General features: G+C 62.0%; 111 protein-coding genes, 1 tRNA gene and 1 pseudogene (1 of these 113 running past the window's edge). 45 read left to right on the forward strand and 68 right to left on the reverse strand.

Annotated features, from left to right (window positions below; genetic code table 11):
- Both So717_RS22435 and So717_RS22695 read left to right on the forward strand, forming a co-directional pair.
- Window positions 1-254: hypothetical protein (locus So717_RS22435; protein WP_238841078.1), on the forward strand; the 254-nt coding region annotated here is incomplete at its 5' end.
- A 56-nt stretch (window positions 255-310) separates the two neighbouring features.
- Window positions 311-547 (forward strand): annotated as a pseudogene (locus So717_RS22695) (putative metalloprotease CJM1_0395 family protein); the annotation flags it as partial.
- A 215-nt stretch (window positions 548-762) separates the two neighbouring features.
- On the opposite strand, the gene So717_RS22595 reads toward So717_RS22695, so the two are convergent.
- Entirely contained in the window at window positions 763-897 is a 135-nt protein-coding gene (locus tag So717_RS22595; protein ID WP_275113686.1) for a hypothetical protein, read from the reverse strand.
- A 161-nt stretch (window positions 898-1,058) separates the two neighbouring features.
- Between So717_RS22595 and So717_RS18850 the strand changes: the two genes are divergently transcribed.
- Both So717_RS18850 and So717_RS18855 read left to right on the forward strand, forming a co-directional pair.
- A complete protein-coding gene (locus tag So717_RS18850; RefSeq protein WP_159980227.1) occupies window positions 1,059-2,066 on the forward strand; it encodes a GT-B fold glycosyltransferase domain-containing protein in 1,008 nt (335 codons plus the stop codon).
- A 73-nt stretch (window positions 2,067-2,139) separates the two neighbouring features.
- The gene (locus So717_RS18855; protein ID WP_159980228.1) at window positions 2,140-3,432 is read left to right on the forward strand and encodes an O-acetylhomoserine aminocarboxypropyltransferase/cysteine synthase family protein; all 1,293 of its coding nucleotides are present in this window, start codon (window positions 2,140-2,142) and stop codon (window positions 3,430-3,432) included.
- A gap of 194 nt (window positions 3,433-3,626) precedes the next feature.
- On the opposite strand, the gene So717_RS18860 is transcribed toward So717_RS18855, so the two are convergent.
- Entirely contained in the window at window positions 3,627-4,310 is a 684-nt protein-coding gene (locus So717_RS18860) for an SIMPL domain-containing protein (protein ID WP_159980230.1), read from the reverse strand.
- Between the two features lie 157 nt (window positions 4,311-4,467).
- On the opposite strand from So717_RS18860, the gene So717_RS18865 reads away from it, so the two are divergent.
- A complete protein-coding gene (locus So717_RS18865; RefSeq protein ID WP_159980232.1) occupies window positions 4,468-6,714 on the forward strand; it encodes a hypothetical protein in 2,247 nt (748 codons plus the stop codon).
- 192 nt (window positions 6,715-6,906) lie between these two features.
- Here So717_RS18865 and hppD read toward each other — a convergent pair whose 3' ends face one another.
- Entirely contained in the window at window positions 6,907-8,001 is a 1,095-nt protein-coding gene (hppD, locus tag So717_RS18870) for a 4-hydroxyphenylpyruvate dioxygenase (protein ID WP_159980234.1), read from the reverse strand.
- A 157-nt stretch (window positions 8,002-8,158) separates the two neighbouring features.
- On the opposite strand from hppD, the gene So717_RS18875 reads away from it, so the two are divergent.
- Complete coding sequence (locus So717_RS18875; protein WP_159980236.1) at window positions 8,159-8,614, forward strand: Lrp/AsnC family transcriptional regulator; 456 nt, start codon at window positions 8,159-8,161, stop codon at window positions 8,612-8,614.
- Between the two features lie 24 nt (window positions 8,615-8,638).
- Window positions 8,639-10,513 carry a monovalent cation:proton antiporter-2 (CPA2) family protein gene (locus tag So717_RS18880; protein WP_159980238.1) on the forward strand — a complete coding sequence of 625 codons (1,875 nt, stop codon included), beginning with the start codon at window positions 8,639-8,641 and terminating at the stop codon, window positions 10,511-10,513.
- Here So717_RS18880 and cobT read toward each other — a convergent pair.
- Window positions 10,510-11,523 (reverse strand): nicotinate-nucleotide--dimethylbenzimidazole phosphoribosyltransferase, encoded by a 1,014-nt coding sequence (cobT, locus tag So717_RS18885; RefSeq protein ID WP_159980240.1) that lies wholly within the window; start codon window positions 11,521-11,523, stop codon window positions 10,510-10,512. The two genes, So717_RS18880 and cobT, sit on opposite strands and share 4 nt — an antisense overlap.
- An 83-nt stretch (window positions 11,524-11,606) precedes the next feature.
- Here cobT and So717_RS18890 point away from each other — a divergent pair, with 83 nt between their 5' ends.
- Window positions 11,607-12,368 (forward strand): adenosylcobinamide-GDP ribazoletransferase, encoded by a 762-nt coding sequence (locus So717_RS18890; RefSeq protein ID WP_159980446.1) that lies wholly within the window; start codon window positions 11,607-11,609, stop codon window positions 12,366-12,368.
- A 52-nt stretch (window positions 12,369-12,420) separates the two neighbouring features.
- On the opposite strand, the gene So717_RS18895 is transcribed toward So717_RS18890, so the two are convergent.
- The 5 genes from So717_RS18895 to So717_RS18915 all read right to left on the reverse strand — a co-directional run bounded on the left by So717_RS18895 (window position 12,421) and on the right by So717_RS18915 (window position 17,387).
- Window positions 12,421-12,933, reverse strand: a complete 513-nt coding sequence (locus So717_RS18895) for a CarD family transcriptional regulator (protein WP_159980242.1) — start codon at window positions 12,931-12,933, stop codon at window positions 12,421-12,423.
- A 293-nt stretch (window positions 12,934-13,226) separates the two neighbouring features.
- Window positions 13,227-13,565, reverse strand: coding sequence for a ferredoxin FdxA (fdxA, locus tag So717_RS18900; RefSeq protein ID WP_114870860.1), 339 nt, complete (start codon window positions 13,563-13,565; stop codon window positions 13,227-13,229).
- Between the two features lie 51 nt (window positions 13,566-13,616).
- Entirely contained in the window at window positions 13,617-13,994 is a 378-nt protein-coding gene (locus tag So717_RS18905) for an RNA-binding S4 domain-containing protein (RefSeq protein ID WP_159980244.1), read from the reverse strand.
- Window positions 13,995-16,805, reverse strand: coding sequence for a helicase-related protein (locus So717_RS18910; protein WP_238841081.1), 2,811 nt, complete (start codon window positions 16,803-16,805; stop codon window positions 13,995-13,997). It lies immediately after the preceding gene.
- A 24-nt stretch (window positions 16,806-16,829) separates the two neighbouring features.
- A complete protein-coding gene (locus So717_RS18915) occupies window positions 16,830-17,387 on the reverse strand; it encodes a tetratricopeptide repeat protein (protein WP_159980246.1) in 558 nt (185 codons plus the stop codon).
- Between the two features lie 73 nt (window positions 17,388-17,460).
- Here So717_RS18915 and So717_RS18920 point away from each other — a divergent pair, with 73 nt between their 5' ends.
- The 5 genes from So717_RS18920 to So717_RS18940 are packed head-to-tail and all read left to right on the forward strand — an operon-like array spanning window position 17,461 to window position 22,226.
- Window positions 17,461-17,751, forward strand: a complete 291-nt coding sequence (locus So717_RS18920; RefSeq protein WP_159980248.1) for an SCP2 sterol-binding domain-containing protein — start codon at window positions 17,461-17,463, stop codon at window positions 17,749-17,751.
- Window positions 17,751-18,698 carry an alpha/beta fold hydrolase gene (locus So717_RS18925; protein ID WP_159980250.1) on the forward strand — a complete coding sequence of 316 codons (948 nt, stop codon included), beginning with the start codon at window positions 17,751-17,753 and terminating at the stop codon, window positions 18,696-18,698. Before So717_RS18920 ends, So717_RS18925 begins: the two co-directional genes overlap by 1 nt.
- A gap of 39 nt (window positions 18,699-18,737) precedes the next feature.
- Entirely contained in the window at window positions 18,738-19,745 is a 1,008-nt protein-coding gene (locus tag So717_RS18930) for a ligase-associated DNA damage response exonuclease (protein WP_159980252.1), read from the forward strand.
- Window positions 19,742-21,340: an ATP-dependent DNA ligase gene (locus So717_RS18935; RefSeq protein WP_159980254.1), complete on the forward strand. Its 1,599-nt coding sequence runs from the start codon at window positions 19,742-19,744 to the stop codon at window positions 21,338-21,340. The genes So717_RS18930 and So717_RS18935 overlap by 4 nt, the downstream gene beginning before the upstream one ends.
- On the forward strand, window positions 21,333-22,226 hold the full coding sequence (locus tag So717_RS18940; protein WP_159980256.1) for an amidohydrolase family protein: 894 nt from the start codon (window positions 21,333-21,335) through the stop codon (window positions 22,224-22,226). Before So717_RS18935 ends, So717_RS18940 begins: the two co-directional genes overlap by 8 nt.
- Before the next feature lie 9 nt (window positions 22,227-22,235).
- On the opposite strand, the gene So717_RS18945 is transcribed toward So717_RS18940, so the two are convergent.
- Window positions 22,236-23,129, reverse strand: a complete 894-nt coding sequence (locus So717_RS18945; protein WP_159980258.1) for a hypothetical protein — start codon at window positions 23,127-23,129, stop codon at window positions 22,236-22,238.
- Window positions 23,130-23,344: 215 nt separating this feature from the next.
- Here So717_RS18945 and So717_RS18950 point away from each other — a divergent pair, with 215 nt between their 5' ends.
- Entirely contained in the window at window positions 23,345-25,159 is a 1,815-nt protein-coding gene (locus So717_RS18950; RefSeq protein WP_159980259.1) for a M3 family oligoendopeptidase, read from the forward strand.
- Window positions 25,160-25,161: 2 nt separating this feature from the next.
- Here the strand turns inward: So717_RS18950 and So717_RS18955 are convergent, their stop codons facing one another.
- The 3 genes from So717_RS18955 to So717_RS18965 all read right to left on the reverse strand — a co-directional run bounded on the left by So717_RS18955 (window position 25,162) and on the right by So717_RS18965 (window position 28,242).
- Window positions 25,162-25,860 carry a hypothetical protein gene (locus tag So717_RS18955; protein ID WP_159980260.1) on the reverse strand — a complete coding sequence of 233 codons (699 nt, stop codon included), beginning with the start codon at window positions 25,858-25,860 and terminating at the stop codon, window positions 25,162-25,164.
- 274 nt (window positions 25,861-26,134) lie between these two features.
- Window positions 26,135-27,031 (reverse strand): RNA polymerase sigma factor RpoH, encoded by an 897-nt coding sequence (gene rpoH / locus So717_RS18960; RefSeq protein WP_159980261.1) that lies wholly within the window; start codon window positions 27,029-27,031, stop codon window positions 26,135-26,137.
- 182 nt (window positions 27,032-27,213) lie between these two features.
- Entirely contained in the window at window positions 27,214-28,242 is a 1,029-nt protein-coding gene (locus So717_RS18965; RefSeq protein ID WP_159980262.1) for an RluA family pseudouridine synthase, read from the reverse strand.
- On the opposite strand from So717_RS18965, the gene So717_RS18970 reads away from it, so the two are divergent.
- Both So717_RS18970 and So717_RS18975 read left to right on the forward strand, forming a co-directional pair.
- Window positions 28,241-28,549, forward strand: coding sequence for a DUF6476 family protein (locus So717_RS18970; RefSeq protein WP_159980263.1), 309 nt, complete (start codon window positions 28,241-28,243; stop codon window positions 28,547-28,549). The genes So717_RS18965 and So717_RS18970 overlap by 2 nt on opposite strands.
- A gap of 21 nt (window positions 28,550-28,570) precedes the next feature.
- Complete coding sequence (locus So717_RS18975) at window positions 28,571-29,452, forward strand: AEC family transporter (protein ID WP_159980264.1); 882 nt, start codon at window positions 28,571-28,573, stop codon at window positions 29,450-29,452.
- A gap of 17 nt (window positions 29,453-29,469) precedes the next feature.
- On the opposite strand, the gene So717_RS18980 is transcribed toward So717_RS18975, so the two are convergent.
- Window positions 29,470-29,546: transfer RNA gene (locus So717_RS18980), tRNA-His, on the reverse strand.
- 43 nt (window positions 29,547-29,589) lie between these two features.
- A complete protein-coding gene (locus tag So717_RS18985; protein ID WP_159980265.1) occupies window positions 29,590-30,072 on the reverse strand; it encodes a GNAT family N-acetyltransferase in 483 nt (160 codons plus the stop codon).
- A gap of 82 nt (window positions 30,073-30,154) precedes the next feature.
- On the opposite strand from So717_RS18985, the gene So717_RS18990 reads away from it, so the two are divergent.
- Window positions 30,155-30,352 (forward strand): DUF6324 family protein, encoded by a 198-nt coding sequence (locus So717_RS18990; RefSeq protein ID WP_159980267.1) that lies wholly within the window; start codon window positions 30,155-30,157, stop codon window positions 30,350-30,352.
- Here So717_RS18990 and So717_RS18995 read toward each other — a convergent pair.
- From So717_RS18995 to So717_RS19020, 6 genes are all read right to left on the reverse strand, one after another.
- Window positions 30,349-30,804 (reverse strand): MmcB family DNA repair protein, encoded by a 456-nt coding sequence (locus So717_RS18995; protein ID WP_159980450.1) that lies wholly within the window; start codon window positions 30,802-30,804, stop codon window positions 30,349-30,351. The genes So717_RS18990 and So717_RS18995 overlap by 4 nt on opposite strands.
- Before the next feature lie 464 nt (window positions 30,805-31,268).
- Complete coding sequence (locus So717_RS19000) at window positions 31,269-31,553, reverse strand: hypothetical protein (RefSeq protein WP_238841083.1); 285 nt, start codon at window positions 31,551-31,553, stop codon at window positions 31,269-31,271.
- Window positions 31,554-31,621: 68 nt separating this feature from the next.
- Window positions 31,622-32,104, reverse strand: coding sequence for a transcription antitermination factor NusB (gene nusB, locus So717_RS19005; protein WP_159980271.1), 483 nt, complete (start codon window positions 32,102-32,104; stop codon window positions 31,622-31,624).
- The gene (locus So717_RS19010; protein ID WP_159980273.1) at window positions 32,101-32,652 is read right to left on the reverse strand and encodes a 6,7-dimethyl-8-ribityllumazine synthase; all 552 of its coding nucleotides are present in this window, start codon (window positions 32,650-32,652) and stop codon (window positions 32,101-32,103) included. Before So717_RS19010 ends, nusB begins: the two co-directional genes overlap by 4 nt.
- Before the next feature lie 3 nt (window positions 32,653-32,655).
- A complete protein-coding gene (ribB, locus tag So717_RS19015) occupies window positions 32,656-33,780 on the reverse strand; it encodes a 3,4-dihydroxy-2-butanone-4-phosphate synthase (RefSeq protein WP_159980275.1) in 1,125 nt (374 codons plus the stop codon).
- A gap of 75 nt (window positions 33,781-33,855) precedes the next feature.
- Entirely contained in the window at window positions 33,856-34,449 is a 594-nt protein-coding gene (locus So717_RS19020; RefSeq protein WP_159980276.1) for a riboflavin synthase, read from the reverse strand.
- Between the two features lie 128 nt (window positions 34,450-34,577).
- On the opposite strand from So717_RS19020, the gene So717_RS19025 reads away from it, so the two are divergent.
- The 3 genes from So717_RS19025 (at window position 34,578) to So717_RS19035 (ending at window position 39,151) form a co-directional block, all read left to right on the forward strand.
- Window positions 34,578-35,891, forward strand: a complete 1,314-nt coding sequence (locus tag So717_RS19025) for a capsule polysaccharide biogenesis protein (RefSeq protein ID WP_238841085.1) — start codon at window positions 34,578-34,580, stop codon at window positions 35,889-35,891.
- Between the two features lie 115 nt (window positions 35,892-36,006).
- Complete coding sequence (locus So717_RS19030) at window positions 36,007-37,140, forward strand: polysaccharide biosynthesis/export family protein (protein WP_498049707.1); 1,134 nt, start codon at window positions 36,007-36,009, stop codon at window positions 37,138-37,140.
- Between the two features lie 4 nt (window positions 37,141-37,144).
- Window positions 37,145-39,151 carry a capsule polysaccharide biogenesis protein gene (locus So717_RS19035; protein ID WP_238841087.1) on the forward strand — a complete coding sequence of 669 codons (2,007 nt, stop codon included), beginning with the start codon at window positions 37,145-37,147 and terminating at the stop codon, window positions 39,149-39,151.
- 3 nt (window positions 39,152-39,154) lie between these two features.
- On the opposite strand, the gene ribD is transcribed toward So717_RS19035, so the two are convergent.
- The 14 genes from ribD to So717_RS19105 form a co-directional block, all read right to left on the reverse strand.
- Complete coding sequence (ribD, locus tag So717_RS19040) at window positions 39,155-40,252, reverse strand: bifunctional diaminohydroxyphosphoribosylaminopyrimidine deaminase/5-amino-6-(5-phosphoribosylamino)uracil reductase RibD (RefSeq protein WP_159980277.1); 1,098 nt, start codon at window positions 40,250-40,252, stop codon at window positions 39,155-39,157.
- Window positions 40,249-40,719, reverse strand: a complete 471-nt coding sequence (nrdR, locus tag So717_RS19045) for a transcriptional regulator NrdR (protein WP_159980278.1) — start codon at window positions 40,717-40,719, stop codon at window positions 40,249-40,251. Before nrdR ends, ribD begins: the two co-directional genes overlap by 4 nt.
- 129 nt (window positions 40,720-40,848) lie before the next feature.
- Complete coding sequence (locus So717_RS19050; protein ID WP_238841089.1) at window positions 40,849-41,271, reverse strand: secondary thiamine-phosphate synthase enzyme YjbQ; 423 nt, start codon at window positions 41,269-41,271, stop codon at window positions 40,849-40,851.
- On the reverse strand, window positions 41,268-41,543 hold the full coding sequence (locus tag So717_RS19055; protein WP_159980279.1) for an HlyU family transcriptional regulator: 276 nt from the start codon (window positions 41,541-41,543) through the stop codon (window positions 41,268-41,270). Before So717_RS19055 ends, So717_RS19050 begins: the two co-directional genes overlap by 4 nt.
- Before the next feature lie 658 nt (window positions 41,544-42,201).
- Window positions 42,202-44,184 carry an RNA polymerase sigma factor RpoD gene (gene rpoD, locus So717_RS19060; protein ID WP_159980280.1) on the reverse strand — a complete coding sequence of 661 codons (1,983 nt, stop codon included), beginning with the start codon at window positions 44,182-44,184 and terminating at the stop codon, window positions 42,202-42,204.
- 211 nt (window positions 44,185-44,395) lie between these two features.
- Window positions 44,396-46,357, reverse strand: coding sequence for a DNA primase (dnaG, locus tag So717_RS19065; RefSeq protein ID WP_159980281.1), 1,962 nt, complete (start codon window positions 46,355-46,357; stop codon window positions 44,396-44,398).
- Between the two features lie 45 nt (window positions 46,358-46,402).
- Window positions 46,403-46,705, reverse strand: a complete 303-nt coding sequence (locus So717_RS19070) for a hypothetical protein (RefSeq protein WP_159980282.1) — start codon at window positions 46,703-46,705, stop codon at window positions 46,403-46,405.
- 30 nt (window positions 46,706-46,735) lie between these two features.
- Window positions 46,736-47,281 (reverse strand): sarcosine oxidase subunit gamma, encoded by a 546-nt coding sequence (locus So717_RS19075; protein WP_159980283.1) that lies wholly within the window; start codon window positions 47,279-47,281, stop codon window positions 46,736-46,738.
- The gene (locus So717_RS19080; RefSeq protein WP_159980284.1) at window positions 47,274-50,213 is read right to left on the reverse strand and encodes a sarcosine oxidase subunit alpha family protein; all 2,940 of its coding nucleotides are present in this window, start codon (window positions 50,211-50,213) and stop codon (window positions 47,274-47,276) included. The genes So717_RS19075 and So717_RS19080 overlap by 8 nt, the downstream gene beginning before the upstream one ends.
- Entirely contained in the window at window positions 50,210-50,470 is a 261-nt protein-coding gene (locus tag So717_RS19085) for a sarcosine oxidase subunit delta (RefSeq protein WP_159980286.1), read from the reverse strand. Before So717_RS19085 ends, So717_RS19080 begins: the two co-directional genes overlap by 4 nt.
- 62 nt (window positions 50,471-50,532) lie before the next feature.
- Complete coding sequence (locus So717_RS19090) at window positions 50,533-51,786, reverse strand: sarcosine oxidase subunit beta family protein (RefSeq protein WP_159980288.1); 1,254 nt, start codon at window positions 51,784-51,786, stop codon at window positions 50,533-50,535.
- Between the two features lie 96 nt (window positions 51,787-51,882).
- Window positions 51,883-52,464 (reverse strand): DUF6151 family protein, encoded by a 582-nt coding sequence (locus So717_RS19095; protein WP_238841091.1) that lies wholly within the window; start codon window positions 52,462-52,464, stop codon window positions 51,883-51,885.
- A 94-nt stretch (window positions 52,465-52,558) separates the two neighbouring features.
- On the reverse strand, window positions 52,559-53,977 hold the full coding sequence (locus tag So717_RS19100; RefSeq protein ID WP_159980460.1) for a Glu/Leu/Phe/Val family dehydrogenase: 1,419 nt from the start codon (window positions 53,975-53,977) through the stop codon (window positions 52,559-52,561).
- A gap of 307 nt (window positions 53,978-54,284) precedes the next feature.
- The gene (locus tag So717_RS19105) at window positions 54,285-55,307 is read right to left on the reverse strand and encodes a permease (protein WP_159980292.1); all 1,023 of its coding nucleotides are present in this window, start codon (window positions 55,305-55,307) and stop codon (window positions 54,285-54,287) included.
- 85 nt (window positions 55,308-55,392) lie between these two features.
- Between So717_RS19105 and So717_RS19110 the strand changes: the two genes are divergently transcribed.
- Window positions 55,393-56,253, forward strand: a complete 861-nt coding sequence (locus tag So717_RS19110) for a LysR substrate-binding domain-containing protein (protein WP_159980294.1) — start codon at window positions 55,393-55,395, stop codon at window positions 56,251-56,253.
- A 153-nt stretch (window positions 56,254-56,406) separates the two neighbouring features.
- On the opposite strand, the gene So717_RS19115 is transcribed toward So717_RS19110, so the two are convergent.
- Genes So717_RS19115 through So717_RS19125 form a run of 3 tightly spaced genes read right to left on the reverse strand, consistent with a single transcriptional unit; the run spans window position 56,407 to window position 57,921 of the window.
- Window positions 56,407-56,814 (reverse strand): nuclear transport factor 2 family protein, encoded by a 408-nt coding sequence (locus So717_RS19115; RefSeq protein ID WP_159980296.1) that lies wholly within the window; start codon window positions 56,812-56,814, stop codon window positions 56,407-56,409.
- Window positions 56,815-56,861: 47 nt separating this feature from the next.
- The gene (locus So717_RS19120; protein WP_159980298.1) at window positions 56,862-57,329 is read right to left on the reverse strand and encodes a YybH family protein; all 468 of its coding nucleotides are present in this window, start codon (window positions 57,327-57,329) and stop codon (window positions 56,862-56,864) included.
- Between the two features lie 55 nt (window positions 57,330-57,384).
- Window positions 57,385-57,921, reverse strand: a complete 537-nt coding sequence (locus tag So717_RS19125) for a peroxiredoxin-like family protein (RefSeq protein WP_159980300.1) — start codon at window positions 57,919-57,921, stop codon at window positions 57,385-57,387.
- A 70-nt stretch (window positions 57,922-57,991) separates the two neighbouring features.
- Here So717_RS19125 and So717_RS19130 point away from each other — a divergent pair, with 70 nt between their 5' ends.
- The 4 genes from So717_RS19130 (at window position 57,992) to So717_RS19145 (ending at window position 61,558) form a co-directional block, all read left to right on the forward strand.
- Complete coding sequence (locus tag So717_RS19130) at window positions 57,992-58,609, forward strand: TetR/AcrR family transcriptional regulator (RefSeq protein WP_159980462.1); 618 nt, start codon at window positions 57,992-57,994, stop codon at window positions 58,607-58,609.
- 293 nt (window positions 58,610-58,902) lie between these two features.
- Complete coding sequence (locus So717_RS19135) at window positions 58,903-60,411, forward strand: TadE/TadG family type IV pilus assembly protein (RefSeq protein WP_238841095.1); 1,509 nt, start codon at window positions 58,903-58,905, stop codon at window positions 60,409-60,411.
- Entirely contained in the window at window positions 60,408-60,983 is a 576-nt protein-coding gene (locus tag So717_RS19140; RefSeq protein WP_159980304.1) for a TadE/TadG family type IV pilus assembly protein, read from the forward strand. The genes So717_RS19135 and So717_RS19140 overlap by 4 nt, the downstream gene beginning before the upstream one ends.
- A complete protein-coding gene (locus So717_RS19145; protein WP_159980306.1) occupies window positions 60,983-61,558 on the forward strand; it encodes a TadE/TadG family type IV pilus assembly protein in 576 nt (191 codons plus the stop codon). The genes So717_RS19140 and So717_RS19145 overlap by 1 nt, the downstream gene beginning before the upstream one ends.
- A 3-nt stretch (window positions 61,559-61,561) precedes the next feature.
- Here So717_RS19145 and So717_RS19150 read toward each other — a convergent pair whose 3' ends face one another.
- Both So717_RS19150 and So717_RS19155 read right to left on the reverse strand, forming a co-directional pair.
- Window positions 61,562-62,062 (reverse strand): hypothetical protein, encoded by a 501-nt coding sequence (locus So717_RS19150; RefSeq protein WP_159980308.1) that lies wholly within the window; start codon window positions 62,060-62,062, stop codon window positions 61,562-61,564.
- Window positions 62,063-62,094: 32 nt separating this feature from the next.
- The gene (locus So717_RS19155) at window positions 62,095-63,243 is read right to left on the reverse strand and encodes a T6SS phospholipase effector Tle1-like catalytic domain-containing protein (protein ID WP_159980310.1); all 1,149 of its coding nucleotides are present in this window, start codon (window positions 63,241-63,243) and stop codon (window positions 62,095-62,097) included.
- Window positions 63,244-63,358: 115 nt separating this feature from the next.
- Here So717_RS19155 and So717_RS19160 point away from each other — a divergent pair, with 115 nt between their 5' ends.
- Window positions 63,359-64,078, forward strand: a complete 720-nt coding sequence (locus tag So717_RS19160; RefSeq protein ID WP_159980312.1) for a TspO-related membrane protein — start codon at window positions 63,359-63,361, stop codon at window positions 64,076-64,078.
- Window positions 64,079-64,164: 86 nt separating this feature from the next.
- Here So717_RS19160 and der read toward each other — a convergent pair whose 3' ends face one another.
- The 3 genes from der to So717_RS19175 all read right to left on the reverse strand — a co-directional run bounded on the left by der (window position 64,165) and on the right by So717_RS19175 (window position 67,787).
- Window positions 64,165-65,643, reverse strand: coding sequence for a ribosome biogenesis GTPase Der (der, locus tag So717_RS19165; RefSeq protein WP_159980314.1), 1,479 nt, complete (start codon window positions 65,641-65,643; stop codon window positions 64,165-64,167).
- Window positions 65,644-65,694: 51 nt separating this feature from the next.
- Complete coding sequence (locus So717_RS19170) at window positions 65,695-67,044, reverse strand: PQQ-like beta-propeller repeat protein (protein ID WP_159980316.1); 1,350 nt, start codon at window positions 67,042-67,044, stop codon at window positions 65,695-65,697.
- Window positions 67,045-67,109: 65 nt separating this feature from the next.
- Window positions 67,110-67,787: a hypothetical protein gene (locus So717_RS19175; protein WP_159980318.1), complete on the reverse strand. Its 678-nt coding sequence runs from the start codon at window positions 67,785-67,787 to the stop codon at window positions 67,110-67,112.
- Between the two features lie 219 nt (window positions 67,788-68,006).
- Between So717_RS19175 and So717_RS19180 the strand changes: the two genes are divergently transcribed.
- From So717_RS19180 to So717_RS19190, 3 genes are all read left to right on the forward strand, one after another.
- Window positions 68,007-69,275 carry an efflux RND transporter periplasmic adaptor subunit gene (locus So717_RS19180; protein ID WP_159980320.1) on the forward strand — a complete coding sequence of 423 codons (1,269 nt, stop codon included), beginning with the start codon at window positions 68,007-68,009 and terminating at the stop codon, window positions 69,273-69,275.
- Window positions 69,272-73,084 carry an efflux RND transporter permease subunit gene (locus So717_RS19185; RefSeq protein ID WP_159980322.1) on the forward strand — a complete coding sequence of 1,271 codons (3,813 nt, stop codon included), beginning with the start codon at window positions 69,272-69,274 and terminating at the stop codon, window positions 73,082-73,084. The genes So717_RS19180 and So717_RS19185 overlap by 4 nt, the downstream gene beginning before the upstream one ends.
- 80 nt (window positions 73,085-73,164) lie before the next feature.
- The gene (locus tag So717_RS19190) at window positions 73,165-73,620 is read left to right on the forward strand and encodes a DUF302 domain-containing protein (protein WP_159980324.1); all 456 of its coding nucleotides are present in this window, start codon (window positions 73,165-73,167) and stop codon (window positions 73,618-73,620) included.
- A gap of 91 nt (window positions 73,621-73,711) precedes the next feature.
- Here So717_RS19190 and So717_RS19195 read toward each other — a convergent pair whose 3' ends face one another.
- Together So717_RS19195 and So717_RS19200 are read right to left on the reverse strand one after the other, a co-directional pair.
- Complete coding sequence (locus So717_RS19195; RefSeq protein ID WP_159980326.1) at window positions 73,712-75,547, reverse strand: ABCB family ABC transporter ATP-binding protein/permease; 1,836 nt, start codon at window positions 75,545-75,547, stop codon at window positions 73,712-73,714.
- A gap of 69 nt (window positions 75,548-75,616) precedes the next feature.
- On the reverse strand, window positions 75,617-76,999 hold the full coding sequence (locus tag So717_RS19200) for a LysM peptidoglycan-binding domain-containing protein (protein ID WP_159980328.1): 1,383 nt from the start codon (window positions 76,997-76,999) through the stop codon (window positions 75,617-75,619).
- Between the two features lie 124 nt (window positions 77,000-77,123).
- On the opposite strand from So717_RS19200, the gene So717_RS19205 reads away from it, so the two are divergent.
- On the forward strand, window positions 77,124-77,675 hold the full coding sequence (locus tag So717_RS19205; protein WP_159980330.1) for an LOG family protein: 552 nt from the start codon (window positions 77,124-77,126) through the stop codon (window positions 77,673-77,675).
- On the opposite strand, the gene rarD is transcribed toward So717_RS19205, so the two are convergent.
- The 9 genes from rarD to So717_RS19250 form a co-directional block, all read right to left on the reverse strand.
- Window positions 77,615-78,535 carry an EamA family transporter RarD gene (gene rarD / locus So717_RS19210; RefSeq protein ID WP_306439507.1) on the reverse strand — a complete coding sequence of 307 codons (921 nt, stop codon included), beginning with the start codon at window positions 78,533-78,535 and terminating at the stop codon, window positions 77,615-77,617. The genes So717_RS19205 and rarD overlap by 61 nt on opposite strands.
- Window positions 78,536-78,637: 102 nt before the next feature.
- Window positions 78,638-79,237, reverse strand: a complete 600-nt coding sequence (locus tag So717_RS19215; RefSeq protein WP_159980332.1) for a superoxide dismutase — start codon at window positions 79,235-79,237, stop codon at window positions 78,638-78,640.
- A 116-nt stretch (window positions 79,238-79,353) separates the two neighbouring features.
- Window positions 79,354-79,764 (reverse strand): hypothetical protein, encoded by a 411-nt coding sequence (locus So717_RS19220; protein WP_159980334.1) that lies wholly within the window; start codon window positions 79,762-79,764, stop codon window positions 79,354-79,356.
- A 47-nt stretch (window positions 79,765-79,811) separates the two neighbouring features.
- Window positions 79,812-80,225, reverse strand: a complete 414-nt coding sequence (locus tag So717_RS19225) for a hypothetical protein (RefSeq protein ID WP_159980336.1) — start codon at window positions 80,223-80,225, stop codon at window positions 79,812-79,814.
- 85 nt (window positions 80,226-80,310) lie between these two features.
- A complete protein-coding gene (locus tag So717_RS19230) occupies window positions 80,311-80,889 on the reverse strand; it encodes a sarcosine oxidase subunit gamma (protein WP_159980338.1) in 579 nt (192 codons plus the stop codon).
- A complete protein-coding gene (locus So717_RS19235; protein ID WP_159980340.1) occupies window positions 80,882-83,896 on the reverse strand; it encodes a sarcosine oxidase subunit alpha family protein in 3,015 nt (1,004 codons plus the stop codon). The genes So717_RS19230 and So717_RS19235 overlap by 8 nt, the downstream gene beginning before the upstream one ends.
- 61 nt (window positions 83,897-83,957) lie before the next feature.
- Window positions 83,958-84,287 carry a sarcosine oxidase subunit delta gene (locus So717_RS19240; protein ID WP_159980342.1) on the reverse strand — a complete coding sequence of 110 codons (330 nt, stop codon included), beginning with the start codon at window positions 84,285-84,287 and terminating at the stop codon, window positions 83,958-83,960.
- A 90-nt stretch (window positions 84,288-84,377) separates the two neighbouring features.
- Window positions 84,378-84,587 (reverse strand): hypothetical protein, encoded by a 210-nt coding sequence (locus tag So717_RS19245; protein WP_159980344.1) that lies wholly within the window; start codon window positions 84,585-84,587, stop codon window positions 84,378-84,380.
- Between the two features lie 216 nt (window positions 84,588-84,803).
- Window positions 84,804-84,986: a hypothetical protein gene (locus So717_RS19250; protein WP_159980346.1), complete on the reverse strand. Its 183-nt coding sequence runs from the start codon at window positions 84,984-84,986 to the stop codon at window positions 84,804-84,806.
- 143 nt (window positions 84,987-85,129) lie between these two features.
- Between So717_RS19250 and So717_RS19255 the strand changes: the two genes are divergently transcribed.
- Window positions 85,130-85,315, forward strand: a complete 186-nt coding sequence (locus So717_RS19255; protein WP_159980348.1) for a hypothetical protein — start codon at window positions 85,130-85,132, stop codon at window positions 85,313-85,315.
- Window positions 85,316-85,410: 95 nt separating this feature from the next.
- Here So717_RS19255 and So717_RS19260 read toward each other — a convergent pair whose 3' ends face one another.
- The gene (locus So717_RS19260; protein WP_159980350.1) at window positions 85,411-86,655 is read right to left on the reverse strand and encodes a sarcosine oxidase subunit beta family protein; all 1,245 of its coding nucleotides are present in this window, start codon (window positions 86,653-86,655) and stop codon (window positions 85,411-85,413) included.
- Between the two features lie 216 nt (window positions 86,656-86,871).
- On the opposite strand from So717_RS19260, the gene ccmI reads away from it, so the two are divergent.
- The 4 genes from ccmI (at window position 86,872) to So717_RS19280 (ending at window position 89,980) form a co-directional block, all read left to right on the forward strand.
- Window positions 86,872-88,104, forward strand: a complete 1,233-nt coding sequence (gene ccmI, locus So717_RS19265) for a c-type cytochrome biogenesis protein CcmI (protein ID WP_159980352.1) — start codon at window positions 86,872-86,874, stop codon at window positions 88,102-88,104.
- The gene (gene ruvX / locus So717_RS19270) at window positions 88,101-88,589 is read left to right on the forward strand and encodes a Holliday junction resolvase RuvX (RefSeq protein WP_159980353.1); all 489 of its coding nucleotides are present in this window, start codon (window positions 88,101-88,103) and stop codon (window positions 88,587-88,589) included. Before ccmI ends, ruvX begins: the two co-directional genes overlap by 4 nt.
- A 3-nt stretch (window positions 88,590-88,592) precedes the next feature.
- Entirely contained in the window at window positions 88,593-88,823 is a 231-nt protein-coding gene (locus tag So717_RS19275; protein ID WP_159980354.1) for a DUF1289 domain-containing protein, read from the forward strand.
- A gap of 158 nt (window positions 88,824-88,981) precedes the next feature.
- Entirely contained in the window at window positions 88,982-89,980 is a 999-nt protein-coding gene (locus So717_RS19280; protein ID WP_159980355.1) for a hypothetical protein, read from the forward strand.
- Between the two features lie 6 nt (window positions 89,981-89,986).
- On the opposite strand, the gene So717_RS19285 is transcribed toward So717_RS19280, so the two are convergent.
- A complete protein-coding gene (locus tag So717_RS19285) occupies window positions 89,987-90,892 on the reverse strand; it encodes a LysR family transcriptional regulator (protein ID WP_159980356.1) in 906 nt (301 codons plus the stop codon).
- Between the two features lie 86 nt (window positions 90,893-90,978).
- On the opposite strand from So717_RS19285, the gene metF reads away from it, so the two are divergent.
- Both metF and So717_RS19295 read left to right on the forward strand, forming a co-directional pair.
- Window positions 90,979-91,848 (forward strand): methylenetetrahydrofolate reductase [NAD(P)H], encoded by an 870-nt coding sequence (gene metF / locus So717_RS19290; RefSeq protein ID WP_159980357.1) that lies wholly within the window; start codon window positions 90,979-90,981, stop codon window positions 91,846-91,848.
- 66 nt (window positions 91,849-91,914) lie between these two features.
- On the forward strand, window positions 91,915-92,394 hold the full coding sequence (locus So717_RS19295) for a PaaI family thioesterase (RefSeq protein ID WP_159980358.1): 480 nt from the start codon (window positions 91,915-91,917) through the stop codon (window positions 92,392-92,394).
- Window positions 92,395-92,422: 28 nt separating this feature from the next.
- Here So717_RS19295 and So717_RS19300 read toward each other — a convergent pair whose 3' ends face one another.
- Window positions 92,423-92,959 (reverse strand): flavodoxin domain-containing protein, encoded by a 537-nt coding sequence (locus tag So717_RS19300; protein ID WP_159980359.1) that lies wholly within the window; start codon window positions 92,957-92,959, stop codon window positions 92,423-92,425.
- A 370-nt stretch (window positions 92,960-93,329) separates the two neighbouring features.
- Between So717_RS19300 and So717_RS19305 the strand changes: the two genes are divergently transcribed.
- On the forward strand, window positions 93,330-93,533 hold the full coding sequence (locus tag So717_RS19305) for a hypothetical protein (protein WP_159980360.1): 204 nt from the start codon (window positions 93,330-93,332) through the stop codon (window positions 93,531-93,533).
- Between the two features lie 81 nt (window positions 93,534-93,614).
- Here So717_RS19305 and So717_RS19310 read toward each other — a convergent pair whose 3' ends face one another.
- The 4 genes from So717_RS19310 to So717_RS19325 all read right to left on the reverse strand — a co-directional run bounded on the left by So717_RS19310 (window position 93,615) and on the right by So717_RS19325 (window position 98,777).
- The gene (locus So717_RS19310; RefSeq protein ID WP_159980361.1) at window positions 93,615-94,604 is read right to left on the reverse strand and encodes an alpha/beta hydrolase family protein; all 990 of its coding nucleotides are present in this window, start codon (window positions 94,602-94,604) and stop codon (window positions 93,615-93,617) included.
- Between the two features lie 19 nt (window positions 94,605-94,623).
- Window positions 94,624-95,703, reverse strand: coding sequence for a T6SS phospholipase effector Tle1-like catalytic domain-containing protein (locus So717_RS19315; RefSeq protein WP_159980362.1), 1,080 nt, complete (start codon window positions 95,701-95,703; stop codon window positions 94,624-94,626).
- Complete coding sequence (locus So717_RS19320; protein ID WP_159980364.1) at window positions 95,681-97,978, reverse strand: xanthine dehydrogenase family protein molybdopterin-binding subunit; 2,298 nt, start codon at window positions 97,976-97,978, stop codon at window positions 95,681-95,683. Before So717_RS19320 ends, So717_RS19315 begins: the two co-directional genes overlap by 23 nt.
- A 175-nt stretch (window positions 97,979-98,153) precedes the next feature.
- The gene (locus So717_RS19325) at window positions 98,154-98,777 is read right to left on the reverse strand and encodes a hypothetical protein (RefSeq protein WP_159980366.1); all 624 of its coding nucleotides are present in this window, start codon (window positions 98,775-98,777) and stop codon (window positions 98,154-98,156) included.
- A gap of 209 nt (window positions 98,778-98,986) precedes the next feature.
- On the opposite strand from So717_RS19325, the gene So717_RS19330 reads away from it, so the two are divergent.
- Window positions 98,987-102,103 (forward strand): valine--tRNA ligase, encoded by a 3,117-nt coding sequence (locus So717_RS19330; RefSeq protein ID WP_159980368.1) that lies wholly within the window; start codon window positions 98,987-98,989, stop codon window positions 102,101-102,103.
- A 9-nt stretch (window positions 102,104-102,112) separates the two neighbouring features.
- The gene (locus tag So717_RS19335) at window positions 102,113-102,442 is read left to right on the forward strand and encodes a DnaJ family domain-containing protein (RefSeq protein WP_159980370.1); all 330 of its coding nucleotides are present in this window, start codon (window positions 102,113-102,115) and stop codon (window positions 102,440-102,442) included.
- 7 nt (window positions 102,443-102,449) lie between these two features.
- On the opposite strand, the gene So717_RS19340 is transcribed toward So717_RS19335, so the two are convergent.
- The gene (locus tag So717_RS19340) at window positions 102,450-103,238 is read right to left on the reverse strand and encodes a crotonase/enoyl-CoA hydratase family protein (RefSeq protein WP_159980372.1); all 789 of its coding nucleotides are present in this window, start codon (window positions 103,236-103,238) and stop codon (window positions 102,450-102,452) included.
- A 114-nt stretch (window positions 103,239-103,352) separates the two neighbouring features.
- Between So717_RS19340 and So717_RS19345 the strand changes: the two genes are divergently transcribed.
- Together So717_RS19345 and So717_RS19350 are read left to right on the forward strand one after the other, a co-directional pair.
- Window positions 103,353-104,459 carry a pyridoxal phosphate-dependent aminotransferase gene (locus So717_RS19345; RefSeq protein ID WP_159980374.1) on the forward strand — a complete coding sequence of 369 codons (1,107 nt, stop codon included), beginning with the start codon at window positions 103,353-103,355 and terminating at the stop codon, window positions 104,457-104,459.
- A 53-nt stretch (window positions 104,460-104,512) separates the two neighbouring features.
- The gene (locus tag So717_RS19350) at window positions 104,513-104,707 is read left to right on the forward strand and encodes a hypothetical protein (RefSeq protein ID WP_159980376.1); all 195 of its coding nucleotides are present in this window, start codon (window positions 104,513-104,515) and stop codon (window positions 104,705-104,707) included.
- On the opposite strand, the gene So717_RS19355 is transcribed toward So717_RS19350, so the two are convergent.
- Window positions 104,704-105,918, reverse strand: coding sequence for a pyridoxal-phosphate-dependent aminotransferase family protein (locus So717_RS19355; protein WP_159980378.1), 1,215 nt, complete (start codon window positions 105,916-105,918; stop codon window positions 104,704-104,706). The two genes, So717_RS19350 and So717_RS19355, sit on opposite strands and share 4 nt — an antisense overlap.
- A 76-nt stretch (window positions 105,919-105,994) precedes the next feature.
- Entirely contained in the window at window positions 105,995-106,669 is a 675-nt protein-coding gene (locus So717_RS19360) for a TIGR04283 family arsenosugar biosynthesis glycosyltransferase (protein WP_159980380.1), read from the reverse strand.
- 84 nt (window positions 106,670-106,753) lie between these two features.
- Between So717_RS19360 and ygfZ the strand changes: the two genes are divergently transcribed.
- On the forward strand, window positions 106,754-107,488 hold the full coding sequence (gene ygfZ, locus So717_RS19365) for a CAF17-like 4Fe-4S cluster assembly/insertion protein YgfZ (protein WP_159980382.1): 735 nt from the start codon (window positions 106,754-106,756) through the stop codon (window positions 107,486-107,488).
- 126 nt (window positions 107,489-107,614) lie between these two features.
- Here the strand turns inward: ygfZ and efp are convergent, their stop codons facing one another.
- On the reverse strand, window positions 107,615-108,178 hold the full coding sequence (gene efp / locus So717_RS19370) for an elongation factor P (protein ID WP_159980384.1): 564 nt from the start codon (window positions 108,176-108,178) through the stop codon (window positions 107,615-107,617).
- Between the two features lie 220 nt (window positions 108,179-108,398).
- Here efp and So717_RS19375 point away from each other — a divergent pair, with 220 nt between their 5' ends.
- Window positions 108,399-108,719, forward strand: a complete 321-nt coding sequence (locus tag So717_RS19375) for a DUF6280 family protein (RefSeq protein ID WP_114885126.1) — start codon at window positions 108,399-108,401, stop codon at window positions 108,717-108,719.
- Window positions 108,720-108,875: 156 nt separating this feature from the next.
- Here the strand turns inward: So717_RS19375 and So717_RS19380 are convergent, their stop codons facing one another.
- Window positions 108,876-109,454, reverse strand: a complete 579-nt coding sequence (locus So717_RS19380; RefSeq protein WP_159980386.1) for a cobalamin biosynthesis protein CobQ — start codon at window positions 109,452-109,454, stop codon at window positions 108,876-108,878.
- Window positions 109,455-109,518: 64 nt separating this feature from the next.
- On the opposite strand from So717_RS19380, the gene So717_RS19385 reads away from it, so the two are divergent.
- Complete coding sequence (locus tag So717_RS19385) at window positions 109,519-110,988, forward strand: cobyric acid synthase (RefSeq protein ID WP_159980388.1); 1,470 nt, start codon at window positions 109,519-109,521, stop codon at window positions 110,986-110,988.
- Between the two features lie 5 nt (window positions 110,989-110,993).
- On the opposite strand, the gene So717_RS19390 is transcribed toward So717_RS19385, so the two are convergent.
- On the reverse strand, window positions 110,994-111,587 hold the full coding sequence (locus tag So717_RS19390; RefSeq protein WP_159980390.1) for a hypothetical protein: 594 nt from the start codon (window positions 111,585-111,587) through the stop codon (window positions 110,994-110,996).
- A 95-nt stretch (window positions 111,588-111,682) separates the two neighbouring features.
- Window positions 111,683-112,172 carry the 3' end of a TolC family outer membrane protein gene (locus tag So717_RS19395; protein ID WP_159980392.1) on the reverse strand. The gene runs 950 nt beyond the window's last position, so the window shows 490 of its 1,440 coding nt (coding positions 951-1,440); its start codon lies off the right edge, out of view; the stop codon is at window positions 111,683-111,685.

Here is a 112,172-nt window from a genome sequence, read left to right on the forward strand (position 1 = left end):
CCAGCCTGGTGCTCTTTCAGAATGCCAATGATCTGTTCTTCGCTGAAACGGCTTCTCTTCATCGTCTGTCTCCTCAGTTGGAGAACAGGCTAACCAAAATTCGAGGACATTTCAGGGGAGCAGGTCAGGGTTGTGGAAAGACACACTTCGTAACGAAGCTTCTGGAAGATGATTCATTCACAGATCGCAAACCGATTTACCTTTCGGTCTTTGGAATTGCTGACATCCAATCTTTTGAAACTAGTCTCTTTTAGGTGGGGCCTATGCGTCCCAACCAACCTATTCATACCAGACTGGTCCAGATGGCAAACGCTATGCCATTGGCGGTCAGGTTCAGATTGACGTCTCGCCCGTTGCGGACGATCCAGAAGCCACGATTGCGAAGATGATGATTTTGAAAGCTGCCGCGCTTGCTCCGGCAGAACCGTCATCAGCGGATCGCAAGGTCGCATCCATGGCAGACTCTATACGTGCGCAAGCCCAAGCCGAGCTGGCGTCAGTCAAAGCAGTAGAGCGACGTGGAGAAAGCGTCGATGTTCGGATTTAAGGCTTTTTCAAACGCCAAGGTTCTCCGAAAAACCAATAAAGCCGATCACGTGATGAGAAAATCGTCAATTGATTCCCCGGCGTCAAGCTGATCTCGGCATGCCGGTCGGCCGTCGATAGCCGTTTCACTTCGCAAAATGAGCGTCGCGAACGCCCCAAGGCAACCTGGTCCTGCGGATCGTTCCAAAGTTTGCGAAACCTGGTTTGACTTACGAGTCAGGCGACTTTTGAAGCTTCAGGATTTTCAAGACCAACGGCTTTGAAAGTTTGCGTTTGTATTGGTGCGGTGGCTTCATTGACTGCACGCAGGGTGTTTGCGTGATCCTTGTTCTTACCACTGTTTTTGCGCATCAAGGCAAAAACAGTATGGCCCGATGCGGATCCAATATACCTGACTGCGCAGCAGCAAATCCATTGCACGGTTGCCAGCTCGCACCCAGCGCATTGCAATTCGCCTTGGCAGGACCGCAGGCAAAGCTATACATAGAAGAAACGACCGAATAGGCGGGCCAATGGCCGAAACGGCTGATGCCGCAGAGAGAAATTTCAATGTTGTGGTGGTCGCGCAGCGTGGGCGATTGACCTATGAAGCGTTGCTATTCGCTGCCTCTCTGCGCGAGATGAGCCCGGACTTCAAAGGTCAACTTCTGATAGCGGAACCGCAGCCCGGCGCCCTTTGGCCAAAAGATCCCCGTATCTCAGATCAGGGTGCACGGGAGATGCTGGTCACCTTGGACGCCGAGATTGTTCCGTTCCACAGCCGCCACTTTGGCGCCGACTACCCTCATGGCAACAAGATAGAGCTGCTGCGCGCGCTGCCTGAGGGGGAGCCCTTTGTGTTCTTCGACACCGATACGCTGATCACCGGCGATCTGTGCGCCGTCCCCTTCGATTTTGACAGGCCCTCAGCGTCCCTGCGCCGCGAAGGCACCTGGCCCAAGCCCGAAACCTATGGTCCGGGGTACGCGGGGCTCTGGAAATCGCTCTACACCAAGTTTGGCCTCGATTTTGACAGCTCGCTCGACTTGACCCAGCCAGAGAGCTACTGGAAACGCTACCTCTATTTCAATGCCGGGTTCTTCTACTATCGCTGCCCACGCGCCTTCGGGGCGCTCTTCGAAGACTATGCCACCGCAATCCGTGATGACCCTCCGATGGCGCTTTGTGCGCAGGAGCTGCACCCCTGGCTCGACCAAATCGCGCTGCCGCTGGTGATCCACGCCTTGGGCGGCGGGCGCGATACGCTGCCGCCCGGGCTGCTCGACGGCCGGGTCAGCTGTCACTACCGCCTCTTGCCGCTGCTCTACGCCCGCGAGAGCGACCATGTGATCGAGGTGCTGGAACGGGTGGCCACGCCCAACAAGCTGAAGAAACTGCTCAAGGCTCATGAGCCGATCAAACGTATGGTCTATCAGGGGCGCGGCGCCAAGGTGCGCGCGCTCTTTGATCAAGCGCATCTGCCCACGCGCGAACAGATGATCCGCAACCGGATCAAGGCCAACGGCTTCTGGATGCGGTAAGGCCCCTGCCCTTGTCTGCCCGCCGGGCATGGCCTAACGATACGGGCAACAGGTTCACCAGGAGGATCCCCCCATGACAGACGGCCCCGACTACGGGTTTGACACGCTGCAAATCCACGCAGGCGCCCGGCCAGACCCGGCCACAGGTGCCCGGCAGACACCGATCTACCAGACCACGGCCTATGTGTTCCGCGATGCCGATCACGCCGCCGCGCTCTTCAACCTGCAGGAAGTCGGCTTCATCTATTCGCGGCTGACCAACCCGACCGTGGCGGTGCTGCAAGAACGCATCGCCATGCTGGAGGGCGGTGTGGGAGCGGCCTGCTGCTCCTCCGGGCACGCGGCGCAGATCATGGCGCTCTTCCCGCTGATGGGGCCGGGCAAGAACATCGTCGCCTCCACCCGCCTTTACGGCGGCACCGTCACGCAGTTCAGCCACACCATCAAGCGCTTCGGCTGGGAGTGCACCTTTGTCGATTTCGACGATCTAGATGCGGTGAAGGCCGCGATTGACGACAACACCCGCGCGGTCTTCTGCGAGGCGATTGCAAACCCCGGCGGCTATATCACTGACCTCGATGCCATCTCGAAGATCTCGGACGCTGCGGGCATCCCGCTGATCGTCGACAACACCTCAGCCACGCCGTACCTCTGCCGCCCCATCGAGCATGGTGCCACGCTGGTGGTGCACTCAACCACCAAATACCTGACCGGCAACGGCACCGTCACCGGCGGCTGCGTGGTGGATTCGGGCAAGTTCGACTGGTCGGCCAATGACAAGTTCCCCTCGCTGAGTGAGCCCGAACCTGCCTATCACGGGCTGAAGTTCCACGAGACATTTGGCCCACTGGCCTTCACCTTCCACTCCATCGCAGTCGGTCTACGCGATTTGGGTATGACGATGAACCCGCAGGCGGCGCATTACACGCTGATGGGTACGGAAACGCTGTCGCTGCGGATGGACCGGCATGTGGAGAATGCCGAGACCGTCGCGGGCTGGCTGGAGAAAGACCCGCGTGTCGACTACGTGACCTATGCGGGCCTGAAGTCCTCCCCCTATCATGACCGGGTGAAAAAGATCTGCCCGCGCGGCGCTGGTGGCCTCTTCACCTTTGCGATCAAAGGCGGCTATGAGGCTTGCGTGAAATTCGTGAATGCGCTGGAGATCTTCAGCCATGTGGCCAACCTCGGCGATACGCGCAGCCTGGTGATCCACTCCGCATCGACAACCCACCGCCAACTCACAGCGGAGCAGCAGGAGGCCGCCGGAGCCGGACCATCCGTGGTGCGCATTTCCATCGGGACGGAAAATGCCGACGATCTGATCGCCGATCTGGATCAGGCGCTGGCCAAAGCGGCAAGCTGATCGCGGGACCGGCAGACCGGGCAGGTCTGCTGAGATAACAAAGAGGCGCCCAAACGAGGCGCCTCTTTTCATTGGCCCGCTGGCACGGTGCTTAAAGCGTCATGCAAAAAACCTGAATCACATATCGCTGCCTGAAATCAAAGATTTCAACGCGATATGTGATGTTTGATATCTCAGGTATTTCGTCGGCCGCTCTAGTCGGCGATGTCGAACACCATGTTGACCTGAGCCGAGATCGACAGCTCACCTTGCGCAATCGGCACGTCCGCCGCTGCACGGGACAACGCCATTTCCATCATCTGCGGGCGGGCAACGCCGTCATGTTCGCTGATGGAGCGAATGTCCCCCAGCGCGACACCTGCCGCCTCCGCCAGCTGCCGCGCGCGGTCCATCGCATCAGCAACCGCCGCTGCCCGCGCCGCATCCTGTGCCGGTTTCGGATCCTGCAGCCCGAACGACAACCCGTTGAACCTGTTGGCCCCATCCGAGATCACCAGATCCAACACCCGCCCCAGACCATCCAGATCCCGCACCCGAACGGTCAGCATATTGGTGGCGGTGAAGCCGGTGATGCGGCGGCTGTCCGAATTGTAGTCTGACCAGACCGGTTGCAGCGACAGTTGGTCGGTCTGCACGTCCAGTGGGGAGATCCCGGCCTGCTCCAGCCGGTCCAACACGGCCGCCACCGCGCCCGAGGTCGCGGTCATGGCATCCGCCGCCCGCTCTGCCTGCTCGGTCACCCCGAGGCTCAGCGTCGCCATATCGGGCACCATCTCAACAGTGCCAACACCGGTGACCGTTATGATCTCGTCCTCATCGGCCCAGGCTGCACCGGCAGCCAGCCCCACGATCAGCAGGGCTCTCAAAACATATCTCATAGCGCTTCTCCTCGTTACATCTGCATGTCACCTGACTGCCCGTTCAGCAGCAAGTGGTTAACCACGCCTTTACTTTTCCTCGGCAAAGACCTGCTGTATGCTTAACGCATCCATTAACCAACTGTGCAAGGTCGGCTGTGACTGGTAAACCCACGACATGAAACCAAACTTCGCGCTGTCTCTGTCCTTTGAGAGCATCTGCCTGCTGCACCGCGTGCCTGCTGGCTGGTGCAAGGTTGGCGAGGTTTCGCCGGAAGACCCGGATCTGGTCGACCGTCTGGCGGTCTTGCGCAGGACAGGCTGCGCTCTGGCACCCGAGGGGCTGCGTTGCAAACTGGTGATCCCGAACCCGCAGATCCGCTATCTCCGCATCGACACGCCTGGCCTGACGCCAGCCGAGGCGCGTGATGCGGCACGTGACGCGCTGTCGGGGGCGACGCCCTATCCGGTGGATGATCTGGCCTTCGACATCAGCCAGCAGGGTGACGTGACGCAGGTGGCCGCGGTCGCCCTTGAGACCTTGCAGGAGGCGGAGGCCTTCGCGACCCAACATGCGTTCCACGCGGTGAGTTTCGTGGCCAGACCCGATCAGGACAACTACGTGGGCGAGCCCTACTTTGGCCCGACGCACGCGGCACGGTCCCTGCTGGACGCCGGTCAAACAGTGGAGCCCGATGCGGATGCCATCGTCATCGTTGAGGCAGGTTCACGACCCCAGATGGCAGAGGAGCAACCTGCCCCGCAACCGGTCGAAGCCCCTGCTCCAACCTTCCGATCCACCCGCGCTGTCGACCCCCAGATCCCACCGCGCACTGCGCGCGGCGACGTCCCGCCCATCATTGGCGTGGCCGACCCAAGCCTGCCGCCGCGCGACGTGGCCCCTGGACCGGCGTTCGCAAGCCGCCGCGCGGACCCTCCGGCACCACCACGGGTCTACAAAACGCCGCCCGCTCCTGCGTGGAGCGGCTTTGCCGAACAAGCGGAACCTTTTGTCCACAAACCCAAGCCCCCGCGTCCAGAACGCGCGGGCCTCTCTGCGCCGTCCCCCAAGACCCCCAAGGTCAACACCGAAACCGAGCGAATGACCGTTTTTGGCGCGCGCGGCCCAGACGGGGATCAGCCGCGAGGGTTCCGTCTGCCGCTGGGGCTAACAGCTGTGCTTGTCCTCATTCTGGCCGGGCTTGGCGCTGCGTCTTTCGACACGCTGAGCGAAACCTTCGCCAAATGGACAGGTCAAGACGACCCCTCTGAGAAAGAGATCGTGGCCGTCGAAGTCGCCCCTCCGGTCACTCAGACAGATGACGTTGAATTGGAGCGCGCGCCCACAGCACCGCAGCCCGCGCTCAGCGATGAAGATACCGCTGTGCTGGATGCGCTGCGCGAGATCCAGACAGCGGATGGGGCTGCCGAGACCGAGGCCGATCAACGCACCTCATACGCGGCCACCGGCATCTGGCCGCAGGCCCCGGCGGTGCCGTCACCGCCGCCGCTTGTGGATATAGAGGATCTCTACGTCACCAGCATCGACCCGATTGAGCCTGCCTTCGATGCCGTCGCACTGCCGGATGTGGCAACGCTCACACCAGACACTGTTTTTGATGCGCCAAGCTCACCAGCCGCCGCCGGAACCAGCTTTGCGCTGGATCCGCGCGGCCTTGTGATCGCCAGCGCCGCAGGCACGATCAGCCCCGATGGCATCCCGATTTTCGCAGGTCCCCCGCCAGCGCGCCCTGCGTCCATCCCACAGCGCAGTGCAACCACCACAACCGCCATAAATCCGATCGAAACGGAGTTCGCCGACGTCAGGCCCCGCCCCCGCCCCGCAGACCTGATTGAAACGGCAGAACGTGCTGCATTGGACGGGCTGACTCGGGATGAGCTTGCGGAGTTCCGCCCCCCCATTCGGCCCCAGATCGCCACTGCAGCTGCGCCGGCTCGAACAGCCAGCCTGGTCCCCTTGGACGACGCGCCGACACAGCGCATCCAAGCCAGCAACCCGGGCCTGGCCCTGGCCGCCTCCCTTCGACCCGATGCGCGCCCCAGCAACTTCGGCCAGATCGTGGCGCGTGCGCAACGGACCGCAGCCTCGGCAGCGGCCATTGGTACCGCCAGCATCGCGCCAGTACCGCCCCCCCGCGCAGTTGCCCCAAGCATACCTTCCAGCGCATCGGTGGCGCGCGAAGCAACACTTCGCAACGCCATCAACCTGCGGAATGTGAACCTCATCGGGGTCTATGGAACACCCTCTTCGCGCCGCGCTCTCGTGCGCCTGTCCAACGGGCGCTACAAGAAAGTGCAAGTGGGCGACCGGATCGATGGCGGGCGTGTCTCAGCCATCGGCGAGGGCGAACTGCGGTACCAAAAACGCGGTCGCAACATCGTCCTGAAAATGCCCCGCAGCTGAACCCAGTCTGTGTTTCGTCCTACGCAGGCCTGACGACAACACTCACCCCGGACACGCGGGCGGTCTGTCTCTGACAGCGCTCAAAGCAAAATCAAAGATCCATCCCAAAACGGACAGGTGCAACAGACCCGTCCCGAAACTTGGCAGAGGCCCCGCCACCACCAACAGGTGGGGTGGGCTTTCAGGCCACCCCTACTCCGCCGCCAGCTCTCCGCTGTTGATCTGCTCCTGCTCGATGCTCTCGAACAGCGCCTTGAAGTTGCCCTCGCCAAAACCATCATCTCCCTTGCGCTGAATGAACTCAAAGAAGATCGGCCCGATCACGGTCTTGGAGAAAATCTGCAGCAGGATCTTGGTCTCGCCACCATCCACAACACCCTCGCCGTCAATCAGGATACCGTGCTTTTTCATCCGGTCGATCGGCTCCTCATGCCCCTCCACCCGGTTGCGGCTCAGCGCATAATAGGCCTCCGGCGGGCCAGGCATGAAGGTCAAACCCCGGGCCGCGATCTCATCCGTGCTGTCGTAGATATTCCGCGCGCCCACCGCGATATGCTGAATGCCCTCGCCGTTGTATTTCTTGAGATAAGACACGATCTGCCCCGTCTCCCCCCGATCCTCATTGATCGGAATACGGATACGCCCGCAAGGCGACGTGAGCGCCCGACTCAAGAGACCGCTGTACTTCCCCTCAATGTCAAAAAAACGGATCTCGCGAAAATTGAACAGATCACCATAAAAGCGAAACCACGTGTCCATGTTCCCGCGGTGCACATTGTGCGTCAGATGATCAAGGTAGTAGAAGCCCACACCCGCAGGCTTGGACTGCGCGATCCAGTCATATTCCTCATTGTACGGGCTGGTGTCGTAGTATTGATCCACGAAGTAGAGCAGCGAACCACCAATCCCCATGATCGCGGGCACGTCCAGCACCTTGCCCGTCCCGTTATAGGGCTCAGCCCCCTGCGCCACCGCGTGATCAAAGGCTTTCTGCGCATCCACAACCCGCCACCCCATCGACGGCGCGCACGGCCCATGCGTCTCGACAAACCGCGCACCAAAGCTGCCCCCCTCGGCATTCAGAACATAGGTGATGTCACCCTGCTGCCACAGCTCGATCTGTTTGGTCTTGTGATTGGCGACATGCGCATAGCCCATCCGGGCAAAGAGATCGCGCAGCTCTTGTGGGTCGGGATGTGCAAACTCCACAAATTCAAACCCATCCGTCCCTGCCGGGTTTTCAGGCGTGATCTGCGATTTCGGTGCGTCATGCGGAAACGGACCCATTTTGGCCTCCAATCTTGAGAAATGGCGCCTGGACAAGCGGCGTCTTGCTCAAAATATGACAGACCACACGTTAAGTCCGCGCAAACCTTCAGCGATCTATGGTCATTCACGCGGGTATTCCGCAGGATATGGGCAATTCACCGAAAAAGGATGCACCGTGCTGGATGAAACAGACACCCGTCTGCTGCAAGCCCTGCAGCGCGACGCCCATCTGACCGCGCAGCAGCTTGGTGATCTGCTCCACCTCTCTCCCAGCCAGGCCGGGCGCCGCCGTCAGCGGCTGGAGGGCGCGGGCTACATCCGCGCCTACACGGCCCGGCTCGACCCGGAACGGCTTGGGCTGCATGTGCAGGGCTTTGTCCAAGTGCATCTGGGCACCCATGGGCCGGAGCATTCCAAAGGCTTTGCCCGGCTTGTGAACACCCGGCCCGAAATCATCAGCGCATGGACAATGACGGGTGATGCAGATTATTTGTTGCGCGTGTACTGCGCCGACCTACCTGCGCTGAACACATTGATCCATGACGTCCTGTTGCCGCATCCGGCGGTGGCGCGCGTGCACAGCCAGATCGTCATGGACCAGCTGAAATCCGACGGGCCGCTGCCCACATGACCTCAACGAGGAGACCCCCTGCGCATGGATAGCTTCCTGTTCCAGGCTTCAATCTATCTGGCCGCAGCGGTGATTGCCGTGCCCTTTGCCTCGCGTCTTGGGCTGGGCTCGGTGCTGGGCTACCTCGCGGCGGGTATCATCATCGGGCCACTTCTGGGGCTGGTAGGGTCAGAGACGGAGGATCTGCAGCACTTCGCCGAGTTCGGCGTGGTGATGATGCTGTTCCTGATCGGGTTGGAGCTGGAGCCCCGCGCGCTGTGGGACATGCGCCACCGCCTCATTGGGCTGGGAGGGCTGCAGATTTTGGTCAGCGCGCTGGCGCTGATGGGCATCGCCATGGCCTACAACCAACCTTGGGGCGTGGCGCTGGCGATCGGTCTGGCGTTGTCGCTCAGCTCCACCGCCATCGTGCTGCAAACCCTGTCGGAAAAAGGGCTGATGCAGACCAGTGGCGGGCGCTCGGTCTTCTCCGTGCTGCTGACGCAGGACATTGCCGTCATCCCGATCCTAGCCTTCCTGCCCCTTCTGGCCGCCACCGTGCCCGCGCAAATCGCTGTAGACGGCTCCATCCAGCGCGCCGGGGACGCTGCCCACGACGAGGCGCATCATTCTCTGTCTTTGGTTGAGGGCCTGCCCGGCTGGGGTGTCACGCTGGTGACCATCGCGGCCATCGCGGCTGTGATCTTTGCGGGCATTTTCCTGACGCGCCCACTCTTTCGCTACATCCACTCGGCCCGGCTGCGCGAGATGTACACAGCCCTTGCGCTGCTGATTGTCGTGGGCATCTCCTTCCTGATGACGCTTGTGGGCCTCTCACCGGCCCTCGGCGCCTTCCTTGCGGGCGTCGTGCTCGCCAGCTCCGAATTCCGGCATGAGTTGGAGACCGACCTTGAGCCTTTCAAAGGCCTGCTGCTGGGGCTCTTCTTCATCACCGTGGGCGCGGGCATCAACTTTACCCTGCTCTTTAACAACACACTCAACATCGTTGGCATGGCGCTGCTGGTCATCCTGATCAAAGGGGCCATCCTCTTCGTGCTGGGGCGCGCCTTTAAGCTGAAGGGCAAGGACCACTGGCTCTTCACGCTGGCACTGGCGCAGGCGGGGGAGTTCGGCTTTGTGCTCGTGTCCTTCTCGGTGGTGCAGGGTGTGATCCCACGCGGGATTGCCGAAACCCTGCTGTTGGTCATCTCCATCTCGATGCTGATCACACCACTCCTGTTCATCATCTACGATTTCCTGTCGAAACGCGCACCTGAGACGGCGGAGCAGCACGAGGAAGACGAGATTGACATCGAAGGGCCCGTGATCATCGCGGGCATCGGACGCTTTGGCCAGATCGTGAACCGGCTGGTGCAGGCCAACGGGTTCAACACAGTGGTGCTGGACCATGATATGGAAACCATCGCGGTCATGCGGCGCTTTGGGTTCAAGGGGTTCCTGGGAGACCCCACTCGGCCTGACATCCTGCGCGCGGCGGGGCTGCAGGACGCGCGTGTTCTTGTGGTGGCGCTGGATGATCCGGAAGCGGCGATCAAGCTGGTGGGCTATGCGCGCAAGCTGCGGCCCGATCTGCACATCGTGGCAAGGGCGCGAGACCGGACGCATGTCTACCGTCTCTATCAGGCAGGCGCAGATGACATCGTGCGCGAGCTTTTCGACAGCTCCTTGCGCGCCGGGCGCTACGTGCTCGAAAACATCGGGCTCAGCGAGTTCGAAGCGGCGGAGGCGGAGCGGATCTTCTACCACCACGACCGCTATTCGGTGCAGGAGCTGGCCAAGCTCTGGGACCCTGAGGTGCCTGCCAGCCAGAACCCGGCCTATCTCGCCCGCGCCAAGGAGCTGCAGAAAGAGCTAGAGACAGCCATCCTCAGCCGCGATGCAGAGGAAAAGCGCGCTTAGGCGTCGGACACCCCCGCCTCGGCAAAGGTCGCCATACCGCTGAGGCAGGCCACCGCGCCTTTCAGCACCCCGAGAGACAGCGCGGCCCCCGAGCCTTCACCAAGACGCAAATCCAGAGCCATCAGAGGCGTCTTGCCAAGCGCGTCGAGCAGACGACCATGCGCGCTTTCAGCGCTCAGATGGCTGGCGGTGCAGTGATCAAGCGCGCCCGCCCGCGTCTTCTCCAAAGTCAGCGCCGCCGCCGTGCAGATAAAGCCATCGAGCAGCACCGGGATGCGCAAATGACGCGCCCGCATGATCGCCCCGGCCATACCCGCCAGCTCGCGCCCGCCCAGACGGCGCAGCATCTCAAGCCCGTCGCCGTGGCCGGCGTGCAGGGTCACGCCCTCATTGACAACGCGCGTCTTGATCTCAAGCCCGGCGTCATCAACGCCCGTCCCCCGGCCCGCCCAGTCTCCGGCGGCGCCGCCCAGGAGAGCCATCGCCAATGCGGCGGCGGAGGTGGTGTTGCCGATGCCCATCTCACCCACGACCAGCACGTCGGCCTCTGCGTCGACCGCGGACCAGCCGACCGACAGCGCCTCGATTACCTCTACCTCGCTCATCGCCGCATCTTGCGTGAAATCAGCGGTTGGCACCTCCAGCGACAGCGCATGCACGTCGAGCTTGGCCCCAAAGGTCTTCGCCAGTTGGTTGATCGCAGCTCCACCATGCTGGAAATTCGCGACCATCTGAGCCGTCACTTCCGCTGGAAAGGCCGAGACACCCTGCGCCGCGACCCCGTGGTTTCCTGCAAAGACAATGATCTGCGGGCGCTCGACCGTCGGACGCTCCACCCCGCGCCAGCCTGCGTACCAAATGGCAATATCTTCTAGCCGTCCGAGCGCGCCGGGGGGCTTCGTCAGTTGCCCGTTCCGCGCCGCCGCCGCCGCCACAGCTGTCTCATGAACGCTGGGCTGCTCCGCCAGAAGCGTCCGGACCGCGTCCATGTCGGAAAAAGCCGCTGTCATTGATATCCCCCACTTCTTATGCTCTCCCGCATCTGATGGCCCAACGCACGGCCTGCCACAAGTCAGGAACAGCCGATCTCGCGATGAAAACCGACAGTTTCCCGCCCTGGTTCACCGACATCCTGCTGGCGGCCGCCTTGCTGAGCAGGTTGCCACTGCCGCATCTGCCCGAGAGCGCCTTTGCCCGGGGAGGGCAGGCCAGCTGGGCCTATCCGATTGTTGGCGCGGGGCTGGGCGGGCTGGCCGCCTGCGCAGGAGCCGTGGCGCTGGCCCTCGGGCTGCCAGCGGTTTTTGCGGCAGGCCTGCTGCTGGCCACGCTGATGATGCTCACCGGGGCCATGCATGAAGATGGGCTTGGCGACACGGCAGACGGGCTTTGGGGTGGGTTCACACTGGAACGGCGGCTGGAGATCATGCGCGACAGCCACATCGGCACCTATGGTATCCTCGCGCTGATCCTGATCACCGGCCTGCGCTGGAGCGCCTACGTTGCGCTGCTGCCACTGGGTGTCCTGCCCGTCATGGCCGCCGCTACGCTGTCGCGCGTGGGCATGCCCTTTCTGATGGCTACCCTGCCTCATGCACGACAGGACGGACTTTCAAAAAGCGTGGGCCAACCGGATGTACCGACGGCAGTGCTTGGCCTGGGCCTCGCGCTTCTCATCGGCGGGCTCTGTGTGGGCGCGGCCGCCATCGGCGGGCTGCTGGCTGTGCTCCTCGCCACCGCGCTGATCGGCCTGCTGGCGCGGCGCAAGATTGGCGGACAGACCGGGGACATACTGGGCGCCTGCCAACAGATCGGCGAGGTCTGTGCCCTTGCGGCCCTTGTCATCCTGCTGACATAAGAAAACCGCGCCTGATCAGGCGCGGCTGTTTTTTCCTTCAACGGAAAATGCGTCAGGCCGCGACGCGGCTTTCCAGCACGTCACCCACCTGCTTGGCTGCCGCCAATTCATCGCCACCGCCCACGGCGGCCACTTCGCGGGTCAGACGTTCAAGCGCCGCTTCATAAAGCTGCCGCTCCGAATAGCTCTGCTCGCGCTGATCATCGGTGCGGTGCAGGTCGCGCACCACTTCGGCAATGGCAATCAGATCACCCGAGTTGATCTTCTGCTCATATTCCTGCGCGCGGCGTGACCACATCGCCCGCTTGACCTTGGCCTTGCCTTTCAACGTCTTCATGGCATGGCTGATCACATCGGGCGAGCTCAGCGCCCGCATGCCGATTTCCGTTGCCTTATGCGTCGGCACCCGCAGCGTCATCTTGTCCTTCTCGAAAGAGATCACGAAGAGCTCCAGCGAGATCCCGGCGACCTCCTGCTCTTCGATTGAGAGGATCTGACCTACGCCGTGGGCCGGGTAGACGACAAACTCATTGGGTCGGAAATCAAGTTTCTTCGATTTGGTCATTCAGCATTCCTTACACCTGGAACCCACATCATGGTACGCGACAGTCAAAATCACTCCTAGCGTGGGCCAACATGGGCCGCGCACCCGAGTGTGACTGGTTCGATTTTATCTGCAGACGGCCTGAGGCGCGTTCAGCAATAGGCGGTTCCATTCCTACTTTGCGGTAGCAACATAACACAAAAATGCTCCTTAAAAAAGCGGCCCCTGCGTCATCTTGTAAAAAATCTCTTAATTGTGGCCACTTAGCGTGACCGTACGGTGCTCAGGCGCACCGAATCGAGGGTATTTTGCCCTCAGCCACCCTCCCCGGGGGCTTCAGAGAAGTATTTTTCGAGCTTGCCAGTCTCACCATCGCGCTCTTCCGCATCGGGAAGCGGGTCTTTCTTGGTGATGATCACCGGCCACATCTCGGAGTATTTGCGATTGAACTCGACCCATTTCTCCATGTCCGGTTCGGTATCTGGGCGGATCGCATCTGCGGGACACTCGGGCTCGCAGACGCCGCAGTCGATGCATTCATCGGGGTGAATGACCAGCATATTCTCGCCCTCGTAGAAGCAATCCACCGGGCAGACCTCGACGCAGTCGGTGTACTTGCAGGCAATGCAGCTGTCGTTCACGATATAGGTCATCGGACCCTCTTTACCCCAATCTCACTGGGTTAGCTAAATGAGCCAACCCGATCATTCAAGGGAGCGGGCCTTAGAAAGATCAAGGATACGACGATCCTTCTTTGTGGGGCGACCTTTTCCCTCAAACGCAGGGTTTTCGGGAGCAGTTTTTCGCGATTTTGGGTCCGGTGGGGACAAATCGGTGTAGAGGGTTTGCGCCTCGGGTGCCGGGCCGCGCCGCGTTCCGATGGCATCGACGCGGATCACCCGGATTTGATCACCCTGCGCGAAAGCCAGCACGTCCTCCGGGCCAACCATCTGGCTGCGCTTTTCAGTGCGCGTGCCGTTGACCCGCACGTCCCCCGCCGCGACCCGCGTGGCCGCCAGCGAGCGCGTCTTGAAGAACCGCGCATGCCAGAGCCATTTGTCGAGACGGAGTTTCTCAGCCAATCACTTGGTGTCCTTCAACCCCATGAGCGCGGCAGCAAAGGGGTTGTCCGGATCGATCTTCTTCTCGGACTTCGGCGGTCGGGCGGAGAATTTCTGTGCGCCCTTGTCCTTGTCGCCGCGCGGGCCACCCCGTTTGCCTTTGCCGCCCGGCTTGCCTTTGCCTTTCGGGCGGTCTCCACCCTGTTTGCGACCGCTGCCACCCGCAGAGCGCGGTGGACGCCCCCAGGTGAACGTATAAAAGACCTCAAGCTCGGGGCCTGCGTCCTCAGCGTCTGGCGCGGTACCAATCGCGGTCTCCTCTGCCGGTGTCGCAGGCACGCCACCGTCGGTTTCCGGAGCAACCACCGCTTGCTCGGCGGCTGCGGTTGCCTGATCCATGACGGGTGCATCTTCCGCGGGCGCGGGCGCCTCTTTGACCACAGCGTCCACGGGTTTGACCTTCTCGCGTTCGCCCTTCTCGGCCTTGTACCCCAACCCTTGCATCAAATCGGCAAATTGCTCCAGCGTCATGCCGGTGATCGACAGCATATCCGCAGTGGCTTCAAATCCCGCACGCGAATTCTCCCCGCGCAACATATCTGCCAGACGTTCCAGCATATCGATGCGGATGGCCCGTTCGCCCGCCGTGCGGTAGCCCGACATGGTATCGGCCCCTGCGGGGGCTGCGGCATCCGCAGGAATGGTCACCAAACCGGGTGGCGGCGATTCGGGGAAATCGCTCAGCCCTTTCGAGAGCGACCACAGCACAAGGCGCAGCCGCGTCGGCGCGGGTTTCAGCAGCAGCGGCATGAAGATGGTGAACTGGCCAAAGCGGATACCGTGCTTGCGCAGGGCGCCCCGCGCGTCTTGATCCAGCGCTTTGACGTCTTCCGCCACGGCGGATCTGGGCAGAACACCCAGCGCCTCGACCATCTGGAAGGCAAAGCCACGGGCGAGCCCCGTCAGCGTCTCGTCGCGGCTGAGCGTCAGCAGTGGCTCGAACAAGGCTGCCACCTTGCGGTCAATGAAATGCTGCAACCGGCGCTGCACTTTCTGCGCCACCTCCGGCCCCGCCACATCATCGACAAAGACCTCGACCTGCGGCTTCAGCGCCTCAGGCCCCGCCACCAGTTTGCCGACAGCGTCCTTGCCCCACATCAGACCACCCTGCTCGGTGAAGTCGATCTCGGTGTCCGGCGCATTGTAGAATCGATCCGCCCGCAGGTGGAAATGCGGCGCAAGAGCCTGCAGCGCCGCCGTCTTGATCGTCTTCGCCTCCGCACCGCTGGCGCTTTTGTCCTGTGAGAAGCGAAACCCGTCAAGCCGCCCCACAAATTCCCCTTCGACGGTCACTTCGCCGGTATTCGATACATCTGCCACCATGGCTTCCTTCTGGCCGAGCCGGCGCAAAAGCACGGATGTGCGCCGGTCTACAAATCTCTGTGTCAAACGGTCGTGCAGCGCGTCTGACAATCGGTCTTCTACAGAACGCGTCTCGCCGCGCCAATGACTTTGATCACGCGTCCATCCCTTTCGCTGCGCGACATATGTCCATGTGCGGATAAACGCCAATCTCTTGGATAACGCATCAATGTCACCATCGGTTCGATCAATTCTTTTGATATGCCGCGCCAGCCAGTCATCGGGGATGGTGCCGCCCTGGTGCAAGTGATTGAAAATCGCCTCCAGCAGGCTGGCATGTTCCGCGTGGCTGATGCCGCGAAAATCAGGAATGCGGCACACGTCCCAAAGCAATCGGACAGAGGGACCATCGGTGCAGCGCGCCATAACCTCGGCGTCCTGCGACAGCGCCTTGAGCGCGCGCAGATCATCCGCCTCGCGCGCCTTGGCGAGCATCTCATGCTCCGGGCTGGCCTCAAGCCCGGTGATCAGCCGCTCAACTGAGCCAAATTGCAGCGCCGGGTTGCGCCAGTTCAGCTTTTTAAGGGGGGTGAAGCGGTGCGACATGATCGCCTCGGCGACGCCATCGTCCAAGGGGGAGGCTTCGCCGGTGACGCCAAAGGTGCCGTCTTTCATGCCTCTGCCTGCGCGCCCGGCAATCTGGGCCAACTCGTTGGGTGCAAGGGGGCGCATGCGCCGCCCGTCGAACTTGGCCAGCGCCGAGAAGGCGACGTGATCCACGTCGAGGTTCAGCCCCATGCCGATGGCATCCGTGGCGACCAGATAGTCCACATCGCCGTTTTGATACATATCGACCTGCGCGTTCCGCGTGCGCGGGCTGAGCGCGCCCATCACCACAGCCGCACCGCCCTTCTGGCGGCGGATCAGCTCCGCGATTGCATAGACATTCTCGACCGAAAACCCGACAATGGCGCTGCGCGGTTTCATCCGGCTGATCTTTTTCGCGCCTGCGTAGGTCAGCTGCGACATCCGCTCGCGCTGGACGAACTGTGCCTGCGGCACAAGCGCGCGGATCGGGCCGCGCATCGTGTCTGACCCAAGAAACAGCGTCTCATGCAGCCCCCGCGCCCGCATCAGCCGGTCGGTGAAGACATGCCCCCGCTCCGGGTCGGCACAAAGCTGGATCTCATCCACGGCCAGAAAATCGCAGCCCATGCCCTCCGGCATCGCCTCAACCGTGCAGACCCAGTATTGCGTGCGCGGCGGCACAATCCGCTCTTCCCCGGTGACCAGCGCCACGACGGAGGGGCCACGGGCGGCCACCACCCGGTCATAAACCTCGCGCGCAAGGAGCCGCAGCGGCAACCCGATCACACCCGTCCGGTGGCCCAGCATGCGCTCGATGGCATAGGTGGTCTTGCCTGTGTTGGTGGGGCCCAGAACGGCCACCACGCGCTTGTCACCTGTCACGGCGCCGTCCTTCGTGCTTTGGAATTAGAGCGTGCGGCCGATGCCGCTGCGCTTGAGATGCTCCTGGGCGGCTTTTGCGTTCTCGTGATGCGGGTGCAAGACCAGAACCCGCTCGAATGCCTGGCCAGCGCGCTCCAGATCGCCGAACTCCCGCAACATCACACCGAGGCCGAAGATGGCATTGTAATTGTTGGGGTTCAGCGCCAATGCACGCTCCAGATCATCGAGCGCGGGCCCGTAGAGCCCCGCCTGATAGTAGGCCGTCGCCCGCGCGTGCCAGCCTTCGGCGAACTCGGGCGCGTGATCGGTGAGTGCGGTCAGATGCTCAATCGCCGTGCCGGTGTCCTCCTCTTCCAAAGCGTCCCGCCCGCGTTTCAGCAGCAGGTTCATGGAGGGAGAGCCGGAATTGTCCCAGATCAGCGACAATTCACGGTCCAGCCGCCCGGCATCGGTTTCCGAGGCCGCGCTCAACTGTTGCAACAATGTCTCTTCCGACTGCTGCGCGACTGCGGGTGTCACAAAAATCACCGCTGCGACACATGCCGTAACGATATGTTTGAGGAAATAGGGTTTCATGGCCATAACAAATCTGAATGTAACAGGCAGCGTGGGCAATTCCAGACCCAGACTGCTCTAAACCGAAAAGGGCATGAAGATGAGCGATATTGTGAACGAGGCCGTGGCCGCATTGAACGAAAAACTGGCGGGGTCCGATTTTGGCGGCACCGCGAAATTCGACATCGCAGGCGAAGGCACCGTGATGATGGACAGCAGCGGCGCCCGGGCGGCGGACGAGGCGGCAGATGTCACGCTGTCAGCCGATGCAGACACTTTCCGCTCGATCCTGGAAGGTGAGACCAACCCCACCAGCGCCTTCATGACCGGCAAGCTCAGCGTCGATGGCGACATGGGAATGGCGATGCAGCTGGCCTCGGCGCTTGCCTGATGCCACTGACGTCTGCGCCCTTTCTTAGCGACATCGCGTTCGGAGCCCCCGGCGGTGTCGCATATTGGGCACAGACGTCTGATGCCAAGCGTATCCGCATCGGCGCATGGCAGAGGCCGGAGGCCAAAGGCACGGTTCTGATCTTCCCCGGGCGCACCGAATTCATCGAAAAATATGACATCTGTGCGGCACAACTGGCGCAACGCGGTTTGGCCAGCATGGCCATCGACTGGCGCGGGCAAGGTCTGGCCGATCGTATGCTCGACAACCCGCTGATCGGGCATGTGGACAGCTTCCCGGACTATCAAAAAGACGTCGACGCGCTGTTGCGTACGGCCCGGACGCTGGAAATGCCGCGCCCTTTTTTCCTGCTGGCGCATTCCATGGGCGGTGCCATCGGGTTGCGCGCCGCAATGGAGGGGCTGTCGGTACAGGCCACGGCCTTCAGCGGGCCCATGTGGGGGATCAAGCTTGCGCCACATCTGCGCCCCTTCGCCTGGGCGCTCAGCCATGTGATGCCGCTGATCGGCCGGGGCGCCGGCCTGCCGCCCGGCACCAAAATCGAACATCACGTGCTGACGGACGGGTTCGAGGGCAATCTGCTCACGCGAGACCCTGAGCAGTTCGACTTCATGCGCAAGCAATTGGAGACCCATCCAGAGTTGGCCCTGGGCGGCCCCAGCTTTGTCTGGCTGCGCGAGGCCCTGCGGGAGACACGGCACCTGGCCACACGCCCTTCGCCCAACCTGCCCTGCGTCACCTTCGTGGGCACCAATGAGCGCATCGTGGAAACCTCGGCCATCCAGACCCGCATGGCCAAGTGGAAAGACGGCACGCTGGAGCTGGTGGCCAACGGCGAACATGAGGTGCTGATGGAAAGCGAGGCCGTGGCCGGGCCGCTCTTTGACAAAGTGGCTGCCCTTTTTCTCAAGCGTGGTCACGGCTGATCTCTGGGCAAATCGGCTCAGACCTCTAAGTTGGCGGCTATGAGTCCCACCCTGACCTTCACGGATCGCGGCATCTACTGCCCGGCTGGTGATTTCTATATCGACCCCTGGCGCCCGGTGGAGCGTGCGCTGATCACCCATGGCCATGCGGATCACGCGCGCTGGGGGCACAAGAGTTACATGGCCACGCACGCCGCGCTGCCAGTGATGCGCCACCGGTTGGGTGAGATCACCACGCAGGGCATCGACTTTGGCGAGACGGTGCAAATCGGCGATGCTACGGTGTCATTTCATCCTGCGGGGCATGTCCCCGGCTCAGCGCAGATCCGGGTTGAGGTGGGGGGCGAAGTCTGGGTGGCCTCGGGCGACTACAAGGTCGAGGCCGATGGGCTATCAGAGCCGTTCGAGCCGCAGCGCTGTCATCATTTCATCACCGAATCGACCTTTGGCCTGCCGGTCTTTCGCTGGCAGCCGCAGGCAGTGATCGCGCAAGAGATCAACAGCTGGTGGGCGCGCTGCGCTGCCGCTGGGAAAACGGCCTTTCTGGGCGCTTATGCGCTTGGCAAGGCGCAACGCCTGCTGAACATGCTCGACCCGGAGGTTGGGCCGATTCTGACACATGCGGCGGTGGAAAACACCAATGCGGTGCTGCGGACGCAGGGCTTCGCTCTGCCGGAGACCATCGCTGCCACAGCCGAGATTGACCCTAAGGCACACAAGGGTGCACTTGTGCTGGCCCCGCCGTCCGCCTTGGGCAGTGCGTGGGCCAAGAAGTTCGGCTCGCAAGAGACCGCCTTTGCCAGCGGCTGGATGCAGCTGCGTGGGGTGCGGCGCAGGCGGGCAGGCGACCGTGGGTTTGTCATTTCCGATCATGCCGATTGGAACGGGCTTCTAAGCACCGTCAAGGAGACAGGCGCGGAGCACATCTATGTCACGCACGGCTACACGGATATCTTCGCGCGCTACCTCTCAGAGAACGGCTGGCAGGCTGAGGTCGTGCCCACGGAGTTCGAAGGTGAAACGCTGGATGCGGAGCCCGCTGCGTGAACCGCTTCGCCGCTCTCTTCAACGCCATCGATCAAAGCACAAAGACCACCGTGAAGGTGGCCGCCCTCGCGGACTATTTCAGAGATGCACCGGATCAGGACCGCATGTGGACCATCGCGCTCTTCTCCGGGCGGCGGCCCAAGCGGGCGGTCACCACGACCAAACTGCGCGAATGGGCAGCAGAGCAGGCCGGCATCCCCCTGTGGCTTTTTGAGGAAAGCTACCCCATCGTCGGTGATCTGGCTGAGACCATCGCACTGGTGCTGCCGCCGGTGGAGAGCACGTCTGACCGCAGCCTGTCGGACTGGATCACGCAGCTGCGCAGTTTGAGCGATGTCGAGGATGCCGACCGGAAAACCGCGGTGCTGGAGGCCTGGACCCAATTGGGCGGGACGGAGCGGTTTGTGTTCAACAAGCTGATCACCGGCGGGTTCCGAATGGGTGTCAGCCAGAAACTGATGACCCGGGCGCTGGCCAAGGCTACGGGCAAGCCGGAGGCGGAGCTGGCGCATCGGCTCATGGGCAATTGGCACCCCGATGACACCACATGGGAAAGCCTGATCGAGGCCGAGGATGCCTCCGCCGATGCCTCGCGCCCTTACCCCTTCTATCTGGCCTACGCGCTGGAGGATGGCCCGGATGCCCTGGGCGCGCGCGAGGACTGGCGCGCAGAGTGGAAATGGGACGGCATTCGTGGCCAGTTGATCCTGCGTGATGGGCAGCATTTTGTCTGGTCACGCGGCGAGGAACTGATGACCGATCGCTTCCCCGAACTGGCGCGCGCGGTTGATTTCCTCCAACCCGGAACAGTACTCGACGGCGAGCTATTGGTCTGGCACCCGCAAACCGACAGCCCGGCCAGTTTCAACGCGCTGCAACGCCGGATCGGACGCAAGACAGTGCCGAAAAAGCTGCTCGTTGAAGCACCCGTGGTGCTGCACGCCTATGACCTGCTCGAATGGCAGGGGGCAGACCTGCGCGACACCCCCTTCGCCGAGCGCCGCGCGCTGCTGGAACAGGCCTGCGCAGATCTGCCACCCGAAGCGCCGGTGCGGCTCTCGCCGCAGCTGGACTTCGACGATTGGGACGATCTGGGTGAAATCCGCGCCGTCGCGCGAGATGAGAACGCGGAAGGGCTGATGCTTAAGCGCGCCGACAGCCCCTATCTTGTCGGGCGCAAGAAGGGCGACTGGTGGAAGTGGAAGCTCGACCCGCTGACCATAGACGCGGTGATGATCTATGCGCAGGCAGGCCACGGGCGGCGGGCCAATCTCTTCACCGATTTCACCTTTGCGGTCTGGAACGGCAATGATCTGCTGCCCTTCACCAAAGCTTACTCCGGCCTGACGGACGCCGAGTTTCGCGAGATCACAAAATGGGTGCGCAAGAACACGCTGCAGCGCTTTGGCCCGGTCCGGCAGGTGACGCCGCACCATGTGTTCGAGATCGCTTTTGAAGGCATTCAGGCGAGCCCGCGCCACAAGTCTGGCGTTGCCCTGCGGTTTCCGCGTATGTCGCGCTGGCGGCAGGACAAACCGCTGCAAGAGGCCAACACGCTGGAGGATTTGAACGACATGCTGAGGATCTATGGATAAGCCAGACGCATTGATACCCCCTGCCCCACAGGCACCCAAGCGCCGCGCGCCTGAGGGCGCCTGCGACGCACATGTGCATCTGGTCGGAGGGCGCGGCGAGTTCCCGCTGTGGGACGGACGTGTTGAAAACCCCGCCCCCGGCCCGGACCTTGACGGCTGGCTTCACATGTTCCGCACCCAATGCGACACGCTTGGCATCTCGCGTGGCGTGATCGTGCATTCGATCCTCTATGGCACCGACAACAGCGTCACAGTCGAGGCTGTGCGCAGGATGGGCGCGGGCTTTCGCGGTGTCGGTCTGCTCCCCGATGGTGCCCCTGAGGCCGAGATGGACCGGTTCGTGGATTGGAACATGGTTGCCGTGCGCCTGAACTACGTACACGGCGGGGTGCTGAGCTGGGAGGGCGCCAAGGCCATGTCCCCGGCGCTGGCCGAACGCGGGCTGCATATTCAGATGCTCTGCCACGCCGACCAACACATGGGTGAGTTGGCCGAGGACGTCCGGAAACTGCCGGTGGATGTTGTCTTTGATCACATCGGCTGGCCCAAAGACGCGCTGACGCCGGACAGCGCGGGGTTTCGGACGCTCTGCGCGCTTCTGAGCGAGGGGAAGGTCTGGGTGAAACTCTCCGCGCTCTACCGCATGTGTGCAGCCCCCTATACGGATGCGGATCCGCTGGTTGCGGCGCTGATCGCAGCAAACCCCGAGCGGTGCCTCTGGGGCTCCGACTGGCCGCATCTCATGCTTGCAGATGCGACAATGCCGCAGGCGGCGGATCTGCTCAACGCCTTTGACCGCGTTGTACCAGACGCGCAGACCCGCGACCGAATCCTCGTCGATAACCCGGCAGAGCTGTTTGGTTTCGGCCCTTCAGGGGAGGCATAACGCCGGTCGCTAGGAACAGCTGCCCTCCAGACCGACCATGCCATTGCCCACACCGGTCACCGTGAGCGTGCAGGCCTGATCGCCCGCTGCCACATCGATTGACGTGCCCGAGGCCACGGCGACGACGTCGATGCCGTTCACCGCCAGACGCGCCGAAGACCCATCCGCCGCCAGAGCCGACACAAAGACCCGCAGCGCCCCATCCGCCAGTGACACGGTTGTGCCCGGCGTGTGACCGTCCTCGGGCGCAGGCGGAATATCAGCAGCCGCTGCGTCCGTGGCCTGTGTGGTTTCAACTCCGCAGTCGGAGCCAATGATCGCACCCGCCTCCGTCACGTCGGCCAGCGCCACCGCGCACTCACCGCCGTCCAAGGCGACTGCCGCTGATGCGCCGATGCTCAGGCTTTGCGTCTCGCCGTTCACGCTCACCCGCGCGCTGCCACCGTCCTGATCCACTGCCGAGACAAAAACCCGCACAGCCCCATCGGCAAAAATCGCCGTCTCTCCCACGCCGCGGGCCTCTGAGGTCGGCATGTCCAAATCCACAGCCTCGGCGGGCGCGGCCTGTGGGGCCTGCGCCATCTGCTCAACCAGATCCGCAAGATCGTTGGCCTGACCTTCGGTGGCCGCAGAAAGCGCCGCCATTTCGACGGCCGTCTCCGTTTGCAGTGCGACCAGCCGTTCGTCGAGGCTTGCCGCACTTTCGCTGAGTGCGGCTTCAAGCTCAGCGATCCGGGCCTCAAAACCCTCTGTCGCGGCAGCCATGGCCGCCTCCGACGTCTCGCTCGTTTTGCCAACGGCACGTTCGATCTTGCCGTCCGTCAGCGTCCCGCTGATGGCCACCGAGAGCAAGACGCCAAACAGCAAGCCCCCTCCGACGCCCACGGCCATTTGACTTTGCATCTGTGATCCCCCTCTATCTCTGTTAAAAAACCAATGTCGCCTTGATATTCGACCCATGTGATACTGCGAAGTCTAGACCAATCGCGGCGCATTCTTAAGAATTATGTGCCCCTGACCGGTTGCGAAGCGCGCGGCAGGGTTTTACCTCATCCGGGACGCGCAAGGTCTCGGGTTTCAACACCGCGACCGCTGCCCCGACGGATCAGGAGACCACCATGTTCAACCGCCCGCTCTACGATGCCAATGCCAACGGAGGTGCCAGCCCGCTTGGCGATCTGCCGGAATGGGACCTCAGCGATCTCTACACCAGCGAAGACGCCGCGGAGCTGAAGCGTGATCTGGATTGGCTGGAGCAGGCCTGCACAAGCTTTGCCACCGACTATGAGGGCAAGCTGGAAGGTCTGGACGCGGCAGGCTTTCTCGACTGTGTGCTGCGCAACGAAAAGATCAATCAGGTCGCCGGGCGCATCATGTCCTTCGCGGGCCTGCGCTATTACCAACTGACCACAGATGCGGGCCGGGCCAAGTTCATGGCCGACCTGCAGGAGAAGATCACCAATTTCACCACGCCGCTGGTGTTTTTTACGCTGGAGATAAACCGGCTGGCCGATGATCACCTCGATGGTCTTCACGCGCAGAATGCCGATCTGGCGCGCTACAAGCCCGTGTTTGACCGCATCCGCGCGATGAAACCCTACCAGCTCAGTGACGAACTTGAGAAGTTCCTGCATGATCTGGGCGTCGTCGGCGACGCCTGGGAGCGGCTTTTTGACGAGACCATCGCGGGGCTGGAGTTTGAGGTGGACGGCGAGGCGCTGAACATCGAGGGCACGCTGAACCTGCTGACCGACCCCGACCGTGCCAAGCGCGAGGCGGCGGCGCGGGAACTGGCCACCGTTTTCGCCGAGAACATCAAGATCTTTGCCCGCGTGCACAACACACAGGCCAAAGAAAAAGAGATTGTCGACCGCTGGCGCGGGATGGAAACGGCGCAACTCGGCCGTCACCTCAGCAACCAGGTGGAACCAGAGGTGGTCGAAGCGCTGCGCAATGCGGTCGTCGGGGCCTACCCCAAACTCAGCCATCGCTACTATGAGCTCAAACGCAAGTGGCTGGGCCTCGACAAAATGCAGGTCTGGGATCGCAACGCGCCGCTGCCTATGGAAGACACGCGCATCGTCAACTGGGCTGAGGCGGAAACCACGGTGATGGAGGCCTACAACGCCTTTGATCCGCGCATGGGTGAGATTGCGGAACCGTTCTTCCGCAAAGGCTGGATCGATGCAGGTGTGAAACCGGGCAAGGCCCCCGGCGCCTTTGCGCATCCAACCGTGACCAACGTGCATCCTTACGTGATGCTGAACTATCTGGGCAAACCGCGTGACGTGATGACGCTGGCGCATGAGCTGGGGCACGGGGTGCATCAGGTGCTGGCCGCCGAGCAGGGTGAGATGCTGTCATCAACGCCGCTGACGCTGGCCGAAACCGCAAGTGTCTTTGGCGAAATGCTGACCTTCCGCAAGATGCTCGACGGCGCAACCGACACCGCGCAGCGCAAGGTGATGCTGGCGGGCAAAGTCGAAGACATGATCAACACCGTTGTGCGGCAGATCGCGTTCTACGACTTCGAATGCAAGCTGCACGCGGCGCGGCGCGGTGGCGAGCTGACACCGGATGATATCAACGCTCTGTGGATGAGCGTTCAGGCCGAAAGCCTTGGGCCTGCGTTCGAGTTCATGGACGGCTACGAGACGTTCTGGGCCTACATCCCGCATTTCGTGCATTCACCCTTCTATGTCTACGCCTATGCCTTCGGCGACGGTTTGGTGAACGCGCTCTACGCGGTTTATGCCGAGGGCGACGCCGGCTTCGAGGACAAATATTTCGAGATGCTCAAAGCCGGGGGCTCGAAGCACCACAAGGAGCTTCTGGCCCCCTTCGGCCTCGATGCCTCAGACCCCGCCTTCTGGGACAAGGGTCTGAGCATGATTTCCGGCTTCATCGATGAGCTGGAGGCGATGGAAGACTAGGCTCAGGTCAGCGCCAGATCGTCCCGGGCGGAGAGAAACCCTTTGACGATCTGGTGAATCCCCTCCGACCCGCCCGCCAGGATCAGAGCGGTGAAGAGAATATCGACGGCCACAAAAAACTCCGGCTGATCAAACAGGCCAAAGAATTGGCGGGCATCCGTCGCGGCAGAAATATCGACAAATTCCGCCAGAACCGTCGTCCCCGTCAGGGCCACAAGCCCACCAAGGATCGTCGCCGTGGTCGCCGCGAAAGCCGCCTTTTCAGTGCCCAACTCCTCGCGCAGCGGCATCGCCGCCTGATCAGCGGCAATCTTGTCGCGCTTGGCCGAGGCAATCAGCCCACGCAAATGCGCAATATTCTCATTCTTTGCCGCATTCGCATCCGCCAGCGCGGTCTGATCACTCATATCCGGGATCGTTTGCAGCAAGGCCGCATCGAGCGCCGCCTGCAGGATCGCGCATTTGCGCTTGAGGGTCACAACGGGGCTGTTGATCTCCAGCTCGCGCTTGATGAACTTGTTGTTCACAATCACTTCGACTGCGCGTTCGATCAGCAGGGCAAAGAACATCAAGGCCAGCAAATGGGTCACCACAAGCTCGGCCAGATTTTGTTTGAACGACATGCTGCCAAAACCGATCGCCGCAGCGTAAGCCGCTACAGCCGCGACGATGAATATCGCAAAATAGGGGCCATACTTCATTTTAATCTCCTAAATCAAAGTTTTATCAAACGGATCTTGTTAAAATTCACCTCCACCAACGCACCCTGAAAAAAGGGGCGCTCCATACGGGTCGGGTTTGACAAGAAAACCTTGCGGCACGCGCTCCCCCAGCCTCGCACAGAACAGTGGATATGCAACAATATCCCATTTCGCGCATTCGATCTACTGCCGCGCCGAAACATGCAAAAAGCCCGGACGCCATATCTGGTGTCCGGGCTGGTGTGTCGCCTGTCCTTTAGAGGGTCGCAGGCGCTCAGGCGCTGGCCAGCATCCCTTTCTCGCGCGCCAATTCGCGCATCCGCTTCTGCAGCTTTTCAAAGGCGCGTACTTCGATCTGGCGAATCCGCTCGCGGCTGACGTCGTATTCGGCGCTGAGGTCTTCCAGCGTGACCGTCTTGTCCGACAAACGCCGTTGCGTCAGGATATCCTTCTCCCGGTCGTTCAGCACGCTCATCGCATCACCGAGCAGCTCCCGCCGCGCTTCCAGCTCGTTGCGCGCCTCATAGTCGCCCGCTTGATCGGCATCCTCATCCTCAAGCCAATCCTGCCACTGCATCGCCCCTTCGGTGTCAGAGCCGACAGTGGCATTCAGCGAGGCATCGCCGCCAGACATGCGGCGATTCATGGAGATGACCTCATCTTCGGTCACGCCCAGATCGGTTGCGATTCTGGCCACGTTTTCCGGGCGAAGGTCGCCCTCTTCCAAGGCCCCGATGCGGTTCTTGGCTTTGCGCAAATTGAAAAACAGCTTCTTCTGCCCGGACGTGGTGCCGAGCTTCACCAGGCTCCAGCTGCGCAGGATGTATTCCTGGATCGAGGCACGAATCCACCACATGGCATAGGTGGCGAGGCGGAAGCCCTTCTCCGGGTCAAAGCGCTTCACCGCTTGCATCAGACCCACATTGGCCTCCGAGATCACTTCGGCCTGCGGCAACCCATAGCCGCGATAACCCATGGCAATCTTGGCCGCGAGGCGCAGATGCGAGGTCACCATTCTATGAGCCGCAGCTGTGTCTTCCTTTTCGACCCAGGCCTTGGCCAGCATATATTCTTCTTCCGGTTCCAGCAGGGGAAATTTCCGGATTTCCTGCATATAGCGGTTTAATCCGCCCTCCGGCGTCGGCGCCGGTAGATTTGCATAATTCGCCATGGGAGCCTCCCAATGTTTACAGGCTTAACATAGAATATGGGGCCTGAACCGATCAGTTCAAGTCGGCGCCCCGGAAAATGTTAACGATCACGGTATCGCCGAAGCGTTAACGAAAACCTTACGCGCGGCGCCAGCGTTAACACTTCACATCCCTGTGCCATCACGCAGGCGTGCAGACTGTGTCAACCCGCGCCCAAGCTTGTGAGCAGATCGGCGATATCCTGCGGCAGCGGTGCCTCAAACCGGTGCTTTTCCCCCGAAATCGGGTGTTCAAAGCCCAAGACCGCCGCATGCAGCGCCTGGCGCGGGAAGGTTTTGACGGCCTCGGACGCAGCCTCGCCGAGCGCCTTCGCCGCAAGCTTGCGTTTGCCACCGTAGGTCGGATCGCCAATCAGACCATGACCCGCATGCGCCAGATGCACGCGGATCTGATGGGTGCGCCCGGTCTCCAGCCAGCATTCCATCAGTGCCACAACCGGCGGCGTGCCAAAGCGCGCGACGGTTCGAGCCCGCGTCACCGCATGGCGGCCGCCGTCAAACAAGACCGCCTGACGCTGGCGGTCCGTCTTGTGGCGCGCCAGCTGCGTGGTGATTTTCAGAATGTGCCCGGGCTCGAAATTCACGCCCTTCACTCCGCGCAGACGCGGGTCACTGCCATCGGGAACACCGTAGACCACCGCGTTGTAGTAGCGCTCCGCTGAATGCGCCTCGAACTGCGCGGCCAGCCCGTGATGCGCAGCATCCGATTTCGCGACGACCAGCAGGCCCGATGTGTCCTTGTCGATGCGGTGCACAATACCGGGGCGTTTCATACCACCCACCCCGCTCAGGTCTTCACCGCAATGAGCCAGAAGCGCATTGACCAGGGTGCCTGACGGCGTGCCGGGCGCGGGATGCACGACCATGCCCGCCGGTTTGTTGATCACGATGAGGTCCGCGTCTTCGTAAACCACGTCAAGGGGGATGGTCTCGGGCAGGATATGACTGTCTTGTGCCTCTTCGACCTCAATCACAACCTCGGCTCCGGCCTCGATGCGCGTCTTTGGGTCAGACACAGGCCGGCCCCCAACCCGCACGGCGCCCTGCGCGATCAAGCGGGCCAGCCGGGTGCGCGACAGCGCCGCCGCCTCTGGCACATCGCGGGCAAGCGCCTTATCAAGGCGCGGAGGCGGTGCATCGCCGATGGTGAAACGGATGTGACGAGACGGCATGGACACCCCTGAACCGGATACGGATGCGGCCCTGCAAGAGCCCACCAACCTGCGATTTCTGCGCCGGTTGGTGACAGTGCTGACCGCAACGATGATTGGCGGTGTCATACTGATCATCGTTCTGATTGTCATGCGTTTCAACGCGCCGCCCCCAGATTTGCCCGACAGCATCGTCCTGCCGGGAGGCGCAAGCGCGATCAGCTTCACCCAAGGGCCGGATTGGTATGCGGTGACAACCGATGCGGATGAGATCCTAATCTTTGACCGGGTCACCGGGCAACTGCGCAAGACTATCACCATCGACTAAGCCCCTGCCGGAGAGCCGCCCTTGGACCTCGCCCTGAAAGTCATCGAGATCACCGCGCCGGTCTTCCTTCTGGCAGGGATCGGGTTTTTGTGGGTACGTCTGGGGTTTGAGTACCGAGTTCAGTTTGTCACCCGGCTGTCGATGACACTCGCTGTCCCGGCCCTGATTTTCGTGGCGCTGATGGAGACGGAGATCCCCGCGCAATCCCTCTCGCAAATCAGCATCGCCGCCATTGTGGCTTATGCCTGCGCAGCCTTCGGGGCGTGGTGCCTGGTGCGGCTGACCGGGCTTGAGGTGCGCACCTATCTGGCGCCGATCATGATGGGCAACACCGGCAACATCGGGCTGCCGCTGGCCTTCTTTGCCTATGGCGATGAAGGGTTCGGCTATGCAGTGGTGGTCTTTGCGGTCTCGTCGATCTTTGCCTTCACCTTTGGGGTCTGGACCGTGGCGCGCACCAATTCTCCGCTGACCATGTTCAAGGAACCGATGGTGGCGGCCACACTTCTGGGCGCGCTCTTTCTCTGGCAAGGCTGGCAGACACCGCCGGTTGTCACAAACACCCTGTCCCTGTTGGGCCAAATGGCGATTCCCCTGATGCTGATCACGCTCGGGGTGGCGGTGGCACGGCTCACTCCGCAAAATGTCAGCCGGTCGCTTTGGGTGGCCATCGCGAAAATCTCGCTCTGCGTCAGCATCGGCTGGACCTTGGGGCTATGGTTCGAGCTGCCGCATGTGGCCTTTGGCATCCTCGTGCTGCAACTGGCCGCCCCCGCCGCTGTCACCAGCTATCTGATCGCAGAGAAATACGAGGCGGACGCGCAAGCCGTGGCCGGTCTGGTTGTGGTATCAACGCTGCTGTCAGTCGTCACGCTGCCGCTGCTGCTGAGCGTGGTTCTCTAAGCTGCTTGGGCTGAAGATGGTACCACCTCCTGGGCTCGAACCAGGGACCTCCTGATCCACAATCAGGCGCTCTAACCAACTGAGCTAAGGCGGCACGAGCTTCGATTTATCCGCCCGGATTGCGGATTGCAAGGGGGTTAGAAGCGATAGGTCCAGCTCTCTTCGACCAGATCCTGCCCGAAGGAGTGCACCGGATTTGAGCTCACTCTGTCCCAGCCTGTGGCCCGATAAAGCGCGCAGGCCGCCGTGTGGCTTTCATGGGTCCAAAGCTGCATGCCCTGATACCCCCGGCCTTCGGCAAAGCTCATGCAGGTTGCCAAAAGCCGCTTGCCCAGCCGCTTGCCGCGTGCCTCGGGCACCAGCAGAAACAGGCGCAGCTTGGCTGTCGTGTCCGACAGACGCACGCAGAAAATCGACCCCAGCCGCTGTCCCGCCTCCTCGGCGATCCACCCGCGCTCGACCTTCGGATCGTGCTGCGCGATGAAATCGTCGAGGATCTCACTCACCAACACGCCAAAGCTCGCGTCAAACCCTTCGGCCTGCGCATAAAGCGTGCCGTGCTGCGTCACCAACCAATCGCGGTCATCTGCCGTGAAACGACGAATAGTTACCTTATCCATATGCGCAACAAACCCTATGGCCGCTTGCCTTTCAAGGCGGTGCAAGCTAGCGATGCCTGCACTTTCAGACGGGAGAGCGCATATGAGTATCGACACCGAACGCGACATCGAAGCAAACCTTCAGATCGGGCCGACAGACAAGGGCATGGTGCGCATCTATGTGGAATCGGACGGTGTTGAGATTCCCATGGATTTCGCCCCCGATGACGCGGACGAAATCGCCGAGGAAATCGTGGCCGCGGCGAATCGCGCGCGCAACATGGCACCAAAGCGGCGTTAGCCCACGTCCAGAGCCATCTCTGGATCACGCAACCCCTGCAACCGCCGCGCAGCCGTTGTCGCCACCTTCTGGATCATCACCTTGCGCCGCGCGGCGGCCAGCTTGGCCTCGGGGCCCATGCGGATGATCTCTCCGCCATAGGGGTCCGCGATGATCAACCCGGTGTCATCCGGCAACAGCTCAGTCGGGAAATGCTCATCCACGGCCCAGAAGAAGCGGTCGCACCACGGCAAGTATCCATCCCATTTGTGATCCGACTGGAAATCCGCGCGGCTCGATTTGCACTCGATCACCCAGATCTCGCCCTTGGGGCCAAGCCCCATGACGTCCACCCGCAGACCGCGTGCGGGGATCACTTCGTCGACGCTCACAAACCCGTAGCTCGACAGAAGGCGGCTCGCCCCGCGGGCAAGCAACTGTCCGGGCTGTAGGGGTGAAGCGTCGGCATGCATCATAGTCAAACTATGAACAGATAGAGAACATCGATCAAGAGTATTTTGTGCATGCCCTTGCCCCGGCAGGCGTTGGGTCCTAAGTGCAGTGAGGACGGGTTCTGCTCTTCACGTCTACGGTTACATTCCGGTGGCCTTAAGCAAATCCGAGGGAGCTGGCTCTGTTCTGGCCCTGGTCAGTTTACCTGGCACCCACCTGTATATACAGGTCCTCGGGAATAAGAACCAAACGGTTGCTGCGGGCCCGTCACTCGACCCCAGCCGTCTTAAAACAGCTGTTCAGCGCCGTCTGTGCAGCGGACGCTTTCCTTCAACACGAACCGGGATCAGAAGCTGCTCATGCTGCGGCTGCGCAAAAATCTGACGGATTACACGAAGAATATACTCGAACATTGCCGGTCTCCTTTGACTTAAAGATGGCGACTGCTGCGTAAAAGTCCAGAGAGATTCGAGCAAAATTAGCGTTAACGGCCCCGGTTGCGGTCTCTTGCCGCAACCAATACGGGCACAGCCTGGCGAGGGCCACCGCCTCCGGTGTCGTGAGGCCGGTCTTTTTCCGCAACGGCCGTGATTGCCCAGGCAAACTGTACGCCCGAAAAGACAATACCGTTCAAAACCCAAAACACCGCGACGGCCATGAGAGCCACGTCAGAGGTGGACACCAGATGCCCGAGATTCGCCACATTGAGCCACAAAACAAGGGCCACAAAGGCGCCCGCCACGGCAAAGCCGGTAAAGGCGCTTCTCATGTACAATCTGACGACTCGCGGCATGGGCTGTCTCCTTCGTTCAGAAACTAGCGCAGGGTCTCGGCGTTTCAAAACGCCTCGGGCCGCGCCTCACGGGCCATGTGATCCAGCACCGCATTCACGAATTTTGGCTCTTTCCCCTCAGGAAAGAACGCCCGCGCCACATCGACATATTCGGTGATCACAACTTTGGGAGGGGTCTGCTTGCCCTGCAGCTCAGCCCCCGCCGCACGGAAGAGCGCGCGCAAGGTCGGATCAATCCGCGCAATGGGCCATTTGGCCACCAGCGCCCGATCTGTCATCTGGTCAATCGGGGCCTGATAGTTCACAGCGCCCTCCAGCACCTCGCCAAACAGCTCCATATCGCCGTCCAGCATCTCAGCGCCATCATAGGTCGCGCCGAAGCGGTGGTCGAAGAATTCAGCCCGTACGGCTTCGATGGTCTGGGAGGAATGCTCCATCTGAAACAGCGCCTGCACGGCATAGAGCCGGGCGGCGGATTTCATTTTCCGGCGCTGGTTGCCAGAGAGGTTGCCATGCAGCGATGTCATGCGGTCTTCGATCCGTCACTTGAACCGGCGATCAGCGTGTCCTGCCCTGCGGGCTTGAAGCCAATGCCTTTGGATTGGGTGGCCCACTTACGGGCCATCGCCACAAGATGCAAGGCGGCTGCTGCGGCTCCCCCACCCTTGTTCTGGCCCGCAACGTCGGCGCGCGCCTCGGCCTGCGCGCGGGTCTCCACGGTCAGGATACCATTGCCGATGCAGAGCCCCTGCAGGCCCAGCAGTTGCAGCGCCCGGCTGCTGTCGTTGCAGACCGTCTCATAGTGTGTGGTCTCGCCCCGGATCACGCAACCAAGCGCCACGTAGCCATCAAAATTGCTGCGCCGGTCCGAGATGCCGATAGCTGTGGGCACTTCGAGCGCCCCGGGCATCTCAATGAGCTCCCATGTGGCACCCGCCGCTTCGATCTCGGCTTTTGCACCGGCCACGAGATTGTCGGCGATGTCCTTGTAGTACGGCGCCACGACAATCAGGATTTTGACCGGTTTGTCGAACTCCGGGCGCGGCAGGACGTAGTGCTGTTCGTTCGCAGCCATGGGCTACTCCTTGGTGATCGGGCGCGTGCCCACGATGGAGAGGTTGTAGGCCTCAAGGCCCAGATATTTGGTCTGCGGACTGTCGGTGAGCAGGATCAGATCACGGAACCCGAGGCTCGACATGATCTGCGCGCCGACACCGGTGCGTTTGATCGTGCGCGGGCCGTCGTCTTCGTCACCGTCCAGCCTCAGCTTGGGATGCGGCTCGCGGAAGAGCAGCACAGCCCCCCGCCCCTCCTCGGCGATGATCTCCATCGCCCGGGGCAGTTCATCTGCCGGGCTTGGGCCAAGGCCCAGCACATCTTCCAGCGCGTTCAGCGCATGGGTCCGCACGAGGATCGGCGCGTCATCATTCAGATCACCCTTGCTGAGCATCACATGGTCGGTGCCGGTGATTTCATCAGCAAAGACCCGCATGTGCCAGCTGCCGCCAAAGGTCGAGGTCACCTCGCGCTCGTCGCGCAGGCGCAGCAGGTTGTCATGCTTGAGCCGGTAGGAAATCAGATCGCTGATCGTGCCGATCTTCAGCCCGTGCTCCGCCGCAAACGCCACCAGATCGGGCAGCCGCGCCATCTCGCCATCAGGCTTCATGATCTCACAGATCACGCCCGAGGGGTGCAACCCTGCAAGGCGGCTGATGTCGACCGCCGCCTCGGTATGACCGGCCCGCACCAGAACACCGCCCCGACGCGCCCGCAGCGGAAAGATATGCCCGGGCGTCGCAATATCCGCCTGCCCCTTGTCCTCATCAATGGCCACCGCCACCGTCAGCGCGCGATCTGCGGCCGAAATGCCGGTGCTGACGCCCTCGCGCGCCTCAATGGACACGGTGAAAGCTGTCTCATGCCGCGAGGAGTTGTTCACGGCCATCATCGGCAGCCCGAGGGTCTCGACACGCTCTGCCGTCAGCGGCATGCAGATCAACCCCCGCCCATGCGTGGCCATAAAGTTAATCGCAGCGGCATCGGCAGATTGCGCCGGGATCACAAGATCCCCTTCATTCTCGCGATCCTCATGATCGACCAAAATGAACATGCGACCCTGCCGCGCATCTTCGATGATGTCCTCAATGGGCGCGATCTTGGCGCGCAGATCAGTCTCAATTGGCCCGGGGGTTTCAAAGCTCATGGCGCGCGTGCCTTTCATTCCACTTGCGCAGGCTCATATCGCAGCGCCGATGTCTTGACCAGACGCGCGCGGCGCTCAAGCGCCCTGCATATCGCCAAGGCGCGCGACGTAACGGGCCAGGGTGTCGATCTCCAGATTGACGCGGTCGCCCACGGCCACATCCCCCCAGGTGGTGGCAATCTTGGTGTGCGGGATGAAGTTGATGCCGAACTCGGATCCATCAACCTCATTCACGGTGAGGGACGTCCCGTTGAGCGCAACAGACCCCTTTGGCGCAATGAACCGCGCCAGATCCTCGGGCGCGCGCAACACAACGCGGGTGCTGTCGCCCTCGTCGGTCACGGAGACCACAACCGCCACGCCATCAACGTGACCGGAGACGATATGCCCACCCAACTCATCCCCCACACGCAAGGCGCGTTCGAGATTGACCCGTTTGCCGACCGCCCAGGCCCCAAGGTTGGTCTTATCCACGGTCTCCGCGCTGACCTGCACCTCATACCAGTCGGGCCCCAGATCAACGACCGTCAGGCAGACCCCATCCGAGGCGATGGACGCCCCCATGTCGATGTTTCTGGTGTCATAGCCGGTGCGCAGCCGCACGCGCAGATCGCCTTCTTGCGTGAGGTCCAGAACCTCGCCAATATCGGTGATGATGCCTGTAAACATTGAGCCGTGTCCTCGCGCGTTTATGGTGAGTTAGACGCAGGCAGCCGCGTGCGCAAGTCCCGGCGCTTGCCCGATGCACCCCGACCTGCCATAAATCGGATGGGTGGCAAAAACGAGCGAAGGCAATTGTGACAACGACATCCGTTGTGGCCCTGCATCCTCCCCTTGGCAAGCGTGTCTTTTTGTTTCTGCAAGGGCCGCACGGCCCGTTTTTCTATAAATTGGGTCAAAGGCTAATTGCAGCAGGCGCTGATGTGCTGCGCGTGGGCTTCAACATGGGCGACCGGATTTTCTGGCCCGCCCGCCACAGCTACATCCCCTTCCGCGCACCGCAGGACCAATGGCAGGAGGTTCTGTGCGGCCTCATTGACGGCAAGGCGGTGACGGACATTGTTCTCTATGGGGATGCGCGCTGGATGCACGCCGAAGCCATCGCCGAGGCAAGGCGCCGCAGGCTGCGCGTGCATGTCTTCGAGGAAGGATATCTGCGCCCCTATTGGGTCAACTACGAGCGCGACGGCTCGAACGGGCACTCCGCCCTGATGCGGATGAGCTTGGCCGAGATGCGCGCCGCCCAAGCGCACCCGGCGCGCGATGCGCCGATACCGCCCTGTCACTGGGGGGATATGCGTCAGCATGTGTTCTATGGCGCGCTCTACCACGGGTTTGTCATGGCGCTGAACCGCAGCTATCGCCACTTCAGGCCGCACCGCGCTTTGAACGTGGCGCAGGAATTCCGGCTCTATGTGCGCAGGCTGTTTCTGATGCCGTTTCAATCGCTTGAGCGGCGCATCACCACCTTTCACGTTCAACGGGGCGGCTTTCCCTACCACGTGGCGCTGTTGCAACTGGAGCATGACAGCGCCTTTCAGCACCATGCCCCGTTCGACACGATGGCCGCCTTTCTCGACTGCGTGATCTCGCAGTTTGCCGCAGGGGCGCCAGCGCATCATCATCTCGTCTTCAAGGCGCACCCGCTGGAAGACGGGCGCGCGCCGCTCCGGCGCGACATTCGGCGGCTGGCCCGTGATTATGGGATCGGCAAGCGCGTGCACTACCTGCGCGGCGGCAAGCTAGCCCGGCTGCTCGATCAAGCGCGCAGCGCGGTGACCGTGAATTCCACCTCCGGGCAGCAAGCGCTCTGGCGTGGCATCCCGCTGCGGCCCTTTGGCGATGCGATCTACAACAAGCCCGAGCTGGTGTCGGACCAGCCGCTGGCCGAGTTCTTCGCCGATCCGGTGCGCCCCGACCATGCTGCCTATAGAGATTTCCGCGCGTTTCTTTTGCAGACGAGCCAGATCGCGGGCAGCTTCTACGCCAGCCGTGGGCGCCAGCAACTGCTGCGGCACGTGGTTGACCTGATGCTGGCGGAACACCACCCCTACGCGGCACAGGCGGGGTCAAGCGCGACTGATCCGCAACAGATCAATCTGGTCCGGTAGAGCCGCGCCGCGCAACGGCTGGATTTTGCAGGCAGAACGCGATATGGTCTCCGGAAATATGCCGGAAAAACCGGCAATTCGAGGCAGAGTTCGATCAGGTCGAGGAGACCGCAGAGTGGCAACTTCCGGGTTTGGATGGGCGCGCCCCATTGCTGTTGTGGCGGCTTTGGCCGTTCTGGCGTCATGCGGCCTGCCCCATGTTGGCCCGAACAAGCGCCAGATCTATCGCGGATCGGTGCAAAAGGAAGGCGACGCCTTCATCATTACCGTGAACGACCGCGTGACCCGCGCCACAGCCGTTGTGCCAGCGCTGGAGTTTTCCGACAACTTCACGACCGCGGGCGCGCTTGGCTCTGACACAATCCGCGCAGGTGATGTGTTGGGCCTGACAATCTGGGAAAACGTCGATGACGGGTTGCTGTCGGGAGAAACCGGAAACGCAACCCTGCTTGAAACCGTGCAGGTGGACGGCGATGGCTTCATCTTTGTGCCCTACGCCGGTCGCATCAAGGCGGCGGGCAATTCCCCCGAAGCCATCCGGCGCATCATCACCCGCAAGCTGGAAGATCAGACGCCCGACCCGCAAGTCGAGGTGCGCCGCGAGGCAGGCGATGGCTCCACCGTATCGCTCACCGGGTCGGTGGGCGGGCAAGGCGTCTATGCCATCGAACGGCCCACCCGCACGCTGTCGACCATGCTGGCGCGCGCAGGCGGCGTGACCATCGAACCCGAAATTGCACAGATCACCGTGATCAGAGGCCGCGAACGCGGCCGCATCTGGCTGCAGGATCTCTACCGGCACCCCCAGCTCGACATTGCGCTGCGCGGTGGGGACCGTATTCTGGTTGAGGAAGACACGCGTTCCTTCACCGCACTGGGCGCCACGGGCGCACAGGCCCGCGTGCCGTTCCAGACACAGACCCTTTCTGCCCTTGAAGCCATTGCACAGGTGGGCGGGCTTGTCTCCGCCACATCTGATCCGACCGGGATCTTCCTGTTTCGCAACGAACCGTCAGAGGTGGCGGCACAGGTGCTGGGCCGCGACGATCTGGTGGGCGCGCAGCGCATGATCTATCTGCTTGATCTGACGGAGCCCAACGGCATGTTTGTCGCGCGCGACTTCGTTGTGCGCGATGGCGACACCATCTACGTGACCGAGGCGCCGCTGGCGCAGTGGAACAAGGCGGTTTCAGCCGTGTTCGGGTCGCTCGTGGCGCCCGCCTCCCAGATCGACCAGCTCGCCAACTAGGCCCGTGACGACCCGGCGCGACGCCCCTTCCGCCGCCGAGACCACCCGCAGACGTCTCTTTGTCTACAACAGTGGCTTTTTCACGCAAAAGCGGCTGCGCCGGATTCTCACCCTCAGCGGATATCGGGTGACCACAGGTTGGCCCGGCCCGGATGATCTGGTTGGTGTCTGGGGCCAAAGCCCCACTGCGCACCGCGGAGAGGCCATCGCGGCCCGGAGCGGCGTCGGGCTGGTCCGGATCGAAGACGCCTGGCTGCGCTCCCTGCACCCCGGGCGCGCGAAAGAGCCACCGCTGGGCCTGTTGATAGATCACAGCGGCGTTCACTATGACCCATCGCAGATCTCCGACCTCGAACGTCTGCTCAGCACCCATCCACTGGACGACACCGCCCTGCTCGATCAGGCGCGGGGCCTGATCACGCGGATCAAAGAGGCGCATCTGACCAAATTCAGCGCGGTTGACCCCTCGGTCCCCACCCCGCCGCCGGGATATGTCCTTGTGCTGGATCAGAGCCGGGGTGACGCCTCCGTCACCGCCAGCGGCGCTGATCGGAACCGTTTTCTTGAGATGCTGTTTGTGGCGCAGGAGGAGAACCCGGGCGCGCGCATCATTCTCAAAACCCACCCCGAAGCTGCCGCAGGCTTTCGCGCAGGGTACTTCACCGAGGATGATCTGTCAGATCACGTCACTTGCCTGACGGAGCCTGTCAGCCCCTGGACCCTCTTCGAAGGGGCCGTGGCGGTCTACACGGTCTCATCACAACTGGGGTTCGAGGCGATCTTTGCCGGGCACAAACCGCGCGTTTTCGGCCAACCTTTCTATGCAGGTTGGGGCCTGACGCAGGATGAGTTCCCCCTACACCGCCGCCAGCGCAGGCTGAGCCGCGCGCAGCTTTTTGCCGCAGCGATGCTGCTCTATCCCACGTGGTACGATCCGCACCGCGATCAGCTCTGTGATCTGGCCACAGCCGTCGAGGCGCTTGCCGCTGAGGCCCGGGTGTGGCGCGAGGACCATCGCGGCTGGGCCGCATCCGGCATGCGCCTGTGGAAACGCCCGCATCTGCAACGGTTCTTCGGTCGCCACCGACCGATCCAGTTCTGGAACGCCCCACCGGGCGACACTCGCAGGCAGATGGTCTGGGCCAGCGCGGCGCTGGGTACGCCCGACACAGCCGCGCGGGTTGAAGACGGTTTTCTGCGTTCGCGCGGTCTGGGCGCCGCCCTTGTGCCGCCGCTGTCGCTGGTGCTGGATGATCAGGGCATCTACTACGACCCCACCCGGCCCAGCCGCCTTGAAGCTCTGATCGCCGCGCGCGCCACATTGCGCCCCGATCAGGAGGCACGGGCACGCGCGCTCATCCGGGCCATCACACAAGGCGCGCTCAGCAAATACAACCTCGGTGGCGCCGCCAGCACACTGCCAGATGGGCAGCGCATTCTTGTGGTCGGACAGGTGGAGGATGACGCCTCCATCACCACCGGAACCAGCGCGATTCGAACCAATATTGATCTGCTGAAAGCGGCGCGGGCCGCCCATCCTTCGGCACAGCTGATCTACAAACCACATCCGGATGTGGAGGCTGGCCTGCGCCCCGGCGCCTGCGACACCACCGGTCTTGCGGATCACGTCGCTGTCAGGGCGGACGTTGTCACCCTGCTGGAGCAAGTTCAGGAGGTCTGGACGATGACCTCTCTCCTCGGCTTCGAGGCCGTGCTGCGGCGCGTGCCGGTCACAACCCTTGGAGCGCCGTTCTATGCGGGCTGGGGGCTGACCACTGATCTGGGCGATGTCCCGCCGCGCCGCCGCGCGCGCCCCTCCCTGCCGGGCCTCGTGCATGCCACGCTGATCGACTACCCGCGCTATCTCGATCCGAAAACCGGCCTGCCCTGCCCGGTGGAAGTGGTTGTCGCGCGGCTTGCCACTGGAGATCTGCCGACACCGGGGCCGGGTAATCGGATGCTGTCGAAACTTCAGGGGCTGCTGGCCAGTCGCGCGGCTTTCTGGCGCTGAGGATCACTGCATCTGTCGCCGCCAGACGTGCAAACTATCGCCCCCGATGGTGCGGCTTTCTGCCAGTGCAAAGCGCGGGGCATCCTGCAAATGGCTCAGTCCAAGCGCCCCGATGGACGGCAGACCTTCGGCCCCGATAGCAAGACCGGCGGTAAAGCCCACAAGCTCATCCACCAGATCAGCCTCGATCAGGCTGGCGGCCAGCGCGCTGCCGCCTTCGCAGAACACCCGCGTCAGCCCGTGCCCGGCCAGCTGCCGCAAGACATCCGCCGGGTCCAGCTGACCGCCGGAGGCCGCGCAGGGGAGCAGCACAGCCCCAATATCCTGCCACGTCTGGACCAGTGTCGCGTCTGCGTCATGGCCATGAGAGAGGATCACCGGCACGTCCTTGGCTGTCCGCGCCAGCGTGCTCATCAGCGGCAGATCCAGCCGCCTGCTGATCACCACACGCGCAGGCTGCCAGGAGGTGCCGAGGCCGCGCACGGTCAGGCTCGGGTCATCCTTGCGCGCGGTCCCGCCGCCCACCATGACCGCGTCATGGCGCGCGCGCAGAGCATGCACCCAGCGCCGCGCTGCCGGACCTGTGATCCACTGGCTTTCCCCCGTCGCCGTTGCGATGCGCCCATCGAAGCTGCTGGCCAGCTTCAACGTGACAAAGGGACGGTCCAGTTCAACCCGCGCAAAAAAGCCTGCGTTGTCCTGCAAGGCGAGGTCGGCCATGAGGCCTGCCTCCACCACAAGGCCCGCCGCTTTCAACATATCGACGCCCTGCCCGCTGACCCGCGGGTCAGGGTCGCTCGCCGCAATCACGACGCGCGCCACACCTGCATCTATCAGAGCCTGCGCACAGGGTGGGGTCTTCCCGTGATGGGAACACGGCTCCAACGTCACATAGACATCCGCGCCGCGCGCCGCTGCACCTGCCTGCGCCAGTGCCTCGGTCTCGGCATGCGGGCGGCCTCCGGGTTGGGTCCAACCGCGGCCAACGACGCGGCTGTCCCTGACGATGACGCAACCAACAGCGGGATTGGGCCACGTCCGGCCAAGCCCTCGCCGCCCCAAGGACATTGCGAGGGCCATGTATCGCGCGTCTGCGCTCACTCTTCTTCAGGTGGGACGTCGGGCCGCAGCTCGCTGACGAATTTATCAAAGTCATCAGCCGCCTGGAAGTTCTTGTAAACGCTGGCAAAACGCACATAGGCCACAGTGTCGATCCGCGCCAGCGCTTCCATCACGATCTCGCCGATGGTCTTGGAGGGGATGTCGGTCTCGCCCATGCTCTCCAAGCGCCGCACGATGCCAGAGATCATCTGGTCAATGCGTTCGGGATCGATGGGGCGCTTTTGCATCGAAATGCGGATCGAGCGCTCCAGCTTGTCGCGGTCGAAATCCTCGCGCTTGCCGTTGGACTTGATCACCACCAGATCACGCAGCTGTACGCGCTCGTATGTGGTGAACCGCCCGCCACAGGCCGGGCAGAAGCGCCGCCGCCGGATCGAGACATGATCCTCTGCGGGCCGACTGTCTTTCACCTGGGTGTCAATGTTTCCGCAAAACGGGCAGCGCATGGGCTGTCTCCCCTTCCTCTATCCGCCTCTTTGTGGGATCGCCGCCCCACTTATCCACACTTATAGGTCAGCGCCTAAGTTTTGGGTAGGGGGGAAATGCGACCCAAGATATGGTAGCGCCAGCGGTGCTCAGATGCTGCGCATGAAAGAGAGGGCGACGTGGCGCTGATGCGGCCGGTCGCGGTGCTCAAAGACATAGATGCCCTGCCAGGTGCCAAGCGCCATGCGCCCCTCTGCCACGGGAATGCTCAGATGCGTCGGCAGAAGGGCTGACTTGATATGCGCGGGCATGTCATCCGGGCCTTCATAGGTGTGGGTGAGATAGGCCATCGACGGGTCGCTCGACGGCGGAACCAGCCGGGCAAAGAAGTTGGCGAGATCGGTCTGCACCTCCGGGTCGGCATTCTCCTGAATGAGCAGGCTGGCCGAGGTGTGCCGGATGAACAGCGTCAGTAGCCCCGAGCCTGTGAGCGGCGCAATTTGGTCCGTGATCTCGTAGAGTCCCTGCCCCTGGGTCCCCACCGTAATATCAGGCAGGTCGTCAGAGCTCACCGAAAAATCCGCTCGCCCTGCTCGTCGATCACCTGCTTGGCCTTGCGAATGCAAGCTTTCTGCGCCTCCTCAAGCCCCTGCAAAGTATCCGCGCGCACCAGCTTGTGGGTTTGCATCTCGCCGTCCACTTCTTTCTCAATGGTCGCGGCCACACGGTAGGTGTTGCCCTCGGCAATGGGTGTCGGTGTGATCTGAAAGCCCTCGTAGGCCTCGCTTGAGGCTTTCGGCTCCGAGCCGCCTCCACTGCCAAAGAGCTTTTTGAGAAATGACATACAATTACTTCCCATCTACTTATTGTGCCGTATGGTACCATCGAGCACGTGAAAAGATGCATGCGGCCCGGCGGCAGTCCGTGCACGATCCTTTCCAGTTGTAGTCGCGGTGCCGGAATGGAAGCAGCAGGCTATGAGGTAGCTTCACCACAAAGCGCGTCCTTTGCAAAGACAATCTCCACCTGACCAGAAGTGACGCTAAATAGCGTCATGCCTGAGAGTTTTTTTCTAAAATCGTGTCAAAAAATTAAATGTTTGGTTACCGATACCGGGCAAAGATAAGTGGCCGCTCTGCAAAGCGGCCACTAAACTTATCAAGCCAATACTTCCACTAACTGATAAGCAGCGGAGCCCTCGGCTCCGCTGCCATCGATACTTCAACAGTGTTAACAGAACCTTAAAGGCTAAGTAGGCCATTGATTTGGCCTTAACCCTATAACGTCCTGCCAATACGGTGAGATTCAGAAAAAACTTAGTAAATTGAGAGTGTTGGCTATCAAAACTAGATACGCCAAGTGATAACCCATCGATAGAAAGACTTACGATCAGCATAATTTCGCCGACCGCTAGATATTATTATTGTAGGCTTCACGTGGTCGGTTACGCGAGAAAACAGGCCAATTGCTCGTGTGTCAGATGAACCTGTTCGACCCGCTTGCTACTGATCCAGGAACGATCGCAACTTGCGCGACCGACTTGGATGTTTCAGCTTCCGCAGGGCCTTCGCTTCGATCTGGCGGATCCGTTCGCGAGTCACGCTGAACTGCTGACCGACCTCTTCGAGCGTGTGGTCGGTGTTCATGCCGATACCAAAGCGCATACGCAGCACGCGTTCTTCGCGCGGCGTGAGGGACGCCAGCACACGCGTTGTGGTCTCTTTCAGGTTCTCCTGAATGGCGCTGTCGAGCGGCAGCACGGCATTCTTGTCCTCGATGAAATCACCAAGCTGCGAATCTTCCTCGTCGCCAATCGGCGTCTCCAGCGAGATCGGCTCCTTGGCGATTTTCATCACCTTGCGGACCTTTTCCAGCGGCATCTGCAGCTTCTCGGCCAGTTCTTCCGGCGTCGGCTCGCGGCCGATCTCATGCAGCATCTGACGCCCGGTGCGGACCAGCTTGTTGATCGTCTCGATCATATGCACCGGAATGCGGATGGTGCGCGCCTGATCGGCAATCGACCGGGTGATCGCCTGGCGGATCCACCAGGTCGCATAGGTCGAGAATTTATACCCGCGGCGGTACTCAAATTTATCCACCGCCTTCATCAAGCCGATGTTGCCTTCCTGAATAAGATCAAGGAATTGCAACCCGCGGTTGGTGTACTTCTTGGCGATGGAGATCACCAGACGCAGGTTCGCCTCGACCATTTCCTTCTTGGCCTGGCGCGCCTCTTTCTCGCCCTTCTGCACCTGTTGCACGATGCGCCGGAATTCAGAGATGTCGAGCCCCACATACTGGCCGACCTGCGCCATATCGGTGCGCAGCTGCTCCACTTTGTCAGTGGAGCGTTCGATGAACATCTGCCAACCGCGACCGGACTTTTCGGCCATCCGCTCCAGCCAGTTCGGATCCAGCTCATAACCGCGATATTCGTCGATGAACTCACGCCGGTTGATCCGCGCCTGATCCGCCAGCTTCACCATCGAGCTGTCAATCTGCATGATGCGGCGGTTGATGCCATAAAGCTGGTCGATCAGGGCCTCGATGCGGTTGTTGTGCAGGTGCAGCTCATTCACCAGCAACACAATCTCGGAGCGCAGTTTCTGGTAGAGTTCCTCGTCCGAGGCCGAAAAGGTGCCGTCCTCATTCAGCGTGGCCGAAATGCGGCTATCCTGCATTTCACTCAGCTTGGAATAATCCTCGGCAATGGTATCCAGCGCCTCAAGCACCTGCGGCTTGAGTGCGGCCTCCATCGCGGCGAGCGACATATTGGCCTGATCGTCGTCATCATCGTCATCATCCTGCGCGATGGGGTTGCCATCGGCATCAAGCTCAGGACCTTCCTCTTCCTTCTTCTCAGCGGTGCCATCGGCGGCCACAACAGGCTCGTCCACACCGCCATCTTCATCCATCTGGTTGCCGAAGGTCGCCTCAAGGTCGATCACATCACGCAGCAGAATGTCTTCGGACAGCAATTCGTCGCGCCAGATGGTGATCGCCTGAAATGTCAGCGGGCTCTCGCAGAGGCCCGCGATCATCGTGTTGCGGCCGGCCTCGATGCGCTTGGCAATCGCGATCTCACCCTCGCGCGACAGCAACTCAACCGAGCCCATCTCGCGCAGATACATGCGCACCGGGTCATCGGTGCGGTCCAGCTTCTCTGCCGTGCCTGACCCGAGTGTGACCTCGCGTGTACCTTCGGTGGTCGCCAGCTCGGTGGAGCCCTTGGCCTCTTCCTCTTCGGCGTCTTCGTCCTCTATGATATTGATGCCCATCTCGGACAGCATCGACATCACATCCTCGATTTGCTCGGAGCTCACCTGATCCGGCGGCAGCACTGTATTCAGCTGATCGTAGGTGATGTAGCCCTTTTCGCGCGCCTCGCCGATCATCTTCTTGACGGCGGCCTGGCTCATATCAAGCGAATGGCCTGCGTCCTGATCGTCCGGTTTTGCGTCGGTGTTGCTGTCTTTCGCGGCCATTCCATGCTCCTCAGCGTCTCAACGATTCGCTTGCCCGAATCATTAGGGAATCATCTAGCGGTTCTGGGTGATTCGACCACCCCATTTACCTTCTTTTTCTGGTCTTTTCCCGTTCAGATAAGGTTAACTGCCCGGTGAGTGGTGCTTATTTGCCCCACGCAACACCCGTAAAACTGGTGTAAGGCTGCGAAGTGATTCGGCGCGGCGCCTCTCAGCCCGATGATCTGCCTGGCTTTTCGATGCTGATTTGGCCCAAGAGGTCATGCAATCTGCGCCTTTCGTCCCGGCTGAGCACAGCGCCGTTCTCGGCCACATCGTACTCCGCCCTGTCTTCCTGCCCGCTGCGCCGGGCCTGCTCTGCGGCCCGTGCTGCCTCTGACACGCGCCAGGTCAGCCCTTCATCCGCGACACCATCCAAGTCCTCCACAGCCTCGGCCATCTCGGCATCAAGGCCACGGGTGCTTTGCAGCTTGGCGAGTTCTTCGGCAATGGTCAGACGCGCCTTGTCCAGATCGCCGGGGACCCGAATGCACGGCACAATGGCCACATGGCGTTGAGACATCAGGTTTTCAAGAGGCTCCGGCCCCAACGCCTCCGAAATGCGGGTGTGTAGCGCGCCGGCATCCAGATCCATGTGCCGCAACATCAGATCACGGAGATCCGCATGCAGCGGGTCACTGCAGCGCATCTGTTCCAGACCGCTCTCAAAAGGTTCGATCAGTTCGGGGCGGGTCAGAAGAACCGCAAGAACCACGGCCTCCCGCAGATGATCTGTGGCGCCTGGGTCCGCCGCTGCTGCAAGCACCGAGGCCTTGGTGGAGGCCAGCGCCGTTGGTGACGCCGTCCAGCGCCGCCCTGCCCCGCCAGACCGGGGCCCGGCACCGCGCTGAGGGCGGAACAGCTGCCAGCGTAAGTCTTTGATTTCCTGACCGTAGTGGCTGCGGATGGACGGGTCCTTGATCTGCGTGATCTTGTCGCGCAGCGTCTTGTCGAGCGCGGCCTTGCGCTCGGGGCTGTCAAAGACCTTGCCCTCTGTCTCGCGCTGCCAGAGTAGCCGCACCATGGGCATGGCCTCATCGAGCAGCTTTTGCAGCGCAGGCGCCCCGTCGGCGCGCAGCAAATCGTCCGGATCCTTGCCCGGCGGCATGATCGCAAAACGCAGCGATTGGCCCGCCTGCAAGAGCGGCAGCGCCAGATCGATCAGCCGCATGGCCGCCCGCAGCCCCGCGGTGTCTCCATCCAGGGCGACAATCGGTTCGGGCGCGATGCGCCAGAGCATCTGCAACTGGTTTTCCGTCACCGCCGTGCCCAAAGGTGCCACCGCCGCCTCAAACCCGTAGGAGGCCAGCGCGATCACATCCATATAGCCTTCGGCAACGATCAACGGTTGGCCCTTGCCTGCAGCCGTGCGCGCAGGGCCGTGGTTGAACAGGCTGCGCCCCTTGTCGAAAAGCGCGGTTTCGGGCGAGTTCAGGTATTTGGCGTTGTCATTCGGGTCCATCGCCCGCCCGCCAAAGGCGATTGCCCGCCCCCGCGCATCGCGGATCGGGAAGATGATGCGGCCCCGGAATGTATCATAGGGCTTGCCGCCTTTGTTCGACGGTTTCGCCAGACCGGCATCGAGGATCAGCTGATCCTCCACGTTCTTGGCCTTGAGATGATCCCAGAGCCCCTGCCACTGATCGGGCGCAAAGCCGATCTCCCACCGCTCCAGCGCTGCCGCATCCAGGCCACGCCGGTCGAGATAGGTGCGCGCCTCCGCCGCCGCGCCGGTGTTCAGTTGCAGGCGGAAGAACTTCACCGCCTGCTCCATCACCTCGGCCAACTGGCTGCGTTTGTCGGCCTTCTGCTGCGCCTGCGGGTCGCGCGCGGGCATGGTCATCCCCGCCTCGCGCGACAGGATCTCCACCGCCTCCATGAAGCCCACATTCTCCGTCTCGCGCACAAAGGAGATCGCATCGCCTTTGGCGTGACAGCCAAAGCAGTAGTAAAACCCCTTGCGGTCATCGACGTGGAAACTGGCCGATTTCTCCTGGTGGAAGGGGCACGGCGCCCACATGTCGCCTTTGGCCTGGTTGGACTTGCGCATGTCCCACATGACCTTGCGCCCGACCACGGAGGTCAGGCTCAGGCGGGTGCGCAGTTCGTCCAAGAATCCGGGTGGCAGGCTCATCGCCGGGATGATGCCACAGCGCAGCCCCCGGCGAAAGCAGTCACATCACTGCGCGAGGCAGGCGTCCTTCCAGACCGCCGCCAGATCATTGTCGCGCACATCCTTGCGCGGCATCTCGTAGATCCAGGGCGTGACCAGCGGGATCGCGTTGTTGAAGTTCTCAGGCCAGCTCGGCTCGCCCGCCAGCACAGTCTTCTCGACGTCGCGCTCCTTCACGCGGTCAAGCCGCGCCTGACGGATCGCTGCCACCACCTCGGCCTGATAGCCACAGCTGACTTCTTTTTCGGTTTCGGCCAGCGCCGGGGCTGCTGTGACGGCCAAAGCCGCTGCCAGAATGAAACGCACCATATATTTCCACCTCACTAGATTTGGGGCAGTCTACCCGCGCGCGGCGACAGCTTCCATAGCCTCTTTGAGGTCATGAGCAAGTGTCCGCGCCATCGACCGAAACACCAGGATCAGAAAGCTCTCCGGCCCTGTTCGCGTGATGGAGGCCGCCATATGTTTGACCAACGTGCGCGCCGCGTGGCCGGTTGCGAAATGCGCCTGCCGCAGGTCGATGGGCACCAGCCGGGCCAGCACATCCTCCGCCGCAGCCCCCGAGACGACAACCGACGCCCAGGCATCCGACTGATCCGTCAGCGCGGCGTGCTCTGCCATCGATGCATCACAAGGCGGCCCGGCCAGCAAGGCCATGTCTCGCCCAAACCAGATCGCCCGCGCCCCGTCCTTGCCCGTAGCGCGATTGAGCTTGGGGAAACGCATACCATGTGCCGCACGCAGCGCGTCAGAGGTTGCCCCGCCTTGCCCGGCATAAGGTGCGATGGATGTCAGCACCCCGAGATCCACTTCGACAACCTGCACATCGCCGATCGCAAGCGGCAGCAGACCGGCGCAGGGGCTCTTGGCGATCAGCTCAACCACGGGCGCGCCCTCCCTCCGGGTCGAAAAAGACCGGATCACAGATCTCCACCTCGGCCTCCAGACCGCGCATGTGATCGACACAGCGGATCACCTCTCCGAGGCGGTCCGGGCCATGCTGCAGAAATCCAAGCGCGATGTGATGGCCCAAGGTCGGGGAAAACGCAGCAGAAGTTGTATAGCCAAGGCTGGTCTCCGGCGTCATGGCCACGCTCGTGTCAAAGAGATGTGCGCCTGCGCTGAGCGTTGCGTCCTCCCCCACCGACTTCAGCCCCACCAGCCGCTCGCGGCCCGGATCGACCAGCCCCTCGCGCGCGGCCATGGTCTTGCCGATGCAGTCTTTCTTGCCGCTCACCATCCGCGCAAAGCCAATGTCGAAGGCGGTTGTGCGCCCGTGAATCTCTGCGTGCGTGATGTGCCCTTTCTCCAGCCTGAGCACGTTGAGCGCTTCCATCCCATAGGCCCCGCCCCCCAGTGCCTCGGCGCGCGCCACCAGCAGCTTGAACAGGCTCTCGCCAAAGCGTGCGGGCACGGCGACCTCATAGGCGTGTTCACCGGAGAAGGAGATCCGGAAAAGCCGCCCTCGAACGTCACAGAGCATGATCTCACCGCAGGCCATGAAGGGCCAACTGTCGTTGTCAATCGGCTGCTCCAACACCGCGTTCAGTAGCGCGCGTGACTTAGGCCCCGCCACGGCGAACTGCGCCCATTGCTCCGTCACCGAGGTGAAGCGCACATCAAGATGTGGGCAGAGCACCTGATGCACAAACTCCAGATGCCGCATCACCTGCCCGGCGGCCGCTGTTGTGGTCGTCATGACGAAATGCTCCGGGCCAAGCCGCGCCGTTGTCCCGTCGTCCATGACAAAGCCGTCTTCGCGCAGCATCAGCCCATAGCGCACGCGCCCCACTTTCAGCGTGGAAAAGCCGTTGGTGTAGACAAAATCCAAAAGCTCCGCGGCACCCGGCCCCTGCAGGTCGATCTTTCCCAGGGTCGAGACATCGCAGACGCCCACCGCATTGCGCACATACCCCACCTCGCGGTCGCAGGACTGCCGCCAATGGGTCTCGCTGTCTTGTGGGAAATAGCTGGGCCGATACCAGAGCCCCGCCTCGATCATCGGCGCGCCGCGCACCACGCTCTCCGCGTGAGAGGTGGTGAGCCGCTGCGGCGCAAAACCCATCCCCTGCGCCCCGGCCCCGAAGGTGGCCACAGACACAGGCGAAAACGGCGGGCGGAAGGTCGTTATGCCCGTCTCTGGGATGCCCCGCCCCGTGACATCCGCCAGCACAGCCAGCGCCCCAACATTGGAGTTCTTGCCCTGATCTGTCGCCATGCCTTGGGTGGTGTAGCGCTTCATGTGCTCGACGGAGCGGAAGTTCTCGACCGCTGCTTGCCTCACGTCCTTCACGGTCACGTCATTCTGAAAATCGAGCCAGGCGCGGCCTTTGCCCGGCACCGCCCAGAGCGGCGCAATCCGGTAGGGGGTATCCTCCGCCTCCGGGACCAAAGCCCCGCGTGGGGGTTTCAGACCCAGATCCTTAAGGACCTCTTTCGCGGCTACAGCGCCGGCCGTCAGGCAGGCCTGCGTGCTGAACTCTCCCGCACAGGCCCCCACCGCCACAAGGCCGGGGATGCTGCCCGGGGTCGGGACGAAACTCGCGATATCCTCGCGCCAGGTGGGCCGGCCATTCATATGACAGGTCACATGCACCGTCGGGTTCCAGCCGCCCGACATGGCCAGACAATCGACCTCAATCTCCTTTCGACCATCCGCCGCCTGCACCGAAATCCGCTTGAGCCCCAGACGCCCGGTGCTGCCGGTGACCACCGCGCCGCTGTAGACCCGGCAATCCACGCCGGGATGCGCAATGTCCTCTCTGCTGTCGATCAGCGCCGCAACCTCAACGCCCGCCGCTTCAAGATCACGGGCCGTGCGATGCGCGTCATCGCAGTTTCCAAAGACCGCCACGCGCCGTCCCGGACTCGCGCCCCACCGGTTGAGATAGGCCCGCACGGCCCCCGCCGTCATGATGCCGGGCCGGTCATTGTTCTCGAATGCCACAGGCCGCTCAATGGCACCTGCCGCGAGGATCGCGTGCTTGGCCACGATGCGCCAGAATGTCTCCCGCACACCACCCTCGGGAGGCCTTGCCCGATGCGCGTTCACCCGCTCGACAGCGGCATAGGTGCCGTGATCATAGGCGCCAACCACGGCAGTCCGGTGCATCAGGCGCACATTTGGCATCCCGCACAGTTCCGCAATGGCCTGAGCCGCCCAGTCCGACCCGGCCAACCCCTCCACCTGGAAGGTCTCCGCGTTCAGCCGTCCACCAAACCGGCTGTCTTCCTCAACCAAAAGCACATCGGCCCCGGCGCGCCCCGCCGTCAGCGCCGCCATCAGACCCGCAGGCCCCGACCCGATGACCAAGAGATCGCAAAACGCATAGGCTTTCTCATGACGATCCGCAGCATGCGCCCCACTCAGCGCGCCCAGACCAGCCGCGCGCCGGATCACCGGCTCATACAGCCGCTCCCAAAAGCCGCGTGGCCACATGAAGGTCTTGTAGTAGAACCCCGCGCCCAGAAACGGCCAGGCCAGATCATTCACCGCCATGGCATCCAACTTGAGCGACGGCCAGGCATTCTGCGCCCGCGCGTCAAGCCCGTCGTGGATCTCCAGCATCGTGGCGCGCACATTCGGCTCCTGCACAGCACCGCGCCCGATGGTCACCAGCGCGTTGGGCTCCTCGCTGCCTGCACTCAGCACACCGCGCGGACGGTGATACTTGAACGACCGCCCCATCAGCCGCACACCCTTGGCCAGCAAAGCCGAGGCCAGCGTATCGCCCTCAAACCCGGTGTGGCCAATCCCCTCGAACTGGAAGCGTATCGGCTTTGACCGATCCACAAGCCCTTTGCCGTCGATCCTCATGCCTGCGCCTCATCCAGCACCAGCGACACGCCCAAAACCTCATGCGTACTTGTGTTGCGCTCGACCACCAGCCAAGCACCACAGCCCGCCTCATGCTGCCACAACTCACGCCGCACGCCCGCCGGATTGTCGCGCAGGTGCAGGTATTCATCCCACGCCTCTGCACCCGCACCCGGCGCGGGCCGTGCCAAGGCCTCGCCTTGATAGTAGAACTCCCGACGATCCCGCGCGCCGCAGATCGGACAGGTCAGCCGCATGCGCGCCCGCTCCCCTTCATTCTTCCCAAAATACTCAAAAAATGACGCATGTTCAGCCGCCCTCAATGCAGATTGTGTTGAGAGCCGGTGCCCTCTTCATCCAGAAGGCCGCGCCCGGTGCGGAACCGATCAAACCGGAACGCCGCCGCCGTCTCATGATGCTGTCCTGTCGCCATCAGATGCGCAAAGGCATAACCCGATGCAGGCACCGCCTTGAACCCGCCATAACACCACCCGCAGTCGATAAAGAGCCCGTCCGTCTCCGTCCTGTCGATGATCGGAGAGCCATCGGGCGTCATATCCATGATCCCGCCCCAGCTGCGCAACAGCTTCGCCTGCCCGATCATCGGCATCAGCGTCATGCCCGCCTCCATCACATGCTCTGCCGTCGGCAGGTTCCCCCGGCTGGCATAAGAGGCGTAGAAATCCAGATCGCCCCCAAAAACAAGCCCGCCCTTGTCGGACTGGCTGATGTAGAAATGCCCCATGCCAAAAGTCACCACATGGTCGATGCAGGGCTTTAACCCTTCGGTCACGAAAGCCTGCAGCACATGGCTTTCGATCGGCAGACGCATTCCGGCCATCGCCGCCACTTGGCTGGAGCGCCCGGCCACGACGATCCCGACCTTCTTCGCGCGGATCGCCCCGCGCGTGGTCTGCACTCCGCATACCGCGCCGTTTTCAATATCGATGCCGGTGACCTCGCAGTTTTGCAAAAGGTCAACACCGCGCCGGTCAGCCCCCCGGGCGTAGCCCCAGGCGACCGCGTCATGCCGCGCGGTGCCCCCGCGCGGATGATAAAGCCCGCCGTAAATCGGAAAGCGCGTGTTCTCGAAATCGAGATAGGGCAGATGTTGCCGCACGCCCTCCCGGTCGAGCAGGATCGCATCATCCCCCTGAGTGATCATCGCATTACCGCGCCGGACAAAAGCATCGCGCTGCCCGTCGGAATGAAAGAGATTGATGATCCCGCGCTGCGAATGCATCACGTTGTAATTGAGATCCTCCTCCAACCCCTCCCAAAGCTTCAGCGAATGGCTGTAGAATTCCGAATTCCCCGGCAGGAAATAATTCGCCCTCACGATGGTGGTATTGCGCCCGATGTTGCCGCCGCCGATGTAGCCCTTCTCCAGAACCGCAATATTGGTCAACCCGTGGTTTTTCGCCAGATAGTAGGCCGTGGCAAGCCCATGTCCGCCGCCTCCGATAATCACCGCGTCATAGGCGGCCTTGGGCTCCGGGTCACGCCAATGCGGCGCCCAGCCTCTATTCCCGGTCAGACCTTCCTTCAGAACGCGCAGGCCCGAAAACGTCACGATGTGCTCCCTTGTGCTACGAGCCGGAGACTATCAGGGCCAATACTGCCCCCTCCCCCGAAACCGACCTAAGATGTCGCGGAAAGACACGCGCGGCTATTCGACATAGGCTGCAGCCCTCTGGGTCTGGTCCAGCACCAGAGGCGGTGACACAGGCGCGCCGAACGCGTCAAAGAACGGGCTTTGCCGTGCGGTCCCGTTCAGATAGGCCGCCAGCGTCCGCTTGAGCAGCCCGCCCAACATGCGCCCAAGACCCTTGTCGCGGCGCGGGCCACCCGGCAGGGCCGCCTTGGTGAACCCCAATGTGGCGACCGGGCCAAAGGGGTCTGTCTGCGCGAACAGCGGGCGCCACATGCCGGCCAGCGGCATCCGCGATGATCCGACGGTATTGGCCAGGGGCGTGTTGCAACAGCGCGCATACCAGCGATGCAACCCTTTGGGAGAGAGGCGCAGGCAGGCGATCTGATCCTCCCCGTCGGTGATCTCGATCCGCGCGGGTAGCACCTGCACCAGCGGGCAGCCGCCGCCGGGTTCAAGGTCATCTATGCGGCCCATGTGGCGCGCAAAAGCCCGGCAGTCTTTGCAGTAACACAGAAGGTGGCACCCGGTCGCCGGTGACACCTCGTGCAGCACCCCCTTCAAGGTGCCGCAGGAACATGAAAACGCAACCTCGGTCATCTCGCCCACTCCAGATGAGGTGTGGCGCTGTCACGCATCCCGAAGGATCGGGCAGCGCCGATCTGAGCCGGACGTTACGCCGAGGTTGGCAGGCTCACAAGCCCTTGGCGCGGTAGCTGGTCGCGACCCGGTCAATGGCCACCAGATAGGCCGCCGTGCGCAGGTCTTCGACGTCATCCCGCCCGTGCCAGACATGCGCCATGGCCTGATAGGCAATGCGCATGGTGTCATCGAGACCGGACCGCACCAGTTCAAGCTCATCGGCGCCGCGGAGATACTTTTCCTTGAAATCCGGGCTCAGCTCCCAGTCAAAGCCCTTGTCGCGCGACAGCCGCTCCAGCTCCCCCACGATCAACTGGTGGCGCGATTCCTCCTGCCGCCGCCCCATGCGGCCAAAGCGGATATGACTGAGATTCTTGACCCACTCGAAATAGCTCACCGTCACACCACCGGCGTTGGCATACATATCGGGGATGATCACGATCCCGCGCTCGCGCAGGATTTGGTCCGCCCCTGCGGTCACCGGGCCGTTCGCCGCCTCGATGATCAGCGATGTCTTGATCCGGTCCGCATTTTGCAGATTGATCACGCCTTCCAGCGCCGCTGGAATCAGAATGTCACACTCCTCCTCCAGCACCTTTGCGCCGTCTTTCACATGGTGCATGTCCGAATAGCCCGAGATGCCGCCATGCTTGGCGATCCAGTCGCGCACCCGGTCCACATCGAGACCATCCGGGTTGAACAGCGCCCCGTCCCGCTCGATGATGCCGGTCACGATGCTGCCATCCTCGTCCCGCAGGAATTTCGCGGCGTGGTACCCCACGTTGCCAAGACCCTGCACAATGACACGCTTGCCGTCCAAATCGCCGCTGAGGCCCGCTTTCTTCACGCCCTCTTCGTCGCGAAAGAAGGCACGCAAGGCATATTGCACACCCCGCCCCGTGGCCTCGACCCGGCCCGCAATACCGCCGGCGTGCGGCGGTTTGCCTGTCACACAGGCATTGCCATTGATGTCGGTCGTGTGCATCCGTTTGTACTGATCCGCGATCCAGGCCATCTCCCGCTCACCCGTGCCCATGTCCGGCGCAGGCACGTTCTGCGAGGGATTGATCAGATCGCGCTTGATCAGCTCATAGGCAAAGCGGCGGGTGATCTGCTCCAGTTCATGCTCATCCCAGTCGCGCGGGTCGACACAGAGCCCACCCTTGGAGCCGCCAAAAGGCGCCTCCACGAGCGCGCATTTGTAAGTCATCAGCGCGGCCAGCGCCTCGACCTCGTCCTGATCCACGTTCATGGCATAGCGGATACCGCCCTTGACCGGCTCCATATGTTCGGAATGCACCGACCGATAGCCGGTGAACGTCTGGATCTTGCCGCGCAGCCGCACACCAAACCGGACCGTATAGGTCGCGTTGCACACCCTGATCTTTTCTTCCAACCCCGGAGAGAGATCCATAAGCCCCACGGCCCTGTTGAACATCTGATCAACGCTTTCGCGGAAGCTGGGCTCCATACTGTGTTTATTCACTGTCTTTCTCCTGGTGGTGCCAGTGTTTCTGATTTGGCGACAATCGCACCCTATGATGGTGAGTCGTTCAATGCCAGTTTTTTGGGCGGAGTGTGTATATTCAGTGAATTCTACTCATGCGGTATCATCGGGCAGGCAAATCCTGGGCAACACCGCTGCCCGACGTGGCATGAAGGACACTTTGAAACGTCGCGCATCTTTGGCCAACTGCCGCGTGCCCTTTGAAGACAACGCCAATGGGGCGGACAATACAGGCTGTCTTCGAATGTCCACAGCCGGTTGGTGGTAACTCTCAGGCGATCCACTCGAAGACGTAACCCGCCCCGAGCGATCCAAGAACAGCGAGCAACAGATACAGCATGAATGGCTTTTGTTTCAAAATTGGCGCAATGGCCATCGCGCCCCAGATGCTGACCACCCCGCCCGAGACCAGAAAGGCCATGGCCGCGCCTTCGGACATGCCGTTGTCAATCAACCCGCGTGTCAAAGGAAGCGCCGCATAGCCGTCGATGTACGCCGGAGCGCCGACAAAGACGGCTGCGGGTATCGCCCACCACTGATCCTCGCCAACATATGCGGCTAGCGCGCCAGGCGTCAGTGCGGCGTTCAAGGCATACTCGGCGGCGAATGCGGGAATGAGGCAAATCAGGATCAGCCGTGTCGTGGCCCGGGCCTGTTTCCCAAAAGACTGCCTGCGCGCCGCAGACCGCCAGACCCATGGATCAAAGGGCTGATCCTCACCACATCTTGCAGCACTGAGACGGCGCGCAAGACCATTGTCTCTCAGCGCATTTTTGGTCCAGGGCGCTTGGGAGAAGAGCCCGGTGACCGCCCCTCCGAACAGACCCAGGCCAAAAGCTGCAAGCGTTTTGCCAACCGCAAAGCTCAGCCCCAGCGTCGCGGCAGTGGTCGCCAGCATGGCCGGGTCCGTGATCGGTGAGGACAGCCAGAACGCCATGATCGGCGCGAGCGGCACGCCGGCGGCCAGCAATCCGGCCATCAAGGGCAACACGGTCACGCCGCAAACCGGTGTGATGGCCCCGATCAGCGATGCGGCCACCACTGTTCGGAGCGTCCTGCCCTCAAATGCCCCAGCGATGTGACTGCCCGCGCCGCTGGCAATGATCCAAGCCGCAAGCGCGATGCCCGGAATGACGATTGGGGAGACGACAATCAGGCCCCAAATGACGAATTTTGCGACGTTCACCACATGATCCGGCCACGCAAGACCGACACCCGCCAACATCAAAATGCAAATGCCCCACACAAGGGGTTTCCGGTTTGAAAGTCGGTGAGCGACGGTTTGATCGGACATCGGAGACTCCTTTGGCCTTGAAAACTAGCCGCTCACAAAGCATGTGTGAAACGGATACTTTCAATGACAGGCATTGGCAAAACAGATGGCAGCCCTCGACAGTGATCTTCTGCGCACCTTCGTTGCCGTGGCCGAGGCGGGCAGCGTCACGGAGGGTGCCGCCCGCATTTACCGCTCTCAATCTGCCACGAGTCTTCAGATCAAACGGCTCGAAACCGTCCTGGGCCGCCCGGTGTTTGAACGGCATGGGCGCGGCGTCGTCCTGAGCGATACGGGTCGGACATTGTTACCGGTTGCCAAGGATGTCACAGCGCGTCTGGATGCGGTCCTGCGGGACATTTCCCAAGATGCTGTGCGCGGTAAACTCCGCCTCGGCATTCCTGACGATCACGGGCGCAGCAAACTCGCAGAGATCATTGCAGCTTTCACCCGTCATCATCCAGAGGTCGAATTGGATGTCACCTGCGCGCTGAGCACCACCTTCCCCGAAGCCCTGGGCAAGGGTGTGTTGGACCTCGCGATCTATGAGGTCGAACGCCCGTCGAGCCATGAGGAGGTCCTCTATGAAGACCCAACCTGCTGGGTCTCGTCGACCAGTCGGCGTTTCTCGCCCGATGAAACTCTCCCCGTGGCCTTGTTCGATCACGCGTGCTGGTGGCGTGACGCAGCTATCGCGTCTCTGAAAGCCAGCGGAACGCCATACCGCATGGTCTACTCCAGCCAAAGCGTCTCTGGCGTCATCGCCGCGGTCGAAGCCGGCGTTGCCGTGGGGCTTCTCGGTCGCTCTTCACTGCATGCGGGTCTGTCGGTGGTCAATGACACCCTGGGCTTGGAGAACACGCCGTCCTCAAAGCTGGTCATGGTTTCAGGTCAGCAAAAAGAAACGGAACCGACGCTCGCCATGAAAGCGGCCATACGAGCTGCGTTTTTGGTGCGCCGCGATTGATGAGCGATGTCATGCCATTGGGCAGATTCAAAATGGCGCAGGCAATCAGGGTTGCACAAAAACCGGTGATGGATGCGCGTGACAGAGCCATAGAGTGCTACGTCCAGTTTGGTTTTGTGAAAACAAAGTAAGGTCAGCATCGCGGCGATCTGCCTACGCTTCAATCGCCTGATCTCGCGTCATGATCACCTCTCGGGTGATCTGCCACCTGCCATCCTCGAACACGAAATCAATGCTGAGAGAGATGAGCTGATAGCGTCCGGTCGCATCATTCTTGCGGCTCACCACAATGTGGCCATGTGTGTCGTCGGCCTCGACCAGGTGATACCGCACCCACGGGTCATCGTCTTTCAACGCGCCCATGTTGTTCTTGATGAACGCCATAAACCCGGTTTTGTCATTGCGCATCAGGGTGCCGTCATTGAGCAGAACATAGGTCTGCATATCCGGGTGATAGAGGTCGTCCAGCACCTCGAAAGAGTGTCCTGACACACCGTGGATCAAACCATCAAGTGTCTGTTTGACCGCCGAGACATTGGGGTGGTTTTCCGTCATTGCCATTGTGCTTCTCCTTTCGACAGCAGGTGTTGGGGGGTCGGTTGCGCGGATCATTCGGTGGCGTAATTGCTGAACATGTCGAGCACGATCTGCCACGGAGCCTCCGCACTCTCACGTTCAAGGACGTAGATGTAGGAGCCTTCAAGCTGGAAACCCTGGCTTTCGACCGAGGCTTTGGTGACGCCCTTCATAACCGCCTGTGTGCCATCCTTGGAGATGAACAAATCTTCCACTGTATGCGACAGCCTGCCCTTGTTCTCACTCATGAAGGTGATCGTTTGGCGAGGGACCCCATCACGTCCCTGCGCAGGCCGTGTCGCGGGCGCGATCCAGAAGGCATCTTCGTCATAAAGGGCGATCAGACCGGCCGCGTCATGTGTCGCAGCGAGGTCGTTGAACCGGTCGTTGAAGATGATCAGGCTCTCACGCGCTTGGGCTTGGGCCGCTGTTTCGGCAACGGCTGGCAGCGCCAAAGAGGCAACGACAGCAATAGTGGAGAGGGCGGATGCCAAGCGCATGAGCTTGTCCTTTCAAGATCGTTCAGTCGTTTTAAGGGGTGAGAGAGAGCGGGCCCTATGCCGCGCGTGTCCCCCGAATAGGATAGTTGTTTTCAGGATTGCGGATGAAACCAAGACCACCAAGCAGGCTTTTCAGATCTGGCCGCGCAAAAGGCGCGTTGGAAATGTCAGTCACCTGAACCTGCCCATCGGCATTCACCACAAAGATACCGGGTTCCGCGAAGGGGTGATCCGTCTCTTCTGCTGAACGGGGATCGGACACGTAAAGCCCAAGTTCATACATCTGATCGAGGCTCAGATCATAGCCAACCGGGTAGCTCGGCTGCACAAGTGCGATCTGGTCTGTGGCTTTGGCTTCGGGGTCCGCGGAAACGGCCACGACGTCCACTCCGAGCGCGTGAAACTCGGGAAGCACCGCCTCCAACTCCTTCAGATAGCTGGTGCACAACGGACAATGCCTGCCGCGATAGACGACCACCATTTGCCAATCGTAGCCTTCTTGTGGCCGACCGAGCACCATCTGCCCCCCGCCAAGCTTGGGAACGGTGACGTCTGGAAACTGCGCTCCGGCGGGTGTTTTTTGCGAGGTCATTATCGTCATCCTTGTGTTTTGTGATGATCGATATAAAATCGATCCAAAATGGAATGTCAAAGGTTTTGTAATGAACGTAACAAAAAAAGTTGGGCGGCCAAAAAACTTCGACCGCGACGATGCCCTCGCAAAAGCTATCGGGGTGTTCTGGATACATGGATATGAGGGGGCATCCATGAAACTGCTGACCGCCTCGATGGGGATCAACAGCCCAAGCATTTATGCGGAGTTCGGCGACAAGCACGCCCTGTATCTTGAAGCAATCAACAGCTACGCGTCGAATGATGCCTGCACGCCATTGGTTGCCTTGGAAACCGTCACCGATATTGCTCAAGCCGTCCGCGCATTCTTTGAATCGGTCATCGACTATTCCACCCACCATGCCAGTGGCGCCAAGGGATGCTTCCTTGTCTCCTGTGTTGCGACAAGTGCAGGGCATGTGGAGGGAACCGCCGAGTTGCTGCGCGACGCAATTGCGTCGACAGACCGACGCATTAGGGCGCGCCTTGATCAGGACATCGAAAAGGGAACACTGCCACAAAACTTCCCAAGTGCGGATCGCGCCAAGCTCATGTTCGACCTGAGACAGGGTATGGTGTTCAGAGCGCGCGCAGGTTTCCCCGATGCCGAGCTCGCCAGAGACATAGAAAAATATGTGAGCGCCGTTCTGGCGGAGCCTGACAGCTGATCAGGGTGCACGGGGCAGCCGACGCACCTTGATCTCCTCTGACGCCATCGCTTCGATCTGCATGGAGGTGCTGGTTCAAAACCTGGGGCAGCTGGAGATATGAACGTTAAAGGTGTCCCATGGTCGACAGCTCCCTAAGCCGCGACCGACTTTGCCCCTCATCTGCCCGCTTTTCGCCACATTGACGTGTTAGGACAATCGTTCACGCGTCTGGCTTCGCGCCGGCGCCAAAGGCAAAGAACGGTGACCAGATGGCAGGGGACGTATCTGCAAGATCAAAACCCCGGAGATTTTTGCATTTTGCGCAGAACGAAGACGGTGTCGTCACCATCTTTTCGATCTTCATCATGCTCATGATGCTTATGGTCGCAGGGATCGGCGTGGATCTCATGCAGAACGAGATGCGCCGCACGGCCTTGCAAAACACTGTCGACCGCGCGGTTCTGGCGGCCGCCGATCTGGATCAGACCCGCCCTCCCACAGAGGTGGTCGAGGATTACTTCGCCAAAAGCGGCTTGCGCGAACATCTGACCAGCGTTCAACCCAACAGCGCGTTGAACTACCGCAATATCGCGGCAGAAGCCTATATGGAGACCGATACGCAGTTCATGTCGCTGCTCGGTGTCGACACGCTGCCCGTGCCCGCAGCCAGCCAGGCCGTCGAAGACGTCCCGAATGTCGAGATCTCGCTGGTGCTCGACTACTCCCAATCGATGAACAGTCAAAGCAAGATGGTGAACCTGCACGCGGCGGCCAAGACTTTTGTCGACATTGTCCTGAGAGGCTCTGCCAGCACGGTGACGTCGATCAACCTTGTGCCCTATGCTGGGCAAGTGAACCCGGGCCCCTGGATGTTCCAGCGTCTGGGCGGGGTGAGATATGCCACGCGCGCGATGGACGCCGCCGATGGCGGCATTCCGGAGCATTTGAGCCACACGCAGCTGCCAGAGGGTGCGGAAGGTGGCACAGGCCCTGACCCGGACGTCCGCTATGTCTATCCCAACACATCCTCCTGTCTGGAGTTCTCCGATACCGCGTTCTTTCAGGACGACCTGCGCGTGGGCACCTATGATCAGACCCCCTATTTCGATGGCTATCGGCATTCCAACAGCCCGCTGTTTGTCTCCAATGACGACCCTGATGGTGCACCGCAACGCGCCGTGGATGACCGAGGCAACCCGCTCAACACAATCGAATGGGGGTGGTGCCCGGAAGACATCACCGCGATCACCTATGCGTCGAACAATGCAGCCGCGCTGAAGCGCGAGATCGAGCGTATGCCGATGTATGACGGCACGGGCACGCCCTATGGCATGAAATGGGGTCTGGCCTTGCTCAACCCCGCGACCCGGCCGCTCTTTGCTGAGATGGCAGCCCCCGCGGTTGGCCTTGTGCGGCCCGAGTTTGCCGAGCGCCCTGCCGCCTTCTCGGACACCGAAACGGTCAAATACATCGTGCTGATGACCGACGGCGGTATCACCCGGCAGACCCGGCCGGCTGACTATTTCGACGAAGAGAATACAAGCGTATCGATGACGCAGCGCAGCGGCGACAGGGTGACCGTCACCGACTGGGCGCGCAATGTGGAGTTCTTCTATGCGCAGTGCGATCTGGCCAAACACCCCTCGCGCAATGTCGTGATTTACACCATCGCCTTTGAAGCCCCCGGCACCCCGGAAGATCAGATGAAATACTGCGCCTCCAGCGACAGCCACTTCTTCCGCGCCACTGGCCGGGAGCAGATCACCGCCGCCTTTGCCACCATCGCGCGCAAGATCAACGAACTCAGGCTGACCCAATGATTGCGCGCCTTTGCTCCTGCCTGCGCCGCTTCAAGAGCGACGAAGAGGGTCACATGATCATCGAGTTTGCGATCATCGTGCCCGCCATCTTCAGCATGTTTCTGGCCTCGGTCGAATTCGGCCTGTACTCCATGCGGCAGATGTTCCTTGATCGCGGGCTCGATCTGGCGGTGCGCGAGATCCGGCTGAACACCGGCATCGACATCGATGGCGACGGGGTGGTCGATCTGGACCATGATACCGTGAAACAGAAGGTCTGTGACTACGCGGGCTTTCTGAACACACATGGCAGCAACAACTGCGACAGCACCCTGCGCCTGGAAATGGAGCCGGTTGATCCATTTGCCTATGTGGGGCTGTCGGGCCGGGCGGATTGCGTCGATGTCACACAACCTGTGAACCCGCCGCGCGGCTTCACCAACGGGGTGGAAAATGAGCTGATGCTGCTGCGCGCCTGCGTGAAGTTCGACCCGGTCTTCCCGACCACGGGCCTCGGTCGCGCCTTTGAAAAGGACGGTGCGGGCAAAGCCATGATGGTCTCCATGTCCGCCTTCGTGCAGGAGCCGATCTGATGACACGGCGCTGGCTTGCCAGATGCCTCCGGGGACTGCGACGGTTTGCCCATCGGGAGGACGGCAACATCGCGCTGGAGACGGTGATCATCGCGCCGATCCTCTTCTGGGCCTATATGGCCACGGTCACCATCTTCGACGCCTACCGCCAGCACAGCATCAACCAAAAGGCGGCCTATACCATCGGCGATATGGTGTCGCGCGAAGATCGTGCGCTCAACGCCGCCTATCTGACCGGGGCGCGCAGCCTCTTTGACAGCCTCGCCCGCTCCGCCGAGCCGTCCAGCGTGCGGATCACCTCGGTCTGGTATGATGCCGCCAATGATCTCTATGTCTGCGAATGGTCCCAGTCGCGGGGCACGGTGCCGCCCGCCACCTTGGCCGAAGTGGAGAACTGGGACGTGCGGTTGCCCGTTCTGCCCAACTTCGAGCGCATCACCGTTGTGGAGACATGGGCGCGGTATTCGGCCCCCTTCAATGTGGGCATCGCAGATCACGACATCCACAACTTCATCTTCACGCGGCCCCGCCGCGCGCCGTCGATCACATGGGATGGCAATGGCGCCTGTGTCTGAGTGCTAAGGCGCGCTGTCGCCCTGCTCACGCTCGGCCAGCATCACCGCAATGATCTCTGCCATAAATTTGGTCTGACGCCCGGGCGTCATCCCGCCCACGCCAACCCGCCGCCCCACGCGCCACCACAGCCCCGGGCGCCACTGGCGCGGCACAGGCCTCGACAGCCGCAGCAGGAATCCATTGGACGGTTTGAACGCAAAGGCGCCCCGGTCGATCCCGGCGATATCCGCCACCTGCGCGATCACCGTTCCGCTGCTCTCGCGCAACTCCATCCGCGTCAGTTCAAGCACATGCGCGGTGGAGCGGCGCATCGCATCCGCCACCATCAGGGCCGTGACCCCGAGCGCCACCAGAAACACCTGCCAGCCAAGGCTCGGCGGCGCGGCAAAGGCCACATAGATCACCAGCGCGCCCAGAACCATCAGCAGGCCAATCCCCAGAAAGCGCCGCCCGGCAGAGGCCTGCACGGTTGCGAGAATCTCGGTGTCACTGGAATCGGGCATGGCGGGCACCTTTTGTTCAGGGTCCGCGCCTCCTACCCTGCGGGCGGGGTCTCGTCCAGCCGTGACAGGGCCGGCATCAGCCTGCGCAGGCTCAGCGGGCGGTAGTCAGACCGTCCGGCGACCCGAAGGCGCACCGTATCATGCACGTCGATGCTCTGATCCGGGCCCTGCCGCCAGCGCAGCAATCGCGGCACCCAACGGTAGAGCCAACCATGATCGTCGATCTCGGATGTGGCCGTCACGGGGTTCAGCGGCACGTCGGGGATCGCGACCCCGGGGGTCAGCCGCAGCCCCTGCCGCGCGGCGCCTTCCCAGATCCAGGCCAGCGCGATATCGGCCAGCGCCCGGGTCTGCGCGGAGCCACCGACAATGCCGTGATCTCCCACAAACCACATTTGCTGGTACGGGCGGTCCGGGCTGCTGTCACCCTGGTTCAGGCCAGAGGCATCCGGGGCGTCGTCGAGATTGTCCCAAAGCGTCGGGATGTAAGGTTTGCGGCGCTCGTCCAGCGCAACCGCGTGGCGGGCGGCTTCCACCAGATGCGACAGCCGCGTGTCGTGAAAGGCGTAGCGGGCATTCCACCACCGCGCCCAGCGGCCAAAGACCGGCTCTGGAATGCCAAGCGCGCCCACCGTATCCCAGACGCCCAGGTAGGCAATGCGCACCAAATGGCTGTCATCAGCGCGCGCGCGGATATCCGTCTGGCTGGTGGCATATCTGGGTGACAGAATCTGCCGCGCGGCCCGGATATGCGGCTGATCCGGCGCATTGCGCGCACCGCGCCGCCGGTAGAGGCGAAAGGCCCGGCGCAGATTGGCCGGTGTCGGGTCCTCCAGGATGCCGCATTTGCGGATCAGCCCCGCCAGCGACCGCGCCGTGAAAGCACCGCGCGAAAACCCGAAGATCAGGATTTTGTCACCGGGCTGATAACACTGACAAAGCTGCAGATAGGTCGATGCGATGTTGCGGTTGAGGCCCCAACCGAAGAGCCCGCCCCCCACACGGCTGAGCCAGCGGCCCAATCCGCTGATCCGGCCCGTGCCCGTGCCAACCCCTTCGGTGTAGATCACGATCTGCTCCGGGCTGCGCAGGCAGGCCCGCGACAGCCGCAACACATGGGTGGGCGCCTCCGATTGGGTGGAATTCCACGTGCCGTCACAAAAAATCGCGATATGTGCCATTTGCCAACCCCTCTTTGTGCCTTAGACATGCCGGAAGGCACCCCACTATTGGCTTAAGGCCGCGTGCGGTGGTGTAAAACCTCAACCGGCTGAAGCCGGGTAAGGGAGCCATTTCATGTCGCAGCACCTGCTTGCTATCCTGACCTTTGCTCTGACCCTGACCTTCGCGGCTTCGCCACTGATCGTGACCGATTTCAGTGGGTTCGCACCGGAGCAATTCCCTGTGCCGCAAGACGACCCACCCGTGCAGCCAGCAGGCTACGCCTTTGCAATCTGGGGTGTGATTTATCTCTGGCTAATCGCGGGCATGGCATTTGGCGCGCTCCGCCGAAGCGCAGAAGCAGACTGGCAGGCCATGCGACCGCCGCTCTGTGTCTCCCTGCTGGTCGGCACCGGCTGGCTCGCTGTGGCCGAACGCGACCCGATCTGGGCCACAGTGCTGATCTGGATCATTCTGATCAGCGCCCTCCTGGCGCTCTACCGCGCGCCGCGTCGGGATCGGATCTGGGCGGCGTACCCGCTGGGGCTCTACGCAGGCTGGCTCAGCGCTGCGAGTTGCGTGTCTCTAGGGTTGGTCACGGCAGGCTATGGTTTGATGAGCGCATCAACAGCGGCGCTGGTCCTTGTCTTTGCAGCCCTTGTGCTCGCCTCTGCGATACAGTCGACGCTGGGCCGCACGCCCACCTATGCGCTGGCGGTCATCTGGGCGCTCGCGGCAGTGGTCGCCCAGAACGTCGCGGGAAATCAGATCGTCGCGGCCCTGGCAGGCGGTGGTGCGCTGGCGCTTCTCAGACCGATGATCAAAGCGCGGCGGGCAGAACGACCCGCAGAGTAGCGGCGGCCTAAAGCCCGCAGTACCTGCCAGCACGACCGGTCAATCCCAGCAGGTACGGCGGGCTTTAGGCCGCCGCCTCCGACAGATCACGCCTTGCGCCGCCCGTCAGTGTGTTTGCGCAGTTTGGAGGGTCCAGCCTTCTTGCGGTCCTTGTAGGGGTTGGCGTCATTCTGTCCGCGCATCCACAGCCGGATCGGCGTGCCCGGCATGTCAAAGTCAAGCCGTAGCCCGTTGACAAGATAGCGGCTGTAGCTCTCCGGCACCTTGTCGGGGTGGCTGCACATGACCACAAACCCCGGCGGCCGGGTCTTGGCCTGCGTCATGTAGCGCAGCTTGATGCGCTTGCCCTGCGGCGCGGGCGGCGGATGCGCCTCGACCATCCCCGCCAGCCAGCGGTTCAGCTGCGCAGTGCTCACGCGCCGGTTCCACACCTCATAGGCGCGCAGGATCGCCGAGTGCAGCCGGTCCAATCCACGCCCCGTCTGTGCTGAGACTGTGATCAGCGGCGCGCCGCGCAGCTGCGGCAACAAGCGCTCGAAGCTCTCCTTAAGGTCTTTCAGCTTGGCCTGTCGGTCCTCCTCGATGTCCCATTTGTTCACCGCCACGACAACCGCACGGCCCTCGCGCTCGGCCAGATCCGCGATGCGCAGGTCCTGCTGCTCAAACGGGATCGCAGCGTCCAGCAGCACAACCACCACTTCAGCGAACTTGACCGCCCGCAACCCATCGCCAACCGAGAGCTTCTCCAGCTTTTCCTGCACCTTCGCCTTCTTGCGCATGCCTGCCGTGTCAAAAATGCGCATCGGCACGGGGTCACCCTCCGGTCCGGCCCAGTCCAGCCGCAGGGAAATCGCATCGCGCGTGATCCCCGCCTCAGGACCGGTTAGCAGACGGTCCTCACCCAAAATGCGATTGATCAAGGTAGACTTGCCCGCGTTGGGCCGCCCCACAACAGCCACCTGCAAAGGTTTTTGAGGGGTCGGCATGGGGATCTCGACCTCCATGTCCCCATCGTCTTCGTCCAGCGTCACGTCGGTTTCGGGTGCGTCTTCTGCCGCCCGCTCCGCAAACTGATCCGCCAGTGGCATCAAATGGGTGTAGAGGTCGTTCAACCCTTCGCCGTGTTCAGCGGACAGACGAATGGGCTCGCCGAGGCCCAGCGAATAAGCCTCCAGCACACCGGCATCCGCCGCCGCTCCCTCCGCCTTGTTGGCGGCGAGGATCACATGGGCCGACCGTTTGCGCAGAATGTCGGCGAAGACCAGATCAGAGGGTGTAATGCCAACGCGGGCATCCACCAGAAAGAGGCAGATGTCAGCCATATCGACGGCCCGCTCGGTCAAGCGGCGCATGCGCCCCTGAAGGCTGTCGTCCGTGACCTCCTCCAAACCGGCCGTATCAATCACGGTAAAACGCAGATCGGCCAGCCGTGCGGCACCCTCGCGCAAATCGCGGGTCACCCCTGGCTGGTCATCCACCAACGCCAGACGCTTGCCAACCAGACGGTTGAACAGGGTGGACTTGCCCACGTTGGGCCGCCCCACGATGGCCAGCGTAAAGGACATATCAAAGGCTCCAGACGCAACGATAAAGACGCGCCTTACCTCACTTCGCCGTCAACGAAAAGCGTGCAGTTGCCCGTTCGTGGACACAACATAAAGAACACCGCCTGCGACCACGGGCGCAGTGGTGGCGCCGCCAGGAATTTCAGTTGTGTTCACAAGCGCGCCGCTTTCCGGGTCAAAGGCGCGCAATTGACCATCATTGGAAGCCACATAGATACGGCCACCCGCCAGCACCGGCGCGTGATGGGCATAGACTTCAGCTCGGCGCTTGGGACGGTCCTTGACAAAATTGGGCAGCTGCGCACCCCAGATCCGGGTGCCATCCGAGGCGTCAAGCCGCAGAAGCTCTCCGAGATCAGAGATCACAAAGACACTGTCCCCGGCAGGCAGAACCGGGCCAACAGCTCCTTCCCGCGCGGTCCAAAGACGCGCGCCTGACGCAAAATCAAGTGCGACAATCCGGCCCGATTGATTGCCCACATAGACGCGGTTCCCGGAAATCACCGGCTCGCCTGTAACATCCGCGACCGCACCAAGCGCCCGCGCGAAACGCTGCCCCAGCGCCGATGCATCCCAACGGCGCAGACCGCCACGGCGGAAGACCGCCTGTATTTCGCCGGACCCAAAAGCAAAAATCGCCAGATCGTCTGCCACAGCCGGGGCCGGCGCGCCCAGCACATTGTTCACATTCGGGGCTGCGGTCAGCTGCCATTCGATGCGCCCATCCTCTGCGCGCAAGGCCCACCCGGTATCATCCCCGGAGGTCAGATAGACCAGATCCCCAAAGGCCGTGGGCCGTCCGGATCCGGTGCCTTCCAGCGCCTGCCGCCACAACTCGTCACCCGTTGCCGCATCCAGCGCCACAAGCGCGCCATAGCCAAGCGATACATAAAGACGCCCGTCCTTGTAAGAGATGCCACCGCCCGTGGCCGCACCCGCTTCATCGCGAGAAGACGTCAGATCCTGTCGCCACACGGTCTCCCCCGCGGTCGACGTCGCTGTCACCTGCGTTCCGGCATCCAGGGTGTAGATCACCCCACCTGCCACAACCGGGTCGGCGGTGATGCGCTGGCGACGGCTGTCACCGGCACCGATGTTGGCCGACCAGACCCGCTGGGGCGTGGCCCCAAGCGCCGGGTGCGCCACCCGAAAAGAGGGCGAGCCCGGGCTTTGGGTCCACTCCGCATTGTTGGATGTGGCTGGCAGAGAGATGGCACGCGGCCCGTCCTGGGTCTCCGCAGCAAGCGCTAAAGATTGCGCATCCTGCCCCACACTCCGAATGTCTTCGCGCTTGCCCGGCAGGATAGTGTCATCCTCCGTGCACGCAGACAACACCACGCCAAATGCCAAGCAGGCCAAGCCCAGCTTCGCCCGAACCGGAGCGCCGAAAACCTTGATCATACCCTGCCTGCCTTACCCATACTGTCGCCCGCAGCTTCCCGTCATTCCGTCACCGGTGCCTGCTGTCAATTGCCCGAGAGCGGCAGGTTTTCCAGATCGGGAGAGCCTCCCAGCGCCACAATCACCTGTAAGGCGCGTTGTTGCAAGTCCGAGGTCAGCGCCGCATCCTGCAGGATGTCCTGATACCGCGCAATCGCTGCATCCGTCTGCCCTTCGGCCACATCGATCAGGGCCAATTGCTCCAACGCCAGAAGGCGTAGTGGCGCACCTGCCACAGCCAGCGCCTCAAACCGCTGCCTGCGGGTATCTGCGTCCAGCGTCTCGGCCTGCAGCGTCAACGACTTGAAACTGGCGATCTGCCGGTAAATCTGATCCACATCCGGGTTCACCGCCACCGCATCCAGCGCTGTGACGGCGGCCTCCGTATTGCCTGCGTCCTGCGCGGTGGCCGCGCGCAGCATTGCGACCAGAGCGCTTGCGGTTGGATCCTCGGCACTCAGACCTGCAAGCGCATCGGTCCGCTCGTCGGGGCTTGACGCGCTCAGTGCGGCCAGCATGCCATCCCCCAAGGCCTGAGCCTCGGCCCGCGCAGCGGCCTTGCGATACTCTGTCCAGGCCGCCCCGCCGACGATCAAGACCACAAGCAAGACACCTATCCAGCCATAGCGCTTGAGATAGCCATAGAGCCGGTCGCGCCGGACCTCCTCATTCACCTCGTCGATGAAACTGTCAGTATCGCTCATGTCGCCCTTCCGACCACGGGTTTCGCCCCTCTTATCGCGGCCAGACAGGCAAGCCAAGACCCGGTGTCCGATGCGGTGGCAGCGCCCATTGCCATAAGCCTGAGAAATTACTAATCTGAACTGGTCAGTTTAGCGTAACTGTCGTAAAGGAAATTGCGCGCCAAAGTGCCGAACCGGAGCCAGGCGCCCTTTCGGATAGTCCTGTGCGAGGCGATCGACATGCGTATTTTCTCTATTCTAGCTGCGGTTGCGGTTGTTGCTCTGCTGGCGCTTTTCATTCTTGACCGGCCACGTTTGCTCGCGCTGGTAGGCCAGGCCGAAGGCTCAAGTGATGTTGCGGAGACCAGCGCAGATGCGCCCAGCGACGAGGCGCCGGCCAATCTGGTCAAGGTCGTTGTCCAGCGGTCCGTCGCGCAGAAAGTCGACACCGCCGTCGCCCTGCGTGGCCAGACCGAGGCAGCCCGCACAGTGGACGTGCGCGCGGAAACCTCGGCCATCGTCGTCTCAGAACCATTGCGCAAAGGCACACGCGTGGCCGCCGGGCAGCCCATGTGCACGCTCGACGAGGGAACGCGCGGCACGGCGCTGGCACAGGCGCAGGCGCAGTTGGACGAGGCCCGCGCGCGCGTGCCTGAGGCCGAAGCCCGACTTGATCAATCGCGCGCGCAGCTGGAAGAGGCACGAATCAACCTCAATGCCTCCTCCAAGCTCAGCGAAGGTGGGTTTGCCTCTACCACCCGCGTGGCCAACACCGAGGCTGCGCTGGCCACGGCACAGGCCGGGGTGGAGAGCGCCCGCGCGGGTCTGCAAGCGGCCCAGTCCGGCATCCAAAGCGCGCAAGCCGCCGTGGCCACGGCCGAAAAGGAAATCGAACGTCTGGTGATCAAGGCGCCGTTTGCCGGGCTGCTGGAGAGCGACACAGCAGAGCTTGGCTCGCTGTTGCAGCCCGGCTCGCTCTGCGCGACGATTATCCAGCTTGACCCGATCAAGCTGGTGGCCTTTGTGCCCGAAACAGAGGTCGCACGGGTCGCGCCCGGCGCCATGGCAGCCGCCAGGCTGGTCAGCGGCAGCGGCGCGCTCACAGGTGGCCCGGAAGCACGCAGCAATGCGGTTCAAGGGGCGGTCACCTTCCTGTCAAGCTCGGCGGATGAGACCACCCGCACGTTCCGTGTCGAGATCGAAGTGCCCAATGGGGACAATCGCATTCGGGATGGGCAAACTGCCGAGATCGCGATCTCGGCCGAAGGGGCCTTTGCGCATCTGCTGCCGCAATCCGCACTGACGTTGAACGATGAAGGCACGCTTGGCGTGCGCACAATCGACGACGACGCGATTGTGGAGTTCTACCCCGTGGCGCTGATGCGTGACACAGCGGAAGGCGTGTGGTTGACCGGCCTGCCCGACACTTCGGATGTGATTGTCGTCGGGCAGGAATTCGTGATTGCAGGCGTTCAGGTGGCGCCCACCTATCGGGAGCTCAGTCAATGACCGGAATAGTCGATTGGGCCGCCAGCCGCGCTCGGATGGTGCTGGCCTTCATCATGCTCAGCCTGGTGGTGGGTGGCTTTGCCTATTCCACCCTGCCCAAGGAGGGCGAGCCTGACATCGAGATCCCCGCGCTCTTTGTGTCGGTGCCCTTCCCCGGCATCTCGGCCTCGGACAGCGAGACACTGCTTGTCAAGCCGATGGAGACAGAGCTGGCTGACCTTGACGGTCTGAAATCCATGTCCGCGACTGCCGCCGAAGGCTATGCCGGTGTGGCCCTTGAGTTCGAGTTCGGCTGGGACAAGACCAAGATCCTCGCCGATGTGCGCGATTCCATGGGCAAGGCCCAGGCCGATTTCCCCGAAGGGGCCGAGCAGTATTCGATCAACGAGATCAACTTCTCGGAGTTTCCGATCATCATCGTGAACCTGACCGGACCAGTGCCTGAACGCACCATGATCCGGGTGGCTAAGGACTTGCAGGATGATCTCGAAGCCCTCGACGCGGTCCTGGAGGCCGGGCTGGGCGGCAGCCGTGATGAGATGATCGAAGTGCTGATCGATCCGTTGCGGCTGGAGGCCTACAACGTCACCGCAGGCGAGCTGATCGACACGGTGCGCAACAACAACCAGTTGATCGCCGCCGGTGAGGTGGACAGTGCGCAGGGTGCCTTTGCGGTCAAGATCCCCTCCTCCTTCGACGAGCCGCAGGATATCTATGACCTGCCCGTCAAGACCAATGGCGACAGGGTCGTCACGCTGGGCGATCTGGCAGACATCAACCTCACATTTGAGGATCGCGACGGCACAGCGCGATTCAACGGCGTGAACACCGTGGCGCTGCAAGTGGTCAAGCGCAAGGGCTTCAACCTGATCGACACCGCCACGCTGGTGAAGGAGATGGTGGAGGAAAAAAGCGCCTCCTGGCCTGAAGGACTGCAGGCGGCGGTCGAGGTGGGCACGTCAAATGACCAGTCCCGCATCGTAAACGCCATGGTGCAGCAGCTTGTGGGCTCGGTCCTCACCGCGATTGCGCTGGTGATGATTGTGGTGCTTGCGGCCTTGGGCATCCGAGCTGCCCTGCTTGTGGGCTTTGCAATCCCCACCTCCTTCCTACTTTGTTTTGCGTTCCTCGCGCTCATGGGCATTTCGATCTCAAATATCGTTATGTTTGGGCTGATCCTCGCTGTGGGCATGCTGGTCGATGGTGCCATCGTAGTGGTGGAATACGCCGACAAGCGCCAGCAGGAGGGCGAAGGCCCGATGCGCGCCTATGTGGAGGCCGCCAAGCGCATGTTCTGGCCGATCATCTCCTCCACGGCCACGACGCTCTGCGCCTTCCTGCCCATGCTCTTCTGGCCGGGTGTGCCGGGTGAATTCATGGGCATGTTGCCGGTCACGCTGATCTTCGTGCTGTCGGCTTCGCTGGTCGTCGCCCTGATTTACCTGCCGGTCATGGGCGGTGTGACCGGGCGGCTGGAACGCTGGCTGGCGGATTACATGACGGCGATTGCGGGGCTGCGCTGGTACCTGCATCTGGCGCTCTTCCCCGCAGCCTTTGCAATGATCGCCGTTTCTGGCCTGATGGGGCCGATCTTTGGCTTGATCGAGCTGCGGTTTGCGGCAATGGACAGCCTGAAGATCCTCTCCTCTGTGATACCCACGCTGCTGGTGGTCTTTCTGCTCATCCTGGCAGCGGTCGCATGTCTTTTCGTTGCGTTGGGCGGGTTCCTCCTGGGGCTTGTGTCTTTCTTTGCAGTCGTGACCCGCATGGGCCGGTTCGGCCGCCGCATTACCAGTCGGGTGTTCAGGACCGAACCCACGGAGATCAACTCCGGTTACCGCCGCTCCTTCTTTGGCTATGTGATCGAGGGCATCGCCGGCAACCCGGTGATGCCGCTTGTGATGGCCGGGGTGGTCTTTGTCTTTGTCGGCAGCGTGCTGATGTATTTCACCAACCACAGCCGCGGCGTGGAGTTCTTTGTCGAATCCGAACCGGAACAGGGCATCGTCTATGTGCTTGCGCGCGGCAACCTGTCACTGGAAGAAAAGGACGAATTGGTGCGCCAGGCGGAGGAGATCGTGCTGGCGCACCCCGGGATCGCGAATGCCTTCTCATTTGCTGGTGAAGGCGGGCTGAACACCGACACCTCCGGCGGGTCGCGCCCAAAGGACCTGATTGGTCAGGTGCAGTTCGAAACCATTCCGTGGGAGGACCGCGCCGACCGCCCCGATCTGGACGGCAACATCGTCATTGCAGAGTTGACCGAAACGCTGGATCGCTTGCCCGGCATCAAGACCGAAGTGCTGGAGGTCGCGGACGGCCCCGCCTCAGGCAAACCGGTGCATCTGCGTCTCAAGGCCGATGACTTCGCCACGCTGACGGAAGCGGCGGCGGTCGCGCGTGTGCAGTTCGAAAGGACCCCCGGACTGACCCTGATCGAAGATTCCCGCCCCCTGCCCGGCATCGACTGGCAGATCGATGTGGATGTGGAAAAGGCAGGCCGCTATGGCGCAGATGTGGCGATCGTCGGCGCCATGGTGCAACTGGTCACGCGGGGTATCTGGCTCGACAATATGCGTGTGCCAAGTTCCGATGATGAGATTGAGATCCGCGTGCGCCTGCCTGAAGGTGATCGGGTGCTCTCGACGCTAGACACGCTGAAAGTGCGTACAGAGGACGGGCTGATCCCGCTATCGAATTTCATCACGCGGACGCCCGTGCCGAAACTGGCTGAAATCAACCGGATCGATCAGAAGCGCTACTTCGACGTCAAGGCGGATGTGGCACCTGGGTTGATGAAGGTGGTGGAGACCCGTCGAGAGGACGGGGTCGAGGTGACTGAAACGCTTGCGATGCTGCGTCCGGCAGGGGCCGATGCGGATATCACCTTGCGGGATGGTACGACCTACAAGATCACCGATCGTGTGACACAGCCGGACCGTGATCTTCAGCCCGCAATCGACGCAGGCAGCCTGCGCCTGATTCCGGTGAATTCCAACGAGCGGATTGGTGTGCTGACGGAATGGCTCGATACCAACCCGTTGCCCACCGGTGTGAGCTATGAGTGGACGGGGGATCAGGAAGAGCAGGAGGAGAGCCAGGCGTTCCTCTCCTCGGCCTTTGCCGCCGCCCTGGGGCTGATGTTCATCATCCTGCTGGCGCAGTTCAACAGTTTCTACAATGCGATCCTGGTGCTGCTCGCAGTCGTGCTGTCGACCACGGGGGTTCTGATCGGCATGCTGGTGATGGATCAGACCTTTTCGATCATCATGACCGGCACGGGGATCGTCGCGCTGGCGGGGATTGTGGTGAACAACAATATCATCCTGATCGACACCTATCAGGAATACAGCCAGTATATGCCGCGCATCGAGGCGATCATCCGCACAGCGCAGGCCCGGATCCGTCCGGTGCTGCTGACCACGATCACCACCATGGCGGGTCTTGCGCCGATGATGATTGGTTTGAGCCTGAATTTCGCCGAGGGCGGCTATACCTTCAACAGCCCCACAGCCCTGTGGTGGAAACAGCTGGCCACAGCCGTGGTCTTTGGTCTTGGCATTGCCACGGTGCTGACGCTGATGGTCACCCCCTCCATGCTGGCGATCCGTGTGTGGGCCACCACTTACGTGCAATGGCTGGCGACACTTCTGGCCAAGATGTCCATGGGCCGCGCCAGCCGCGCTGCCCGCGACTGGGCCTTGCAGAAAGATGCCCGCCGTGTCGTGTCCGGAGAGATCCTCTGGGACGACGCCGCACTGGCCTCGACGGAGACTGAGCACTCCGCCACGCTGAAAGCCGCTGAATAACGGCCTTCACGCGGGCGTGAGAAGACATTGCCGCCATACGTGATAGTTTGCGCGCACCTCATGTAATGTAAGGAAAACCAATGATCCGAACACTTGCTTTCGCGGGCCTTGTTGGCCTCGCAACTGCATCTTCAGCCTGGGCCGCAGATATGATCAAGAAGACCAGTCCCCACTCCGTTGCGGAGACCATCGACCGCCTGCAAGCCGCTGTTGAGGGCGCCGGGGCCACCGTCTTTGCGCGCGTCGATCACGCCGCTGGGGCCGCCAAGGTGGATATGGAACTGCGGCCCACACAGATGCTGATGTTCGGCAACCCGAAGCTGGGCACCCCCGCCATGCTGGACGGTCAGACAGCGGGTCTGGATCTGCCGCTGCGCGTGCTCGCCTATGAAGACAGCGACGGCACAGTGCATGTGGCCTACCACGATCCTGCGAGCCTCGCGGCCACCCACGCGCTCCCAGGAGACGCAAAATACATCCAGATGATGACCGGCGCGCTCGACAAGCTGACATCAAAGGCTGTGGCCACCGAATAGCCACGGGTGGCCTGAAAGCCCACCCCACCTGCCAGTACAGACCTCACGGCAGGCAGGTGCGGTGGGCTTTCAGGCCACCGCTCTCGGCCGCTCAGGCGGCGTCATCCGATTGCTGACGTGTCCAGAGTTGGGCGTAGCGGCCGCCTGTCGCAAGCAGCGCCTCATGCCGCCCCTGTTCGACAATCTCGCCCTGCTCCAAAACGATGATCCGGTCGGCCTCTGCGATGGTAGACAGCCGATGCGCAATGGTCAGCACGGTCCGTCCGCGGCCCGCTTGCATCAGCGCCTCCTTGATCTCCTGCTCCGTCTCCGAATCAAGCGCGGACGTGGCCTCATCCAACAACAGGATCGGCGGATCCTTGAGCAGCGTCCGCGCAATGCCTACCCGCTGTTTCTCCCCCCCAGACAGCTTCAGCCCGCGCTCGCCCACGGTGGTGTCATAGCCATCCGGCAACTGCGCGATGAAGTCATGGATCTGCGCGGCCTGCGCCGCCGCCTCAATCTCGCTTTGCGTCGCGCCATCGCGGCCATATCCGATGTTGTAGCGGATGGTATCGTTGAACAGCACCGTGTCTTGCGGCACGACGCCAATCGCCGCATGCAGGCTGTCCTGCGTGACCTCCCGGATATCCTGCCCGTCGATCCGCAGCGCGCCCCCGTTCACATCATAAAAGCGGAACAAGAGCCGCCCGATGGTCGACTTGCCCGACCCGGTCGAACCGACAATGGCCACCATCTCTCCGGGCTCGGCCACCAGGCTCACCCCTTTCAGGATCATCCGGTCAGCATCATAGCCAAAACGCACATCCTCAAGCTCGATCCGCCCGCCGCGCACATCAAGCGCCCGGGCACCCGGCGCGTCGGTCACTTCGGCGGGTTGCTCCAACAGATCGAACATCTCCCCCATATCCACCAGCGCCTGCCGGATCTCGCGGTATACCGTGCCAAGGAAGTTTAGAGGAATGGTAATCTGGATCATATAGGCGTTGACCATCACGAAATCACCGACCGTGAGCGTGCCAGCCTGCACACCAATCGCCGCCATGACCATCACCGCAATCAGACCACCGGTGATCAAAAACGACTGGCCGAAATTCAGAAAGGCGAGGCTGTAGTTGGTCTTGATCGCCGCCACTTCGTATTTGGCCATGGCCGCATCATAGCGCCGTGCCTCGCGGGCCTCCGCGCCAAAATACTTGACCGTCTCGAAGTTGAGCAGGCTGTCGATGGCCTTTTGATTGGCGTCAGTGTCCTGCGCGTTCATCTCGCGCCGCTGCTTCACGCGCCATTCGGTGATGGCAAAGGTGAACCAAACATAAAGCGCGATGGTCACCGCCACCACCGCCAGATACCAGATGTCGAAAACCGCCGCCAGGATGATCCCAACCAGCATAAGCTCCAGGATCAGCGGGCCGATAGAAAAGAGCAAAAAGCGCAGAAGAAACTCGACACCCTTAACGCCCCGCTCGATGATCCGGCTGAGCCCACCGGTCTTGCGCGTGATGTGATAGCGCATCGACAGCCGATGGATGTGGTTGAACGTCTCCAACGCCAACATGCGCAGCGCGCGCTGTGCAACGCGTGTAAAGACAGCATCGCGCAACTGTTGAAAGCCAACTGTCATGAGACGTGCCATCCCGTAGGCCACGGTCAACCCGACCGCGCCCAGAGCCAGCATCGGCACACCTTCCTCGGCCAATGCGTCAACAGCCCCCTTGTAGAAGAACGGCGTGGCCACCGCGATCAGTTTGGACAGCAGCAAGAACCCCATCGCAAGGACCACACGGCGACGCACCCAAGGCTGGTTCTCAGGCCACAGATAGGGTGCGACCTTGCGAATGATGCGCAGACCGGACTGGCGTTCTTGGGTTTCGATATGCCCCCCCGTGGCATCCGCCTGCGGGGTGGTGGTTGTATCAGCCGGCATGGAGGGTCCTGCTTGCGTTCAGCGCGTTACCTAAGGCAGCCCGCCCCCCTTTGCCAGTCATCAGGCCGATTATTCCACCGGCAAGTCAAACACCTGTCCGGGGTAAATCAGATCTGGATCACGAATATCGTCGCGATTGGCCTCGACAACTTTCACATAGAGCACGCCTTCGCCGTAGCGGTCCCGCGCGATGGCCCAGAGCGTGTCGCCGGTCTGAACCGTCACGGCGCGCACCGGACCCGCATCCGCGGTGTCCGCTGCGACAAGTGCGGCTGGTGCCTCCCGCTGAAACGGAGTTTCGACCCGGCTGGTCACGCCCCCGGCGCTGTTGACCTCATCCACCCGCAGCCGGTAACGGCCCACATCCACCTGCGGAAGACTGCCGCGCCAAGCCCCGTCCGTGTCCACCGGCAAAGAGGTGGTGAAGCGGTTGTCGAGATAGACCCGGACCTCCGACGTTCCAATCACCGCGCGGCCGGACAGCTGCACCTCCCCCTCTTCGGAGTAGCCGATCGTATCAATGGCCACGGAGGTCGCGACCTCGGGCGCGGGTTGCAGCACTTCGACCCCTTCCGCCGTGGATTTCAGCACCGTCACGGCCTCGGCCGCAGGGGCCTGCGCTGTCGGCTCCGCAACCGGGTCGTCCGGCACAGGTGCAGGCGCGACGGCGGGTGGCGCCGTGTTGTCTGCCTGCGCGGGCAGTGCCGCAACGGCCTCTGTCTGCGATGTGTCTGCCGGGTCGGCATCGCGCGTCGTGGTGGCAGCCACTTCGAGACCGGGCGCCTCCTCCTCGACACTGTCGGTCTGCGCCACCGCCCCTGCTGCTGGCGCAGAAGACTGAGGCGCTTGCACGTCGTCTGATGGATCCGGTTCTGCGGTTGCGATTGCAGGCGCAGGGGTTTCCGCAGCGGGCGCATCCGCGACAGGTGGCACGACGGGCGCCAGGATCACATCCGCGTCGGACACCACATCCCCCTGCGCTCCTGACGCTGACAGCGTCACCACCCGCGCCGCAGTGCTCGGCGCCACAAAACCAACAGCCGCGAAGGCTCCACGCGCATCGGCCACAGCCGTGGCCACTTCCTCACCATCGACGCGCACCGACACCTGCGCACCTGGCTCGGCACGTCCGGCGATCACGGTCAGCCCATCCGTCTCCAGCCGGACTTCATCCACGCTGGGAACAATTGGTGAGGCTTGGTCGGGGGCGTCCACATTTGCGGTCTCAGTCCGCTCGGCGGCTTCGGATACCGGCTCATCCGCGGTCGCAGGGCGGTCGGGAGAGGACGTTGCCGGCACCTGCGGTGCGTCAGTAACAAGATCCACCGGGGCCGGATCCTCCGACTGGGTCAGCGTCAGAAAGAGGCCAAAGACAAGTGCTGCGACACTCAGTGCCGCAGCGGTCCGCACCCTTGGTCCTTTTGCTTTGGCCTGCGCCCCTTCGTCGTTCATGACCTTCTCTTCTCTAAACAGCCCGCGACCGGATGGGCATTGAGCCTACATAGCAACTGCTCTATCACCGGTCAAAATGCAGTAACCCCTTTTTGCTTTTCATTTCAACGGCAAGGACATTTCCATGCGCTCTCATTCCATCTGCGTATACTGCGGTTCGCGCCCGGGGTCCGACCCCGCCTATCTCGCTGATGCCGAAGCGCTCGGCGTCGCACTGGCCGAGGAAGGCTGGCGACTGGTCTATGGCGCGGGCGATGTGGGGCTTATGGGCGCGGTCGCGCGGGCGGCCCAAAAAGCGGGCGGAGAGACCTTCGGCGTGATCCCCCAGCATCTCGTAGCCTGGGAGGTCGGCAAGACTGATCTGACCTCATATGTGGTGACTGAGACCATGCATGAGCGCAAGAAAGTCATGTTCATGAATTGCGATGCGGTGGTGGTTCTGCCGGGCGGGGCAGGCTCGCTTGATGAGCTCTTCGAGGTGCTGACCTGGCGTCAGTTGGGCTTACATAAAAAGCCGGTTTTCCTTGTGAATACAAACGGCTACTGGGACCCTCTTTTGACGCTGATGCAGCATGTGACCGATCAGGGCTTTGCCGATGACAGCCTGCATGGATATTACACCACCGTGCCGGACACAGCCGCAGCACGCGCCGCCCTGCGCCGCGCCCTGTCCTGACGCAGCGCCGCACCGGAATAGAGCGCCAGCGCCGCCCAGATCATGCCAAAAGCCAGACCATGCCAGCGGCCAAAGGGTTCGGCGAAGATCACAACCGCGCAGCCAAACTGAAGCGTCGGGTTGAGATACTGCAGCAGGCCAACGGTGGTCATGTTCAGTCGCCGTGCGGCGTAAGAAAACAGGATCAGCGGCACAGCCGTGATCGGGCCAGACATCATCAGCAACAGAAATGTCTTGAGATCGCCGCCCAGGGCAGTGCCGCCATTGTGATGCGTTTGCAACAAAATTGTAACGGCAATGGGTGCCAGAAGCAGCGCTTCAGCGGTGACTGAAACCACCGGCCCAGCGGCCAGCTGCTTTTTAAGCAACCCATAGATGCCGAAGGTCACCGCCAGCGTCAAGGCAATCCAAGGCAGGACGCCCAATCCGGCAGTCAGAAGCGCAACTGCCGCCGCCGCCAGCCCCACCGCAAGCCACTGCATGTTGGAGAGCTGCTCGCCAAAAACCACGCGACCGATCACGACAGCAACAAGCGGAAAAATGTAGTATCCCAAAGAACTCTGGGTGATTTGCCCGATCTGGATCGCCCAGATGAACAACCCCCAGTTGGCACCGATCATCAGTGCGGCGAGTGCCAAACGCAGAAAGGACCGCCTGGTGTTCAAAACGCGGATCACCTCGGTCAGCCGACGCTGAACTGCCAATACGACTCCGAAGAAAATCAGTGACCAGATCATCCGGTGGGAGAGCACATCCAGCGCAGGAACGTCGGAGAGCAATTTGTAGTAGAGTGACGACAGACCCCACATCATGCAGGCCGCAATCATCGCGACGACGCCCTTGGCCGGGTCACTCAACATTGCCACTCTCCTTCGATGGAAGATGTGCGCGTAAACGCCCCCAATCTGCAAGCAAAAAGGCCCCGCCGGATGGCGAGGCCTTCTGAGGTCCTGCGACGCGGGTCACATGCGGGAAGCAACGTTCTCCCAGTTGACCAGATTGTCGAGGAAGTTCGACAGATAGTCGGGCCGCTTGTTGCGGAAATCGATGTAGTAGGAGTGCTCCCACACGTCGCAACCGAGCAACGCCGTCTGGCCAAAGCAGAGCGGGTTCACACCGTTTTCGGTCTTGGTGACCTTCAGGCTGCCGTCGCTGTCTTTTACAAGCCACGCCCAGCCGGAGCCGAACTGGCCCGCGCCCGCTGCTTTGAACGCGTCCTTGAATGTGTCGACCGAGCCAAAGCTTTCGGTGATGGCTTTTTCCAACTCACCCGGCATGGCGCTGGAGCCCGGGCCCATCATCTCCCAGAACTGATTGTGGTTCCACAACTGGCTGATGTTGTTGAAAATCCCGTTCTGGGCGACGGCATTGGCGTCGTATGTGCCGGTGATGATGTCTTCCAGCGACTTGCCCGCCCACTCGGTGCCCTCAATCGCCTTGTTGCCGTTCACCACATAGGCGTTGTGGTGCAGATCGTGGTGGTACTCCAGCGTTTCGGCAGACATGCCTTTGGACGCCAGCGCGTCGTGCGCATAGGGAAGATCGGGAAGTTCAAAAGCCATTTGGGCCCCCTTGGTCATTTAGGTTGGGTGTACTGCACAAGAAGCGCAGCCGCGCGGGAGTTCAAGTATTAACGTTTCGGAATCAACCGCTGTTCGCGCAGTTTTGCAAGCTCGCCCTACTTTTTGCGGATCTTGCAGGTCCCCGAGCCTGAAAACCGCTTGCGATACTCCGGCAGGCGGGCCCGCACCCGGATCTGGTTTGAGGCTTTGTCCAAAGTCGCGCTGTACTCGGCATCCAGCAGAATGAACTCCCGCCCTTGCGATTTGGCCAATCCACCTTCAAGCCGCCAATCGAGCCGCATCGTGCTGTCAGAGTTCTCGCGCACTGCTGCTTTCGCGGTGCCGCCGGGATAGTGGATGGAGACGCCATCCGACACGACGACAGACCCATCCTTTAGCAACACAATACCGATCTTGCTGGAGATCCAGAACTCATTGGATTTGCTCGTGCGCATATCGCATTCGTAAATAAAGCCTGCGCGCCCCTGTGCCCAAACCAATGTAGGCACAGCTGTTGCCAAAGCCATCGCAACTGCGACCGCTTTTGCTAAACCCGAGATCATGCGCCCGACCCTCATTGCACGATTGTACAATTGCCTTCTGCGCGCGGTCGCCGGCGATAGTTGATACCGACAACATTCACCTGGTATTTCCGCACCTTGGGTCTCAGGATCGCAGTGTAATTAAGATCATATTTGCCTTCTGTGGTCTGCAGATCCACCACTGTCCAGCTCAACCTGTATGAGGTCTCCGACCGCTCTTTAACCTCAACTTGCATCGGCCCGCCGTTGTATCTTTGAATGATACCATCGAGCACGCGCACAGTCCCTTTCTTGTCGTCGACGAAGAAAATTGTCCGAGGTCCAACGAAACCATTGGGGGACTTATGGGATGCCTTGCACTCATAGACGGTCTCAGCAGCGCTGGCGGCAACACCGGACCATCCAAGTGCAAGCAATACCAGACTTATCAAAACTCTCGGCTTCATAGCAAATATACCCCCGCAAAATCATGGGCACCCTGCCCAAGAACGATCTACACACTTAACCGGTATCTGTTGAGCAAGAAGGGGGTCAAGTCCCTGAAATTGTTTTTGACCAAACATTTACCGCTGATCCGGGCTGCGCGGAAACAGTCAGCACATCCGATACGTACTGTTTCTGGGATCGAAAACAGATCAGGTGGAAACGATCCTCGCCGAGCATCCAAAACGCGGCTGGCACCTGTGCCAAGCGTGTCCGGCGCAGCTGACCAAAGGCAAAACGATCCGGTGCCAGATCAACGGGGCAAAGCTTGGCCAGAACGTCCCGGGCGTGTGGGCCACTCAGGATGAAACCGGCACGGGCGTCCGACACATTGACGGCCAAAGCATGGACCCGCGACAGGCTCTCTTGCAACTGGTGAAGCTTGTCCGGCACGTCACCATGCGCGCAAAGGATCAACAGCTCATCCGGACTCATCCAGCACACTCCAACGCCATCTGCAGTGTTGATCATGCCGCGCTCGGGCACCTTTTGACCTGTCGCAGACTTCACTGCCGCCCGAATGGTGTCGTCTGACAGATCGCCGCGCAGGGTGATCATGCCTTGCAAGGGTGCTTCGGCAATCGCCGCGATCCCGCCGTCAGCCCCGGCTGTCATTGGTTCAGACATCCGCCTTCTCCCCGTCCCTGTCATAGAACACCGGGTTTACAATGCGCGCCTTGTAGGTGGCGCCTTCGGTGCCGGGGAACTCCAGCACCTCGCCCATGCGGTCGGGCCCATGCAACACCAGCCCCATGGCGATCCCCTTGCCAAGGTTCGGCGAATGATAGCTGGACGTCACCCGCCCAATCATAGTGCGCTGGCCATTGGCGTTTGCCCCCTCGCCCACGGCATAGGCGCCATCGGGCAGCACCGCGCCCGAGAGTGTCTCCAGCCCCACCAGCTTCCAGCGCTCGGGGTCGGTCATGTGGCTCCGCTCCTGCGCGCGTTTGCCGAGGTAGTCGTCCTTCTTCTTCGAAATCGCCCACTGCAACCCCAGATCCTGCGGGATCACAGTACCGTCGGTCTCATCCCCGATCATGATGAAGCCTTTTTCCGCCCGCAGGATATGCAGCGCCTCGGTGCCATAGGGCATCACGCCTAGGTCATGCCCCACAACCATCAGGGCGTCCCAGAACGCCTGCCCCTGCCCCGCATCCACCGCGATCTCATAACTCAGTTCCCCCGAGAAGGAGATGCGGTAGACGCGGACCTTGAAGCCCGCCAGTTCGCCATCGGCCCATTCCATGAACCCCAGCGCCTCTTTCGAGATATCCATGCCGCCAAGCTTTTCCAGCGCCGTTCGCGCATTCGGGCCGACGACCGCCACCTGCGCATACTGTTCGGTCACATTGGCCACATAGACCTGCCAGTCCCACCATTCGGTCTGCAGCCATTCTTCCATATGCTGGTGAATGCGTTCGGCCCCGCCGGTGGTGGTGTGGCAGAGGAAGGTGTCCTCGTCGATCCGCGCCACCACACCGTCGTCCATCAGGAACCCGTTTTCCGAGCACATCAATCCATAGCGGCATTTGCCCGGTTTCAGCGTGCTCATCATGTTGGTGTAGAGCATATCGAGGAAACGCCCCGCATCCGGCCCCTTCACGATCAGCTTGCCGAGCGTGGATGCGTCAAGCAGCCCGAGGTGTTCGCGGGTATTCTTCGTCTCGCGCATCACCGCGTCATGGGTGCTCTCGCCCGCCCGCACATAGGCATAAGGGCGGCGCCAATGGCCGACCGGCTCCCACTCGGCGCCATTGGCCGCGTGCCAGTCGTGCATCGGTGTGCGGCGAATGGGCTGGAACACCTCGCCCCGCGCCTCCCCGGCAATCGCGCCCATGGAGATGGGCGTGTAGGGCGGGCGGAAGGTCGTGGTGCCGACCTCGGGGATGGAACTGCCAAGCGACCCGGCCAGCGTCGCCAGCCCGTTGATATTGCTCAGCTTGCCCTGATCCGTCGCCATGCCGAGCGTCGTGTAGCGTTTGGCATGCTCCACGCTTTCAAAGCCCTCTTGCGCGGCCAACTGCACGTCCGAGACCTTCACGTCGTTCTGATAGTCGAGCCACGCCTTGCCGCGCAGCGCGGGCCCGGCGCCCTGCGGCATGAGCCAGACGGGCTGCATCGGCGCCTCCTCCGGCGTCTCCCCAACGGGTGGTTTGACCCGTGTGGGCTTGAAGCCGACGGCCTTGGCTGCCGCCTTGCCCGCCTGATCAGCACTTGTGAGCACATCGGCAAGGCGCATCTCGCCTGCCGCGGCCCCTGCCGGGGTTGCGAAGGCCTCTCCCGCCGCACCTGTCGGGGCTTTGTCCACATCCGGTCTGAAATGGGCCTGAGCCTCATCCCAGACGAGTTTACCACCGCAATGGGACCACAGATGCACCACCGGCGACCAGCCCCCCGACATCGCAACAGCGTCGCAGGCGATCTCTTCCAGCACCGCGCCTTCACCCGCTTGGGAGCAGATGCCCACGCCGGTCACGCGCTTGCCGCCCGCGACCTTTGCGATGCCGTGCCCCATCATCACGCGGATGCCCAGCGCTTTGGCCTCTGCCATCGCCGCGCTGTCCTCGGCCAGCACCCGCGCATCGAGGATCGCAGGCACACGCAACCCAGCATTTACCAGCGCAAATGCTGTCAGGTAAGCATCATCGTTGTTGGTCACGACCACCGTTCTGTCGCCGGCTGAGACGCCGTAGTTGGCCACATAGTCGCGCACGGCACTGGCCAGCATCACACCGGGGATGTCATTGCCCGCAAAGGACAAAGGCCGCTCGATGGCCCCGGTTGCGGTCACGATATGGCCCGCCCGGATCCGCCAGAGACGATGCCGGGGGCCGGGGGTTTCGGGGGCGTGATCGCGCAGTTGCTCGTAGCCCAGCACATAACCATGGTCGTAGACGCCTGCGCCCATCAAGCGCTTGCGCAGGGTGACATTCGGCATGGCGTCCAGTTCCGCCACGATTTCGTCCACGAAGTTGTCCACAGGCTTGCCGTCCACCGTGCCACCGTCCACGGGGCCGCGCCCGCCCCAATGGGCGGATTGCTCGACCAGCAGCACCTTGGCACCGGTGAGGGCGGCTGTTTTCGCCGCCTGCAAGCCCGCAACGCCCCCGCCGATCACCATGACATCGCAGAAAAAATGGAAATGTTCATAGGTATCCGCATCACGCGCTTTCGGCGCGCGCCCCAACCCGGCGGACTGGCGGATAAAGGGTTCATAGACATGTTTCCACAGGGGGCGTGGGTGGATGAACATCTTGTAATAGAAGCCTGCGGGCAGAAACCGGCTGAGGTGTGTGTTGATCGCACCAATGTCAAAGTCGAGGCTGGGCCAGTGGTTCTGGCTTTGGGCCGTCAGCCCCTCGAAAAGCTCGGTTGTGGTGACGCGCTGATTAGGCTCGAAGGTGCCTTCGTCTCCGAGGTTGACCAGCCCATTCGGCTCTTCGGCACCTGACGCGACGATCCCGCGCGGGCGATGGTATTTGAACGAGCGGCCCACCAGCATCTCGTCATTGGCCAGCAAGGCTGAGGCAAGGGTGTCCCCCTCAAAGCCGCGCAGGCGTTTGCCGTTGAAGGTAAACTGCAGCGGCTGGCCTTTGTTCAGAAGGCGGCCGCCGGTGGCCAGACGTGTGCTCATCGATTGACCTCCGGCGTGTGGGCCGTTGTTGATACTTGCATATTTTTGGAACAATGAAGGGTCATGCGAGATCTTTCCACGTCCAGCCGGGGCGCTTTTTGGAGATCTTGGCGCGCAGGTCCTTGGGCGGCTCGGTGGTCTGGGCGGGATAGGTGCCAAAGACCTCCAGCGTTGTGGTGCAGCGCGCGGCGTGGAACCATTTGCCGCAGCCGTAGACATGGCGCCAGCGCTCGAAATGCACCCCGCGCGGGTTTTCCCGCATGAAGAGGTAATCTTCGAAGTCATCATCGGAGCTGCCGGGGCCGTGCCGGGTCAGATGCGCCTCACCGCCGCCGTGGAATTCGGTTTCTTCAGCGGTGACGCCGCAAACAGGACAGGTGAGGATCAGCATGGGCGGGCTCCGGCGATATCAGGCGCGCGCAGCAAAAAGGCGGGCGCCACAAGACGCCCGCCTGCTGCGGTCAAGGGAGGGGTATTGGTGTTAGTCCACCACGGCAGGTGCTGCCGGGTCAGCAGCTGCTGGGGGTGCGGTTTCGATGGCTGCCGGATCAGCAGCGCCGTCCCCCTCTGGTGGAACGGTGCTTGTGCCCAGAACGGCCAGCAGGAAGACGAACGCGCCGATAACCACGAGCGCGATGAAAATGCCTTTCCCGCTGACGCCATCAGAGGTGTGGGTCGTATAGTCAGCCATTGGTCGGTCTCCTTGTTACGGGAGGCCAGTTTGGCGCATGGCGGCCAAGCAGCAATGCCGGGACGCGGGGACGGATGATTTGGGCGGTGCGCAGCCGGAGTTACCCGGGTGGACTGGCTAAAAGGCGCCGATGATAAGAATTTGTGGAAAAAAGGCCAAATGCTGCAGGGACGCGATCCTGTCCCTGCAGCATTTCTCTGTGTCTGCGAGGCAAGCTTAGTCGCCCGCGATGGCTTCTGCCGCGCCTTCAATAGCTGTATCAGGGCCTTCGACCGAAATACCGGCATCACCCGCCAGCATAAAATAGGCAAGCACACCGACAACAACGACGAGCATGCCCACGATGAAGGCCAGGCCAGTATTGCTGCTGCTTGAGGTCTGCTGTGTTTGATCGGACATGATAAATCTCCTGTATGCGTTTCGCTTGCAGAAGAAACACCTGGACCCCGGGCCTTGTTCCGAAAAACCCTCGATTGGTAAAGATCGCCAAGTCCGGCAAGCTGCGCTATCCTATGGCAGTGGCGGGAAAAGAGGAGCCTCAGATGAGCAAGGAAATGATGGCCGTTCTGGTCTTTGGTGTGATTGCCGGTGTCGCAATCATCATGCTGGTGCGGGAGCGGCGCGGCATCGCCGAGCGCAAGGCCGCGCGGGGCGGACGCGAGGTGGATGTCAGCAGCCTGATCGCCTTTGGCAGCGCGGCTGGTCAGGGTAAGAAAACGCACGACTGACGACGCATCCCGGCCGGTCTGTTTCGCGGCAGACCGTCGAGGCCCCAAAAGCACACAAGCCGCGACGGCGAATTGGGGGGCGGTGGCGGCGGGCATCAATGAGCCACCCCGGCGGCTACGCTTTCATCGATGAAACGGCCCTCACGAAAGCGCTCCAGACCGAAGGCGTCGGTCAGAGGCCCGTGTCCTTTCGCGATCAGCTCTGCCATGGCCCAGCCTGAACCCGGCGTGGCCTTGAACCCGCCCGTGCCCCAGCCGCAGTTGATAAAGACATTCTCAACCGGTGTTTTCGACAGGATGGGCGAGCGGTCACCGGTCACATCCACGATCCCACCCCACTGGCGCAACATCTTGAGACGGCTGATCATCGGGAAGGTCTCAATCAGCGCGCGCACGGTTTCCTCGATATGGTGGAAGGCGCCGCGCTGGGTGTAATTGTTGTACCCATCGGTGCCGCCGCCGATCACCATCTCACCCTTGTCGGACTGGCTCATGTATCCATGCACCGTATTGGCCATGACCACCACATCCATGCAGGGCTTGATCGGCTCGCTGACCAGCGCCTGCAAAGCCACCGATTCAATGGGCAACCGGAAGCCGGCAAGCCCGGCCACATGGCCCGAGTTGCCCGCCACAACGATGCCGAGCTTGCCACAGTCAATCGCGCCTTTCGTGGTGTCGACGCCCACCACCTTGCCGCCCTCGCGGCGAATGGCCGTCACCTCGCACTGCTGGATCACATCCATGCCCATGTCCGAGCATGCTCGCGCATAGCCCCAGGCCACCGCATCATGCCGCGCCGTGCCGCCACGTGCCTGCCACAGCCCGCCAAGCACGGGATAGCGTGGGCCATTGATATCGATGATCGGCACCAGCTCTTTCACCCGGCGCGGGCCGATGAATTCGGTCTTCACGCCCTGCAGCGCGTTGGCATGCGCCGTGCGCTGATAGCCGCGCACCTCGTGGTGGGTCTGCGCCAGCATGATCACCCCGCGCGGGGAGAACATGACATTGTAGTTCAGATCCTGGCTCATCGTCTCATAGAGACTGCGCGACTTCTCGTAGAGCGCTGCGGAGGGATCCTGCAGGTAGTTGCTGCGTATGATCGTGGTGTTGCGGCCCGTGTTGCCACCCCCCAGCCAGCCCTTCTCAAGGATTGCCACGTTCTTGATGCCAAAGCGCTTGCCCAGGTGATAGGCCGTGGCCAGCCCGTGCCCGCCGCCGCCGATGATGATCACGTCATAACGCGGCTTCGGCTCCGCTTTCTTCCATGCGCGCTCCCAGCCGCTGTGATAGCGTGCGGCCTCGCGCGCAACGGCAAAGACGGAATAGCGTTTCATGGCCCTGTCACCCCATTTTCAGACCGTGCCGCACGCAGCGGGACTGGTTCCGTTCTGATGAACTGCCCGAAAAAGAAGAGACTGCGCGCGCCGCTTTCTAACAAGTTTGCGACACCGCGTTCAATTGCCTCGGGCCTCGCCACACATCCGTGGCCATTTGCCCCTTTTGTGAGCGGTCATTGTTGACTAAGTGAAGGAGCCAAGGAGTAGGCCTCTATGACAATCTTCTGGATCCTCGCGGGTGGTCTGGCCCTGGCCATCGCGGTCCTTCTGGCGCTTGGATTGCGCGCCCCGCGCGGTGGTGCCGCGGTGCCGCCTGCCGCCTACGACCTGCGTGTCTACCGCGACCAGTTGAAGGAGATCGACAAGGACCTCGCGCGCGGCGTGGTCAGCCCCGAGGATGCCGACCGCGTGCGCGCCGAAGTGTCGCGCCGCATACTGGCTGCGGACGCCGCCTTGCAAAATGATGTGGTGGCGGCGGATGCCAACAAGGGCGCGCCGGGTGTGGTGGCGGGGGTGATTGCGCTGATCCTCGTGGCGGGCAGCATTGCGATGTATCTGCAGCTTGGCGCACCGGGATACGGTGATCTGTCGCTGGCCGACCGCATCGCCTTTGCCGAAGAGGCGCGCACCACAAGGCCCAGTCAGGCGGAGGCCGAAGCCAGCCTGCCTAACGCGCAGCCTCCACAAGAGGCGAGCCCCGACTACGTTGCCCTTGTCGAGCAGCTGCGCGCGACCGTCGCGCAGCGGCCCGATGATCTGCAAGGTCACATTCTTCTGGCGCAGAATGAGGCCAACCTGGGCAACTTCCGCGCCGCCGCAGAGGCGCAGGCGCAGATCATCCGCATCAAGGGGGCCGCTGTCACCGCACAGGATCACACCGATTACGCCGACATGCTGGTGGTGGCGGCAGGCGGCTATGTCTCGCCGGAGGCAGAGGCCGCGTTGCAGCGCGCCCTGTCGCTTGAGCCGGAGAACGGCACCGCGCGCTATTACATGGGGCTGATGATGGCGCAGACGGGCCGCCCGGATACGGCCTTTCGCGCCTGGGACGCGCTGTTGCGTGCAGGCCCGGAGGACGCGCCCTGGATCCCACCAATCCTGGCTCAGATCGAGGATATGGCGATTCGTGCCGGCGTGAACTACCAGCTGCCCGAAATCGGCAGCGGGCGCGGCCCCTCCCCTGCCGATATCGAGGCGGCGGGTGATCTCTCCCCTGCGGAACGGATGCAGATGATCGAAGGCATGGTCAGCGGCCTCTCGGAACGGTTGGCAACCGAAGGCGGCCCGGTGCAGGACTGGGCGCAGCTGATCTCGGCCCTTGGTGTACTGGGGCAGCGGGGTCAGGCCCGCGCCGTCTATGACAATGCGGTCGAGGTCTTTGCCGATGACACCCGGGCGCTTGACCTGCTGCTGCGCGCCGGGCAGCGGGCGCAGGTTGTCGAATGATCCACGATGATCTGGAGGCCTTTGCCGCCGCCCTGCCCCCTCTGCAAAGCCTCGCGGGGCTCGACCTTGGCACTGCAACCATCGGTGTGGCGGTGTCGGACACGTTCTTGTCGATCGCGACACCGCTGGAGACAATCAAGCGCAAGAAATTCGGGCAGGACGCGGCCAAACTCTCCTCAATCCTCGCAGAGCGCCGGATCTGCGGGCTTGTGCTGGGCCTGCCGCGCAACATGGACGGCAGCGAGGGCCCACGGTGCCAATCCACCCGCGCCTTTGCCCGCAACCTCATTCAGACCGCCGGGCTCGGCCTTCCCATCACCTTCTGGGACGAACGCCTGTCGACCGTGGCCGCCGAGCGCGCCTTGCTGGAGGCGGATACGTCGCGAAAACGTCGCGCCGAGGTCATTGATCACGTGGCGGCGGGGTATATCTTGCAAGGGGCATTGGACCGTCTCCGCGTGCTGCGCGGCGCATCTGGAGAGTAGAGTATGAGTGACGATATCTGGCGCCGCGACGAGGTCGAAAGCCCCTGCATCAAGGTCTGTGTGATTCACCCCGAGGCGCGGCTTTGCACCGGCTGCCTGCGCTCCATCGACGAGATCACCGCCTGGTCCAAGATGAGCCCCGACGCGCGGCGGGCCGTCATGGCCGAGCTGCCTGCTCGACAAGGGCAATTGAGCCAGCGGCGCGGCGGGCGCGCAGCCCGGCTGGCACGCTGATCCTTATTGAGCGTCTGGTTGGCGTCGCGAACAGGCGATAAGCTGCTCAAAGCCTCCTGCTGAACCGACTGTGTTTTTACCCCGCGCCCGGCGGCGGGTAGATTGGTCACAACTGTCCTGCGCGGCCTGATGACAGGCCCAAGCCGAGGTCCAGAACAATGACGGAGACACCGAACACTCCAGACGGGACTGACCCGGAGACCGATACAGACACGCGGTTCGAGACGTTGCTGAACGCGTCGAACTGGGATGAGCTGGTCAAAGATGCCCGGGCCAAGCGCGAGAAGGTCCTCGCCGAACGGTCGCGGCAAACGGCCAAGGCGCCAGTCGCTCCTGCCCCGGACCCCGAACCGGCCCCGGAGCAGGTCGAGGCGCCGGAGCCTGCGCCGGTTGAAGCGGTCATCGCCCCGGCACCGATGAGTGCCCCCACGCCCGTGACACCTGCGATCTCCACGACAGCTGTTTTGCGCGCTGTCCGGCCCGGCCCCAGGACGGACACAGCCGCCGCTCGACCACCGTCGTCGTCGCGGTCACAAGGCGTGCGGATGTCCCTATCAACCGCCGTGCTGGCCGTGGCCTGCTGTGGCGCCTTGGGCTTCGGCCTGTCGCTGGGCTTTGCAACCATGGCCACCGTGACGCCCTTGCCGCCACAGGCTGAGGCCCCCACACCCGCCGCGGCAGAGGCAAGTGTCATCACCAGGGCAGCCCTGCCCGACACACCCGCCCCCGTAGCGCAGACCGAGACCACACCGCCCATTGGCCCGCCCGCCCGACCAAGCTATGACGTCCCCGCAAACACGCCACCCAGGGTGCATGTCTATGCCCCGGCAAGCGTGACAACCGCGGCGCTGGACCAGCGCAAGGCAGATCTGGACCGAATGGGGTTTGAGACCGCAACAGTACAGCGTCTGAACTTCACGGTCTCCGCGCCGCATGTGCGGTACTATGATGCCGCTGATGCTGTCTCAGCCCGCGCACTCGCGCAGGATATGGATATCGAGGCGCGCGATTTCTCCCACAGCGGCAATGGCAGCCCGGGGCGGGTAGAGATCTGGCTTGACGGCACAGCCCCGCAACGGACCGCCCGGACCCGGCAGACCAACCCGGTGGACGAGTTGATCCGCATTGGAAATGAGTTCATTCGCAGCCTGCAGTAGGCTGGCTCACACCGCCTGCAGTTTGCGCGCTTCCTCGCCGGCAAACTCCAGCAGCTGCTTCATGAAGGGCTTGCCCAGATCATCGCTGCGCACAGCAGCGTAGAGCCTGCGCGTGATGCCCGCCTGTGTGAGCGGGCGGGTGATGTAGTCTGACGAATACTTCACTTCGCGCACTACCCAATCGGGCAGAACGGAAACCCCCCGATTTGACGCGACAAGCAGCAGAATCACCGCTGTCAGCTCCACCTGCCGGATCGCGGCAGGCTCCACCTTGGCCGGGATCAGAAGCTGGCTGAATACATCCAACCGGGTCCGTTCCACCGGATAGGTGATCAGCGTCTCACCCCGGAAATCCTCCGCCTCCACATAGGGTTTCTGCGCCAAGGGGTGTGCGCTGGCTGCCACAAAAACAGGCGCGTAATCAAAGAGTTCGATGAATTCCACACCGGGCAGCGCCTCGGGGTCGGAGGACACCACCAGATCCACCTCCTCCTTCAAAAGCGCGGGCATCGCATCAAAGGCAAGGCCTGGGCGAATGTCCACATCCACCTCCCCCCAGTTCTTGCGGAAGCGTTCAAGCACCGGGAACAGCCATTCGAAACAGGCGTGACACTCAATCGCGATATGCATGCGCCCGGCACTGCCCTCGCGCAAGCCGGTGAATTCTTCCTGCAAGGCCTGAACCTGCGGCAACACCTGCTGCGCCAGCTTCAAGAGGCGCAGACCCGCTGGCGACAGCTTGAGCGGCTTGGAGCGGCGCACGAAGAGCTCCACCCCCGCCTGATCTTCAAGCCCCTTGATCTGATGGCTGAGAGCGGATTGGGTGATGTGCAGCTTCTCGGCCGCCAATGACAAGCCACCCGCCTCGTGAATGGCCTGGATTGTGCGCAGGTGGCGGAATTCGATATGCATATCGTGCTCATGTTAAAGATGAGAGTTATGAGTTTGTCTCACGAAGTGACCTGTGGCACAAGATGGACAACCGAAAGGACGCAGTCATGCCCACGCCCTCCGTCTCGTTTGAAGTCTTCCCGCCGCGCTCGATCGATGCGTCTTTCAAGCTATGGGAGACGGCGCAGGCGCTTGCCCCGCTGGAGCCGCGCTTTTTCTCGGTCACCTATGGCGCGGGTGGCAGCACACGGGATCTGACCCATGATGCCGCTTATACGCTGCGCAAGTCTTCGGGCCTGCCGGTGGCCGCGCATCTGACCTGCGTGGGCGCGTCGAAATCAGAGACGCTCGCCATCGCACAGCGGTTTGCTCAGGCGGGGATCACCGATATCGTGGCCCTGCGCGGCGATGCGCCAGAGGATCAGGACCATTTCACGCCGCACCCCGACGGATTTGCCAATTCGGTGGAACTCATAGAAGCACTGGCGCAATCCGGCCAGTTCACCCTGCGGGTAGGCGCCTACCCCGAGAAGCACCCGGAAGCAGCCACTCAAGCCGCAAACATCGACTGGCTGAAAGCAAAGATTGACGCAGGTGCGGCCGAGGCCATCACGCAGTTCTTCTTTGAAGCCGAGACCTTTCTGCGCTTCCGCGACGACTGCGCCAAGGCGGGGATCACAGCGCCCATCACCCCCGGCATCCTGCCGATCATCAATTGGCAGAACGCGCGCAAATTTGCGTTGCGCTGCGGTGCGACTGTGCCCGGCTGGCTCGATCAGGCCTTTGATGCGGCCATCCGGGATGACCGCCACGACCTGTTGGCCACGGCGCTATGCACTGAACTGTGTTCCGAGCTGGTCGACGAGGGTGTGGAGAGCCTGCATTTCTACACGCTCAACCGCCCCGAGATGACCCGCGAGATCTGTCATGCGCTTGGCGTCACGCTGGCCACCACAGGCGTGCGCGACGTAGCGTAATCTCTTGTCTGCGCGCCGCTCTGACGCTTAGCTGTCGCCACGCCCATCACCGTGTCGGAGCCCCATATGACAATTGCCACGTCGCCCTCAGACTTGCTGAGCCGGGAGGCGCTGCTGTCCATGTCGGGGCTGGAGTTCATGCAAGGTATCCTGGACGGGCACCACCCCGGCCCGCCGATTGGCGACACAATGGGGTACGGGCTGCATGAGGTTGGCGACGGTCGGGTGGTCTTTCGCGGCACGCCACAATTCAACGTCACCAACCCGATGGGCACCGTGCACGGCGGCTGGTACGGCACCCTGCTCGATTCCGCCATGGCCTGTGCTGTGATGACCAAAGTGCCGCGCGGCTCGGTCTACACAACGCTGGAATTCAAGATCAACATCAGCCGCGCCATTCCGCTGGGGATGATGATCGACTGCATCGGTGAGATCGATCACGCAGGCCGCTCCACCAGCGTTGCCCATGGCGAAATCCGGGGGGTGGAGGATGGCAAGCTCTACGCCACAGGCTCCACCACCTGCATCATCATGAAGATCCGCTGACGCGCGCCAGATAATGGAACCTGCCGGGTCAAACGGCTTTGGCAGAGTCAAGAAAGCCCGAAAGTGTCTGTGACAGCGCCTGCCAGTCGGTGAACTCGTGCGGTCCGTCATGCGGGTCGAACGCGTGATCGCGCAGCACGACATGGCGCAGGATCTGGGTCTCGAAATACTCATAGCCTCCGGTGCGAACCGCTCCGGCAACAAGCAGGCTCTGGTCCGCGCTGTAGCCCGTACGCATCTCCATCTCGGTCAGATACTCCTGCGCCTCCTCGCACCCTTCGGCAAAAGCGGCCTTCAGACTGACCGACAACATGAGCGTCGGACGCGCCTGCAAATCCGCCCGATGGGCCGCCGCGAAAACCTCAAAGGTCTGCGGGTGCCGGCGCTCATGCACGGGGGCTGCCAAAATCACCCGGTCGATCGGATCAAAGTCCACCGGAGCGGTTCTGTCGGAGGTATCGAACATCTCGACATTGGCGCCCGCCTCGCGCAGCACGGTCCGGACGAACTCCGCGATCTTCCGGGTCTGGCCTTCGAGGCTTGCATAGGCGATCAGAACAGTCATCTCAGTCCTCCTTGGGGCTGGGTTTGAGCGCACCCTAGCCTTCGCCCCGGCGCAGCTCTTTGTCCCAGATCATGGAGCCTGGGATTTTTGGCAAAGACCGGGCCTGATATCGACAGATCGGCAAAATTGTACCCACACACCAATCCCAGGTTGAACGCAGAGCGTTTCGCTGCTACGAGACTGATGTGGAAACATTTACCATCGAAAGGTCTGTCATGACTCATCGCCAACCAAAAAATCTGCGCGCGGTAGGCGCAATGATCCGGTAACGCGGTCTGACAGGTTTCCGATCTGAAGGCCGCCTCATGATGCGGCCTTTTTTAATGTGTTCCAGTCATGTGGCGGCTTTCCATCATCCATGGAGAGTACAATGCCAAGCTTAACCTTCTACATCCCTTTTGGCCGGTCGCGCAGACTGCTGCTGCGCTTGGTTGCCATTCTGGTGCAGCGGCCGCAGATCGACCGCCGCCCGCGGCGCGTCGATGTTGACCTGCCGGAGTATCTTCGGCGGGACGTGGGCCTCTTGCCCGATGTCGAACGACCGCCGCCTGTACCGCATCGGTTCCCCTTTTGACCGGGGCCCGGGCGGGGCGGGGCAGCAAGCTGCCCCGCCCCGCCCGGGCTGTCTCCCAGTTCAGCCGTTCTGCCCGGCGGATCAGCGGTGCTGGTCCAGAACCCAAGTCGTCATATGGTCCAAAACACCTGGCGCGTAGGCATGCTGCCCAGCCAGCACAAACCGGAGCGTTGTCCATACCGTCCAATCCTGTGGTTGCTGAAAATTGTAGGGCTGCGCCCGCAGCAGGCTATGTGTTGCCTCGGGTACGATCTTGACCTCATGGCGCGGGTTCTGGCCAAAGACCTCAGCCGTTTCATGAGGATCCACATTCAGATCCTGTGCCCCCACAAGCACCAGCAACGGTGTGCGCATGTCCAGCACAGCCTGCGTTGTGTCTGCCTCATAGTTGCGTCGGACAAATTCGCAGCGGGCGTGCCCCAGATCAGGCCGCGATGCGCAGGTACCACCGCCACGGAACAGAGCGTCATTCTGCGCCAGGTTCTCTCCCACCTGCTGGACGACCGCTTCAGATGCCAGACCCGCCGCCTCCAGCCGGCGTGCGGTCAGATAGGCGCCTTGTCGCCGCCAGTTCGCCGCGGGACCCACCAGCACGGCATAATGCGCGTCAACCGCGATGCTGGCCTGAGGCACAACCCAGCCCGCTTGTGAGAAACCAAGAAACCCCAAGGCCTCGGGGGCGATGCCCACGCTGTCACGCAGATATGCATAGACCGCCGCCGCCTCATCCGCACGCATCTGCATGGATTGCGACAACCAATCGCCGGTGCTGGCACCAACGCCCGGCTTGTCCCAGGAAAACACGCCAATGCCTGCGTCCAAGAACCGGCGTATCAGCGGCAGATACGTACTGTCAGACCATCGGTTCTGGGGCCCGTCCCCATGTACGATGAGCACAACTGGCATATCGGATGGGCCTTCGGGTATCACCAGGCTGCCAGACAGCCTGTTTCCGGCATGTGACACGACATGCTCTGTGACCTTTGCATCCTGCGGTATTTCAAATTGGGAAAACGCCCAGACCCAGACCGCCACAACGAGCACCAGACCTATGCAGACACCCCAAGTCATGCGCCGGCCCCGCGCGCGCCTAGACGGTGCGGCCAAAACTCATCCACCCGCGACCTTCTGGCAGGGTCGACTGGCGCAAACGCACGCTGTCATGCACATGTTCCGTGGGGTCCTGCATCGGTGTGCGCGCGCGCCGTGTGATGAACCACTTGCCGTTGCCCCGAAAGGTGCCCAACATGGGGGCTGCCGCATCTTGCATGAACCGTGCGCTCCATCCCTCCGGCAGCGGTAGTCCGGTCATCTGCGCCCGCTCCAGCATCCAGACCAAAGGAATGTTGGCCAGTGGTCGCGCCACTTCATAGCCGCCCAGCTGCCCGCCCACATCTCCATGCGTGCCCGAGAACCAGACCTGCTCGACCCGGCCTTCATAGCCCTCCGGCGAGGTCCAGAGCACCGGCGCATAGGCGGCGCGCGTCTCGTCAAGTGCCAGTGCCTGAAAGCCCGCCTTCACGTTGTGGCTGAGCGCATGGCTGTGAAACGCATGGCGTTTCTCGCTGAACCGCCAGAGTACTGGCGCATTAAAGCCAAGCGACTTCACCGTGTCCCAGACCCCGATCATCTCGATCTCGATATCTTGCATGCAATAGGCGGTGGCAAACTCGCGCGCGCAAGGGCTGGAGGGATCACTTTCATAATGGCGGTAAACGTCACGGATGTTGCGTTCGGTGGCATGCTCCGCCGTCAACAGCCCCATCAGATCCATTACACCAGCAAGGCTGCGCACAGCATAGGCGCCGCGCGAGTAGCCCATCAGGAAAATCTTGTCGCCGGGCTGGTAGCGCGAGGCCAGATACCCGTAGGCGCGCCGGATCTGACGGTTGATGCCGCGCCCCATCATGACGTCCATCGCGGAGCTCCAGCCGCGCCATTGCAGCCCGGGTTCATAATAGATCGACAGGGGGCTGCCTACCTCGCGGCAGAGATGATAGGCGCGGCCCGCATTGGTCTCGCACCCCGGCTCGAGCGAAGACATGGTGCCATCAAGGATCACAACATGGATAACAGGGCCGCGGCGAGGGCCAAAATCACTATCGGGCCGGCGCCAGAACCTGCTGCGCAGCCAGCCGAGCCATCTGTTATTCCGCCGCGATGGGCTCACCGTTCAACAACTCCCAAACCTTGTGCGGGGTGAAAGGCATGTCCGCCTGACGGACCCCGCGCTCCCACAGCGCGTCCTGCACTGCGTTTGCGACCGCAGCCAGCGCGCCGACGGTGCCAGCCTCGCCACAGCCCTTCATTCCCATGATGTTGGCGGTGGATGGAACCGGCTCTGACGTAAATGAAATATTGGGGACGTCATCCGCGCGCGGCAAGGCATAGTCCATGAACGATGCCGTGAGCAATTGGCCATCTTCGTCAAAGACAACATGCTCGGTCAGCGCCTGGCCGATCCCCTGAACCACGCCGCCATGCACTTGACCTTCGGCCAACATCGGATTGATAAGGTTGCCAAAATCGTCAACAACTGTGTAGCGGTCGACGGTCACGACGCCAGTGTCCGGGTCGACCACAACCTCTGAAACATGGCATCCGTTGGGGAAGCTGCGCGCCTCCAGCTTGGCGCGCGCTTCATGCACCAGAAGATCGTCGCGCCCCTGCTCACGAGCCATATCCGCCACGTCGAGCATCGTCGGCGTGAGGTTTGAACCTTCAGCGCGAAAGCGTTCATCGTCAAAGGAAATCTCGGAGGCGGGCACGCCCATCTCATCCGCCAGAAAGTCGGTAAAGGCTTGCGTCATCTGGGCCACCGTGGCCAGAGTGGCATTGTTCTGTACGGTGACGGAGCGGGAGCCGCCGGTGCCGCCGCCTTGTGCGATTTGATCGCTGTCGCCCTGTAAGACAAAGATCTTGTCTGCCGGAATGCCGGTCTGATCGGCGAGGAAAGACGCAAAAACCGTCTCATGCCCCTGCCCAGTGGATTGTGTGCCCACAAAAATCGTCACCGTACCATCCTCGTTAAACGCGACCTTCGCGCTTTCGGAAGGATCGCCCAAAATACTTTCTATATAGTAACACAAGCCCACACCCCGCAGTAGGCCCTTGGCGGCATCAGACTGTTTGCGCGCCGCAAAGCCGCTGAAATCCGCCTCGGCGAGGCCTCGGTCGAGCACCTTGTTAAAATCGCCGACGTCATAGGTTTCGCCGGTGGACGTGGCATAGGGGAATTGGTCGGGCTTGATGAAATTGCGCCGCCGCAGCTCGACCGGGTCGACACCCAGCTCGCGCGCCGCGCGGTCGATCAGCCGCTCCAGCACGTAGATCGCCTCGGGCCGTCCGGCGCCACGATAGGCGTCCACATAGGTGGTGTTGGTGTAAATCCCCTCAACGTGCAGCCAGGTGGTCTGCACATCGTAGACGCCCATCAGAACCCGGCTGAAGAGCTGGCTTTGGATAAACTGGCCGAAATGGCTGTTGTAGGCCCCAAGGTTGCAGCGTGTGTGCACCCGGTAGGCCGTGATCCGGTTGCTCTCGTCAAAAGCAAACTCAGCCGTCGAGGTCAGATCGCGACCGGCATTGTCGCTGAGCATCGCCTCCGTCCGGTCCGACATCCAGCGCACGGGCCGCCCTATGACCCGAGCCGCATGGGCGGCGAGCGCATACTCCGGGTATGGAAAGCCCTTCATGCCAAAGCCGCCACCCACATCTGGATTGGTCACCCGGACCTGGTCCCGCTCAAGACCCAAGGCGCGGGCGATTGCAGTCTTTTGCTCCCAAACACCCTGCCCGCCCAAAGAGACATGAACGCGGTCCCCGTCCCACTCCGCGTAGCAGCCGCGCGGCTCCAGCGAGGTGACGATGATGCGGTTGTCGCCGACATCAAGGCTCACGGTCTTGGCCGCAGCCTTGAACGCCGCATTGGTTGCAGCCTCGTCGCCCATGCCCCAGTCAAAGGCCAGGTTGTCCGGCACATCATCATGCACCAAAGGCCCACCGAGGGTCAGATCCATCTTGGCTGGCAGATCGTCATGGTCCAGCACAATGAGTTCTGCTGCATCACGCGCCTGGTTCAGCGTCTCGGCCACGATGAATGCGACAGGTTCGCCAACATAGCGTAGCTTGTTCTTTGCGAGCAAAGGACGGTCGGGCGCGGCCCCGCGAGATCCATCGCGGTTCTCGACAGTGGCCGCAAACATGTTGATGTCGAGACCGGCCTCCAGAAGGTCATCGACAGTCAAAACCGCATGCACACCATCGGCAATGCGCGCATCCGTGACGTCGAGTTCCGTGATGTGCGCATGTGCAACAGGGGACCGAAACACAAAGGCTGTGGCCGCCGCTTCGGGTGCCAGATCGTCCACATAACGCCCTTGTCCGGTTAGAAACCGCACATCCTCGACACGCTTTATTGACTGTGATCGACCGAACTTTTCCACAAGAGGCTCCTTTGCCGCCAGAGTGACCTCGGGGACACTAGCGGGGCCAGCGCGCTTGTCCAGTCAGGCCTGACTGGACAAGCGCGCTGGCCTGGCCCAACCCGCAATCGGTTCGCTCATAAAAAAAGCCTCGGTGCGGTGACCGAGGCTTCCAAGTGTCTTATATCGCGAAACGTCAGGCCTTGCGACGCCGACGGGTCATTGCCATAAGGCCAAGGCCGCCAACCAACAGCAAGCCTGTTGCTGGGATCGGAATGACAGCTGGCTCGATGCCGGTGATGATGCGAATGTAGTCACCAGGATCGTTTGCAGCCCAGTCGACCAGCACCCGCGACAGGTTGCCCGGGTCAATACTCACATCATCGGGGGCTTCGATACCACGCAAATCGGGGCTTAGGTACGTGACATCATCGGCACCAAGGAAATCACTATCGATCAGCAAATCGACCGATGTGATGATACCCAGAATATTTGAGTCAAAGTCGACATACCCGTCCTGAAAGCTCTCAGAGGCAGGGTCGAAGAAAACATAATGGCTCGAAATCGTGGTTCCCGCAGCGATCGTCCCGCCAATATCCGTGACGAGATCAGCACCAAGGGTGATCGACTGCTTCTCATTGAACGCAAACAATCTATCGATTTGTTGGTTGTTCTCGCCAACCATAAGCCCGGTGGTGTTCACTATCTGCTCAAAAGAGCCATCACCGCCGGTCACCATACCATCGACAACCGCCGCCTGCACCGGCTGCATCGCCAGACATACCGCGGCCGCACCGCAAACAAAAAACGTCCTCATCATTCTCACTCTTCCTTTAGGGGGCTACACCGCGCAGCCCGACTCTCCCCGCGTGAGTGTGGCCCGCCGATTGAGAAGAAAAAATGACAATGTTTCCCGCTAAGCGAGTATCCGCCGGTGGCAACGCTGCGACCGGCGAAACCGCGCTCTTTCCCTCCCCTGCGACATTAGGTAGAGCACAGCGTGATCAAAATTTAGACGGATGGTGTGCCATGCCCATGGACAAGACGTTCAACGCAAGTGAAGCCGAGTCGCGCATTTATGACGCATGGGAACAGACCGAGGCTTTTGTTGCCGGGGCCAATGCCTCTCGGGATGACACGTTTTCGATCATGATTCCGCCGCCAAATGTGACGGGCGCGCTGCACATGGGGCATGCCTTCAACAATACGTTGCAAGACATACTGGTGCGCTGGCACCGGATGCGGGGGTTTGACACGTTGTGGCAGCCTGGCACGGATCATGCGGGCATCGCCACACAGATGGTCGTAGAACGCGAGTTGGCCAAAACCAACCGACGCCGCACGGATTTCAGCCGCGATGACTTCCTCGATCTCGTGTGGGACCAGAAAAAGAAGTCGCGCGGCAACATCCGTGGCCAGCTGGAACGGTTGGGCGCGTCATGCGACTGGTCACGCGAAGCTTTCACCATGTCGGGCGCGCCAGGGGACCCCGGTGACACACCGGGTGGGCAGAATTTCCATGATGCCGTCATCAAGGTCTTCGTGGATATGTACAACAAGGGCCTGATCTATCGCGGCAAGCGGCTGGTGAACTGGGACCCGCATTTTGAAACTGCGATTTCGGACCTCGAGGTCGAGAACATCGAAGTCGACGGGCACATGTGGCACTTCAAGTACCCCCTCGCCATCGATCCAGAAACCGGAGAGCGCGAGACCTATGAGTATTTGGAGAAGAATGAAGACGGAGAGGTGATCCTCCGCGAGGCGCGGGATTACATTTCTATCGCCACGACGCGGCCCGAGACGATGCTTGGGGATGGTGCCGTGGCTGTTCATCCATCAGACGAACGCTATGCTCCAATTGTTGGGAAACTCTGCGAGATTCCGGTTGGGCCAAAAGAACATCGCCGCCTGATCCCGATCATCACGGACGAGTATCCGGACCCGGAGTTCGGCTCAGGCGCGGTGAAGATCACCGGGGCGCATGACTTCAATGACTATGCGGTCGCAAAGCGCGGCGGCATTCCGCTTTACCGTCTAATGGACACCAAGGGGGCCATGCGCGAAGACGGCGCGCCCTATGCGGAGGCGGCGGTAATTGCCATGGCCGTGGCGCAGGGCGAGCGGGAACTGAGCGAGGCAGAAGCCGATGCGGTCAACCTCGTGCCGGATGATCTGCGCGGGCTGGACCGGTTCGACGCGCGCAAGAAAGTCGTGGATCAGATCACCCGCGAGGGGCTGGCCGTCATGGTGCCGGTTGCCAACCCGGATCCGGAGGATGCCTTCCTGCCGGTTGAGGAGCCCTTCCTGGAGCCCTTGGTCGAGGCGAAGAAGATCATGCAGCCTTTCGGCGACCGGTCAAAAGTGGTCATCGAGCCGATGCTGACCGATCAGTGGTTTGTCGAGACTTCCAAGATCGTGCAGCCCGCGATTGACGCGGTTCGTTCCGGTGATGTTGCGATCCACCCCGAGCAGGACAAGAAGGTCTATTTCAACTGGCTGGAAAACATCGAGCCCTGGTGCATCTCGCGCCAGCTTTGGTGGGGGCATCAGATCCCGGTTTGGTATGGACCGGCAATCGTCGAAAATCTTCAGGAACAGCCTTACGTGGTCGGAACCGACCAAACAACTTGGCTGGGGTATCTAGACGAACAACCCTTCTGCGGGGCTGATTACCAGACTGCTATGGCCAAGATGAAAGAGAGCTACGGCGACTTAGAGATCTTGGAGGCAGCGGATCAAAATGATGCCATCCTGAAAAACGGCGAGGCAAAGCGGGATTCAGACAATAATCCGTTGCAAGTGTTTGTCTGGCGCGATCCCGATGTCCTGGACACTTGGTTCTCCTCAGGGCTCTGGCCCATCGGCACGCTGGGGTGGACAGGCGACGAAGCCCAAGACGCGCAAAACGAGGCTCTGCAAAAATACTTCCCGACCTCCACCCTCATAACCGGCTTCGACATCATCTTCTTCTGGGTCGCGCGGATGATGATGATGCAATATGCCGTCGTCGGTCAGAAGCCCTTTGACACAGTCTATGTCCACGCGCTCGTGCGCGACGAGACGGGCAAGAAGATGTCGAAGTCGCTCGGCAATGTGCTCGACCCGCTGGACCTCGTCAATGAGTATGGCGCGGACGCCGTGCGCTTCACGCTAACGGCCATGGCGGCGATGGGGCGCGACTTGAAGCTCTCCACGCAACGCATTACAGGGTATCGGAATTTCGGGACCAAACTTTGGAACGCCTGCCGCTTTGCCGAGATGAATGAGGTCTTTGAAGCCCGCGCAGATGGCATCCCTGCGCCTGAGGCCGCAGTGAACAAGTGGATCATTGGCGAGACCGCCAAGATCCGCGAAGAAATCGACGAAGCGCTGACCAACTACCGCTTCAACGATGCGGCCACCGCGGCCTATAGCTTCGTCTGGGGCAAGGTCTGCGACTGGTATCTGGAGCTGTCAAAGCCACTGTTGCAGGATGAAGCCAACGCGCATCTGGCGCTCGAGACGCGCCAGACCATGGCCTGGGTGCTGGATCAGTGCATGATCCTGCTGCACCCGATCATGCCCTTCATCACTGAAGAGCTTTGGGGCCAGACCGGCCGCCGCGCCAAGATGCTGGTCCACGCTGATTGGCCGGCCTACACCGCTGCGGATCTGGTGAACGAGGCGGCGGATCGTGAGTTGAACTGGGTCATCGCGCTCATTGAAACGGTGCGGTCCGCGCGGGCGCAGATGCATGTGCCCGCTGGGCTCTACGTGCCGCTGCTGGTCACGGATCTGGATGCAGCCGGGCAATCCGCCTGGGAGCGCAACGAGGCAATGATCAAACGCTTGGCGCGGATTGAGGCGCTGGGGCAAGCCGACAGCTTCCCGAAAGGGACTGTGACCCTGGCTCTGCCCGGCGCGACCTTCGGCCTGCCATTGGCGGATATCATTGATATCGCGGAGGAAAAGGCGCGGCTGCAGAAGACGCTGGACAAGCTTGCCAAGGAGCTGGGCGGTCTGCGCGGGCGCTTGAACAACCCGAAGTTTGCCGCATCCGCGCCGGAAGCCGTGGTCGAGGAAACCCGCGCCAATCTCGCCTTGCGCGAGGAAGAAGAGGGTAAACTCAAGGAAGCCTTCGCACGCCTGGCCGAATTGGGGTAAGGTGCGCCAATGCGCAGCTTTCGCTCTCTTGTTGAACGGCAAATCGCCAAGGCACGGGCCTCTGGCGCGCTGACCGGGCTTAAGGGTGAAGGCGCGCCCCTGCCCCAACGCCCTGTCGAAACAGATGATCAGGCAGCGGTTGGGGCGGGTATGCGCATCATGGCGGAGGCGGGTGTAGTTCCTGAGGAGTTTGCCTTTAAAAAACAACTGGAGGCGGCCCGCCAAGCCTATACGCAGTCTGCGGATGACACGGCCCGTAAGGCAGCCATGCAGACCATCGCGGACCTTGAGCTGCGCTTTGAGATTGCCCGCGAGGCGCGGCGCAAGTTCATGTCCTGATCGCCGGTTACTCGAACACCGGGGCACGTTTGGCGAATTGCGCAGCCACCACCTCCATCTGCTCAGCCGTGCCAATCAACTTGGCCTGAAGGCGCGATTCTTCCATCAGGATGTCGCCCGCCTGCCCCTCTTCCGCCACAGCGATTAGCGCCTTGGCCGCGCGGATGGCCTTGGGGCTTTTGCCCGCGATGTTCCGCGCCAGGTTTTGCGCGGCCTCAAGCGGTGTCTCCGACAGTTCCGTCACCAGCCCCCAGCGCTCAGCCTGAACCGCGTCAATCGGCATCGCTGTATAGACCAACCGGCGCAGCACATCGGACCGCACCAGCCGAGGCAAAAGCACCATGCCACCCATGTCGGGCACGATGCCCCACTTCATCTCCATCACCGCCAGCCTGGTGTCAGGCGCGGCAATGCGGATATCGGCACCCAGTGCAATCTGCAGACCTGCGCCAAAACACACGCCATGCAGCGCCGCAATCACGGGGATCTCAAGCCGGTGCCAGATCATCGCAATCTCCTGCCAGCGGTTGGTTGTGCCACCGCCATGGGTGCGCGGCATGATGACCTGCTTCATGTCCTGCCCAATCATCGCGCCCAGACTGCCGATGTCGATCCCGGCACAAAACCCTTCGCCCGCACCAGAAAGCACCACCGCGCGGGCGTTGGAGCCTGCGACCTCTTCGCCCGTGGCAATCAGTGCCTCGATCATCTCGGGATCAACCGCATTGCGCTTCTCCGGGCGGTTGAGCTGCACATGGGCGATGTGGTCGGTCACTGTCAGGGTCACGCGGGACATTTGGGCCTCCTTGTCTGGATGACCTATCTGACCGTTGCCGTGCTGCAATAGCCAGACAAACGTTGGGGCAGCCCAAGGCTTGCCGAACACCGCCAAGCTGTCTTATCTGGCATGATGACGGACTATCGCCTGACTTCGCTTGCCAAATCGCTTCCCGACACCGTGCCCTTTGTCGGCCCCGAGACGCAAGAACGAGCCAGATCGCGCCTGTTTGATGCCCGACTCGGTGCCAATGAGAATGTCTTTGGCCCCTCTCCCACAGCCGTTCGTGCAATGGCGGAGACCCAACACTGGATGTATGGCGACCCCGAAAGCTTTGAGTTGCGCGAGGCGCTGGCGGATCACAACGGGATCACCCCGGATATGATTGTGGTGGGCGAAGGCATCGATGCGCTCCTAGGCTATCTGGTGCGGATCATGGTGGCGCCCGGCGATGCGGTTGTCACGTCGGATGGTGCTTATCCGACGTTCAACTACCATGTGGCGGGCTATGGCGGGGTGTTGCACAAGGTGCCCTACCGCTATGACGATCACGAGGATGCCGTCGCCCTGTTCAAGAGGGCCGCCAAGGTCGACGCCAAGCTTGTGTATCTGGCCAACCCGGACAACCCAATGGGCACGGCGTTGAGCGGGGCCGAGATTGTCGAGGCGCTTGAATACCTGCCCGACGGCACCTTGCTGGTGCTGGATGAAGCCTATCTTGAGTGTGCCACGCAAAACATCGCCCTGCCGCTGCCCTTGGATGACCCGCGCGTCATTCGGTTGCGCACATTTTCCAAGGCCTACGGGCTGGCGGGGGCCCGGGTGGGCTATGCCATGGGCGCACCCGGTCTGATCCGCGCGTTTGAGAAGGTGCGCAATCACTTCGGCATGAACCGGGCGGCACAGGCAGGGGCGTTGGCCGCACTGGAAGATCAGACCTGGTTGCGCTCCGTGCAGGCCCGCATCGCCGCGTCTCGTAACAGGATTGCCGAAATCGCCCGAAAGAACGGGTTGAGAACTCTCCCTTCTCATACCAATTTCGTGACCATCGACTGTGGCAGCGGCCCTGAATTTGCAAAAGCGGTTCTGAATGAGATCGTCGCGCGCGGTGTGTTCATCCGCATGCCGTTTGTCGCGCCGCAGAACCGCTGCATCCGGATCAGCTGTGGGCGTCCCGCGCAGCTTGATATTCTGACGGAGGTCATTCCGCTCGCATTGCGTGCCGCAGAATTGAGGTGACGCGTCCGGATCGTGACCTATACTTCGCTCCATCGCAGCAGACGCGAGGCAACATGGACAGAGACAAGATTGGCCGGGCCCCGAATTTCACCACCGCCTGTATCGTGATGTTTGGCGTCAACCTGACGTGGATACTGTTGTTTCTATTTGCACTCTGGGGGCTGGTGGCCGCTGTGTTCTTCGGGCTGGTGGTCAACCGCTGGGTCGACTGGCTGGCGCATCGGCGGCAGATGCAGGAGACCTCCTAGGCGCCTGCCTCACCGATCACGGCCGCCGCGGCTGACAGTGCCCCAGGCCCGTGAGGCAGGTCGAGGCCGATCAGTCCTGCCTCGATACCACCGAGTAAGCCCATGATCATATGCCCGTTCACATGCCCCATGTGCCCCAGCCGGAAATAGCCGTGCCAGGCGGGGTCATCTGAGGGCACCATGCCAAGGCCAATGCCCAGGGTGAGACCGAGGTTGCGCTCCGTCCAGTCGCGCAGCCGGGTGGCGTCGGGGGCCTCCAGCCGCAGGGCTGTCACGGCGCGGCTGCGATGCGCCGGATCTGCAATGTTCATGCGCAGGCTGCCGTCAGACGACCAGGCATCACAGGCCACCCAGATGGCGCGAGCCAGCCTGTCATGTCGTGCCCAGACAGCCTCCATCCCTTCGGCCATGATCATGTCGAGGGCCGCACGTAGACCATAGAGGTGATGCGTGGGCGCGGTGCCGTTCCAGTACTCCCAGAACTCCTTGGGCTGCGCACGCGGCGTCCAATCCCAGTAGGTGCTGACGCGTGGCATGTGCGCCCGCACCGCGGCGGCCTTATCGTTGAAAAAGACAAACCCCATGCCGGGCGGCACCATCAGCCCCTTCTGACAGCCCGCCACCATGACATCGACGCCCCAGGCGTCCATTTCAAAGACATCGCAGCCCAGCGAAGCGATGCAATCCGCCATCAGGAGCGCGGGGTGCCCGCAGTCATCCAGCGCTGCGCGCAAGGCCGGGATGTCATTGCGGACGGAGCTGGAGGTATCCACATGCACGGCGAGAACCGCTTTGATCTTATGGGCCTTGTCCGCGTTCAGCGCCTCGGCGACGCGCGCCATATCCATCGGGGCGGATTTGCCGAAATCGATTGCCTCGACCTCAGCCCCAAGCGCCTCGGCCATGCCCGCCCAGCCCAGCCCGAAATGTCCGGTGGAGGGCACCAGAACCTTGTCGCCCGGGCCAATGGTGTTGGCCAGCGCCGCCTCCCACACCCCGTGGCCGTTGGCGATGTAGATCGCCACATGCCCGTCGGTGCGTGCCACGCGCTTCAGATCAGCCACAATGCCCAGCATCATCTCGGGCAGCTCACCCGCGTATATGTTGGGCGCGGGCCGGTGCATGGCATTCAGCACCGCTTCGGGCATCACCGAGGGCCCCGGAATGGCAAGATAGCCGCGCCCGGCCGGGGCATCACGAAATTGGGGCATAAAGACTGTCCTTTTGACCTGCGGCAACTCTAGCCGTCAAATCGACGCGGTCAATCGTAGAAGACTGCCGGAAAGCTCAACGCCGGGAGCCCTGGGCCAGCTTCTCTGGTGAGGCGCCCAGAACGTAGCGTGTGACAGTCCAGAGGTTGCGCATGCCGCGCCTGACCCATCCTTCTGCGTGAAAGCGCGCCGGGCTGCTCTCAGCCACGGCGTCAATGGACGTGAGCTTGCCTTTAAGGGCGCGCGCCAAAGCCACGTCCTCCATCAGCGGTTGGTCAGGATAGCCCCCCACATCGGCATAGAGCGCCCGGGGCAGCAGCAGCCCCTGATCGCCGTAAGGCAGCCCGAAGCGGCTGCGCAGGTTGGCCCAGCCTGCCACGATGCGGCCCGCCACACCGCCGCCCGCAAAGGCCAGACGAAACCAGCCTGCCCGCCGCGTATCAAGATGCAGGATCACGGGGCCAACCCAACCATCCCCCAGCCGCGTGTCGGCATGCAGCACCAAAAGCCACGCGCCTTGGGCCGCCGCACATCCCCGTGCCAGTTGGCCACCACGTGAGGCAGACCCTGTCACAACCTCTGCCCCCCAGGCCTTGGCCACATCAACCGTGGCATCCGTCGAACCGCCATCACTGATGATCAACTCTCGGATCAGCCCGGCCTCAAGCCCCGGAACCAGAGCCGCCAGGCACGGGCCCAGCTGTGTCTCTGCATTCAACGTCGGAATGACCACCGAAATCGGTGCGCGCATCTGTCGTCCTCTCTCCCCCACCGCCCCCTTACCCTTGGCGGCGCAGTGTCTATATGACATCTACCGTCAAATGAGGAGGCCCACATGACCAATCGTCGCATTCTGAAGCTCAGCGGCCCCGACGCGCGGGACTTCCTGCAGGGGTTGATCACCAACGACATTGCGCGTCTGGACGGGGGCCTCGTCTACGCCGCCATTCTGACGCCACAAGGTAAATATATTGCCGACTTTTTTCTGGCGCAGGCCGCAGATGGCATTCTGCTGGATGTGGCGGGGAGTCTGGGCGACATGTTGGTGCAGCGGCTGACCATGTATAAGCTGCGTGCTGACGTGACGATTGGAACCACAGCGCTGCATCTGCACCGCGGGCTTGGGGCGTGCCCAGACGACGGGTTCGTCGACCCCCGGCACGAAGCGCTTGGCTGGCGGGCCTATCGCGACACGCCACAAACCGAAGACAGCACGGATTGGACGGCCCTGCGGGTCGCGCATATGATCCCAGAGACCGGGATCGAACTGACCCCGGATACCTTTATTCTGGAGGTGGGGTTCGAACGGTTGTCGGGCGTCGACTTTCGCAAAGGCTGCTACGTTGGGCAGGAGGTGACCGCTCGCATGAAACACAAGACAGAGCTGCGCAAAGGGCTGGCGCAGGTTCGCATTTCCGGCGCGGCGGAGACGGGCAGCGAGATCCTGGCCAATGGCAAGGTCGCGGGCACTTTGCTGAGCCGGACGGAAGACGCTGGGATCGCCTATCTGCGCTACGACCGGGCGGTGGGCGACATGACGGCTGGGGAAGCCAAGGTGGTGCGCGTCTGAGCAAAGCGGGTTGTTAAGGGGAGGAAAGCGCCCTCACCCCCATCGAGGGGGATCGGGCGCTGCCCGGCAGGGCCTGCCGGGGGCGCCAGCCGAGAGGTTGAAGGTCGTCGTACCCCGTATCTCGCGTCAGGCGCGTTCGGAGTATTCCATCGTTTCGGTGTTCACGACAATGTCTTCATCCTGTGCGATGAAAGGCGGCACCATGACCTTCACACCATTGTCGAGCACCGCAGGCTTAAACGAATTCGCCGCTGTCTGACCTTTCACAACCGGCTCAGTCTCGACCACCTTGCAGGTCACCTTCTGGGGCAGTGTCGCGTTCAGCGCTTCATCGTCGTAGAACTCCACCACGATGGTCATGCCGTCCTGCAGGAAGGGGCGACGCTCCCCCAGCAGCTCCGCGGGCAGTTGGACTTGCTCATAGGTCTCGGTGTCCATGACGACGAGCTGGCCGTCATCCTCGTAGAGAAACTGCTGGTCTTTCTGCTCCAGCCGGACCCGTTCGACTTTATCCGCACTGCGGAACCGTTCATTCAATTTGGAACCGTTCCGCAGGTTGCGCAGTTCCACCTGAGCAAACGCCCCGCCCTTCCCGGGCTTCACGTGATCAACTTTGACAGCCGCCCAGAGACCATCGTTATGCTCCAGAACATTCCCAGGACGGATTTCATTTCCATTGATTTTAGGCATTTGCACGGACCACGGCGAAAGGTTGATGAATGATTGACGATCCCTATATCTGGCGGGATGGGTGGTGACAAGACAACGATATCTCGTGCTGCAAGCGCAAAAAGCCATGCGCAAGTTGCATAGATGCCATGCATTTACAGGGTATCCGAATCGCCTGAACTCCGTCATAAGGAGCGTCACGCCGGAAAGACAAGAGCAAGAATAATGGAAAGGACGACGAATGAAGGATTTCGTTGACGGCACAGCCTTTAACAATGAGCAAGGCAACCGTGCACGTAAACTTTTTGCAGCTGTGGTACTGGCTGCATTGGACGACGCCATAGCGGACGACAAGAAATATGGCAATGGTCCGGAACAGATTGCCCGCTGGGCACGCTCGCGCGATGGTCGCGAGGTTCTCAGCTGTGCCGGGATCGACCCGAACGAGCGGGTTGTCTCAGGCTTGATGGACTTCGTGGGCAAGGGTGTGCGCACGTCTGTTGCGCTGTCTCGCGAAGAATCCGAGCGTCGCAATGCGGCTCAGCAGGCTGAAGCGGCCTGATAACCTCGTCATATTACGATCAAAGGCGCGCCCTGCCCCGGGCGCGCTTTTGTTTTGTCTCTAGAGCATCTGACGAAAGACCTGAAACATCACTTAACGCGTTGAAATCTTTGATGTCAGGCAGCTTTAGGTGCTTTAGACAATTCGCATGATGCTTTAGCTGTCCGTGAAGAAAAACAGCCACTGACGCACGACCCAGATTTCGGCCATGAACAGTGCCGCCACCACACAGAGCATCGCTGGCCCAAACCGTCGTTGCCAGAGCGCAATCGCGGCCAGCGTCGCGACAAAGGCCTCAAGCGGTGCGAGCCACATAGCCCCGTGATCCCTGTCCCAATAGCTGAGCGGGCTCTGGAACACCCAGCCGGACAGCGGCCAGAAATGGGCGCGACCATCATCATGGTGTAGCGGAAAATCCAGGCACAGGTGCAAAAGCGCAGCCCCGGTCATTGCAATCGCCCAAGGCACCCCGCGCCACAGCGCAAAGCCAAAGAGTGCCCCCCAGAGCAGAAATGAATTGTCGATGGCAAAGACCGTTTGCCAGGTCCGCGAAAAATACAGTTCGTCAAAAACGATCTGCGGCGGGATCCGGAACACAAAAAGAGCAGAGCCTGCGAGCAGGTAAAGCGACAGATCCGGCAGCAGCGCGCCTGCAAAGGCCGCGCAGACGATCCCGGCACTGCCCTTGCGCCCCATCAGGGCGGCGCCGATCAAAAGATGCGCGGGCGTGTTCATCTTTGCTCCTTTTCCTTCGCGCGATCATGCGTCAGGTTGCGCGAAACGGCAAAGGGAACGGGCCATGGCGCGTGCGATCATGATACAGGGCACCGGCAGCAATGTCGGAAAGTCGATGATCGTCGCCGGCCTTGCGCGAGCCTTTACGCGGCGCGGGTTGACCGTGCGGCCATTCAAGCCGCAGAACATGTCCAACAACGCCGCCGTGACCATCGACGGTGGTGAGATTGGGCGCGCGCAAGCCTTGCAGGCTAAGGCAGCGGGCGTGCCGCCGCATACGGATATGAACCCGGTGCTGTTGAAACCGCAGTCAAGCACGGGCGCCCAGATCATCGTGCAAGGCCAGGTCTTTGGTCAACAGGAAGCGCGCGCCTTTGGGCAGGCCAAGGGCAAACTCATGCCCTATGTGCTGGAGAGCTTCCATCGCCTCTCGGGCAGCTGCGATCTTGTTCTGATCGAGGGCGCAGGCAGCCCGGCAGAGACCAATCTGCGCGCGCGCGACATTGCCAACATGGGCTTTGCTCGCGCAGTCGACGTGCCGGTTGTACTGATGGGCGACATCGATCGGGGCGGCGTCATCGCGCAGGTGGTGGGCACGCAGGCCGTTCTAGAAGTGGGTGACCTTGATCTGATCAAAGGATTTGCAATCAATAAGTTCCGCGGCGATGTTCGTCTTTTTGATGAAGGGCGGGATGATATCTGCACGCGTACAGGCTGGCCCTGTCTGGGTGTGATCCCATGGTTTCAGACCGCTGGCCGTTTACCGGCCGAGGATGTGGCCGACCTGCCCGCGCGCGCCCGCTCAGACGGCAGCGGGCTCACCATCGTCGTGCCGCAGCTGCCGCGCATCTCCAACTTCGACGATCTGGATCCGCTGGCAGCAGAGCCGAGTGTCACACTGATCATCGCGCCCCCCGGCGCCCCCTTGCCGGTGGAGGCAGATGTCATTCTGCTCGGTGGCAGCAAGGCGACCCTCTCGGATCTGGAGGCGCTACGCCACGAAGGTTGGGACATCGACATCGCCGGGCACATCCGACGTGGGGGGCACGTTCTGGGACTGTGCGGAGGCTATCAGATGCTGGGCCGGTCCATCGCCGACCCTGACGGCATCGAAGGCCCGGCCAGCCGCGCAGAGGGGCTCGGATATCTGGATGTTGAAACGGTTCTGAACCCGCGCAAGACGCTCAAGCTTAGCACGGGCACGCACCTGTCGAGCGGCGCCGCGCTGGACGGCTACGAGATCCATATGGGTGACACCAATGGCCCGGACCGTGCGCACGCCTGGCTGGAGGTAAATGGTCGCCCGGAAGGGGCCAGCGCCCTGGATGGTCGTGTTCAGGGCTGTTATTTGCATGGCATCTTTGGCTCAGATGCGTTTCGCCAAGCCTGGCTGGGGCAGTTCGGCGTCACCGCGCAGGCGGCCTATGACGCTCAGGTTGAGCAGACGCTTGATGATCTCGCGGATCATCTGGAACTGCACATGGATCTGGATCTGCTCTTCAGCCTCGCTGCCACACCGGCAGGCGCGGGTTGAGGGCTCTACCCCAGGTCTCGGGTGGACAAGGCGCGCTGGATCTCGCGCCGCACCATCTTACGCAGGTTCTGGGTGATGCGCTCACCCATCTCGCCTTGCAGCTCCGCGCGCAGGATCTCTGAAATCATGCGCTGTAGCGTTTCCTCGTCCAGCACCTGATCGTCCTGCGGGGTGGTCAGCTCCTGTGACCGACCGGCCTGCACCGCACCGCTGGCGGGCGCCTCGGCCGCATCCTCCTCCGGCCAGGTCATATCCGCCGTTTCGGTCCCGGCGTAGTCGTCACCACCTGTCCCGTCAGGCTCCCATTGACCGGCTGTTTTTGCGATCTCAACCTCTAGCAAGGCGATCTTCTGCGACAGCGCATCCAGCGCCGGGGATCGCGCCTCGGAAACCGGGGGCTTGTTTTCTGACGGGCCATCGCTGCCTGGCGTGGGCACATGTACCGCCGCATCAGGCCCCAGCCGCAAAACGCCTGGGCGGCGCACGCGTTGCTCGGGGGACAGGATCAGCACATCCGGTTTATCAGGTGGCGTGGCACCCACATCTTTTGCGCCCGCATCACTCACGAGGCGCTGAACGGACGACAAAACATCTTCCACATCCGAGTTTGATCGAGACCTCGACATAGACCTCCAGACATGCTCCACCCAATTCTAGCCGCACCAGGGGTCGCGCACAATGGGAGGGGCCGCCCCTAGTCTTTCTGCAAGGCGCGCAAGACACGATCGAGGCGTTGACCTTGCCGCGAAATCGGCACCGGCGCATCCTTCACCAGCTCATAGTAGGCGTTTGGATCGTACTGCTGTACCCCCAAAGACAGATCGCGCGCCGTCAGGCGGCCTGTCGCTTGCAGAACCCCATAGGCTGCCACATAGAGGTTTGCCTGATCAGAAATGCGCGATGTCTCGGCGTCCAGCAACTCCTGTTCTGCATCGAGAACATCCAGCGTTGTCCGGGCGCCCAAGGTCGCCTCTTCCCGCACACCTTCAAAAGCGATGCGAGCGGCGCGGATGCGTTCTTCACTGGCCTGCAGGCTGGCCCGCTGCGCGGCCAGAGACGCATAGGCGGCGCCCACATCCTGCGAGACCTGCTTGCGCACCTCCAACAGGTTGCCCCGCTGCGCATCCCGCGATGCGATCGCCGAGCGGATGCCAGAGGACAGCGCCCCACCCCGGTAGATCGGG

This window comes from Roseobacter cerasinus (assembly GCF_009811755.1).
Lineage (GTDB): Bacteria > Pseudomonadota > Alphaproteobacteria > Rhodobacterales > Rhodobacteraceae > Roseobacter > Roseobacter cerasinus.

What these genes read in the sequence shown, in the direction of transcription:
- So717_RS22595 (WP_275113686.1), bottom strand. Translation starts at nt 897, where the DNA reads ATGCGCAAAAACAGTGGTAAGAACAAGGATCACGCAAACACCCTGCGT.
- So717_RS18850 (WP_159980227.1), top strand. Translation starts at nt 1,059, where the DNA reads ATGGCCGAAACGGCTGATGCCGCAGAGAGAAATTTCAATGTTGTGGTG.
- So717_RS18855 (WP_159980228.1), top strand. Translation starts at nt 2,140, where the DNA reads ATGACAGACGGCCCCGACTACGGGTTTGACACGCTGCAAATCCACGCA.
- So717_RS18860 (WP_159980230.1), bottom strand. Translation starts at nt 4,310, where the DNA reads ATGAGATATGTTTTGAGAGCCCTGCTGATCGTGGGGCTGGCTGCCGGT.
- So717_RS18865 (WP_159980232.1), top strand. Translation starts at nt 4,468, where the DNA reads ATGAAACCAAACTTCGCGCTGTCTCTGTCCTTTGAGAGCATCTGCCTG.
- hppD (WP_159980234.1), bottom strand. Translation starts at nt 8,001, where the DNA reads ATGGGTCCGTTTCCGCATGACGCACCGAAATCGCAGATCACGCCTGAA.
- So717_RS18880 (WP_159980238.1), top strand. Translation starts at nt 8,639, where the DNA reads ATGGATAGCTTCCTGTTCCAGGCTTCAATCTATCTGGCCGCAGCGGTG.
- cobT (WP_159980240.1), bottom strand. Translation starts at nt 11,523, where the DNA reads ATGACAGCGGCTTTTTCCGACATGGACGCGGTCCGGACGCTTCTGGCG.
- So717_RS18890 (WP_159980446.1), top strand. Translation starts at nt 11,607, where the DNA reads ATGAAAACCGACAGTTTCCCGCCCTGGTTCACCGACATCCTGCTGGCG.
- So717_RS18895 (WP_159980242.1), bottom strand. Translation starts at nt 12,933, where the DNA reads ATGACCAAATCGAAGAAACTTGATTTCCGACCCAATGAGTTTGTCGTC.
- fdxA (WP_114870860.1), bottom strand. Translation starts at nt 13,565, where the DNA reads ATGACCTATATCGTGAACGACAGCTGCATTGCCTGCAAGTACACCGAC.
- So717_RS18915 (WP_159980246.1), bottom strand. Translation starts at nt 17,387, where the DNA reads ATGGCCATGAAACCCTATTTCCTCAAACATATCGTTACGGCATGTGTC.
- So717_RS18920 (WP_159980248.1), top strand. Translation starts at nt 17,461, where the DNA reads ATGAGCGATATTGTGAACGAGGCCGTGGCCGCATTGAACGAAAAACTG.
- So717_RS18925 (WP_159980250.1), top strand. Translation starts at nt 17,751, where the DNA reads ATGCCACTGACGTCTGCGCCCTTTCTTAGCGACATCGCGTTCGGAGCC.
- So717_RS18930 (WP_159980252.1), top strand. Translation starts at nt 18,738, where the DNA reads ATGAGTCCCACCCTGACCTTCACGGATCGCGGCATCTACTGCCCGGCT.
- So717_RS18940 (WP_159980256.1), top strand. Translation starts at nt 21,333, where the DNA reads ATGGATAAGCCAGACGCATTGATACCCCCTGCCCCACAGGCACCCAAG.
- So717_RS18945 (WP_159980258.1), bottom strand. Translation starts at nt 23,129, where the DNA reads ATGCAAAGTCAAATGGCCGTGGGCGTCGGAGGGGGCTTGCTGTTTGGC.
- So717_RS18950 (WP_159980259.1), top strand. Translation starts at nt 23,345, where the DNA reads ATGTTCAACCGCCCGCTCTACGATGCCAATGCCAACGGAGGTGCCAGC.
- So717_RS18955 (WP_159980260.1), bottom strand. Translation starts at nt 25,860, where the DNA reads ATGAAGTATGGCCCCTATTTTGCGATATTCATCGTCGCGGCTGTAGCG.
- rpoH (WP_159980261.1), bottom strand. Translation starts at nt 27,031, where the DNA reads ATGGCGAATTATGCAAATCTACCGGCGCCGACGCCGGAGGGCGGATTA.
- So717_RS18970 (WP_159980263.1), top strand. Translation starts at nt 28,241, where the DNA reads ATGGACACCCCTGAACCGGATACGGATGCGGCCCTGCAAGAGCCCACC.
- So717_RS18965 (WP_159980262.1), bottom strand. Translation starts at nt 28,242, where the DNA reads ATGCCGTCTCGTCACATCCGTTTCACCATCGGCGATGCACCGCCTCCG.
- So717_RS18985 (WP_159980265.1), bottom strand. Translation starts at nt 30,072, where the DNA reads ATGGATAAGGTAACTATTCGTCGTTTCACGGCAGATGACCGCGATTGG.
- So717_RS18990 (WP_159980267.1), top strand. Translation starts at nt 30,155, where the DNA reads ATGAGTATCGACACCGAACGCGACATCGAAGCAAACCTTCAGATCGGG.
- So717_RS18995 (WP_159980450.1), bottom strand. Translation starts at nt 30,804, where the DNA reads ATGCATGCCGACGCTTCACCCCTACAGCCCGGACAGTTGCTTGCCCGC.
- So717_RS19000 (WP_238841083.1), bottom strand. Translation starts at nt 31,553, where the DNA reads ATGAGAAGCGCCTTTACCGGCTTTGCCGTGGCGGGCGCCTTTGTGGCC.
- nusB (WP_159980271.1), bottom strand. Translation starts at nt 32,104, where the DNA reads ATGACATCGCTGCATGGCAACCTCTCTGGCAACCAGCGCCGGAAAATG.
- So717_RS19010 (WP_159980273.1), bottom strand. Translation starts at nt 32,652, where the DNA reads ATGGCTGCGAACGAACAGCACTACGTCCTGCCGCGCCCGGAGTTCGAC.
- ribB (WP_159980275.1), bottom strand. Translation starts at nt 33,780, where the DNA reads ATGAGCTTTGAAACCCCCGGGCCAATTGAGACTGATCTGCGCGCCAAG.
- So717_RS19020 (WP_159980276.1), bottom strand. Translation starts at nt 34,449, where the DNA reads ATGTTTACAGGCATCATCACCGATATTGGCGAGGTTCTGGACCTCACG.
- nrdR (WP_159980278.1), bottom strand. Translation starts at nt 40,719, where the DNA reads ATGCGCTGCCCGTTTTGCGGAAACATTGACACCCAGGTGAAAGACAGT.
- So717_RS19055 (WP_159980279.1), bottom strand. Translation starts at nt 41,543, where the DNA reads ATGTCATTTCTCAAAAAGCTCTTTGGCAGTGGAGGCGGCTCGGAGCCG.
- rpoD (WP_159980280.1), bottom strand. Translation starts at nt 44,184, where the DNA reads ATGGCCGCGAAAGACAGCAACACCGACGCAAAACCGGACGATCAGGAC.
- dnaG (WP_159980281.1), bottom strand. Translation starts at nt 46,357, where the DNA reads ATGAGCCTGCCACCCGGATTCTTGGACGAACTGCGCACCCGCCTGAGC.
- So717_RS19070 (WP_159980282.1), bottom strand. Translation starts at nt 46,705, where the DNA reads ATGGTGCGTTTCATTCTGGCAGCGGCTTTGGCCGTCACAGCAGCCCCG.
- So717_RS19080 (WP_159980284.1), bottom strand. Translation starts at nt 50,213, where the DNA reads ATGAGGATCGACGGCAAAGGGCTTGTGGATCGGTCAAAGCCGATACGC.
- So717_RS19085 (WP_159980286.1), bottom strand. Translation starts at nt 50,470, where the DNA reads ATGCGGCTGACCTGTCCGATCTGCGGCGCGCGGGATCGTCGGGAGTTC.
- So717_RS19095 (WP_238841091.1), bottom strand. Translation starts at nt 52,464, where the DNA reads ATGACCGAGGTTGCGTTTTCATGTTCCTGCGGCACCTTGAAGGGGGTG.
- So717_RS19100 (WP_159980460.1), bottom strand. Translation starts at nt 53,977, where the DNA reads ATGGAGCCCAGCTTCCGCGAAAGCGTTGATCAGATGTTCAACAGGGCC.
- So717_RS19105 (WP_159980292.1), bottom strand. Translation starts at nt 55,307, where the DNA reads ATGTCCGATCAAACCGTCGCTCACCGACTTTCAAACCGGAAACCCCTT.
- So717_RS19110 (WP_159980294.1), top strand. Translation starts at nt 55,393, where the DNA reads ATGGCAGCCCTCGACAGTGATCTTCTGCGCACCTTCGTTGCCGTGGCC.
- So717_RS19115 (WP_159980296.1), bottom strand. Translation starts at nt 56,814, where the DNA reads ATGGCAATGACGGAAAACCACCCCAATGTCTCGGCGGTCAAACAGACA.
- So717_RS19120 (WP_159980298.1), bottom strand. Translation starts at nt 57,329, where the DNA reads ATGCGCTTGGCATCCGCCCTCTCCACTATTGCTGTCGTTGCCTCTTTG.
- So717_RS19125 (WP_159980300.1), bottom strand. Translation starts at nt 57,921, where the DNA reads ATGACCTCGCAAAAAACACCCGCCGGAGCGCAGTTTCCAGACGTCACC.
- So717_RS19130 (WP_159980462.1), top strand. Translation starts at nt 57,992, where the DNA reads ATGAACGTAACAAAAAAAGTTGGGCGGCCAAAAAACTTCGACCGCGAC.
- So717_RS19140 (WP_159980304.1), top strand. Translation starts at nt 60,408, where the DNA reads ATGATTGCGCGCCTTTGCTCCTGCCTGCGCCGCTTCAAGAGCGACGAA.
- So717_RS19145 (WP_159980306.1), top strand. Translation starts at nt 60,983, where the DNA reads ATGACACGGCGCTGGCTTGCCAGATGCCTCCGGGGACTGCGACGGTTT.
- So717_RS19150 (WP_159980308.1), bottom strand. Translation starts at nt 62,062, where the DNA reads ATGCCCGATTCCAGTGACACCGAGATTCTCGCAACCGTGCAGGCCTCT.
- So717_RS19155 (WP_159980310.1), bottom strand. Translation starts at nt 63,243, where the DNA reads ATGGCACATATCGCGATTTTTTGTGACGGCACGTGGAATTCCACCCAA.
- So717_RS19160 (WP_159980312.1), top strand. Translation starts at nt 63,359, where the DNA reads ATGTCGCAGCACCTGCTTGCTATCCTGACCTTTGCTCTGACCCTGACC.
- der (WP_159980314.1), bottom strand. Translation starts at nt 65,643, where the DNA reads ATGTCCTTTACGCTGGCCATCGTGGGGCGGCCCAACGTGGGCAAGTCC.
- So717_RS19170 (WP_159980316.1), bottom strand. Translation starts at nt 67,044, where the DNA reads ATGATCAAGGTTTTCGGCGCTCCGGTTCGGGCGAAGCTGGGCTTGGCC.
- So717_RS19175 (WP_159980318.1), bottom strand. Translation starts at nt 67,787, where the DNA reads ATGAGCGATACTGACAGTTTCATCGACGAGGTGAATGAGGAGGTCCGG.
- So717_RS19180 (WP_159980320.1), top strand. Translation starts at nt 68,007, where the DNA reads ATGCGTATTTTCTCTATTCTAGCTGCGGTTGCGGTTGTTGCTCTGCTG.
- So717_RS19185 (WP_159980322.1), top strand. Translation starts at nt 69,272, where the DNA reads ATGACCGGAATAGTCGATTGGGCCGCCAGCCGCGCTCGGATGGTGCTG.
- So717_RS19190 (WP_159980324.1), top strand. Translation starts at nt 73,165, where the DNA reads ATGATCCGAACACTTGCTTTCGCGGGCCTTGTTGGCCTCGCAACTGCA.
- So717_RS19195 (WP_159980326.1), bottom strand. Translation starts at nt 75,547, where the DNA reads ATGCCGGCTGATACAACCACCACCCCGCAGGCGGATGCCACGGGGGGG.
- So717_RS19200 (WP_159980328.1), bottom strand. Translation starts at nt 76,999, where the DNA reads ATGAACGACGAAGGGGCGCAGGCCAAAGCAAAAGGACCAAGGGTGCGG.
- So717_RS19205 (WP_159980330.1), top strand. Translation starts at nt 77,124, where the DNA reads ATGCGCTCTCATTCCATCTGCGTATACTGCGGTTCGCGCCCGGGGTCC.
- rarD (WP_306439507.1), bottom strand. Translation starts at nt 78,535, where the DNA reads ATGTTGAGTGACCCGGCCAAGGGCGTCGTCGCGATGATTGCGGCCTGC.
- So717_RS19215 (WP_159980332.1), bottom strand. Translation starts at nt 79,237, where the DNA reads ATGGCTTTTGAACTTCCCGATCTTCCCTATGCGCACGACGCGCTGGCG.
- So717_RS19220 (WP_159980334.1), bottom strand. Translation starts at nt 79,764, where the DNA reads ATGGCTTTGGCAACAGCTGTGCCTACATTGGTTTGGGCACAGGGGCGC.
- So717_RS19225 (WP_159980336.1), bottom strand. Translation starts at nt 80,225, where the DNA reads ATGAAGCCGAGAGTTTTGATAAGTCTGGTATTGCTTGCACTTGGATGG.
- So717_RS19230 (WP_159980338.1), bottom strand. Translation starts at nt 80,889, where the DNA reads ATGTCTGAACCAATGACAGCCGGGGCTGACGGCGGGATCGCGGCGATT.
- So717_RS19235 (WP_159980340.1), bottom strand. Translation starts at nt 83,896, where the DNA reads ATGAGCACACGTCTGGCCACCGGCGGCCGCCTTCTGAACAAAGGCCAG.
- So717_RS19240 (WP_159980342.1), bottom strand. Translation starts at nt 84,287, where the DNA reads ATGCTGATCCTCACCTGTCCTGTTTGCGGCGTCACCGCTGAAGAAACC.
- So717_RS19245 (WP_159980344.1), bottom strand. Translation starts at nt 84,587, where the DNA reads ATGGCTGACTATACGACCCACACCTCTGATGGCGTCAGCGGGAAAGGC.
- So717_RS19250 (WP_159980346.1), bottom strand. Translation starts at nt 84,986, where the DNA reads ATGTCCGATCAAACACAGCAGACCTCAAGCAGCAGCAATACTGGCCTG.
- So717_RS19255 (WP_159980348.1), top strand. Translation starts at nt 85,130, where the DNA reads ATGAGCAAGGAAATGATGGCCGTTCTGGTCTTTGGTGTGATTGCCGGT.
- So717_RS19260 (WP_159980350.1), bottom strand. Translation starts at nt 86,655, where the DNA reads ATGAAACGCTATTCCGTCTTTGCCGTTGCGCGCGAGGCCGCACGCTAT.
- ccmI (WP_159980352.1), top strand. Translation starts at nt 86,872, where the DNA reads ATGACAATCTTCTGGATCCTCGCGGGTGGTCTGGCCCTGGCCATCGCG.
- ruvX (WP_159980353.1), top strand. Translation starts at nt 88,101, where the DNA reads ATGATCCACGATGATCTGGAGGCCTTTGCCGCCGCCCTGCCCCCTCTG.
- So717_RS19275 (WP_159980354.1), top strand. Translation starts at nt 88,593, where the DNA reads ATGAGTGACGATATCTGGCGCCGCGACGAGGTCGAAAGCCCCTGCATC.
- So717_RS19280 (WP_159980355.1), top strand. Translation starts at nt 88,982, where the DNA reads ATGACGGAGACACCGAACACTCCAGACGGGACTGACCCGGAGACCGAT.
- So717_RS19285 (WP_159980356.1), bottom strand. Translation starts at nt 90,892, where the DNA reads ATGCATATCGAATTCCGCCACCTGCGCACAATCCAGGCCATTCACGAG.
- metF (WP_159980357.1), top strand. Translation starts at nt 90,979, where the DNA reads ATGCCCACGCCCTCCGTCTCGTTTGAAGTCTTCCCGCCGCGCTCGATC.
- So717_RS19295 (WP_159980358.1), top strand. Translation starts at nt 91,915, where the DNA reads ATGACAATTGCCACGTCGCCCTCAGACTTGCTGAGCCGGGAGGCGCTG.
- So717_RS19300 (WP_159980359.1), bottom strand. Translation starts at nt 92,959, where the DNA reads ATGACTGTTCTGATCGCCTATGCAAGCCTCGAAGGCCAGACCCGGAAG.
- So717_RS19305 (WP_159980360.1), top strand. Translation starts at nt 93,330, where the DNA reads ATGCCAAGCTTAACCTTCTACATCCCTTTTGGCCGGTCGCGCAGACTG.
- So717_RS19310 (WP_159980361.1), bottom strand. Translation starts at nt 94,604, where the DNA reads ATGACTTGGGGTGTCTGCATAGGTCTGGTGCTCGTTGTGGCGGTCTGG.
- So717_RS19325 (WP_159980366.1), bottom strand. Translation starts at nt 98,777, where the DNA reads ATGATGAGGACGTTTTTTGTTTGCGGTGCGGCCGCGGTATGTCTGGCG.
- So717_RS19330 (WP_159980368.1), top strand. Translation starts at nt 98,987, where the DNA reads ATGCCCATGGACAAGACGTTCAACGCAAGTGAAGCCGAGTCGCGCATT.
- So717_RS19335 (WP_159980370.1), top strand. Translation starts at nt 102,113, where the DNA reads ATGCGCAGCTTTCGCTCTCTTGTTGAACGGCAAATCGCCAAGGCACGG.
- So717_RS19340 (WP_159980372.1), bottom strand. Translation starts at nt 103,238, where the DNA reads ATGTCCCGCGTGACCCTGACAGTGACCGACCACATCGCCCATGTGCAG.
- So717_RS19345 (WP_159980374.1), top strand. Translation starts at nt 103,353, where the DNA reads ATGACGGACTATCGCCTGACTTCGCTTGCCAAATCGCTTCCCGACACC.
- So717_RS19350 (WP_159980376.1), top strand. Translation starts at nt 104,513, where the DNA reads ATGGACAGAGACAAGATTGGCCGGGCCCCGAATTTCACCACCGCCTGT.
- So717_RS19355 (WP_159980378.1), bottom strand. Translation starts at nt 105,918, where the DNA reads ATGCCCCAATTTCGTGATGCCCCGGCCGGGCGCGGCTATCTTGCCATT.
- So717_RS19360 (WP_159980380.1), bottom strand. Translation starts at nt 106,669, where the DNA reads ATGCGCGCACCGATTTCGGTGGTCATTCCGACGTTGAATGCAGAGACA.
- ygfZ (WP_159980382.1), top strand. Translation starts at nt 106,754, where the DNA reads ATGACCAATCGTCGCATTCTGAAGCTCAGCGGCCCCGACGCGCGGGAC.
- efp (WP_159980384.1), bottom strand. Translation starts at nt 108,178, where the DNA reads ATGCCTAAAATCAATGGAAATGAAATCCGTCCTGGGAATGTTCTGGAG.
- So717_RS19375 (WP_114885126.1), top strand. Translation starts at nt 108,399, where the DNA reads ATGAAGGATTTCGTTGACGGCACAGCCTTTAACAATGAGCAAGGCAAC.
- So717_RS19380 (WP_159980386.1), bottom strand. Translation starts at nt 109,454, where the DNA reads ATGAACACGCCCGCGCATCTTTTGATCGGCGCCGCCCTGATGGGGCGC.
- So717_RS19385 (WP_159980388.1), top strand. Translation starts at nt 109,519, where the DNA reads ATGGCGCGTGCGATCATGATACAGGGCACCGGCAGCAATGTCGGAAAG.